We start from the raw sequence: 113,595 nt of genomic DNA, 5'->3' as shown, positions 1-113,595 counted from the left end.
TGGGGTTGCCGCCCAGACCGGCGATCGAAGCCAGGTTGATGATGCGCCCGCCGCGCACCAGCATGCCGGCGTTGGCCACGGCCTGGCTCAGTAGGAAATAGCCCCGGATGTTCAGGTTCATCACCTTGTCCCAGGCCGCCACGGGGTGGCTTTCCGCCGGGGCGCCCCAGCTGGCGCCCGCGTTGTTGACCAGGATGTCGATGGGGCCGACGCGCTGCACGGTCTCGGCCACCAGGCGCAGGATGTCCTCTTCCTTGGCGCAGTCCGCGGCAATCCACTGCGCGTCGATGCCCTGGGCCTGCAACTCGGCCGCGGCCGCCTCCAGGTCCTGCGCCTTGCGCGAGGTCAGCACCACGCGCGCACCGGCCTCCCCCAGGGCCTGCGCCATCTGCAGCCCCAGGCCGCGCGAGCCACCGGTCACCAAGGCCGTCTTGCCTTGCAGGTTGAAGAGTTGTTGCACGGTACGCGTCATGGACGAAGTCTCCTGGTGGTCATGGATGGAAACGGCCCTCGTTCGGGGCCTGCGCCTGCATTGTGAAATGCCGCCCCCGCATCGCGCTGTCGCACGGGTGAAGCCACCACCTAGTGAATCCACCAAGGCGGCCACGCAGACCCACGGCCCGCCAGCCACCGCGCCACAGCGACCAACGCAGTGGCCCCCCGGGTGATGGGCCCTGCAAAAAACACTTGCGCAGCGGCCACAAAAAACTGTACATTCATACAGTCACTGTTGTTTTATACATATCCATGTTCGCAACCGATACTGTTCAAGACCAACCCTGCTTCACCGTGGCCCTGTGCGACTACCCCGGCCTGCCGGAGTTCGAGCGCCAGCGCGCCGAAACCCGCTACGCCCGCACACTGGCGCGCCAGCTTGGCGGCGAGGCCCAGGTGGCCGACGCCCTGCGCACGCTGGAGCGTCTGGAAGACGCCCCGCCCGAGGAAATCACCGACGATGCCAAGGCCATCTACCAACGCTGGATGAAGGCCGCCCGCGCCGCGGCCGAAGCCGGCATGCAAGGCCTGGGCGGCGAGGAAGGCTGCTATTTCGAGGTGCGCCCCCACTGAGCACATTCACTCAAAAAGAGAGCTGCTGGCGCACGTCCTGCCTTAACTTCGGGCACTTTTTGCTCTGAAATTCAGGTGAAACCAGCGCCAGCGGCTCCTGCCAGGCATGGCCCGTGCGCGGCGCCCCCGCCCAGGTGTGCCCGCCACGGGGCTGTCAACTGCACGTGCGGTCCTGCTACAACGCGCAGCCACAAGCGGCGGCAGCCCCCTAGAATCGTTCCAACCACCAAGAACGAGGACCAGGCCATGACCACAGTGCCGCCCACCGAGGCGCCCGCCCTGCACACCCCCTTGCACGCCTTGCACCTGGAACTGGGTGCGCGCATGGTGCGTTTTGCCGGCTATGCCATGCCGGTGCAATACCCCGCCGGCCTGCTGGCCGAGCACAAGCACACGCGCGAGAAAGTCAGCCTGTTCGACGTCTCACACATGGGACAGATCAGCGTCAGCGGCCCCTCGGCCGCCGCCGCGCTGGAACAGGTGCTGCCCATCGACGTGATGGACCTGGGCCTGCACCGTCAGCGCTACGCCCTGCTGCTGGCCGAGGACGGCGGCATCCTCGACGACCTGATGGTCATCAACCGTGGCCAGGACTACCTGCTGATCGTCAACGCCGCCCGCAAGCACGAAGACCTGGCCTGGCTGCAGACCCACATCGGCCACGAATGCCAGGTCCAGCCCCTGCCCGAGATGGCCCTGCTGGCCCTGCAAGGCCCGCAGGCCGCCGCCGTGCTGCAGCGCCCGGTGCCGGCCACCGGCCCGCTGCTGTTCATGCAGGGCACGCCGTTCGACTTCAAGGACGCGCGCGGCTACATCACCCGCAGCGGCTACACCGGGGAGGACGGCTTTGAAATCTCCATCCCCGCCAGCCACGCCGATGCCCTGGCGCGCTGGCTGCTCAAGCAGCCCGGCGTGCTGCCCGCCGGCCTGGGTGCCCGCAATTCGCTGCGCCTAGAGGCCGGGCTGTGCCTGTACGGCACCGACATGGACCAGCGCACCACCCCCACCCAGGCTGCCCTGAACTGGAGCATCCCCAAGGTGCGCCGCACCGGGGGCCAGCGTGCCGGCGGTTTCATCGGCGCCGACGTGGTGCTGCCGCAGATTGAGGGCCAGGCGCCCGTGGCCGGCGTGCGCGTGGGCCTGCACGCCATGGAGCGCATCCCCGTGCGCGACGGCAGCCCCCTGCACCGCCCGGGGGGCATCGCGGTCGGCCAGGTCACCAGCGGCCTGCTCTCGCCCAGCACCGACCGCCCGATCGCCATGGGCTATGTCCCGCCCGACTGCGCCGCCCACGGCACCCGGCTGGATGCCCTGGTGCGCGGCAAACCCGTGCCCATGGAGGTCATTCCTCTGCCTTTCATAGGGACCCGCTACCGCAAAAGCTAGGCTGCAGCCCCTGGCAACGCCTTCGGCGCCTGCCAACCCGGCTACAGTGTGAGCCAACGCGCGCCGGCCTGCGGCACGCTTTTTGCCTTTTCTTGCATCACGGAGTTTTTCCCATGAGCCTCAAATTTTCCAAAGAACACGAATGGGTCAACGCCGCCCAGCCTGAAGCCGCCATCGTCGGCATCACCGTGCACGCCCAGGACGCCCTGGGTGACGTGGTGTTTGTGGACCTGCCCGCCGTGGGCAGCACCTTCCAGCAGGGCGACGTGACCGGCGTGGTCGAGTCCGTCAAGGCCGCAGCCGACGTCTTCATGCCCGTGACCGGCGAGATCGTCGAAGTCAACGAAGCCCTGCGCGCCGATCCCTCGCTGGCCAACACCGACCCGCTGGGCGCCGGCTGGTTCTTCAAGGTCAAGCTCAGCGACCCCAGCCAGCTCGACGGCCTGATGGACGAAACCGCCTACGGCAACTTCGCCGCCAGCGCCTGAGCGCCTGCACCCTGCTCTGGGCCTGCGCCGCCCAGATCGGGGCGGCTGCGTGCCTGCCGCCGCAGCCGCAACCCGGCCCGCGCACTGTATCGATGAGAGGGAAGGTGGGATGATGAATCAGCGACTGCAAGCACCCCTGTCTGAACTGCACGAGAGCGACGCCTTCGCGCGGCGCCACATCGGGCCCAGTGCGCCGGACGAAGCGCACATGCTGCGCGCCATCGGCCAGCCTTCCCGCCAGGCCCTGATGGATGCGCTGGTGCCGCCCGACATCGTGCAGGACCGCCCCATGGACCTGCCCCCGGCGCTCAGCGAAGCCGAGGCGCTGCACGAACTCAAGACCATCGCCGCGCGCAACCGCGTGCTCAAGAGCTTCATCGGCCAGGGCTATTACGGCGCCCACACCCCAGGCGTCATCCAGCGCAACATCCTGGAAAATCCCGCCTGGTACACGGCCTACACCCCCTACCAGGCCGAAATCTCGCAGGGACGCCTGGAGGCCCTGCTGAACTTCCAGACCCTGGTCTGTGACCTCACGGCCATGCCCGTGGCCAATGCCTCCATGCTGGACGAAGCCACCGCCGCTGCCGAAGCCATGGCGCTGGCGCGCCGCAGCGCAGCCTCGCCTAGCAGCACCTTCCTGGTCCACCCCGACACCCACCCCCAGACCCTGGCCGTGCTGCGCACCCGCGCCGAGCCCCTGGGCTGGCAGCTGGACTGCCCCGCCGACGACGCCGCCTTCCACGCCGCCCTGCAGGCCCCGCACTTTGGCGCACTGGTCCAATACCCCGGCAGCACCGGCGCCCTCTGCGACTGGCGCGATGCGGCCGCACACAGCCACCAGCAGCAGGCACTGTTCATCGTCGCCACCGACCTGCTGGCCCTGACGCTGTTGACGCCGCCCGGCGAATGGGGCGCCGACATCGTGGTCGGCAGCAGCCAGCGCCTGGGCCTGCCGCTGGGGGCCGGTGGCCCGCATGCGGCCTTCATGGCCTGCCAGGAGGCCTACAAGCGCGCCCTGCCCGGGCGTCTGGTCGGGGTCAGTGTGGACAGCCAGGGCGCACCCGCCCTGCGTCTGGCACTCCAAACGCGTGAGCAGCACATCCGCCGCGAAAAGGCCACCTCCAACATCTGCACGGCCCAGGTGCTGCCGGCCGTGCTGGCCAGCATGTATGCGGTCTACCACGGCCCCGACGGCCTGCGCCAGATTGCGCAGCGCATTGCCGACCTGACCGCCACCCTGGCCCACGGTCTGCAGGCCCAAGGCCATGCCCTGGTCCACGACACGGCCTTCGACACCCTGACCGTGCGCGTGCCGCATGCTGCGATCAATATAGCTACCCGCGCAGAGCTGGCGGGCGTCAACCTGCGAAAAGTCTCTGAATCCGCGCTGGGCATCTCGCTGGATGAAACCAGCACCCCGGCCGATGTGGCCCTGCTGCTGCGCCTGTTTGGCGCCACCGCCACGCCGGTGCTGGACAGCCAGGCCGCTCCATTGATCCCGGCGGCGCTGCAGCGCCACTCCCCCTATCTGACGCACCCGGTGTTCCACCGCCACCGCAGCGAAACCGCCATGCTGCGCTACATCCGCAGCCTGTCGGACAAGGACCTGGCACTGGACCGCTGCATGATCCCGCTGGGTTCGTGCACCATGAAGCTCAACGCCACCAGTGAGATGCTGCCCATCACCTGGCCGGACTTCGCCCACATCCACCCCTTCGCGCCGGCCGACCAGCAGCAAGGCTATGCCCTGCTGGACCAGCAGCTGCGCCAGTGGCTGTCGCGCATCACCGGTTATGCCGACGTGAGCCTGCAGCCCAACGCCGGCTCGCAGGGCGAATACGCCGGCCTGCTGGCCATTCGCGCCTGGCACGCCGCCCAGGGGCAGCCCCAGCGCACCATCTGCCTGATTCCGTCCAGCGCCCACGGCACCAACCCGGCCAGCGCCCAGATGTGCGGCATGCAGGTGGTGGTGGTGGCCTGCGATGCGCAGGGCAATGTCGACATGGCGGACCTGCAGGCCAAGTGCGAGGCACACAGTGACCGGCTGGCCTGCATCATGATCACCTACCCCAGCACCCATGGCGTGTTCGAGGACTCCGTGCGCCCGCTGTGCGACCTGGTGCACCAGCACGGCGGCCGCGTCTATGTGGACGGCGCCAACATGAACGCCCTGGTCGGCGTGGCGGCGCCCGGCGCCTTCGGCGGCGACGTCAGCCACCTGAACCTGCACAAGACCTTCTGCATTCCGCACGGCGGTGGCGGCCCCGGCGTGGGCCCGGTCTGCGTGGCCGCCGACCTGGTGCCCTACCTGCCCGGGCACCCGGCCAGCACCACGGCCAGCCCGGTGGGCGCGATCTCGGCCGCGCCGTATGGCAATGCCTCCGTGCTGCCGATCAGCTGGATGTACATCCGCATGATGGGCGCGCCCGGCCTGCGCCACGCCACGGAGACGGCCATCCTCAACGCCAACTACATCAGCGCCCGCCTGCAAGGCCACTACCCCACGCTGTACACCGGCCCCGGCGGGCTGGTGGCGCACGAGTGCATCCTGGACCTGCGCCCCCTGAAGGACAGCAGCGGCGTCACCGCCGAGGATGTGGCCAAGCGCCTGATCGACTATGGCTTCCACGCACCGACCCTGTCCTTCCCCGTGCCCGGCACCCTGATGGTGGAGCCCACGGAAAGCGAGCCGCTGTCGGAGCTGGACCGCTTCATCGACGCGATGCTGGCCATCCGCGAGGAGATCCGCCAGATCGAACGCGGCGACTGGACCCGGGACGACAACCCGCTCAAGCACGCCCCGCACACCGCTGCGCAGTTGCTGCAAGAACCCTGGCCGCACGCCTACAGCCGCCAGCAGGCCGCTGGCCAGACCGCACTGGCGCACAAGTATTTCCCGCCAGTGTCGCGTATCGACAACGTCTATGGCGACCGCAACATAGTGTGCACCTGCCCTCCGCTGGCGGCTTACCTGAGTTGATCCCCAGTCCTCTGGGGGTTTCCCGTCGTGCCCTTCACGGAGGGCGCTTACACTGCGCCTCCACGTCCCGCTGCCGGTGCTGCCGCCCATGAGTCGCCCAGACCTTTCCTTTCTGATCACCCGCGAAGCAGACGCTTCCACGCCCGTCCAGGATTTGCTGCCCGAACTGGACCCCGCCGCGCTGGATGTGCTGCCGGCGCTGCAGGTGAGCGAGGAATCGCTGAGCGACGACCCGCTGGCGGCCCTGATCGCCGAGCTGCGCAACTACCAGAACGAGCTGGAAATCCAGAACAAGGTGCTGGATTACAGCCAGGCCGTGGCCGAGAGTGCCTCGGAGCGCTTCGAGGCCCTGTTCTCCAGCGTGCCCCTGCCTCTGCTGGTGCTCGATGAGCATGACATGGTCATCCAGGCGAATGCCATGGCCTACAATGCCTTCCAGGCCGAAGGCCATGACCGGCTGTTTGTCTCCTTCATGCCGCTCGTCAGCCCCGCCGACAGCGACCGCGTGGCCGAGGGTTTTGTGCTGGCGCGCCAAGCCGGGCGCAGCGAAGTGCAGGAAGTGGTCTTCAGCCTGGGCAACGGCGAGCAGATGCAGGGGGACCTGCACATCGCCTGCATCCAAATTCCCCAGCGCGAAGGCCCGACGATTGCGCAATTCATGTGCGCCCTGGTGGACCAGGGGCCCTTGCTGGCCGAGCGCCAGCAACTGCAGCAGCGCAACGACCAGCTGCATGCCAGCGAACGTCGCCTGGAATCGGTGATCAACAGCTCGCTGGACGCCATCATCTGCGTAGACCAGAACCAGTGCATCACGGTCTTCAACCCCACGGCGGCGGCCCTGTTCCTGTGCCCGGCCACGGATGCCCTGGGCAGCCAGCTGTCGCGCTTCCTGCCGGACGCTGTGCACGCCCTGGAGTTCGCCCCCCTGACCACCCAGGCCATGCTGGGCGAGATGACCGCACTCACCGCCACGGGCAACACCTTGCCGGTGGAAGTGGGCATGTCCTTCGAACGCCTGTCCGACGGCGAGATCACCACCGTCTTTGCCCGCGACCTGACCAGCCGCAAGCGCGCCGAGGCCCAGCGCAGCGAGCTGGAGCTGCAGCTGCGCGAGTCGCACAAGATGCAAGCCCTGGGCACCATGGCCGGTGGGATTGCGCACGACTTCAACAACATCGTGGGGGCCATCCTGGGCAATGTGGAGCTGGCCAAGGCCGATTGCAGCCACAACCCGCAGGCCATGGAAAGCCTGCTGGAGATCGAGAAAGCCGGCCGCCGGGCCCGCGATCTGGTGCGCCAGATCCTGACCTTCAGCCGCAACGAGCCCCCCAAGCGCTATGCGGTCCGCGCCTCGGAAGTGATGCGCGACACCGAGCGCCTGCTGCGCGTCACCCTGCCGCCCGCGATCGAGCTGCAGGTGGATGCTCCCTCGGAGCTGCCCCACATGCTGGCCGACCCGACCCAGGTCGAGCAGGCGCTGTTCAACCTGACCACCAACGCCGTGCACGCAATTGGCGACAACCGCGGACTGGTGCGCATGGAGGCCACGCTCAGCATGTCGGAGCAACGCCTGTGCGAACGGCTGGGTCTGAGCCTGGGCGACTACATCGCCATCACGGTGCAGGACGACGGCCCAGGCATGTCGCCCGAGACCCTGCAACGCATCTTCGAACCCTTTTTCACCACCAAGCCCGTGGGCCAGGGCACAGGCCTGGGTCTGGCAGTGGTGCACGGCGTGATGCGCACCCATGGGGGCGCGGTGGACGTCACCAGCAAACTCGGCCAGGGCAGCGCGTTCACCCTGTACTTCCCGGTCAACCTCCTGGCCTCCACCCCGACGGTGCCACCGCCGCGCTTTGCCACCTCGCACATCTGCACGCTTCCCCCGGCCCACGCTGCCGCCGCCGTGCAAGAGCGCCCGCATGTGATGTATGTGGACGATGACCACGCCCTGGTCTCGCTGGTGCAGCGCCTGCTGCGCCGCCGCGGCTACCAGGTGTCGGGCTTCCTGGATCCGCGCGAAGCCACGGCAGCCCTGGAGCAGAACCCGCATGCCTACGACTTGCTGGTGACCGACTACAACATGCCCGGGTATTGCGGGGTGGATCTGGTGCGGGACTCCAAGCGCATCCGCCCGGACCTGCCCGTCGCACTGGCCTCCGGCTATGTCACCGCCGAGATCGAGGCCCAGGCCCTGGACGCCGGGGCCCTGGCCCTGATTCATAAACCGAACGATGTGGACGAACTGTGCGAGACGGTGGACCGCCTCCTCCACCAAAAGCCCGGATGACTGTTGTTGCGCCCCGTCCTTCTTGTCTGTATGAAGACGAGCACCTGCTGGTGCTCGAAAAACCCTCCGGCCTGCTGAGCGTTCCAGGCCGCGGCGAGGACAAGCAGGACTGCCTGATCCACCGCGCGTTGCAGCACTGGCCCGATGCCCTGGTGGTCCACCGCCTGGACATGTCCACGTCGGGTCTGGTCATCCTGGCTCGCACCAAGACAGTGCAACGCGACCTGGGCAAGGCATTTGCCGCACGGGAAGTGCACAAGCGCTATACCGCCGTGGTCTTCGGCCAGGTCGCTGCGCCCGAACAGGATTGGGGCATGGTGGATGCCCCGTTGGTGTGCGACTGGGAGCGCCGCCCGTTGCAGATCGTGTGTCCAGAGACCGGCAAGCCCAGCCAGACCCGCTACCAGTTGCATCCCGACCAGCGCGGAATTCCCCCGCACAGCACCCGGCTGTGGCTAGAACCCATCACTGGCCGCTCCCACCAATTGCGGGTGCACATGACCCACATGGGTCACCCGATGCTGGGCGACGCCTTGTACGCCACTGCGGCCGTCGTCGCCATGGCCCCCAGACTGCTGCTGCACGCGACCATGTTGCAGTTCCAGCACCCGGTATCCGGCAGTCCGTTGCAGGTTCAAAGCCCGGCTCCGTTTTGAGCACCCGGGCTTACCCCATGCCACAACAGCAAATTCTAAATAAGCGACCACGCGCGCATTAATCTTGATTCTCCGCAGCGATTTGCAAACTTTCCCTCTGCACGCAGCGCCATAGAGACAAACCCGGTTGCGCCTTTTGCTAGCAAATTTTTAAGCTTGGCACCTCGCGCATCAGGCATGCAATTTGCAGCTATCCCTCAAGGGCATGCAAATGCCGGATGCAAAACCAACCAAGAGGACATACAACCATGCGTGCTTCGTTTCAATTGAAAACCATCGTGGCAACCCTGAGCCTGCTGGGCGCAGCCGTCACCAGCCAAGCCTACGCACAAAACATCAAGTTCGCCATGGTGATCCCAACCACCGGTCCGCTGACCCAGTACGGTGACATGGTGAAGGAAGGCGTCTCCACCGCCGTGGAACAAATCAACGCGGCCGGCGGCATCAATGGCAAGAAGATCGAAGTCACCACCGTGGACGATGCCTGCGAACCCAAGCAAGGCCCTGTGGCTGCCAACCGCGTGGTCAACAGCAAGATCGGCTACATGATCGGCCCCGTCTGCTCCGGCGCTGCGATTGCCGCAGCCCCCATCTATGACAACGAAGGCGTGGTGGTGGTGACCCCTTCGGCCACGTCGCCCGCGCTGACCGAAGGCAAGAACTTCCACTACATCTTCCGCACCATCGGTCGCGACGACCAACAAGGTCCTTCCGCCGCCAAGTTCATCATCGAAAAGGCCAAGCCCACCAAGGTCGCCGTGCTGCACGACAAGCAGTCGTATGGCCAGGGCATTGCCTCGTCCGTGCGCGACCAACTGCAAAAGGCCAAGGTCAACGTGGCCCTGTTTGAAGGCATCAACGCCGGCGACAGCGACTACTCCGCCATCATCACCAAGCTCAAGAGCGCGGGCGTCGACTTTGTCTACTACGGCGGCTACCACCCCGAAATGGGTCTGCTGCTGCGCCAGGCCAGCGAGCAAGGCCTGAAGGTGCGCATGATGGGCCCCGAAGGCGTGGGCAACCCTGAAGTCAATGCGATTGCCGGCAATGCCGTCGAAGGCATGCTGGTGACCCTGCCTGCTGACTTCTCCACCAACCCCAAGAATGCGGCCATCGTGAAGGCATTCCAGGACAAGAAGCGCAATCCATCCGGCGCGTTCCAGCTGACCGCGTATGCGGCAACGCAGGCGATCGCCGAGAGCATCAAGGCCGTGGGTGACGATCCCAAGAAGGTGGCAGACCACCTGCACAAGGCGACCATCAACACCGTGATCGGCCCTGTGTCCTGGAACAAGCAAGGCGACCTGAACGCGTTCGACTTCCAGATCTTCCAGTGGCACAAGGACGGCAGCAAGACGCCTGCAACCAAGTAATCCGTAGCCACTGACCAAGCCCACAGCGCTTTGCACCAAGCCTGTGGGCTTTTCAGTTCAACACGGGTATTGCTGCGCCCTCCAATTTAGTTAGGCCTTTGCGCACATGAACGACTTTCTCCCCCAACTGCTACAGCAGCTTTTCAACGGGCTCTCACTCGGGGCCATCTACGCCTTGATCGCCATCGGCTACACCATGGTCTACGGCATCATCGGCATGATCAATTTCGCCCACGGGGACATCTACATGATCGGTGCCTACGTGGGCCTGGTGACCCTGTCGGCCGTCGGCATCCAGGGCACCGTGCCCATCTGGATGGTGATCGGCCTGATGCTCATCGTGGCCGTGGTCATCACCGGCATCTATGGCTTTGCCGTCGAACAGGTGGCCTACAAGCCGGTGCGCAGCAGCCCCCGGCTGGTGGCGCTGATCTCCGCGATCGGTATGTCCATCTTCTTGCAGAACTGGGTCGCCCTGGGCCAGGGTGCGCGCGACATGGCCGTGCCTTCGCTGCTGCCTGGTGCTTTCCAGTTTGAGATGGGCAGCGGATTCGAGGTGTTCGTGCCCTACACCCGCGTGCTGATCATTGCCGTGGCGGTCGTGCTGATGATTGCCCTGACCCTGTACATCAAGCACTCGCGCATGGGCCGTGCCTCGCGCGCCTGCTCCCAGGACATGCACATGGCCAGCCTGCTGGGCATCAACACTAACCGCGTGATTTCGTTCACTTTCATCCTGGGGGCAATGCTGGCGGCCGTGGGCGGCGTACTGATTGCCCTGGCGGTGGGCAAGCTCAACCCCTTCATCGGTTTTCTTGCTGGCATCAAGGCTTTCACCGCCGCCGTGCTGGGGGGCATCGGCAGCATCCCCGGCGCCATGCTGGGTGGTGTGATCCTGGGCGTCGCCGAGACCCTGGCGGCCGCCTACATCTCTTCCGAGTACAAGGACATCGTGGCATTCAGCCTGCTGGTGCTGATCTTGCTGTTCCGCCCCACAGGTCTGCTGGGCAAGCCTGAAGTGGAGAAAGTCTGATGCAACGCCTTCTCCTGAACCTGGGCCCGGCCCTGATGGCAGCCGTCATCACCGCCGTGGTCGTCACCCCCATCTTCGGTTTGCAGCTGCAGCGCGTCGGCGGCCGCATGACGCTGGAGCCGCACTGGAACTACGTCCTCGGCGCCGCTGTGCTGGTGTTCGTGGTGCAACTGCTCAAACCCGCCCTGCGCGGTGCCACCCAGGGCCTGCGCCTGCCCAGCCTGCCGGCACTGACGCCCAAGCTGCGCAATGCCCTGGTGTTCGCCGCCTTGCTGATGGCCGTGTCCTGGCCCTTCTTTGCCGGACGCAACGCCGTGGACATCGCCACCCTGGCGATGATCTACATCATGCTGGGCCTGGGCCTGAACATTGTGGTGGGCTTTGCCGGCCTGCTGGACCTGGGCTTTGTCGGCTTCTATGCCGTTGGCGCCTACACCTACGCCCTGCTGTTCCACTGGGCAGGCTGGAGCTTCTGGGAGGCCCTGCCACTGGCAGGTGCCGCCTCGGCCCTGTTCGGCTTCGTGCTCGGCTTTCCTGTGCTGCGACTGCGCGGTGACTACCTGGCCATCGTGACGCTGGGCTTTGGTGAAATCATCCGCCTGCTGCTGATCAACCTGAACGACTGGACCGGTGGCCCTGACGGGATTTCCGGCATTCCCAAGCCCACGGTGCTGGGTCTGGAAATGACACGCAATCCGAGCGTCGAAGGCGCCACCACCTTCCACCAGTTCATGGGCTGGGAGTTCAGCTCCGTGCACATGGTCATCTTCCTGTACCTGATGGCACTGATGCTGGCAGTGGTGACGCTGTGGATCTCCAGCCGCCTCATCCGCATGCCCATCGGCCGCGCCTGGGAAGCCCTGCGCGAGGATGAGATCGCCTGCCGCTCGCTGGGGCTCAACCCCATGCACATCAAGTTGTCCGCCTTCACCCTGGGGGCCATGTTCGCAGGCTTTGGGGGCGCGTTCTTCGCGGCGCGCCAAGGCATCGTGAACCCCGAATCCTTCACCTTCATCGAGTCGGCCCTGATTCTGGCCATCGTGGTGCTGGGGGGCATGGGATCGCAGCTGGGAGTGATTGTCGCGGCCATTTTGATCACCGTGCTGCCGGAGCTGGCCCGCGAGTTCTCCGAATACCGCATGCTGATCTTCGGCCTCGTCATGATCCTGATGATGGTGTGGCGCCCCCAGGGACTGTTCCCGGTCACGCGCAACCATGTGAAGGTGCCCGCCAAACGCAGCGCCTGACCCCATCTATCCCATGCACTCTTTGAAGAAAACACTCCAGCATGCCTAGCAGTCATTTGTTGGACGTCAAGGACCTGAGCATGCGCTTTGGCGGCTTGCTTGCGGTCGATGGCGTCAGCCTCGAATTGGGTGAGAAGCAGATTCTCGCCATCATCGGTCCCAACGGGGCCGGCAAGACCACGGTGTTCAACTGCATCAGTGGTTTCTACAACCCCACAGGCGGCAGCATCCTGCTGCAGAACGCCAGCATTGCCGGTCTGGGCAGCCACACGGTCGCCCGCAAGGGCGTCGTGCGCACCTTCCAGAACGTACGGCTGTTCAAGAAGATGACGGTGCTGGAAAACCTGCTGGTGGCCCAGCACCAGAAAAACCGCGCCTCCGTCCTGGCCGGCCTGTTCAACACCCCCAGCTTCCGTCGCCAGGAAGCTGAGTCCATCGAGCGCAGCCTGCACTGGCTGGACTACATGGGGCTGCGCGATTTCGCGAACCGCGAAGCAGGCAACCTAGCCTATGGTCACCAGCGCCGCCTGGAAATCGCGCGCTGCATGATCACCGAGCCCAAGGTGCTGATGCTGGACGAACCCGCCGCCGGCCTGAACCCCCAGGAAAAGCTCGATCTGCAAGCCCTGATCCGCCAGCTGCGCGACCAGTACGGCGTCGCCATCCTGCTGATCGAGCACGATATGGGCCTGGTCATGGGCGTCTCCGAACGCATCACCGTCATGGAATACGGCAAGCCGATTGCCCATGGCACGCCGGAGGAAGTCAGAAACAATGAACGGGTCATCAAGGCCTACCTGGGAGAGGCATGATGAGCACACATCCACCGATGCTGGAGCTGGACAGCATCAGCACGCATTACGGCTCGATTTGCGCCGTCAACAAGGTGTCGCTGCATGTCAACAAGGGCGAAATCGTGAGCCTGATCGGCTCCAACGGCGCCGGCAAGACCTCGCTGCTGATGACGGTATGCGGCAATCCCCGCGCCTCCAGCGGCACCATCCATTTCGAAGGCGAGGACATCACCAGCCTGCCCACGCACCACATCATGCAGCGCGGGATCGCCGTCTCCCCCGAGGGGCGGCGCATCTTCCCGGACCTCACCGTCACGGAGAACCTGCAGATGGGGGGCTTCTTCCTGAACAAGCACGACATTGAAGCGGGCATGGACCACGTGTTCCACCTGTTCCCACGCTTGAAGGAGCGTGCGGCACAGCGCGCAGGCACGATGTCGGGTGGCGAGCAACAGATGCTGGCGATTGGCCGTGCGCTGATGTCCAAGCCGCGTCTGCTGTTGATGGACGAGCCCACCCTGGGCCTGGCGCCGCTGATCATTGCGCAGATCTTCGACATCATCCAGACCATCCGCAGCCAAGGTGTCACGGTGTTCCTGGTGGAGCAGAACGCCAACCGCGCCCTGCAGATTGCCGACCGCGGCTACGTGCTGGAAACCGGGCAGCTGGTGCTGGAAGACACCGGTGCCAACCTGCTGCGCAACGACGCCGTGCGCAAAGCCTACCTGGGCGGTTGATCGCCCCTCTGAGGGTTCATGCGCCGGATGGAGCCGCTACGATACGGCGCATGAAACCTCAGCTTTACATCCTGACAGGCAGCTCGCGCGGCATGGGCCTGTCCATGGCCCGGCAGATCCTGCGCCAGGGCCACCACCTGGTGGGCATTGCGCGCCACCGCAACGCAGACCTGGACACCACGGCCCGCGAAGGCCACGCCACGCTGCTGCAATGGCAGCACGATCTGGCGGCACCGCAGGCTGCAGCCCAGCAGTTGAAAGACTGGCTCCGCGCGCAAACACCCGGCGACTACGCCCGCGTGGTCCTGATCAACAACGCAGGGGTCATCCCCCCCATCGCCCCGCTGGCAGACAGCGACTGGAATGCGATTGCCCAGGCCCTGCGAGTGGGCCTGGAAGCCCCGATGCTGCTGACCGCCGCGTTCCTGCAGGCCACCGAGGGCTGGGACATTCCACGCCAGGTGCTCAACATCTCGTCCGGCCTGGGCCGCCGCGCCATCGCCTCGCAGGCCACCTATTGCGCCGCCAAGGCCGGGATGGACAACTTCTCAGTGTCCGTGGCGCTGGATGAAGCCCTCAAACCGAATGGCGCCAAGATCTGCTCCCTGGCCCCTGGCGTCATCGACACCGACATGCAACGCCAGTTGCGCAGCGCCTCCAGCCAGGCCTTCCCGGACGTGCAGCGCTTTGCCCAACTGCACAGCACGGGCGCCCTGACCTCGGCCGACGAAGCCGGTGCGCGGGTCCTGGCCTGGCTGGAGCGTGCCGACTTCGGCAATCCGGTGCTGGCCGATGTGCGCAACCCCTGAGCACCGGCCTTGATGCACCAACAGCATGCATTTTTTGCAGGATCCGTCTTTTTAGAAGGATTCCAGCGCTAACATTCGGCTATCCCAAGAACCTGTTTGCGCTACGTGGGCCACACAGTGCTGCACCATCTGATCGGTGTCTGCAGCCAGTGATCAATCTGCAGGCCACCCCTGCAGGCTACGTGCAAACAGGCGCTCACCCGGTACTCCATGCCTGATGGCCTGCACCCCCGTGCCATCCAACGGCCCACAAATCTGCTTGAAAGCGGCTGGCTCGCTGTGCTTTGCGCCTCCAGCCGCAGTTTTGATGTCTGAGTTTTTTGGAGACCTTCATGTACCGCACACTGATTACCTGCACGACCCTGGCGTTGGCCGCAGGCGCTGCCGCCCCCGTGCTCGCACAATCAGCAGACCAATACCCCGGCAAACCCATCCGGCTGGTCATCCCCTTCCCCCCCGGCGGCGGTACAGACATCCTGTCGCGCGTGATCGCCAACAAGCTGACCGAAGCCACCAAGTGGACCATTGTTCCCGAGAACAAGGCCGGCGCCGGCGGCACCATCGGCATCTCCGAGGCGGCCAAGGCCCCTGCCACAGGCTATGAAATGGTCATGGGCCAAAAGGACAACCTGATCCTGGGCCCCTACCTGTACAAGAACCTGCCCTGGAACCCCACCAAGGACCTGACGCCGGTGGCCCACATTGCCTACACCCCGGTCATCATCGCCACCAGCGTGAATTCGCCCTACAAGAGCATTGCCGACGTGGTGGCCGCCGCCAAGGCCTCGCCCGCCAAGATCACCTACGGCTCGCCCGGCAACGGCACCAGCATCCACATTGCCGGCCACATGTTCGAAAAGGCAGCGGGCGTGCAGCTGACCCACGTGCCCTACAAGGGCTCGAACCCCGCGCTGATGGATGCGATTGCCGGCAACGTGGATCTGCTGGTCTCCTCCATCCCTTCGGCCATCGCACAGATCAAGGCCGGCAAGCTGCGCCCGCTGGCCGTGACCTCGGCCAAGCGGTCCACGTCGCTGCCCGATGTGCCCACCATGCAGGAACAGGGCATGAAGGGCTTTGATGTCAGCACCTGGTACGGCCTGTTCATGCCAGCTGGCACACCGGCCGACATCACGGCCAAGATGAATGCCGAAGTCAACAAGCTGCTGGCCAAACCCGAAACCCAGGAAGCCATCCTGGCCCAAGGTGCCGAGCCCAAGGCCATGAGCATTGCCGAGTTTGACAAGATGTACCGCGCAGACTTCGCCAACTCCAAGGCCGTGGTGGAAGCCTCGGGCGCCACCATCCAATAATCCACGCTGCCATTGCCGTGCTCCCTGGTCCAGCCCGGATCGCAACCCACCAAGCCCAACCTGCCGGTTGGGCTTTTTTGTGGCAGGCACTGCCGCCCACCCCGCCACACCCAAAACAAGCGTGTGCCGCCCACGGTGTGGGACCGACGTAATGAGTGCTGGCCCACGCACCGACCACACACCACCCTGCATCAGCTGGAGCAGCCCGTTGCCACCAAGCCGCCCAGGGCCGTCGATGGAGCCAGCATTCGCCCGAATGCTGCATCGCAGGTAATTTGTAATGTTTGGTGACGCGCACGCGACTTGTGGCGCCTCACCTCCCCGTGCCCGCTGCACACCGTACAGCGTCTGCTCTTGCGCGTTCGTGCTATCAACTTCCATAGCTGCCCGCGCTTTCTTCATGAGCGCCAGTACCACTTTTGATGCCTATCCTGTGGACAGGCTGCCGTCAGCGCACACCTACCCAGGCAAAGGCCCCGTCCGACGCGTACGCGCATGGCGATGGCAGCACCCGCGGATAGCGGGTGTTACACGGGTTTAGCATGGGTCGTTACAAAAAACTTACAAGCTAGACTCAGACAGCTTTTTGGATAGCACCACTTGATCTCAATCCTCAAACCAATAGCAGTAGCCCTCGACCAGCTGGAGGTGGCCATCTGCATTTTTGATGCAGAGGACAAGGCACTCGTTTGGAACGACACCTTTCTGCAGTTCTTTCCAGAGCATGCTGGCCACGTCCATGTCGGGGAAGACTACCGCGCGAACCTGCGGCGTTTCTATCTGCAAAGGCTCTCGGCCGAAGAGCTGCCGTTGATCGATCGCTACATCGAGGAAGGCGTGCAGCGGCACCGCAACCAACTGCGTGCGTTTGAGTTTGACCACCACGACTACCGCGTGCGTGTCGCCTCCTTGCCGTTGGGCGCTTACGGTCGCGTCCGGCTGTGGCGCAAAACGGCACCGCTGCTCACCGGCATGCCGGACCGCATCAACCCCCACACCAAGCCGCTGCCTGCACAAATCGCTCCCGACACGGTCATGGCGCTGGAAAGCCTGGCAGATGGCATCTTGATGGTGGATGAGATCGGCCGCGCCATCTGGGCCAACCACGCATTTCTGGAACTGTATGGACTGCCCAGCACCGATGCGCTGAAGCTGCGCGAGTTTGCAGAACTCTATACCCTGGCCTGGCAGCACGAAGTCCCCACGGCGGAGTACGTGGCCAGCCTGGACCTGCTCCAGGAACGCCAGCGCTTTTCTGGCGCGCCCTACGTGCTGGCCCTGCCCAACAACCGCTGGGTGCGCGTGGTGGAACTGCGTGGCACCCAGACCAATGGCAGCAACTTTCTCTCCCATGTCGATGTGACGGAATCCCGGCAACAGCAGGAAGCCTTGAAGCAGCTCACCCAGCACCTGGAGTCGCTGGCGATCAAGGACGCGCTGACCGGCCTGGCCAACCGCCGCCGCTTCGATGAAGTGCTGGAGTCCGAGTGGCAGCGCGCGCACCGCTCCAAAACTCCACTGTCGCTGCTGATGCTGGATGTGGACCACTTCAAGCGCCTCAACGACACGCACGGCCACCCCTTTGGGGATGAGGTGCTCAAGCGCCTTGCCAGCATCTTGGCGCACCGCATCCAGCGCACCGGCAGCCTGGTCGCACGTTATGGCGGCGAAGAGTTTGCGGTCTTGCTGCCAGACACCGATCTGCCCTCAGCCGCCAAGCTGGCGGAATTCATCCGACAGCAGGTGGAAAACATGTCACTGGGCAACGAAAACACCGGCCTGGTGCGCATCACCATCAGCATTGGCGTCGCCTGCGCCAGCGGTACAGCCTTGACGGCATCGACCACCGCGCTGGTCGACCTGGCCGACCGCGCCCTGTACCAAGCCAAGCGCAGCGGGCGCAATCAAGTGGCAGCGGCCACGCCCTAGGCGCCCCCGCCCCCCCTGCTTTTTGCATCCACCTTGAACGGGTTGGCGCGCTGCAACTCATCGACATAGCCGTCAACAGCCACCGTCTCCCGCTGCAGGAAGTGGTCGATGGCCGCGGCAAACCGGCGGTCAGCCACCCAGTGGGCCGAAAACATCTTCACCGGCAACAGCCCGCGGGCCATCTTGTGTTCGCCCTGGGCCCCTCCCTCAAAAAATTCAAGGCCGTGCTGAATGCAGTAGGCAATCGATTGCATATAGCAAGTCTCGAAGTGCAGGCCCTTGACGAACTCCGTCGTGCCCCAGTGGCGCCCATACAGGGTCTTGCCCGCACGCACATTCAGCGCCACCGCCACCGGTGCCCCGTCACGTTCCGCCAGGATCAGCACCAAGTCCAACACACGCTCCGCATGGGCCCGGAGAAAGAACTCCAGGCTCAGATAGGGCTGTGACCAATGCTCGGTATAGGTATTGACATAGCAGGCGTAGAAGAACTCCAGGTGCTCCCGCTGCAGCTGTGCGCCCTCCAACCACCGGTAAGTGATTCCGGCACTGGTCACATACCGGGTGTCTTGCCGCAGCTTCTTGCGCTTGCCCTGGGAGAGTCGGGCCAGGAAGTCTTCCGTGCATGTGTAGCCGTCGTTCCGCCAATGGAACTGCACGTTTTCGCGCAGCATGAAGCCGGCCTCAACCAGGGCTGCCCGGTCCTGCGGCGCGGTGAACAGCACATGCGCCGAAGAGGCATGCACGACGTCGCACGCCGCCGCCAGCTCGTGCGCCAAAGCACGGCGCGCCGCCTCATCCTTGGCCAATAGCCTGGGACCTTGGACGGGCGTAAACGGAACGGCCACCACCAGCTTGGGGTAATAGGACAGACCATGCGCCTCAAACGCCTGGGCCCAGGCCTGGTCAAACACAAACTCCCCACGGGAGTGGGTCTTGAAATAGCTGGGGGCTGCTGCCACCAAGACGCCCTCCTCGTGCAGCAGCAAGTGGCGGACATGCCACCCGGTCTTTGCGCCGACACAGCCCGTTGTTTCCAGCAGTTGAAGAAATGCGTAGCTGGTGAATGGATGGCCACCGGCCAGTACCTGCCACGCGTCTTCTTCGACATGGCCAAGCGCATCCACCCAGCTCGCCGTATACCGCCCTTTTTGAGTCATGCCGTAGTCTGGCACAGGCTCACCTATCCCACAGATGCTGCGTGATTTGCAGGGCCGCGCACGTCTCTGGGCATAGCTTTCGCACACAGCATTGCATGGCGAACCTCCGCGCAAGCCATAGTGCACTACGAGTTTCCACACGCCAGCGTGCCCGTTTGCAGCAACGGAGGCTTGACATCACCCAGACACCTGAGCCCTGAGGGCATTGCGACCCTACACAAGAAAGGCCATGCCTTTGCACCGAATGCTGTTATAGTTGCGGCCAATTTGCTGCAACGCAACAACATATACAGCACACCAAAGTGCAGCGCCCCAAGCGCAACCCACATCGCACCAGACGATTTTCAACTCATTGTTTTCAATGACTTCTGGTTGTCATTGAGAAATGACCAAGCATGCCGCTGCAGCTTGGATCCTACTTTCCGCACCCCAAAACGTATAAGCGGCTTGCTTTTTAGCCTGTTATTCGCGCGTCTGCCTAATCCCAACGCGTCTCTCTTGATCCACTCTCCTGCTATCTCTCAAGTCATCGGCCGCTACGCACTCACGCCTACCGCCGCAATGACCGCCAGCGGCTCCTACACAGCAACGCTTTCCATTCGCAGCGGCAAAGGCTCTTGCTCACACGACCGGGTGTTTCGCTTCATTCCCCTGTTTCAATCTCCTGCTGCCGCCATCCGCTATGCCATTGAGCAAGGCAAAAGCTATTTGCACCTGCCCGGCCTGCCCGACTGACAACCGAGCTTGCGGCGCTCCACACCCAAAGGCCAACCCGTACCCGGGCGCTTTGCACCCTTTGATCCCTGGACATCTCCCAGGATCACCGCAACTTCATAGAGTTACACCATGACAACCAAACTGTACGTAGGCAATCTTTCTTACAACGTTCGCGACCACGATCTGGAGCAACAATTTGCCGAATTCGGTAATGTGACCTCTGCCAAGGTCATGATGGAGCGCGATTCCGACCGTTCCAAGGGTTTTGGCTTTGTTGAAATGTCGACCGAGCAAGAAGCGCAAGCTGCCATCCAAGGCCTGCATGACCAACCTCTGAATGGCCGCAACATGCTCGTCAACGTTGCACGCCCCCGCGAAGAATCCGGCGGCGGCTACCGCAGCAACAACGGCGGTGTCGGTTACCGCGGTGGCAATAACCGCTACTAAAAGCTCTTGAGGCTCTAGGTCTCAAGGCCCCTGCCAGCACTTGCTGACAGGGGCTTTTTGTTGGCAGCCGACAAGCATCAAATGCCCAAAGAAAACCCCCTGCGGACTTTCATCCGCAGGGGGCTGCGCTTGTAGCTAAAGGTGCTTTAGCTGCGATCGCGAGCAATCGCCACGCTCAGCGCGCGCCCCTCGGTGGGCTGACCATTCAAGCCCTGCACTGCGGCTTGCGCCTCTTCTTCCGTGGACATCTCCACAAAGGCAAAACCGCGCGAGCGGCCAGTGTCACGCTGCAAGATGACCTGGGATGACAGCACCACGCCATAGTTGGTCAACAGCTTGCGCAGTGCATCGCTGTCGATCGAGAAGGCCAAGTTACTGATGTAGAGTTTGTTTTGCATAGGGTACTTTCAAGAAGGACGGACCTTTGTGCCAGGACAGCCCAAAAATCAACGGGGACGACGCTTGGGACCACCGGGGGTCGCGTTCATCCGCGTCTCGATGTGGCGGAAGGTCACCCGCCCTTTGTTCAGGTCGTAGGGCGACATCTCGACAGTGACCTTGTCGCCCGCCAAGACGCGAATCCGATGCTTGCGCATCTTGCCGCCCGAATAGGCAATCAGTTCGTGCCCGTTGTCCAGCTTTACGCGAAAGCGCGTATCGGGCAGAACTTCTTCCACCCGACCTTGCATTTCAATGAGTTCTTCTTTTGCCAAGGTGCCTCCAGATGAGTGGCGATAAACAGGTTTAGTTCAGTGCGTTGGCCAGCAGCATCGTGCGTGCCTGATCGAGCGCATAGCTGTTGGCCAGGCTCTCGCTGGTGAACTGCGGAATGAATCGGAAGACACGGTCATAGACACCGCGTCGGATAGATACCGATGCAGCAAACTGGCCGGATGCGTCGAGGTGACTGAAGGGTGTAACAACGTAGTTGCCCACCTGCTCTTTGATAGGTTTTTGCAGCATGGCATACGGACGGGCACGCCCTGCTTGTGGGCAATGTCCATCGAGTAAATAGGGAGACAGCGGACCCTGGTAGATCAGGGGCTGGGCAGATCGAACGAAGAAGAGATCTGCAGAGATTCGCCGGAAAGGGAGAGTGACAGTCGCACGCTTCTCAAAGAAGGGAACTACCAACGGCCAAGGGGCTACGGAGGTGTCAGACGTGCGCTAGAGGGGCGAAGAACAAATTTAGCGCGCGAGACCAGTATATGCCAAGTCGCGCAGCGCGCGGCACACACGACCGACCGCGCTGCGGCATTCAGGCCTATATGCCTGCGCCAGTTTCAGACAGCTCGCAGCCAGCAGGCCACGTCACAACAGGCAACTGCTCAAAGGCTGGTTTGGCAAACAGATAGCCCTGGAAGTAATGCACCCCCATCGCGCGCAACGTGTGGTACTCGGCATCGGTCTCCACACCTTCCGCAATCACTTCGATCGACAGTGCCTGGCACACGCCCAGAATGCCTTGGACGATGGCACGACGAACAGGGTTGGTGTCGATCTGGCGCACCAACTCCATGTCCAGCTTGATGATGTCGGGCTGGAACTCAGCAAGCAGGTTGAGGCCGGCGTACCCCGCACCGAAATCATCGATTGCCGTCTTGAAGCCGCGCCGGCGGTACTCCTGCATGATGCGCTTGAGGTGGTCTTTGTCGACCACTCGCTCGTTCTCGGTGATTTCAAAAATAAGGTGGCTGGTTGGAAACTGGTGCTGCTGCGCCGCTTCCAAGGTGGTGCGAATGCAGGCTGCAGGCTCGTATACGGCGTTCGGCAAAAAATTGATGCTGACATGGCAGGGCACACCCAGGCGCGCTGCCAAACTCACAGCCTTGACGCGGCAGGCCTGATCGAACTGGTAACGGTTGTCCGCATTCACCTGACTCAGAATCTGCCCCGCGCCGCTGCCATCCAGCCCACGCACCAGGGCCTCGTAAGCAAAAACGGTTCGATCACGCACGTCCACGATCGGTTGAAAGGCCATACTGAATGCCAGGTCCAGCGGGGGACGGTCATGACAGCCTTTACAGGGCGGTAACGAAGACTTGGGTTGAAGAAGCATCGGCAGATGTTATCGCACCCAGCTCCTGTGCCTGTCGTGGGTCTGGCAACGCCCGCATCGTTTGTGCGTATGGCTGTGCCTGCTGCAAAACTTCAGAAAAACTGCTGGGTTGCACACTGATTGCAACAGCCATCCACCGCTCAAGAAATAGCGACGACAGCGGAACCTACACAGCCCACAACGGCAAGCCCGCTTCTTGCCGGGGCGACGCCACGCCACCAATCCAGCTGCGGGATAGGATGCTAGGCCCATGCCTTCAAGCTGGATCAGATTACGGTTGCGTGTGCACTAAAAATGCATGACGAAGCCGCACCTTTGCTGGCTGAAAGCTATCCGCTGGCTGTGCACGATCTATAAAGCTCTGGTCGCTTCACCCACTTGTTTCGGGATTAGCGCCTGAGACTGTGCGCGCAGCATAAATCCGCCGGGTCTTAAAGGCCGCATGGATTCACATCCAGTCATGCCATAGTGCTGCTTCACTTTGAAAATTTCCCTAATTGGCTTTGGCACGCCAAAGGAGGCAATCTCCACTTGCAAACCAGCATTCCAATCATGAGGTGGTTTCACAACACGGGCATTTAAAGCGCAGGTTTTGTCAGATGTTGCCCAATTAAACTGATTGCTCATCGCGGGTGCCCCAACCTGCGGAAAGCCTGCCTGATGCACCACCCTGTACGATTCACCCGGCAGTTCCGCATTCGTGTGCACATTGCCGTATTGACGATGGCTTGTATGGGGCTGGTGGCAATCTTGCTGATCGGCCTCGGTTGGGCGGCCACCACCCAACGCTTGGTGCTAGATGCTGGGCAGCGCGCAGCGCGCGACACGACCTTGCTGGGTCAGCAGATACGGTTGCAACTAACGCCAGCACAAGGGGCATTGCGTCATATTGGTGCAGGTCGTCTGCCATTAGCCTCCGATGAGGCCAGTCGGTTGCAAGCACTCGAAGGATTGATAGGGGAATTGCGCGCAAGCCCACTGGAAGCGGCTGTGTATATCGCCTACCCGATTGCGGCAGATGGTGACAGCATACACAGGGTCTGCACATGCTGGCAGACACAGCCGCTCTCACCGCGCTCGACGGACTACAGACCAGACATTCGGCTGTTCCCGCGCGCCCACAGCGCCAGCGATGGGGCATGCCCAGCAGTGGATGCCCAAACCCTCACACCCCTGTTACGCTCGGCGCACTCAGCCATACCAGCGAACAACGTAGGGGCTGCCGTAATGCAGGGACTGTCGTCGCCACTTCACCAAAGCAATTGACGCAATGTGACACTCCAGCGCACCCATCGGCGGCGCAGGCTGTGCCCGCCCTGGCCATGCCCCAGCAAAGACTGCGGAACACTGGCGCGGCTTTGGCGCGCTCGGTGAGTGCCTGCGCAATGTCCCGCGGCTTCCATCCGCCCAAGTGCGCACATAGTCAAAGTCAGCCAGGCCGCAGCTTGTCCCCCACGCTGGGGCCCGCCCGCAGCATGGGGGGAGATCACCGAAGCCCAGGCCCGCCGCCCAAGCGCCTAACGAACCGCCCAGACCGGTGCCGCCGGCAAGGCGCCGTGCTCGGCCCATCTGCGCTGTTTGCAACTGCAAACCAATGATTTAAGTTTGATAGCTGCTAGCGCTTTATATATAAGAGCTAGAGGCAATTTTTATTGATATTTTGATGATCACCCAGGCCGCACAACACCAACACGCTGGACTTTTGTGGGGCATGGCCTGAGCCCCCCATCCGGCGCTGCAACAGCTGCGGCGCGCCTGTACTCCAGGCGCCAGCTGTATGCACAGGTCACGCAGGCGCCCCCTGGTACGCCGCCCAACAGTTGGTGCATGACGCCGTGGAGATGGTCTTGCGGCCCCTGGGCCAGTTCATCCGAGAGGGGGCATCAGCAGCCCAAGACAAAGCTGCGCCTTGACAAGGGGCATGACTGGCACGCTCATGACTACAAGCCAAGAGAACCGCCACACGCTGCGGTTTTCAGTCTCCGGCGGAATGCGTAGCAGTGTGTATGACAAAGGGAATTGAACCCTCATATTTCCAATCAATAACAATAACTTAGCAAAATTTGTGTGAATATGGCGTGATAGCCTAAAAGGCAAGACACAGCGCCGCACAAGAGCACACAAGCCAACTGAATTGAATGCCGGCATTTCTCCATAAAACAGCCGCCCACGCAGGCACAAAAAAAGCACCCTGAGGTGCTTTTTGTGGTGATGAAACCTAGGTTCTAAGTCCCATGCTCGGGAAAAGTTTGTGGCAGGGCTGAAAGATCCCTAAAGCAGAGTAGACGGCGCCTTGTGCCAGCATCACAGTTTCAAGGGCCTGCTCATACGCTGCTGCGTCAAACGGCCTGTTGACACACGACCATCCTATGGTTTGCTCCAGCTTCTGACCGAGCTCATTGAGCTCTACAAGCATCAGATCCTTTGTGCGCCTATGTCCTGCGTATCTGACGGCATCAAAGCTCACAACGACGTTGTCAGCTTTATGTCGAGCTTGCCAATCCCTCTCTCTGGTGGCTCGCAACAACACACTTTTCTTGAACTCTGTACAAGCCCGATCGATAACGATCAACGACTCTTCGATCATGTCGGTATCAATTTCATCGCTCATTTTTAAACCCATTAAAAAACGATTCAGGTGATACAACATCCACACACCAAGACTATGCCTAACTTGCGCCAGGCAAAGATTGGTATGGGTTCCTACTGCCTTGGCCAAACCATCTTACCCCCCGAACGGCTGGCCAAGCCACAGAGGCTCTACATGGCATGAGGACACACGAATTCATTGCCATGCACACAGATTTGTGGCTGGTCTCAGTTGGTGCCCAGCACCGGCGCAAGGCTGGCTCGGCAGCGCGATCCACAGCGGCCATGGCCACGCGCGCAAACACTCACTGCAGCAGCAAACGACAGTCCCATTTCCTGGGCAGTAGGCAAGTGTTTGGCTGCCATTCGTGCGGCAGAACTGCGCAGGATCACTACATGGGGTATGGTGGGCAGCATCAACCACCAAGGATCACCTAGTGCCCAAACCCAATTACCAGTTCGAAAAACGTCAACGAGAGCTCGAAAAGAAGAAGAAAAAGGCCGAAAAGGCCAACCGCAAAGCCTCCGCGTCTGAAGGTGCAACGGCTGATGCCTCTCCTGAAGCGCTGCCTGAAAGCAAGTAGCAAAGACCAAGGCATTAGCCTTGCAATCGGCTTGGAATTTTTAAAGCTGCCGGCAATTTATCGCTCCCCAAATGCAGGGCGCAGCGAATTTGCCGAGCACCAGAAAAAAATAATCAAAGCACTTTTGCGAAAGTGCTGTTATAGTGGCCATCAGTTTGCTGACATGCAACAGTGCATGTGCAACCAGCACAAGTGTTTCGCACCCAAGCGAAACCAACATCGCCCCAGACGATTTTCATTTTTTTACTTCCAATGACTTCTGGTTGTCGTTGGAAAAATAGCCAGGCTGACTGTAGCTAGCTTGGCTCGATTTTTACGTATCCCAAAACGTATAAGCGGCTTGCTTTTGAGCCCTTTTTTTACGCGACTGCTTGACGCAGAGCGTTGCTCTTGAACCTCACTCCCTCCCAATCCCAAGTCATCGGTCGATACGCGCTCACGCCTACCGCCGAACTGAACTCCAGCGGCTCTTACACCGCGAAGCTTTCCATTCGCAGCGGCAAAGGCTCTTGCTCACACGACAGGGTATTTCGTTTTATCCCCCTGTTTGTTACCTCTGCTGCAGCCATCGGCTATGCCATTGAGCAAGGCAAAAGCTACTTGCAACTGCCTGGCCTCCCCGCCTAACCAGCAGGTCTTCCTCGCACACCCAAAAGTCCACCCCCACGCGGGTGCTTTGCACCTTTTTTGATTCCTGCACATGCCGGAATCACCCCCAACTTCACTGAGTTACACCATGACAACCAAACTGTACGTCGGCAATCTTTCTTACTCCGTTCGTGACAACGACCTGCAACAACAATTTGCCGAATTCGGCAACGTGATCTCCGCCCAGGTCATGATGGAGCGCGGCTCCGATCGCTCCAAGGGCTTCGGCTTTGTCGAAATGTCCACTGCCGATGAAGCACAAGCTGCCATCGAAGGCATGCACGAACAGCCCATGGGCGGCCGTAACCTGACCGTCAACGTGGCCCGTCCTCGTGAAGAAGGCGGTGGCTCCTATCGCAGCAACAGCGGTGGTGGCGGCTATCGCGGCGGTAACGGCGGTGGCTACGGTGGCAATGGCGGCGGCTACGGCGGTGGCAACCGCTACTAAGCCCTCCAGGCACTTCGCTTTAAAAGTCCCTGCCGCGTTCCTAGAAAGGCTCCCCATGAGCAGCAAAATTTATGTGGGCAACCTGCCCTACACCGTGACCGATTCGATTCTGGAAAGCAACTTTGCAGAATACGGTGGTGTCTCCTCCGCCAAGATCATGATGGACCGCGATACTGGCCGCTCCAAAGGATTTGGCTTTGTGGAAATGGTTTCCGAAGAAGTCGCTCAAGCCGCCATCAGCGGCCTCAATGGCCGCTCTGTCGATGGCCGCTCCATCGTCGTGAACATGGCTCGTCCTCGTGAAGAAGGCCGCAGCTCGGGCGGCTACCGCGATAAAGGCTACACCTCCAGCACACGCAAAGACGTTGGCTACGGCAACGGTGGCTTCGGCGGCGGCCGTTACTAAGCCCCCCAGGCTTTGCCCACAAAACCGACCCTTAGGGGCCGGTTTTTTTATGGGCAAATGCAACGCATGCCGTCCACTTTAGGCATGTGCAACCACCCAAGGATGGCAAAACCACAGTGCACAGCACCTGCACCTGGCGAACTGCGCCCCCTGGCCTGCTTGTTCGCCGGGCAAAAAAATTCAAAAAAACCAATGTCTGGAGCCTAGCTGTCAGGTCCCGGATGATTACGCACGTTCTTGACGAATAAATCAGGTGCTTTCATCTTCCATTTTTTGAGTGCTTGGACTGGGGCTTCATGCCCCAGTGCCTTTTGTGGCAAGTGGTGGTTGTACAGCCAGACAAACCTGTGCAGTGTCTTCTCCAAATCCTCTGCGCTGTTGAAGTGATGCGAGCGCAGCACCTGGCTCAGGCGGCCATTGAAGCGCTCAACCATGCCGTTGGTTTGTGGCGTCTTTGGCTTGGTCAGCCGATGCTCTATCCCCAATGCTTGGCATAACTGGTCGAATTCGTGCTCGCCTGAGGGCTGACGTGTGCGGCTTCCAAACAATCGGTCTGTGAACTCTTTGCCGTTGTCGGTGAGGATGGTGTGGATCTTGAACGCTGCAGCTTTGCGTACGGCAGCCAAGAAGGCTTTGGCGGATGCTGCCGTCTTGTGCTGCTTGATATCAATGAACACCCAGCGTGTAGCTCGATCGATGGCAACAAAAACATAGCGGCGCTTGTCCTCATCGTGCATCTGGGGCAGGTACTTCACATCTACATGTACATAGCCAGGCTCATACGCCTTGAAGGGTTTGTGCTCGCCCTCAGGCTTGGGCTGTACGGGCAATCTGGAGTGGCCTCGTCTGCGCAGCAAGCGATCCAGCGCCGAGCGGCTCATGGCAGGCTCAATGAACTCTCGCACCACCGCCAATAAGTCATCCAGAGGTAGCCGCAGCTGGCTGCGCAGATAAATAACCAGCTCTTCCTGCCCTGCATTGAGAGTCGTTTGCAGGCGGTGGGCCGTGTGGCTGGCGTCATGCACCGTGGTTCTGCCCCGCCACTTACGCACGGTCCCTATGCCAATGCCGTATTGCTGCGCCAACTCTCGATCAGTACCACTGGCTTGCTGCAATGCCAAACGGGTGGCAGGTGTGGTCGTAGCGTTCTTATGAAGGCTGATCAGCATGGCAACTCCTTGGCACGGGATTGCCATGTTGCCAGAACTGCTTGCAGTACCTCTCGGCCATGCAGCATCAGCATGGCAACTCCTTGGCACGGGATTGCCATGTTGCCAGAACTGCTTGCAGTACCTCTCGGCCATGCAGCAACGGACGCTTGTTTTTAAGCAGCCAATCGTCCGGGACCCGACACCTAGCCTTGCCTAGTTTTCAGAAAATACACCTTTGTGTGTAAGAGGCTCAAAAATGAAAATTTCGACGCGATTAATCTTGTTGGTGGGCGTCATGTCGATGCTGCTTCTGGGCGTTGGTCTGCTGGGCCTGCGCGGCATGGCAGACAGCAATGACGGGCTCCAAACGGTCTACGAAGATCGCACCGTAGCGCTGGGCAAGCTGGGGCAGATCCAAAGCCTGATGATGACCAATGCCTATTTGGTCACCGCTGCAACGCTGGATGCCAGCCCAGAGGTGGTCGGCAAAAACACCGCTGCGGTCGAGGCCAACATTGGCCAGATCACCAAGATCTGGGACGAATACATGGCCACCTACCTCACGGCAGATGAGGCAGCGATTGCCAAAAAATTTGCCGAAGCCCGCGGCAAGTATGTCCGTGAAGGCCTCAAGCCCGCCGTCGCCGCGTTGCGCTCCGCCAATATGCAGGAAGGCCAGCAACTGTCCAACAACGTCCTGCCGGCGTTGTATGCACCGGCCAAAGAACAAATCGATGCGCTGATCCAACTGCAGCTCGATGTGGCCAAGTCGGAATACGCGGGTGCAGTGCAGGACTACGCCTCGGTGCGCACCTATGCCGCGGCGTCCATCGTGCTGGGCCTGCTGTTTGCCGTCAGCGTAGGTTACTTCCTCATTACCGGGCTGATGCGCTCTTTGAAACAGGCCGAGGACCTGTCCCGCGCCATTGAAGCGGGCGACCTGAGTGGGCAGGTGTCCATCACTGGCAAGGATGAATTGGCGCGCTTGCTGCATACCCTGGTGGCCATGCGCGACAGCCTGGTCAAAGTCGTGTCCAGCGTGCGCCAGGGTGCAGAAGGCGTGGCCATGGCCAGCTCTGAGATCGCCCAGGGCAACAACGACCTCTCGGCACGCACCGAAAGCCAGGCCAGTGCCCTGGAAGAAACCGCAGCCTCCATGGAAGAACTTGACTCTACGGTCAAGCAAAATTCCGAAGCCGCCCGCCAGGCCAACCAGTTGGCCGTCAATGCCAGCCAGGTCGCCACGCAAGGTGGCGAGGTCGTGGGCCAAGTCGTTGAAACCATGAAAGGCATCAACGAATCCAGCCGCAAGATTGGCGACATCATCAGTGTCATCGACAGCATCGCCTTCCAGACCAACATCCTGGCACTGAACGCGGCCGTGGAAGCCGCCCGCGCGGGCGAACAAGGCCGTGGCTTTGCCGTGGTGGCCAGCGAGGTGCGCTCCCTGGCGGGCCGCAGCACCTACGGCGCGCGCCGTGTGTGGCACGACGTGCTGGAGCAAGGTCAAGCCTGTGGTCTGCACCGCATCGAGCGACTCATGCGAGAGCAGGCACTACGAGCCAGGCCCCGACGACGTGGACTGCCCAAGGACCGGGGCACGCGCAGCGCGGTGGCCGACAACGTGCTGGACCGCCAGTTCCGGGCCGATGGCCCGAACCAGAAGTGGGTAGCCGACTTCACCTACATCTGGACAGCCGAGGGCTGGCTGTACGTGGCGGCGGTGCTGGACCTGTACTCGCGGCGCATCGTGGGCTGGTCGATGCAGGAGAGCATGACCTCGCAGCTCGTGGTGGATGCGCTGATGATGGCAGTGTGGCGTCGAGGCAAGACGGTGGCCTTGTTGCATCACTCGGACCAGGGCAGCCAGTACACCAGCGAGCACTTCCAGAAGCTGCTGGATGAACAAGGCATCACTTGCAGCATGAGCCGGGCTGGTGAGGTCTGGGACAACTCGGCCATGGAGAGCTTCTTCAGTTCCCTCAAGACCGAGCGCACGGCCAGGAAGGTGTACCGCACACGAGGGCAGGCCCGTTCAGATGTGTTCGACTACATCGAGTGCTTCTACAACCCGACGCGCCGGCATTCGACGCTCGGCTATCTCAGTCCCGTACAGTTCGAGAAAGCTCAAGAAGCTTAGGTCGGTGTCAACGGAACCGGCAGCAGCCCACTGTGCTTTCAGCTGCGACTTTTTGGAAAGTGCGCAAAGTGTCCTCATGCTGCTGACTAAGCCGACGCTGATCCATCCACACCGTGGCTACCAGTGCCCCCGACACAAGGGCGATGGCCAAAAGAAGTCCAATCCCGAAAGCAAAAAACCTTGGCCTTTCTGCCATTTTCAGAAGCAGCCAGTAACGGATCTTATTCAAACCAGCCCCCCCTTACTCTCAGCAAATTGGACAGAACAAGGACGCCCATCACTTCAGAGAGCATCAAGGGATGCAGCGTTGTCTGTAGGACTATTTTGCGATGGCCGAACTAGAAAAATTTGACAATTTTTTAGTCAATTGTGTCCACCACGCGATTTCGGCCTTCGCGTTTGGCGAGGTACAAATTCTTGTCGGCGCGCTCTATGGTGCTCGCCAGCATTTCTTTCTTATTGCGCCGCAGTGCCAACCCCACGCTGATGTGGATCTGAATCACTTCTTCCCCAACACGCACTGGCTGAGATTGCATTGCTAGGCGCAACCGCTCAGCGACCGCACGAGAGCTAGCTTGGTTGGCCTGGCGTAACAATACGATGAACTCTTCACCACCATAGCGCGCCAGCACATCACCTTCACGCAACTGCGCCTGCGAGCGCCGAGCGACCTCTCGCAGCACTTTGTCACCGACCGGGTGGCCAAATCTATCGTTGATTTTTTTGAAATAGTCGATGTCAAACATCAACACCGCCAAGTCCTGGGATGTATCGCTATCAAACGCTACCTTGTCTTGGGAGTTTTGTGCTTGATAGTGGGCTTGGGCTAGATCGAAAAAAGCACGGCGGTTCAACAGCCCAGTCAGGGGGTCATGTGACGCCTCTCGTCTCAGCATTCGCTCGAGTCGAATTTGAGCCGTGACATCTTGGAAGAGCCAAACTCGACCATTGTGAGCATCATTGAGGACAGGGTGTGTGTCTACTCGCCAGATGCATTCGTCCAGCTCCCAGTTGGCTGTCACCTGAGCATTCAGAGAGTGCTGCAGCGCCTGGTAGACAGGCTCCAAGTCAGCGGCGTTATCGCAACGCATACGCGCAGCACGCATGGCTTGCGCGAGTGTGTTCAGTGGAACATACCCGGCCGAGATGTTGAGCAAAGCTGATGCGACTTGATTGACTTGGGCATGTTGGCCCAGACCTGATACGACGACGACCCCCTGTGGCACGCTGTTGAAGATGTCGTGAAACTTCGCACCAGACTCAATGGTCTCTTCAGCCAGATGACGAGCATCCAGCAAACGTGCATAGATTGGTCTGAGCAATCCGATCAAGTGCTGCTGCGATAGTGGATTGCTGCTTAGCGTTGCCGCTTTGGGTGCTTGGGAAGCATCCCACACAAAAAGTACACCACCCTCTGCCCGTTCTCCAAAATCCAAGCAATTCAGATAAGCGACTTTAGCTGCGGTGAATGTCAAACCAACCGTCAGCATGCTGGGTAAGTCTGCGGGGCACAAAAACTGCAAGGCCCCAGCTTCATTGCTTAGTTCTTTAGGAATGCGCCAAGACCATGCTGTGCTGTGCTGCCAGCTCAAAGGAGGCTCGCTACGCAGCGGTACAACCTGATCAACCGAGCGTTGCTGCAATCCGATCACCAAGCTTGCTTGAGATAGCTGACGCGCCAACTCCAGAAAAGCCGCCAGTGAATTCGTGTGCATCTTCACGGGCAGAAGCTCTCAGCGATCCAAGAGATGACGCAATACGGCAGGGGCCACGATCTGAGGTTGCGTTATGTGAGGCAAGTGTCCTTCCAGCTCCAAAACCTCGGACACACTGCCAGGTATGTGGGCATGCAGCCAGTGGGCAACATCTACTGGCACAGCCATATCCTTGCGACTATGAATCAATCGAGTGTCCGTAGTCACACGGGGCACAAGAGTGCGGTGATCACTTTGAAAGATCATGCGCAGTATGTGTTGTGCGATATCTGGTCGAATTTTGAACAACGTCGCGCTGAAATGTGCAAGGGAGTCCTGCGCTGCCAAGCCCATGACCATGGGCACGAAACCAGCTGCCCAACTCTGATAGTTGGTGGCCATGGCATCGTAGAGTGCATTCAGGTCGTTTTGCTCAAAGCCGCCGACATAAGACGTTGCAGGATCATTCAAGTAGCACGGAGAAGGTTGCAACAGGACCAAGCGATCAAACAACTCAGGACGTGCTACTGCAGCAATCATGCCGATCATTCCACTGACCGAATGACCCACGTAATGCACTCGGCTCACTTGCTGCTCGGCAATGAGTGCCAACAGATCATCGGCGTATCCAAACAACGAGCTGTGCAAGTGCAAGTCATAGCTAGCCTCGCCGTGGTCGCCACAGCCAGCCAAGTTGTAAGAAAGCACCCGGAAATTTGCATCCAAAACGGGACGAATGTACTCCCACGATGTCTGATCGGAACCAAAACCGTGACTGAGCACAACTACTTCATCCCCAGAACCACTCCACGTGGCTTTCAAACGATTGGAAGCAGTTGTCACGTCATAAGGCTGGTTGGTCATCGTCTTTGAATTATGAGGCAAATTACTTTTGGACACAGATTTTTTGCTATGTCTTTCGATGGATGATCTACGAAACGATGGCTGCGGAAGCAAAAGCAGACCGTGCAAGCAACTCCAGCCGCGCCTGCTGCCACTACCGCAGTGGCTGGCCTTGTTGGCGCCACGTCAGCACAAGCATCGGCACCCTCACAACCTGCACCTGCACAGGTCGCGGACCGCAATGAAAGGATGAGGTCAAGCTGGAGAACAGTGCTGGCATCAGCATGCTCACCATGTGCACGGCCCAACCGGAAGCTGGTATGTGCTCTTTGGTGATGGTGTGCATGCATTTGCCGACGGCATTTTGATTGCCTCCGCATTCTTGGCTGACTGGAAGCTGGGCGTGGCCGCGACATTTGCGCTGCTGCTGCACGAAGTGCCACACCACATGGGAGATTTGGCAGTGGTGGGCAGTGGCAGCAACCAGCCAAGGAAAGCCGTGCTGAAGGTGTCTTTGGCTGGTTCTATGACCGTGGCCGGGGGGCTGGTAGGCTATCTCATCGTGGGTCAGTTGGGCGAATGGCTGCCGTTGTTCCTCGTGTTTGCCGCCAGCAGTTTTGCCTATGTGGCTCTGGCAGACTTGATCCCGCAACTCAATAAACCCATGGGATTGCGCCAAACCGTTGTCCAGATGGTGTGGCTGTTAGTTGGATCCTTGCTGGTCACTGTGGCTGTTGACCAATGAGCGTGCGCTCAAGAAGGTGCAGATGCTCTATGAGGGCCATGGCCGTGGGGCCGAGATGCATGCCGCCAAGGACACGGCCTGGGGCTTGCTGTGCGCCGTCACAGAGTTCGTGGACCACGAGAAACAAGCCCGCAGCCAGGACAACCGCCTGGACAGTGCCTGGTTCGGCCAGGGGGCTGTGATCAAGCAGCGGGCCTTGGACCATGCCTTGCAACTGGTGGCCTGAGCGTGTTGGCCTGCATGCGTGTTGGCGGCCTTTGGACAGCTTGTACCGTCTTCCTCTCACCTTGTTTGCGCTTTTATTTGCGTCTCTTTTGTCACCCCCACAAGCCGCCTTCTAAGGCGGTTTTTTTATGCCCGCATCCTTGCGGGCCAAGGAGTTTTGTATGTCTTTGCACTTGGTCAGCCCTTCGGGGCATGGTGCAGCAGCGCCTGTCTCCCCTGCCCGCTCGCCCCGCAAAGGGGCTGCACTGCGCCTGGTGTCTACTAAGGACATGGCGCGTGATGATTGGCTGGAGGTGCGCCGCACCGGTATTGGCAGCTCCGATGCTGCCGCAGCCGTGGGGCTGAGCCCTTACCAGTCGCAGCTGGAGCTGTGGATGCTCAAGACGGGCAAGGGCGATCTCTTGCCAGCCATCGACCCTCTGGATGACACCAGCCCCATGTTCTGGGGCACGTTGCTGGAGCCCATTGTGGCGGCGCATTACACCAAGCGCACTGGCAACAAGGTGCGCCGCGTGAATGCGGTCTTGCAGCACCCGGAGCATGCCTGGATGCTGGCGAATGTGGACCGTGAGGTGGTCGGCGCTGGCGATGTGCAGATCCTGGAGTGCAAGACTGCAGGCATCCACGGTGCACGCCTTTGGAAGGATGGCGTGCCTGAGTACGTGCAGTTGCAGGTCATGCACCAGCTGGCCGTCACAGGCTACAAGGCAGCGGATGTGGCTGTACTCATTGGGGGACAAGAGCTGCGCATCTTCCGCATTGAGCGGGATGAGGCCCTGATCGAGCGCCTGATTGCGCTGGAGCACGCCTTCTGGGAACAGGTGGAACAAGGCGCACCGCCAGCCGGAGATGGCTCGGACAGCGCGGAAAAAGCCTTGCGCTGCCTGTATCCGAACAGCGGTGGGGACCAGGTCGATATGAGCGACGACCCCGAACTCAACGCCACGTTTGACGCCTTGCTGGCGGCACGTGAGAAGCTCGATGCCGCCCAAAAGCACGAAGCCCGACTGCGCCAACACCTGCAAAGCCACATGGGAGAAGCCGATCGCGCCACGTTTGCCTGCGGCGGCAGCGTGACCTGGCGTCGCAGCAAGGATGGCCAAGCGTTCAACACCAGTGCATTCGTGCAAGACCATCCAGACTTGGCTAAAGGCTACCTCAGCACACGCGCGGGCACCCGGCGCTTTTGCGTCAATGCACAGTGAGAGGCACGCCAGTCCTCTGCTGCCTCTCTCCCCCCCTGACCTCCATGGCCTGCGTCATGGGGGCTTTTCTTTTTTGGAGCAGCACATGATCAAAGGTTTGATGATCACCCCGCCCGTAATCGGCCGCATCTCGATCGGCAAAGTGGTGGAAAAGAACGGCAAGCGTCTGCCAGAGAAAGACGATGAGTTCACCATCACTACCCAGGTGCAAATCCGTGGGCAATGGCTTTTGCACCCGCTGGACGAAGTCCTGCGCCAGGCACCAACGGTTGGCGGCATAAAGGAAGGCACGATGCCTTCCAGTGATGAAGGGGGTGACGCCGTAGCGCCTGCCGCACCACAACGGGCAGGCAAACGTTCGCTCCAGGAAAAAATGGGAGTTGAGAGCCCTGGCACTGTCAGCGCGCCGCCGCCCAAACGCAAGCTGCGCAGTATTCCGGTACGGGTCTTGTTCAACGACCCGGATCTGAACCTGCGGGCCAACTACTGCATGTTTGATCGCAACACAGCGCGCCCGCTGTGTGTCGGCGATGGTGAAAGCTGCAAACGCATCACCGCCAAGGGGCTGGAATCCATGGCCTGCCCGGGCCCCGACGCTTGCAGTTTTAGCATGGGCCAGTGCAAGCCCTATGGGCGATTGAACGTCAGCATTGGCGAGAGCGATGAGCTGGGCAGCTATGTGTTTCGCACCACGGGCTTCAACAGCATCCGGACCTTGACCGCCCGACTGCAGTACTTCGCTGCAGTCTCAGGCGGTCACCTGGCCGCCATGCCTCTAGAAATGCGGCTGCGGGGCAAATCCACCACTCAGTCGCACCGTGCGGCCATCTACTACGCCGACCTGGTGGTGCGCACCGGCCTGAGCTTGAACGAGGCCATCGGCCAAGCTAAGGCACTGGCTGCACAGCGCCAGTCTGCAGGATTTGCGCAGAACGCTTTGGATGAGGCTGCACGTCTGGGCTATGCCAACGGCAGCTTTGAAGATACGCCGGAGGAAGCGGCGGACATTGTGGAGGAGTTTTATCCGGAGGATACCGAAGCGCCAACACATCCAGACACGGAGGCTTTGCAGGCGGACAACACACCGTTTCAGGCCGTGTGCACCGGGCTCGGGTCAAGCCCCCTGGTGAAGCAGCGTCATGGTCCGTATAGTCCGTATGCGAACAGACCGTGAGAATCCACCGTACCTGGCGCTTTTGGCGCCAGGTACAAAAGAGGGACTTTTATTTTTTCACTGAGCCACACGGAAATGAAAGCGCTGACCAAGCCGAAGTGATTGGTAGACAGCCCTGAATTGAACTTGGGCAGATACCAGCTTGGCAACAAGCAGTGGATACTGTCCCCGCACTTACAACTCTGGTCACAAACGACCGTGACAGCCAGATATTCAGGCTGGCATTGGTGTCCTTGGGTCACCTGAGCGGGCTCTTGCTGCGGGCAACCCGGATCATAAACAGTGAGTGCCTTCAAGCCCCTGCCCGTGCGACCACAACTAGCCGATTTGATTAGCCGTGCACGCGACCAGTGAAGCTCCCGCCGCTTAATATCGGCACTATGCGCGCTTTCCTGCTCCTGCTGATGCTTACACTGCTGCCGCTGCAGTTTTCTGCTGCCACAGTGGTTGAATGCTACGGTCACGGTGCGCAGCCACAAACCCAACATCATCCGTCTGCCAACGTGTCAGCTGTGACGGGCATGGACGAGCTGGCCGCCGACGGCATGGGTTTTGATCTTGACTGCGGAATCTGCCACGCGAATTGCGTTGCAGCTGTGATGGTGACTGCTGCGCTCACTGTCGACCCCGCTGGTATCAACCGTGTCGAACACTTCGCCGAAGGCTTGTTGCCGCCCTGGCATGAGCGGCCTTACCGTCCCCAGTGGTCTGCCGCGAAAGGTTTGGGGTTGAACGCATTCGTCTAATGCGCTGAAAGGCACTTCTTCCCCAATCCCCTGACTTCAAGTGGCCACCATCTCATATGGTGGCCGACCCTGGATCGTTTTGGGAGGACTCTCACATGACCGCTCGCTGGACCCAGCGAAACCCGCAGTGGACCTGGCTCGCTGCCGTCGCAACTCTCTTGTTTGTTGATCAAGTCAGCAAATCGTTTTTTTCAACCACCCTGGAACTCGGTGAAGCCGTCCAGGTGACCGAGTGGCTCAACTTTGTGCATGTGCTCAACACAGGCGCAGCCTTTTCGTTGTTGGCCGATGCGGGTGGCTGGCAACGCTGGTTCTTCATCGGCGTGTCCATGTTGGTGGTCGGTGTAGTCTGGATGGCGAGCCTTGCCCGGCAGGCCAAACCGATGGATCGGTGGATGGGCGCCTTCGTGGTGGGCGGGGGTAGTGGCAACCTCGTGGACCGCGTCCAAATCGGTGCCGTAGTGGATTTCCTTGACCTTCACTGGCGCAATATTCACTGGCCGGCCTTCAACCTGGCCGATGTGTTCATCGTCTGCGCCGTGTTGGTGTGGTGCTTCTCATCATTGAAAACGCCACCGCGCCCATCATCCCGAAAAACACCCGAGGAGTTGCCTTCATGAAGCACGGCTGGCTCTGGCTCATGGCCGCGTGGGGCATCGCATTGGTTGCCACGCTCGGCGCGCTTTTCATCGGTGAGGTCATGGGCATGACGCCCTGCTTGCTCTGCTGGTACCAGCGCATCTTCATGTTTCCGCTGGCGCTCATCCTGGGCATGGCAGCCTTCGCAGAAGACCGGCGCGGTGCTGTCTATGCGCTGCCGTTGGCGTTGGGTGGCACAGCCATGGCCGGCTACCACTCCGCCCTGGTGGCCGGGTGGGTGCCGAAGTGGTGGGTACCTTGCGGCACCGGACCCGCTTGTAGCGAACAGCGCCTCGAAATCCTCAATGGCATCCAGATTCCCTGGTTGTCTCTCCTGGCTTTCATCGCCATCGTCATCCTGCTTTTTGTTTACTTGAGAAAGCCCCGTTCATGAACGCCAAGAAAATCACCATTGTCGGCCTGGTGGCCATCGTTTCGCTGTTCTTCTACCTGGGCATGAACGCCTACCAGAAGCGCGTGCAGACTGCACAGGAAGTGCAAGTCAAGGCCGAGCAAACCCGCCTGGTCCGCATGCATTCACCAGTTTTCGGCCCACAAAATGCCCCGGTCACCATCGTCGAGTTTTTTGACCCGGCCTGCGAAACCTGCCGGGCTTTCTATCCCATCGTCAAGAATCTCATGGCTCAGTACCCCACTGATGTGAGGCTCGTGATCCGCTATGCGCCGTTCCACCAAGGCTCGGACCAGGTGGTCAAGCTGCTGGAATCGGCCAAGAGCCAGGGCAAGTACCAGACGGTTCTTGAAGCTGTGCTGGCCGCGCAGCCCGCCTGGGCCGACCACGGCCAGCCCAACATCGAGACCGCTTTCAAGGTGGCGGAGCAGGCCGGGCTGGACCTTGCTATAGCGCGACTGGACATCAAGAAACCTGGCATGCAGTCCTTGGTGCAGCAAGACATCGAAGACCTCACCGCACTGCAGGTCACCAAGACGCCCACCTTCTTTGTCAATGGCCGCAGCCTGCCGAGCTTCGGGCCCGACCAATTGGCCGTACTGGTGGCCGAAGAAGTGGCCAAGGTGAAGAAGTGAAGCGCATGACAACGCAGCATGCGAAGGCTTCTTCGGCCGGTTGAAAACGGAGATGTTCTATCCTTGCGACTGGAAAACAGCGAGCATCGAGCAGTTCACCCAGGCCCTGGACTCCTACATCCGCTGGTACAACGAGAAGCGCATCAAGATCACTCTTGGCTATCTCAGCCCCATTGAGTACCGAGAGAGTCTTGGACTTACGGCATAAAACCAGTCCAAGTTTTTATCCGCAGCCCCGGTGCTCAGTTCTACTTCGGCGCAGACACACTAGGGCGTGTCATCAATCAATACCCGAGTAGTTGAAAGTCACAGCCCCAGCGCCACGTAGAGGCCATGAGTAAAAGATACGCCCTCCTTGATGCCCAATGGGAGCGCATCAAAGACCTGTTGCCCGGTCAGGCAGGACAGCCCGGAGCCACGGCAAAAGACAACCGGCTGTTCATCGATGCAGTGCTCTACCGCTACCGCGCAGGCATCCCCTGGCGAGATCTGCCTGCGCGCTTTGGCGATTTTCGCGTCGTGCACACCCGCCACTCGCGCTGGAGCCAAAGCGGCGTATGGCAGCGCGTGTTTGAGACTTTGGCGCAGGACGCGGACAACGAATACGCCATGATTGACGCCACCATCGTGCGCGCCCACCAGCACAGCGCTGGTGCAAAAGGGGGGATCTCGACAAGCAAGCCCTCGGACGAGGCCGGGGCGGGCTGAGCACCAAGATCCACGCCACGGTCGATGCGCTGGGCAACCCGACAGGCTTTCACCTCACGCCAGGGCAGGCGCATGACCTCCAAGGCGCCGATGTGCTGCTCAAGGACACACCAGCGCAGACTGTCATTGCCGACAAGGCCTACGATGCTCAGGCCCGGCTGATCGAGCCTTTATTGAACAAGGGCAAGGCAGTGGTAATTCCCTCGCGGGTAACGAACAGGCAGCCACGCGAATATGACCGTGAGCTCTACAAGGCGCGCCATCTGATCGAGAACTTCTTCGCACGCTTGAAGCAATACCGCGCCATTGCCACACGCTACGACAAGACTGCTCGCAACTTTCTCGGAGCCATCCATCTGGCGGCATCCATGGTGTGGTTGGCATGAGCCCTGGCAGCCCGGCTACACACCCGGGTATTGATTGATGACACGCCCTAGTACGTTGACACGAAAGTAACGAAACATGAATACACTCTCGTCATCACTACTCGATGCTTGGAGGTGTTGCCATGCGCCAGACGCAATTGCACTTGACCGACGAGGATCGCTCGCTCGTGGACGAGATTCGCAGCAAAGGGCTGCATCAGGCGCGGGAGGTCAATCGGGCTCATGTTCTGTCATCGCTGGACCGGGGCGTACCAGAGGCCCAGATCATGGCGGTGCTGGGAATGGGGCGCACGGCTGTGTGGCGAACGCGCGCAGCGTATCTGCAAGGGGGCTTGGAACTGGCGGTCTTCGACGTTGCGCGCCCAGGGCGTCCACGCCAGTACGACACGGACGACGAAGCACGGGTGACGGCCCTTGCTTGCTCGGCGCCGCCTGCAGGCCGGCAGCGCTGGACGATGGTGGAGCTCGAACGGGCCGCACGCCAGGCGCCTGGCATGGCCAACGTGAGTCGAGAAACCGTGCGGCGCATGCTCAAAAAAACGATCTCAAGCCCTGGCGCAAGCTGATGTGGTGCATTGGTTCGTTGACCGAGGAATACCGCAGTCGCATGTATGCCTTGCTTGAGCTGTACGCGCGACCGATGTCGCACATCGAGCCGGTCATCTGCATCGACGAGAAGAGCTTGCAACTCATCGGTCACAGCCGAGCACCGCTGCCAATGGACTCGCGCAGCCCCGAAAAAATGGACTACGAGTACGTGCGCCACGGCACGACCAATCTGTTCGTGGCCGTCGAGCCCAAAGCCGGACAGCGAACCGTCTCGGTCACGGAGCGCCGAGGCAAGGTCGACTTCGTGACCTTCGTTGGCGACTTGCTGACCAAGACGTATGCCAAGGCAAAGCGAGTGCATCTGGTGCTGGACAACCTGAACATTCACTTCAGAAAATGCTTCGATGACGTCCTGGGAAAACGCGCAGCAGCCAAGCTCTTGCGCCGGGTGCAGTTCCACTACACACCCAAGCACGCGAGTTGGCTGAACATGGCGGAGATCGAAATCGGCATCCTCAGCCGTCAGTGCCTGGAGCGGCGCATTGAAAACCGCCACCTTCTGCAATGCGAGGTTGACGCGTGGCAGCAGGCTCGTAACGCCGCTCAGCGAACCATCGAGTGGACGTTCACTCGTCAGGATGCAGATCAGAAGCTCGGCAGACATTACGTTCCGAAACTTGCGTGTTGATGTACTAGTGGGAATGGGCATGCTCCTTGGGTTCTGAGCGGTTGAGCTTGGAGGCTGGATCCAGTGTCCCGCGAAGCAGCCTAAGCCCGTTGCCCACTACCAGTAAGCTCGCGCCCATGTCCGCGAAAACCGCCATCCACATGGTCGCGGTACCGACCACCGCCATGACCAGGAACACACTCTTGATGCCCAGGGCCAAGGTGATGTTCTGCCAGAGCACGGCATGCGTGCGCTTGGACAGCCGCACCGTCTCGGCAACGCGCTGCAGGTTGTCATTCATGATGACCACGTCGGCCGCTTCCATGGCGGTGTCGGTACCAGCGCCGCCCATGGCAAAACCGATATCAGCCTGGGCCAATGCCGGTGCATCGTTAATGCCGTCCCCGGTCATGCCGGTGGCGCCGTAGCGCTTTTGCATCTCCTTGATGGCGTCGAGCTTGGCTTCGGGCAGCAGGTCGCCGCGGGCGTCATCGATCCCCGCCTGCGCCGCGATTGCCTTGGCCGTGGCCGTGTTGTCGCCGGTCAGCATCACCGAGGTCACTCCCAGCGCCTTGAGATCGACGATGGCTTGCTTTGATGTCGCCCGAATGGTGTCTGCAACAGCAAACAAGGCCAGGACGCACGAATCGTCAGCCAGGAGGGTGACCGTGCGGCCTTGCTTTTCATGGATGGCGAGTTCCGCCTCCAGTTCAGGGGTGCACAGTCCCCGTTCATGGATCAGTCGGTGATTGCCCAGCACGAGGCGTACTCCATTGACCACGCCTTCGACACCGCGCCCCGGCAAGGCCTTGAAGTTTTCGGCCTCCGGGCCTGGTACTTCCAGACCCTGGATGATCGCCTTGGACACCGGGTGATCGGATCTGCCAGCCAGGCTGGCGGCCATCTGTTGGGCTGCAGCTTCATCGCCAGCGCCCCAGACGTGCCACTGCACCAGCTTGGGTTTACCTTCGGTGATGGTGCCCGTCTTGTCCAGCGCCACCGCCTTCAGGAGCCGCGCGTCTTCCAAGTAGGTTCCGCCCTTGATCAGGATGCCTCGGCGAGCGCCGGCCGCCAGTCCGCTTACCACCGTCACAGGCGTGGAAATGACCAAGGCACATGGGCAGGCAATCACCAGCAGGACAAGGGCCTTGTAGAGCGCTTCCAGCCAGGTCAGTCCCATCAGGAACGGTGTGAGAACTGCCACCGCCACCGCAATGGCGAAGACCGCAGGCGTGTAGATCGCGGCGAACCGATCGACAAAGCGCTGTGTCGGTGCGCGCGTGCCTTGTGCCTGCTCAACGGCTTGAATGATTCTGGCCAAGGTGGTGTTGCTCGATAGGGCCGTGACCTCGAACTCAAGTTCACCGGTCTCATTGATGGTGCCCGCGAACACCTGATCGCCGGGTGCCTTGTCCACGGGAATGCTCTCGCCAGTCACCGGAGCCTGGTTGATGGCCCCGTTCCCCTTCGTCACCTTGCCGTCCAGCGGCACCCGTTCTCCCGGCTTGATGCGCACGGTCGCACCGATGGCTACAGCGGCGACCGGCGTGGCAGACCATGCGCCATTGGGGCCCAGAACCAGAGCCTCTTCCGGCGCCAGTTCCAGCAACCCCTTGATCGCATTGCGTGCCCGGTCCACGGCCTTGGCCTCAATCAGCTCAGCAATGGCGTACAGGGCCATCACCATGGCAGCCTCGGGCCACTGGCCAATGAGGAAAGCGCCTGTGACGGCCACCGACATCAGGGCATTGATGTTGAGCTTGCCACGTAGCAGCGCTGCGATGCCCTTCTTGTAGGTGTCGATTCCAGCCAGCCAGATGGCCAACGCGGCGATGGCCATGCCTGCCACCTTCCAGGCCATCTGGTCGGGCGCGAAGAAGGAGAGCACCTCCGCGCCCGTGGCGAACACAAGCGCAGCCACCAGGCGAGAAATGCCGCCAGCGAACCCATGTCCATCGTCGTCGCCTTCGACAGGCCCTACTGCCGGCCCCCCCTGGGAGTTCATTGCGCCGGCCACCGGCTGTGGATCGAAGCCCGCCTTGCGGATAGCCTCCAGGGCCAAGGGATACGTGCTTTCTGCCGCATCGATCTTCAACGTGCGAGCACCGAGCTGGAAGCCCAGAGAGCGGATTCCGTCCAAGGGTTCCAGCGCGCGGCGGATTTCCGCCTCCTCGGCGCTGCAGTCCATGGTCGCAATTCTGAACAGCTTGACTTGGCCCGGGCCGCTTGCGGCGGCATTGACCGGAGAGGCGGAACTGGAGCATCCCGCTGAGCAGCAGGTGTCAACGCTTGAAGAGGTGCTGGTTTCTAGTTTCATGGCTTAATTGGAAACCCTGTAGTGACCTTAAAGTCAAGTGACAGCGCGAAATGCGCCCCAGCACCGTCAGGCACTACCCCCATTTGCAAAGGATGTGCCATGAAGATCGGCGAATTGGCCAAGGCCACCGGCACCCAGACAGAGACCATTCGCTACTACGAGCGGGAGTGTCTGCTGCCGGCGGCGATACGTACGGAAAGCAATTACCGAATCTACGATAGCAGCCACATCGAGCGTCTTGCCTTCATCCGGCATTGCCGCTGCCTGGACATGACACTCAATGAAATCCGCGTGCTGTTGCATTTCAAGGACGCACCTGGTGAGAACTGTGGCGCGGTGGATGCGCTTCTTGAGGAGCACATTGATCATGTCGTCTCGCGAATCCGGGAACTCCAGGTGCTGGAATTAGAATTGCGCAGTCTGCAGCAGCAGTGTTCGCCAGGTCACCTGGCCGGGGACTGCGGCATCTTGGGCGGCCTGGCAATAGCGGCGCGCCAACACAATCACATGCCTACAGCCAACCCCAATGAAGCGCATCCACCTGGCGTGCATCGCGAAATCGGAGCCGCTGCCAAACAGCTGCGCATTAACCGTAAGGGCTGACTGCCAAAAGTCATTGGGCTCGGATCTCCAGCCCAACGCTCGTCACCCCGCTCTCCGACCATGCGACTGGTTTGCCCTGATGCATGCGAGCGATCGCGCCAACGATGGCCAGGCCTAGGCCGTGGTTGCTTTGTCCATGACTGCGAGCGGGATCGGCGCGGAAAAATCGATCGAACAAGTGAGGGAGTATTTCGGGATCGATGCTGTCTCCGCAGTTGGAGACACTGATCAGCACGCGGTCCTCATCAACGGTCCTGAAGTTGACTTGGACGATCGAGCCATTTCTCGCGTATCGGGTGGCGTTCCCCAGCAGGTTTGACAAGGCTCGGCGCAACAGGGGCACGTCGAAGGCACCATGTGCGTCGCCGACTACTTTGGCGGTGAGCCCGGCCTCGGCCAGTGCCGCCTCGTGATAGTCCAGCACGTCTACAGCCACCGATGCAAGACTCGATACGGGAACGCGACGCGCGCCTACACCCCGATCAGCTTGCGATAGGAACAGCATATCGTTGACGATGCCGGTCAGGCGATGCAGTTCCTCCAGATTTGAGGCGAGGACCTCCCGCATATCCGCCTGCTCAGGACGCCTTAGAGCCAGTTCATTGTTGGCAATGAGCGTGGCCAGTGGCGTGCATAGCTCGTGCGCCACATCCGCATTGAAACCCGCCATCTGTGAGTAGGCCTTCTCAATGCGTGCAAGGAGGGCGTTGAACTGGTCGATCAGCGGCACGAGTTCAAGAGGTTGCTCGTCGCCATCGAGCCGTTGGTGCAGGCTATCCGCCGACAGTGCTCGCGTTTGGCCGGCCAGCCTTCGCACAGGCGCAAGGCCGAGTTTGACCAGGGAGAAGCCGCCCAGTGAAACCACGATGGCGCCCCCGATGGCAGCCACCAGCAGGGTGAGTGCGAGCCGGTGCAACAACTGGTTGTCGGTTTGAATATCCAGCGACAGCTGGACGTGCAAAGCCGGCGAGGCAGGGCCTGCAACCTGCGCCACCTCGAATTTCCGTTGGCGCCATACCGTCTGTGCATTCTGGTTGCGGGTGTGCGCGTAGAGCACGGTCCCATCGGCCAGTGACACCTCAAGCGATAAATCTCCATGCCCCACCAGGAAGTCATCGAGCTTGTGAGCGAGAGCTTCCGACTCCCGGTGCTCCGTCCCCTCTACCAAGAGATGCCGAATGACGTTCTCCTTTTGCGCCAGCGTTTCCTCTTGCCGATCGCGAAAATTGAACTCGGTTACCAGATACACGGCCAGGCAGACCAGGCCCAGGCCTGCAAAGCTTTGCAACGCCAACCACCACGACAGCCTCTGGCGCAGCGAGCGATGGTGGATCAATGCCTTCATCCGTTACGCTCCTCCATGATGTAGCCCATGCCTCGGATGGTGTGAAGCAGCACAGTGTCAAAGGGTTTGTCTATCTTGCTTCGCAAGCGACGAATAGCGACCTCCACTACGTTGGTTTCGCTGTCGAAGTGCATGTCCCACACCTGCTCAGCAAGCTCGGTGCGAGACAGTACCTCGCCTTTCCTTCGCAGGAACAGCGTCAGAAGCAGGAACTCCTTTGCGGTCAGCTCCAACCGCTGACCGCCGCGGGATGCCTTGCGCCGCACTAGGTCAAGTTCGAGATCGGCAAGGCGCAGTTGCGTGGGCTCTGCCGCATCGCGCGCGCCATAGGTGCGCCTGAGCAGCACCTGGATGCGTGCGTTCAATTCGGAAAATGCGAAGGGCTTGACCAGGTAATCGTCAGCACCTGTCTGCAGTCCCAGCACCCGGTCCTCGACGCTGACCCGCGCTGTCAGCATCAAGACAGGTGTCTGCCTGGATTTGCGAAAAGCGGTGAGGAGGCTGAAGCCGTCGATCCCAGGGAGCATAGCGTCCAGTACCAGTAGGTTGTGCTCACCTTCAAGCGCCAGGTGCAGACCATCTACCCCGTTGTGGGCAACGTCCACCACATAGCCGGCCTCTCCGAGGCCCTTACGCAGGTATTCGGCAAGCTTGACTTCGTCTTCAATGAGCAAGATTTTCATGGTGCCATTCTCGAAGAATGCGGCCCGTTCGTAGATTACGAATTTGTCATCTGGCTGTTGGTGCCTTGTCGCGGTTCGCTTTCTAAAGTTCACCCCGTGTCGCAAGGCATAGCCCTGGTAAGTCGCCAAGGGTTCACCTGAATCCAGAGACAAAACCATGATCGTTCGCAAACCCCTCGCGCTTTCCCTGATCGCCCTTGCCATCGCGGCCCCGGGCCTGACATCTGCATCTTCGCTGTATCACCCCGCCGGTGGCGAAGAGGGATTTACCACCCATCCCAACCATTTTCAAAGCTCTTTGTCCCGTGCCGACGTGCTTGAGTCGGTGGCCGTCGCCCGTGAGGACGGCACGCTGGCGATCCTCTCGCGCGGCGATGCTCTGCCTGTCAAGGCAACGAGCCCCTCCAAGACCCGTGAGCAGGTGCAACAGGAATACCTGAACATGTCTTCCGCTGAAAAACAGCGTATTCAGGAACTGTACGGCACGGGCGGCTGACTCTTGAGCCGATAGCCTCTATCCAGCTTCTACCCGTGCCCCATATCCGGGATTTCATTGCCGCGTGCTAGACTCAAAAAATGTACCGCTTGATAGCTGTTTTTATGCTTGCATTGCTACCGTTCCAGTTCAGCTGGTCTGCGGTTGCTACCTATTGCATGCATGAACGCGTTACGACTCAGACACAACACGTGGGGCATCATGAGCACAAGCATGAGGCCAAAAGCGTGGTCGACCACGCAGATAAGAACGGGCAAAACGCCAACCAGTTGGATGCCGATTGCTCGGTTTGCCATGGCGTCGGCGTCGGCGCCCTCGACTTGTCCTATGCCAAGCAAGGCGTCACTCACGACAGTAGTGTGGGTGCCCAGCCCAACGAGCGGTTGGCTTGTGTAACGCCCACTCCCCCTGACCGCCCTCAGTGGTCCGTCCTCGCCTAATCGGCGGGGCATCTCTCCTTCCTTCAGTCATTCGTGTCCGCCCCCACAGGCGGATGTAGTTGCGCGTGTCGCGGCTGTGATGAGTGACGAGTTGCCAGGCAGCTGCACGGTTGCCACCCCGCCGATTCCTTCGTGTTTTCAAACCACTGGAGAATCGGATGTTCAAGGGTATTTACCTTCAAGAAAAGCCGCACGCATGGCGCGGCCGCAAGAAAATCAGGCTCGCAGCTAGTGCGGCGGCCATATTGCTGGCCGCTTCCAGCAGCGCCTTTTCGCAGGGTGTGTCGCAACGCCCTATCGGCGGCGAGGAAGCACCTCTGACTGCCGCAACAGCACCAACTACGCCACTGTCTTTGGCCAGGGCAATTGAATTGGCTTTGGCGGGAAATCCTGAGGTAGCAGCGGCGACGCGCCAGCTGGAGGCAACCGAGGGGCAAGTTCTGCAAGGGCGCGCACGCCCCAATCCAGAGCTCGCCTACTCGCTGGAAGACGCACGCTCCAAAACGCGCACGCAAAGTTGGCAGCTCAACCTCCCCGTGGAATTGGGGGGCAAGCGTGCCGCGCGCACCAAGGCAGCGGAAAAATCCCGCGAGCAGGCGCAAGCCCAGCTCACGGAGCTGAAGGCAACCGTGCGAGCCAACGTGGCTGCCGCCTATTTCGATGTGCTGACGGCGCAAGAGCGCTTGGTGCTCGCCCGGGACAGCGTCGCGCTGGCTAAGTCTTCCACCGATACCGTCGCCAAGCGGGTGGCCGCCGGCAAGGTGTCTCCCGTCGAAGAGTCCAAGGCCAGGGTTGCGGAGGCCGGTGTTCGTGTTGAGCTCGCCCAGGCTGCGAGTGAAGAACGCAACGCCCTGTCCCGTCTATTTGCGCTATTGGGAAAGATCGACGTGCCTTTCACGGTCCTAGAGGGAAAGGCTGGAAACCTCCCCCCTGTACCGAACCTCGCCGATCTTCAGCCTCTCATTTCTTCTTCGCCAGCCGTTGTCCTGGCGAGAATCGAGGTGGATCGGCGTAAGGCATTGACCGACCTGGAACAAAGCAAGCGGGTGCCTGATGTCACCGTCAGTGTTGGCATGCAGCGCAGCAACGAGACGCAGCGAAACGTTCTTCTTTTCGGTGTCTCTGTGCCTCTCCCCGTCTTCGACCGCAACCAGGGCAACCTCCTCGAAGCACTAAAGCTTGAGGACAAAGCGCGTGACGAGTTGCAGGGGGCCACCGTGCGCCTGCATAGCGAAGTGGCGCAGGCCCGGGAGCGACTTGCGACGATCGCTGCAGAGATCCAATCTCTGCAGCAGGACGTGCTTCCGGGGGCAAAGTCAGCTTATGACGCGGCCACCATTGGCTTTGAGAACGGCAAGTTCAATTTCCTGGAGGTGCTCGATGCGCAGCGCACCTACTTCACCGCCAAGTCCCAGTATCTCAAAGCACTTGGCGAGGCTCATCGCGCAGCGGCCGATGTTGATCGCCTGCTCGGCAGCCCCCACGATTCCCGCTTAACCGCACCGCAGAACTGAGAATGACTATGAACACCAGCAAATCCACCATCAGCAAAAAGCACGTGATCGCTATTGCCGTCGTCCTCGCATTGGGGGGCGGGGTGGGAACCTACATCTTGCAGGGCGGCGGCAAGCCCAAAGCCGCGGCCGTAGAGGGAGATGGCCATGGCCACGGCGGCCACACCGAGGCCAAGGGGCACGGTGATGGTGAGCACCATGGCAAGGGCGGGGAAAATGGCCACGACGATGACAAGGGCCATGCGGACGGCGAGCACCACGAAAAGAGCGAAGCAAAGGGCGCCCATGACGGCACCGTCTTCAAAGAAGGGGATTTCAGCTTGGAGGCACTGCTTTCAGAAGACGGCGGCGAGCCTCGGCTGCGCATCTGGCTGTTCGACAAAGACAAAGCTCTTCCCCTGAATGCGGCAACGGTCACAGCAACGGTGACCCGCCCGACTGACGAAAAGCAGAAGCTGACTTTCGCCCAGGATAAAGATAGCTTGGTCAGCCGCGAAATCGTTGCCGAACCCCATGCTTTCGAGATCGAGATCATTGCGCAGACTGCCACCGAACCCTTCATGTTCGTGATGAGCAAAGAAGAAGGGAAGATTGAACTGACCGACGCCCAAATCAAGGCGGCATCGATCAGCGTGGACACCGCGTCCGCCGCGAACATCAAGACGGCACTGCTGTTGCCCGGCGAGATCCGACTCAATGAAGACCGCACCTCGCACGTGGTCCCCCGTCTTGCAGGAGTCGTGGAAAGTGTCAGCGCCAACCTTGGCCAGGTCGTCAAGAAGGGGCAGGTGCTGGCCGCCATTGCAAGTCCGGCCGCCTCTGAGCAACGCAGCGAACTGCAGACCGCTCAAAAACGATTGACGCTGGCCAAGACCACCTACGAGCGGGAGAAGAAGCTGTGGGAGCAAAAGGTATCGGCTGAACAGGACTACCTGCAGGCCAAGCAGGCATTGAGCGAAGCAGAGGTGGCTATGGCCAACGCCAATCAGAAACTGAGTGCGCTGGGTCTGTCCACCTCGTCAGTGTCCGGCTTGAATCGCATCGAACTGCGTGCCCCCTTTGACGGCATCGTCATCGAAAAGCACCTGAGTCTCGGCGAGGCCGTGAAGGAAGATGCAGCCGTGTTCACCATCTCGGACCTCAACCAAGTATGGGCGGAGATCAACGTCCCGGCAAAGGATCTGCCATCGGTGCGGGTGGGCGAAAAAGTCACCATCAAAGCGACGGCGTTTGACGCATCCGCCACTGGCACCGTCGCATTTGTGGGGGCACTGATCGGCGAGCAAACCCGCACAGCAAAAGCCCGCGTGGTTCTTGAAAATCCCAAGGGCGCCTGGCGTCCCGGCCTGTTCGTGAACGTCGAAGTTGTGTCCGAAGAAACGGCGGCGCCCGTGACGATCTCGGCTGACGCCGTGCAGAACGTTGGAGACAAGCCCGTTGTCTTCCTCAAGGTCAACGATGGCTTCATTACCCAGCCAGTGAAGCTGGGGCGCAGCGACGGCAAGCGGATCGAGGTCCTTCAAGGCCTCAAGGCCGGAATGCCCTACGCCTCATCGGGGAGCTTCGTCGTGAAATCCGAGCTCGGCAAGGGATCTGCCGAACACACGCACTAATCACGGAGCCCATACATGTTTGAAAAACTCATTCGATTTTCAATCGAACAACGATGGTTGGTGCTACTTGCGGCCCTTGCCATGGCTGCGCTCGGCGTTTTCAGCTATCAAAAGCTGCCCATCGACGCTGTCCCCGACATCACAAACGTACAGGTTCAGATCAACACGCAGGCACCGGGTTACTCGCCGCTGGAAACGGAGCAGCGGGTCACGTACCCCATCGAGACGGTCATGGCCGGCCTGCCGAACCTGGAACAAACCAGGTCGCTTTCACGGTATGGACTGTCGCAGGTAACCGTCATTTTCAAGGACGGCACCGACATCTATTTTGCTCGCCAGCTAGTCAACGAGCGTATCCAGGAGGCGCGGGACAAACTGCCCGTAGGCATCACACCGGCCCTGGGGCCAATATCCACCGGGCTGGGGGAAATCTATCTCTGGACAGTAGAAACAAAAGACGGCGCGAAGAAACCTGATGGGAGTCCCTACACCGCTACGGATCTGCGAGAGATCCAGGATTGGATCATCAAGCCGCAATTGCGAAACGTTCCGGGCGTGACGGAAATTAATTCCATTGGTGGCTTCGCCAAGGAGTATCAGATAGCGCCAATTCCCGAGCGCCTGGCTTCACTGGGCGTGACGCTGCAGGATGTGGTCACTGCTCTGGACCGCAATAACGGTAACGTGGGCGCGGGCTACATAGAAAAGCGCGGCGAACAGTACCTCATTCGAGCACCAGGGCAGGTGAAGTCCTTGGAAGACATCGGCAACGTGATCCTCAGCAGTGCCAACGGCGTGCCCGTGCGCATCCGGGACGTGGCTGAAGTGGGGATTGGTCGGGAGCTGCGAACTGGCGCCGCAACGGACAACGGGCGAGAAGTGGTTCTCGGTACCGTGTTCATGCTGATCGGCGAAAACAGCCGGACCGTCTCGCAGGCCGTGAGCAAGAAGATGGTCGAGGTCAACAAGAGCCTTCCTGAGGGAGTGCATGCGGTGACGGTCTACGACCGTACGGTGCTCGTCGACAAGGCCATCAGTACCGTGAAGAAGAACCTGCTGGAAGGTGCGGTTCTCGTGATCGTGATCCTGTTTCTGTTCCTGGGGAACATCCGCGCAGCGATCATCACGGCAATGGTCATTCCCTTGTCGATGCTCTTCACATTCACGGGCATGGTCCAGTACAAGGTAAGTGCCAACCTGATGAGCCTGGGAGCCCTGGACTTCGGCATCATCATTGATGGAGCGGTCGTGATCGTGGAGAACTGCGTGCGGCGTCTTGCCCATGCGCAGGCGCATCACGGTCGACCGCTGACGCGAGCGGAGCGCTTCCATGAAGTGTTCCTGGCATCCCAGGAGTCGCGCCGTCCCTTGCTGTTCGGACAGTTGATCATCATGGTGGTGTATCTGCCCATCTTCGCGCTCACGGGCGTTGAGGGAAAGATGTTTCACCCGATGGCATTCACTGTTGTCGCCGCCTTGGTGGGGGCAATGATCTTGTCGGTGACCTTCATTCCGGCAGCCGTGGCCCTCTTCATCGGCAATCGGGTCAGCGAGAAGGAGAACTTCCTGCTGGGCCATGCCAAGCGCCTCTACGCCCCGCTGCTCGACCGCGTCATGGCCGCCAAGGCGGTTGTACTGACCATTGCAGCAGTTGCCGTGATCTTGTGCGGGTTGATCGCCACGCGCATGGGCAGTGAATTTGTGCCCAACCTCAATGAAGGCGACTTCGCGATCCAGGCGCTGCGCATTCCGGGCACCAGCCTTTCCCAATCGGTTGCGATGCAGCAGCAGATCGAAAAGACCCTGAAAGCGAAGTTCCCCGAGATCGAACGCATCTTCGCCAGAACCGGCACGGCAGAAATTGCCTCGGATCCCATGCCGCCGAATATCTCGGACGGGTACATCATGCTCAAGCCGATGGACGAATGGCCTGAGCCGCGCAAGACCCGGGACGAACTGCTTGCTGCGATTCAGGAGGTTCTTGGGAAAATTCCCGGCAACAACTATGAGTTCTCTCAACCCATTCAGCTGCGCTTCAACGAGCTGATCTCGGGGGTGCGAAGTGACGTGGCGGTAAAAATCTTCGGCGACGACATGGATGTGCTGAACAAGTCCGCTGAAGAAGTGTCTGCAATGCTGCAGAAGATCCAGGGCTCATCCGAGGTGAAGGTCGAGCAAACGACGGGCCTTCCGATGCTGACGGTGAACATCGACCGTCAGAAGGCCGCGCGCTATGGACTGAACGTTGCTGACATCCAGGATACCGTGGCCACAGCCATCGGCGGGCGCGAGGCTGGCACGATGTTCGAGGGAGATCGTCGATTCGACATCCTTGTTCGTCTCCCCGAGGCCTTGCGCAACGACCTGGAAGGCATGAAACGGCTGCCCATACCGCTGCCACGTTCTGTGAGCGGGACGGAAGCCAGGACGAATTTCATCCCACTGGGTGAAGTCGCCACATTCGAACTTGCGCCCGGCCCCAACCAGGTCAGCCGCGAGAACGGCAAACGACGTATCGTGGTGAGCACCAACGTGCGGGGACGCGATGTGGGTTCCTTTGTAGCGGAGGCCGAGCAAGGCCTGGCGCAAATCAAGATCCCTACGGGCTACTGGACAAGCTGGGGCGGAACCTTCGAGAACCTGCAATCGGCCACGAAGCGCCTGCAGATCGTTGTGCCCGTATCCCTGCTGCTGGTCTTCGTGCTGCTGTTCGCGATGTTTGGGAACGCAAAGGATGGTCTGCTGGTCTTTACCGGCATCCCATTCGCTTTGACGGGTGGCATCCTCGCGCTTTGGCTTCGCGACATTCCAATGTCCATTTCGGCTGCGGTTGGCTTCATCGCGCTTTCCGGCGTGGCGGTGCTCAACGGACTGGTGATGATTTCCTATATCCGTACCTTGAGGGAAGAAGGCATGGGGCTGGATGCCGCGATCCGCGAGGGCGCCTTGACCCGCTTGCGGCCGGTACTCATGACGGCACTTGTTGCCTCGCTGGGCTTCATTCCCATGGCCATCGCTACCGGCACCGGGGCCGAAGTCCAGCGTCCTTTGGCGACGGTGGTGATTGGCGGAATTCTCTCTTCCACACTGCTCACGCTGCTCGTGTTGCCAATTCTCTACCGTCTGGCCCACAGGCCCGATGAGAAAGATGAGGACGTTTCGGCCGAGCCCTCGCACCCGCCGGACGTGACCGCTCCCGTGTAGTTGTGAAAGGTCCCGCGATCAGCGGGACCTTTCATCTCCTTAAACCTTGCTCCGAAGGAACATTAATGAAAATCTCTCAACTCATTCTCGCCCTGGCGGTATCGATCTCAAGCACGGCCATCGCGGCTGACAACCATGGTCACGATGCAAAGCCCATGCACGGAGGCGCTGTTGCCGAAGCAAAGGATGTCGAATACGAATTTGTCGCCACAGCGGACAAGTTGCAGCTTTACATGCGCGACCACGGCAAGTCCGTTGCCGTCGCAGGGATGACCGCAAAGGTCACGCTTTTGGCTGGCAGCGATAAGCAGGATGTGCAACTCCAACCTGGTGACGGCAAGCTGGAAGCCTCTGGGAGCTTCAAAGTCCCTGCCGGTACCAAAGCCGTGGTCGCAGTCTCCAAGGCGGGCAAATCCGTCGCTTCCGTCCGCTTCACGCTGAAGTAACACGAAAGGCGCATGGAATCCCCGTTCCGAGATATCGGGTGGCGATTCCACTTCCTGCGCCTAACGTTGCTCGTCCAGTGTTGCGACATCGCAATGGCGGGCACGGTCCACCGTCTCGGCGCTTCACGTGTTCCTGTCAAGGTCTGGCAAGAGAAGCAATCCATGTCATTGCAGGTGGCCCAGGATGGGCTTTTTGCCAAGCTGTTCTGGATATGGATCAGCTTGTTGATCTCCGTGTTCGTATTTTGGAGACTGCGGCATCTGTGGCTGAAACTCCATCCCCCACTGGATGTGCGAACCAAGTACAGCCGGCGCTTGACCAAAAGACTGAGAGATCGCCAGGCGCTGCGCTTGAAGTGCAGAACCCCGAGGAAACCGCGCCCCCGCCATCGACGCTGAAAGCGAAGGGGCTGAACTTGGGCCCGCCGGGCTGATTACAGGGCCCCTCCGATGACTGAATGCTGGGCGTTATTGCACTGCACCCAGTCGCTGCTCCGAGCGGGCTAGGGATGTTTTCCTATACCCGAAGCCTGCGAGAAGGCGCGGTGACGCTTCCAAGAGAAGCACGAGTCTCCCGGGTCGATGGGTCAATGGCCTGAGGCAGCGATGGTGATGGCACTGTATGCCATTGCCAAGCTCATTGAAGCCCGGGCCGTGGACTGTGCTCGCAACGCTATCAAGAGCCTTATAGACCTGACGCCGCAGGATGGCCGAGGTACAGCAAGCCGACGGGCAATGGCGGCGCATGCAGACCGCTGCCGTGGCGGTAGGAACCATCGTGCGCCTGCGGCCTGGCGAGCGCATCTCAGAAATCTGAACAAGTCGATAAGCGCTGCGTCCACCGGAACGGGAAAAGAGAGCGCGATATCAGATGACTTCGCGATCACAAATCCTCGCTCAGTTCGGGGGTGTCCGAATTTTTGTGTAAACGGGTCGGACTTCAATTGACGGAGATGCGGTCTCCGAACTGAATGGTAAAGCGGGTCAGTGCGGCCTTCCAATCCCGGATGGGCATGGTCCACTTCTGGCTGATGTTGCGCAGCGCCAGGTAGAACAGCTTGGTCAGCGCCTCGTCACTGGGGAACGAGCCCCGGTTCTTGCTCAGCTTCCTCAGGCTCATGTTCACCGACTCGATGGCATTGGTGGTGTAGATGACCTTGCGGATTTCCGGCGGGTAGTCAAAGAACGGGGTCAAGCGGCTCCAGTTCCTGCGCCAGGACTGGCCGATGGGCAGGTACTCGGCATCCCATCGGGCCTCGAACTCTGCGAGCATCAGTTCGGCCTCCTCGGCGGTGGCGGCCGTGTAGATGCGGCGCAGGTCGGCCGCCACTTCCTTGCGGCGCTTCCATGAGACGTAGTTCAGGCTGTGGCGCACCATGTGAACGATGCACAGTTGCACCACCGCCTTGGGGAACACCGCCTCGATGGCGTCAGGGAAACCCTTGAGCCCATCGACACAGGCAATGAAGATGTCCTGCACGCCCCGGTTGCGCAGTTCGGTCACGACCTGCAGCCAGAACTTGGCTCCCTCGGTTTGCGCCAGCCACAGACCCAGCACCTCCTTCTCGCCCGTCATGGTGATGCCGATGGCCAGGTACACCGCCTTGACCCGCACCGCGCCCTCGCGCACCTTCACGTGGATGCAGTCCAGATAGACGATGGGGTAAATCGGCTCCAGCGGCCGGGCCTGCCAGGCCTTGACCTCGTCGGCCACGGCATCTGTCACCGAGGAAATCAGGCTGGGTGAGACCTCGGTGCCGTACATCTCTTCGAGGTGGGCCTGTATCTCGCGCACCGTCATGCCACGGGCGTACAGCGAGATGATTTTGTCGTCGAAGCCGGCCCAGCGGGTCTGGTGCTTGGGGATGAGCTGAGGCTCGAAGCTGCCATGGCGGTCGCGTGGCACTTCGATGGGCAATTCGCCGAACTCGCCCTTGAGGGTCTTCTTGCTCTTGCCGTTGCGGGTGTTGCCAGCGGGGTTGGCCACCGCCTCGTTGCGTTCATGGCCCAGGTGCTCAGTCAGCTCAGCGTCCAAAGCTCGCTCGACCAGCAGCTTGGTCAGTTGCTTGAGCAGGCCGTTCTCGCCGATGAGGTCTTCAGGCTTCTTGTAGTTGGCCAGCAGGCCAGACAGCAGTTCTTCGGGTACGTCGTGTTTCTTGGTGTTCATTGTGTTTACGGACAGCCCGGCTTGCGCCGGCGGTGGATTGTCCGTTTACACAAAATTCTGCACACCCTCCTCAGTTCCTCCACATGCTTTCTCGCTCCGCGCGCGCAGCAGGCGTCTCATTCACCAATTCGTCAATGACTTGCTGGCGAGTTTTTCCCGGACCATTGGCTTGTACAGGGGCCGGATAACTATTCGCATTGAAGCGAGAAAGACCGCCTTGTTGACGCATGGCAGCTTCAGCCTCAGCACGGACCTCAGCACGCGTCTTGCTGCTCTTGAAATGGTCGGGGTGCGTGGTGACACCTGCTTCATTGTTTGCCGGATGCCAATAGCCACTGGCTGCGGCCATGCCGGGCATACCCAATGCCGCTGTTGCTGCTGCAGCAGCAATCAAAGAAGACCAAGTGAGACGACGTTGTGACATGGAAACCATCCTTTTTTCAGTTAAGAACACTCTCCTTAAAGCTGCAATGCACCTAGGAGGAGAAGATGGCTCAAGTGTAGAAATTCGTCTCCGACAAAACACCAACGCAGAAATGACAATGCTGTCATGTGCACGTTCAAGTGTCGTGGTCAAGTTTTTTCGGACAGTGCGGCACCGCTGGCTGGGCCAGTTGTGCAGGGCATCGTTCAATCATGCCGCATTCCCTCGCAGGCTCGTGTTGTCGACAACGTCTCGCCGGGCACGCCTTCCAAGGGGTAACCTTGCGCTCCTCAGTAGGTCACGACCATGACCTCGGTCATGTTGGCAAGGCTGCGCATTTCACGCTAGACAGAAGTGGTCCCGGTCGTTTGAACAATTGAGTCCAGTTGCTAAGCGAGATCACCGGGGTTATGCCGCCTGCATTTGTGCAAACGGCAATGCTGCAAAGTACGCTTCATCACAGCTGCGGACTGAGCGAACGCCGTTCGCTGCGCGTCATCGGCATGAGCGCCAGCGCCCTGCGCTACGAACCCGCCTGCGACCACAACTGCGCTTTGAAAGAAAAGATCATCGCTCTGGCGCAGCGTCATCGCCGCTACGGGGCCGGCATGATCTACCTGAAGCTGCGCCAGGCCGGAGAGATCGTGAATCACAAGCGGGTGGATCGTCTGTATGCCCAAGCCGGTCTTCAAGTCAAAAAACGCAGGCGCAAGAAGATCCCGATATCGGAGCGCCATCCCTTGGTACGCCCGATAGCTGCCAACCAGGTGTGGTCCATGGACTTTGTCTTTGACTGCACAGCAGAAGGACGCAGCATCAAAAACCTGACGATAGTGGACGATGCAACCCATGAGGCCGTGGCCATCGTGCCGGAGCGGGCCTTGGGTGGCAACCAACTGGTGCGCATTCTGGAGCGACTGGCCAGCACAAGGGGACTACCCAACGCGATCAGAACCGACAACGGCAAGGAGTTCTGTAGCCGCGCCATGCTGACATGGGCTCATGCCCGAGGTGTTCAGCTGTTTCTGATTGAGCCGGGCAAGCCCAACCAGAACGCCTACATCGAATCATTCAACGGGCGCTTTAGGGATGAGTGCTTGAACGAACATTGGTTCACCAGTCTGGCGCATGCCCGGGTAATCGTGGAAGCCTGGCGCCGGGAATACAACGAAGAGCGGTCCAAGAGATCGCTTGGCGGACTCACGCCTGCTGCCTATGCCCAGAGGCTGATGCAAAACCCGTTAAATTGTTAATTTCCACGCAAAACTGACCCGCGGGTCAGTTCTGCGTGGAAATCAACAGTCCATGGCGTCGATCAGCGGCAGCAGCAGCCGCCATGCCCCTTTGAACGGGCAGCGGTCGGCGCATGGGAGGCACCAGCACCCGCCGCAATGCCCGGCGAGGAATCAGCGGATGCCTCGTAGCCCGCGGCAGCTAAGGCCGCGATCAGCTCAGGCGTCTTCTGGGCCGTCTGGTCGCCGGTGACACTCGCTGCGCCGCGAGCGAGATCGACATGCACGTCTTGCACACCAGCTACGCGCTTGAGCGCCTTGCTGACCGAGTTCGCGCAGGAGGCGCAGGTCATGCCGGCAACCTTGAGTTCGATGGTTTCCATGATGATGCTCCGGTGGTTTCAGTGGTGGTGCCCGGACTGGCCGACGGATTTCGGGCGGCTCCGGTCGTCTGATTGGCGCGCAGGCGAACCCTCTTCATCGCCCCTTGGCGGCTGATCTTGATGGTCATGACCGCCATGTGCGCCGTGACTGCCATGGCCGAAGATGTGCATCAACGGACAGGCGAGGATGAAGAGGAAGGGAAGCAGTTGCAGAAGATGGGCGTTGTGGCGGTAGAACATCCAGGCAACGGCGGCGGCGAGGCCGAGCCACAGCAGCCACTGGTTGATGCGAGACCAGTTCGGGCCGTTTCGACCGTTCTGCTTCGGGTCGTATGGCAGGGTCATGACGGTGCTCCTTGGTGAGGATGGGATCTGATGGTTCGTGGAATCTCCCGTGGTCGTGCACGGGTTGCCGTCTTGAGGCCGGGCGCTCGACTGGGGGATGTACGGCGACCAGGCCAACAGCTAAACAGCGTTGCGCTCAGCACCGGGGCAGATGCCCCGATCCCTGGCAGCGGGGGGCAGACGTCGAGAGAATCTGAGTGGCTATAGAGCCAACCGCTGGAGTGCAATCCGCAGCGGGGGTCCTCGGTGCTGCTGAATCGCGTCGCCCAGCCGCACAAATGTGGCTGCGGGCCAGTCAACCAGATCGGGGGACGCGCTTAAGAGAACGGCCGTCGCGAGAGCCTCCGCATTCGGGTCCAGTTTGCCCTTCAACGGCTGGGCGCTCAACGAGACCTTCTCGCAGAAATCAAGGCAGTTCGCTTGCTCACCTGTATCTGCGTCAGAAACAAGAGCTTGGGCATGCGAATGTGACGTGCGGTCGACAGCCGCCGCTTCGTGATGGGGGTCAGCTGACCCACGCTGGTCATCCACGATCCGTACGGCGCATGCGTGCGCGATCCCCGTCACGATGCCGAACAACCACACCAGGAGCACCTGGATGGCCCAGCGGCGAAGTTGGCGGCGGTTGCGAAGCATGGTTGATGTAAGGCAAGCGTAGTTTGAGGCTCAGAATAGAACCAGATCCACTCCAGTTATTTGATGTTAGTCAAACTTCCATTCCGTACCTGACTACGGACTACAGAAATGGTCCGGGTGGGGAAAAGCCGAAGTTCGGCGCATGGGGAAGGTTGCATTCCATACGCAGGCCGAGCTTGCGCCACCGGTCTGCCAACGTAGGGACTACCAAGACCTCTGCTCCTGACCCCACCGCACCCGCCCGAAGCGCCCGTCACGCGAGATCACCTGACGCGGCGAAGAGCAAGAAGCGAGTCCAGCGCGTCTGTGACGGCGCCCTCTGTTGCCCCCTCTGCAACATTCGTACGGGCACCACCAACGTGTTTGTCTTCAGGCCCCGCCGAACCTCTCGCCCCAATGACCATCCGAGATGCTCGCGGCGCGCAACGCCGGTGGCCTCACAGCCCGTATGTAGACCTATAAGGCTGCGACACAAGCTCAGCCCGAGTGCCGCTGAGTCAGCCGCGATGCCCCTTCCGAAGCAAAGAGTAGAGGCGTGCAACTTCATTGCTGGTGATGGCGATGTTCCGGCCGTCCTTCGCAACCACGGACGTACCGATCTTCTGATACGTCGCGCGGCCAAAGCGGTCTTCCTGCGCCATGAGGCCGTCTTTGAAGATGTAGAGCGTTCCTCCATCGGCCAACGGAATCATCTCCTTGGCAGCCTGGACTGCGGCATCACCGGCGAACACCGGTGCGGAAAGCGCGCCCAACAGAGTGGCGAGGACGATATAAGACTTCATGATCAGCTCCTTTGTGAAACGACGGCAACTTGCGTCGCGTCATCACTGTAGGAGCGTGTCGCTTTCCAAGCGATTGCGCCATGATTACATTGCGGTAATGCGGCGTCCCCAAAGAGATAGGCTCTGCAAGCAGCGAACACACCGAAACGGCATGCTCCCGCCGAAAGCCCTTGGACCACCGGCTCGTCATAGGACTTCCCGCTCGCAGTAAATGGCCCATCCAAGGCGTGTTCACCGAGCAAGCCGGGCGACGGTGGCACACGAGCCCTGGGCCACTCGCACATCAAGCACCTGATTTCGGCCACGCGGACGGGGCTCTGCATGCGTGCCGCCAACCGAAGTAGTACAGCCCGAGCTGTTCCGTGCCCGAGCGCTCAGAGACATCCACGCGGCTGCACCACCTTGGTCGACGGCATCGACTGAAATGCCACGGCCATCAGCTCGAGCTCCACCCGCGCTCTTTCAGACGGGGACACGCGGGTCTACCGTGGGCCTTGCGCCGAAGGAACGGTCGGCCAGACCATAGTAGCCCTCCCAGACGGGCTCACGTGAGCGTGCGGGCTCTTGCCCCGCAATCAGTGGCAGGAGCCACAACAGCCCCCTCGCTTGACAGCGGATGCCGGTGCAGCAGCCGGCGCGTTCACCTGAGCGGGCGAATACCCAGCGTCGGCAATCGCCTTCTGGACGATGCCCGCATTCGCATCGGTTGCCACGCTCACCAAATGGCGGCCCAGGTCGACCTGGACATCTGCACCTGGGTCGATGGTCTTGACCGCCTTGGTGATGGTGCTGGCGCAATGGCCGCAGGTCATATCGTTCACCTCGAATGCAAGCATTGGTTCTCTCCGTCAGTGGTTAGGTGCTGCTGACTCTAGACCTTGCCATCGTGGCAATGTCAAGTGTCAGTTTCTGGCCTCCCATCGAGGGCCCACTCCAAGCGGAGCAGACGCTGGGCTTCTCATCGAGCATCTCGTAAAGTGAAGCCGCCGCGCAGCGCCGCGGCGGCTTCATCTTGTACGAGGTTGGATGCTCTTCGGCTCTCCGCCGTTCGCCCTAACCGACAATCAGCCTCCACTGTAGAGCTGCATGCGTGCGTTCCGCTCCGCCGGCGTCTCGCTCAGCAGCTCGCGAACCACTTCTTCGCGCGTCTTGCCCGGTCCGGCACTGGGCACCGGAGGCGGGTAGCTGCCCTCGCCGAAATTGAGGAGTCCCTGCTGTACCGCAGCCTCGGCCTCGGCTCGGACCTGCGCACGGGTTTTCTCGCTCTTGAAGTGATCCGCGTGAACGACCACGCCGACTTCGTCGCTAGTCGGATGCAAGTATTCAGCCGAGGCCATTCCCGGCAACCCCAGGGCGGCAGCCGCGGCTACGGCTGCAATCATGGAAGAGATGGAGTGGCTACGTTGAGTCATGATAGGAGTCCTTGTAAAAGTCGATGAACTTGCATCTCCCGTCCGCTTGGTAGGCGATGAGGAGATGTGTTCATCGTAGAGACCGCTACCCAACAGAAGCGGGACAGCACGGTGAGATTTCTGTCAGCTTTCCCGAGCGTGATAGCGGTATCCGTCCGGTCAACCCATCTTGAATGTGAGTTGAGAAGCGGGCATCGTCCCCACGATTGGAGGATCGTGGAGACGATGGAACAGATTTCAAACGAAGGGCGACCGCGCCGCCGTGAGTACAGCAAAGACTTCAAGGCCGAGGTGCTGGCCAAGTGCCGCCAACCCGGAGCGAGCGTGGGCGGTGTTGCTCTGGCCCATGGGCTGCACTCCAACATGGTCCACCGCTGGATCAGGGAGGCCGGCGCTGCATACCGAGCGCCTCTTGGGATGCCGGGTAGCCAGATCGCGCAAGCGATGCAGCCCAGGTTCACTCCCGTGCCCCTGGACCTGCTCAGTCCTGCCGTGCCCCAAGCGCCCGCAGGCAGCGCGGATCAGACTGCTCCCACCGCCCCGAGACCGGTTGAGCTGCAACTGCGCCGCGGTGACCTGATCGTGAGCGTACAGTGCCCACTCGAGCACTGCGGGACCCTGCTGCGCGAGGTGCTGCGGTGATCCGCATCGATGCGGTGTGGATGTCCTGTGAACCCCTGGATATGCGAGCGGGTACAGAGACCGCTCTGGCCCGTGTCGTACAAGTCTTCGGCGCAGCCCACCCCCATCACGCCTACCTGTTCGCCAACGCCAGAGCCAACCGCATGAAGGTGCTGGTCCACGACGGCTTTGGCGTCTGGCTGGTTGCACGCCGGCTCCATCAGGGCCGGTTTGTCTGGGGCAACTCCAGCACTCCCCGCCTGCCACTGAGCCAGGAGCAGCTACAAGCCCTGGTCACGGGCCTACCCTGGCAGCGCCTTGGGCAGGCAGGTGTCATCACGGTGCTGTGATCTTGAACGGGGCGTGTGCGCTCTTCAATTCGTGAATGTGCCAATGGGCACAGCCACTGGCACCGGTCATGATCACTGCCATGAACGAAGCGGTGGATCTGCAGAGCATGGACGAGGGCACGCGCCAACTGGTGCTGGGCCTGATGGGCCAGCTGCAGCAGCAGTCTGCAGAGCTGCGCCACAAGCAGGCGCTGCTCGACAAGCTCACCTTCGAGAACGCCATGCTCAAGCGCATGAAGTTCGCTGCCCGCAGCGAGGCGCTCAGCGCTGAGCAGCGCAGCCTCCTTGAGGACGCCCTCGATGAGGATCTGCAGGCGGTGGCGCTCGAGATCGAACAGATGGGCGACGCAGGCCAGCCCGCAGCCGAGCAGGTAACCCGCCAGCAGCCCAGGCGCCAACCCCTGCCCCCGGAGCTTCCCCGCCAGGAACTGCGCCATGAGCCTACCTCCACCGAGTGTTGCGGCCAGCCGATGAAGCGCATCGGTGAGGACGTGGCCGAGAAGCTCGACTACACCCCAGGCGTCTTCACGGTCCACCGCTTCGTGCGGGGCAAGTGGGCCTGCGCCTGCTGCCAGACGCTCAGACAGGCCCCGGTGGATGCGCACATCATCGACAAGGGGCTGGCCACCACGGGCTTACTCTCCCATGTGCTGGTGGCCAAGTACGCCGATCACTTACCCCTGCACCGCCAGGAGGCTATCTACGCCCGCGCTGGTGTGCCGATCCCACGCTCCACCCTGGCGCAGTGGGTGGGCAGCTGTGGCGTACAACTCCAACCGCTGGCCAGCGCCCTGCGCGCAGAGGTGCTTGCCCACGCCGTCCTGCACGCCGACGAGACGCCGGTGCAGATGCTCAAGCCGGCCGCTCAGAGAGATGGCAAGACCCAGCGGGCTTACCTGTGGGCCTACACACCAGGGCGGCACGAGCAGACCAGGGCGGTGGTCTATGACTTCAGCGAGACCCGGGCCGGGCGCCATCCCGCCTCCTTCCTGGAGGGCTGGGCGGGCACGCTGCTGGTCGATGACTTTGCCGGGTACAAGCAGCTCATGGGTGAACAGATCCAGGAGGCAGGCTGCTGGGCCCATGCAAGGCGCAAGTTCTTTGAGCTCCACACGGCCAACAAGAGTCAGCTCGCTGAGCAGGCGCTGGCCCTGATCGGACAGATCTATGAGGCCGAGCGACAGGCTCAGGGGGTAGAGGCAGATGAGCGGCTGCGCATACGGCAGCAGCAGAGCCGCTCGGCGGTGGATCGCCTACACCTCTGGCTCACAGAACACCGAGGGAAGGTGCCCAGTGGGTCGGCCACGGCCAAGGCCATGGATTACAGCCTGCGCCGCTGGCCTGCGCTCACCCGGTTCCTGGAGGATGGGCGGATACCGATCGACAACAACTGGGTCGAGAACCAGATGCGCCCGATTGCGCTGGGCCGCAAGAACTGGCTGTTTGCGGGCAGCCTGCGGGCTGGGCAACGAGCCGCTGCCATCATGAGCCTGATCCAGTCGGCCAAGCTCAACGGCCTTGATCCGTATGCCTATCTCAAGGATGTGATGGACAGGCTGCCGACCTGGCCCAACAGCCGTATCGGTGAGCTGCTGCCGCATCGCTGGAATCCCTCAACCGATTGATCGAATCTAGTGCCCCTCCATGGCTGCGATCAGCGGACAGCGCACATTCCCCTTGCCAGAGCCGCAAAGCAGAATCAGGCCAGAGAGTGCAGCCTCCATGCGTTGGAGGTCGGCTAGCTTGAGCCTGACTTCTGCCAGCTTAGACTCCGCTTGCCGCCGAGCTTGGGTACAACTCTCCCCGTCCTCCAGTTGAAGCAGTTGCGCGGTCTCGTCGAGGCTGAATCCCAGCCGCTTCGCTGACTTGATGAAGCTGAGCCGCGACTGGTCGGTTCGGCCATAGCGCCGGATGCTGCCCACAGGACGGTCCGGCTCTGGCATCAGCCCTTTGCGCTGATAGAACCTGATGGTCTCGACGTTCACACCGGCCGCTTTCGCGAGATCTCCGATCGTCATGCTGCCGTCGGACTGTGAAGGGGTATGGGTCATGGCGCTTGACTCTGTACTTTGGTACGGAAGTAAGCTTATCGCATGTCTACAACATCTACCGACCACCCGGGCCAGACCACTGGCGGCGGCAAGGCCCTGATTGCTGGTGGTATTTCGGCGCTGCTCGCCTCCGCCTGCTGCCTGGGCCCCCTGGTGCTGATCATGCTGGGCATCTCCGGGGCCTGGATCGGCTCTCTGACGCTGCTGGAGCCTTATCAACCGTGGTTCATGGGGGCGGCGGCGATTGCCTTGGTGGTTGCAGGACGCCGGATATGGCGCCCTGCGGTAGCGTGCGATGTGGGCCAGGTCTGTGAGCGCCCCATGGTCAACCGGTCCTACAAGGTGCTGTTCCTGCTGGTAGTCCTACTACTGGGAATTTCATTGGCGTTCCCCTGGATCGCCCACTGGTTCTACTGAATGAAGGGTTCTGCAATGAAACGATGGATCATCCCTGCGGCGGCAATGCTACTCATCGGGCCGAGCTGGGCGGCCCAGCAGAGTGCGGTCCTCTCGGTGCCAGGGATGAACTGCCCGACCTGCCCAATCACCGTCAAATTGGCGTTGACCCGGATCGATGGGGTCATCGACGTCAAGTCCAACCTGCCCAAGCGGGAAACCACAGTGGTGTTTGACAGTGCCAAGGTGAAGGTTGAGGCCCTGACCAGTGCGACCAAGAACGCCGGATTCCCGTCCACTGTTGTGTCTGTAAACCCATGAGCGATGTCATCCTGACCTCTGTCTTCACCTGCCCCGAGTGCGGTCATATGAAGACCGAAGAGATGCCCACCGATGCCTGCCAATGGTTCTATGAGTGCGAAGGGTGCCACGCCGTCTTGCGCCCGAAGGCCGGTGACTGCTGTGTGTTCTGCTCGTACGGATCCGTTCCCTGCCCACCAATCCAGATCGGTGGTGAAGCTGGTTGCTGTAAACCCGCGGCTTGATCTCTTGCTAAGCTATCTGTGAGCGGCCCATGTCAAGATGGGATAACCGGACGCATACTGATAGCGCCACCGCTCCGAAGATTCGGAAGGCGAGATCAGGCTCAGCGACCAGGTGTTGAAGCGGCCTCTAGGACAAGACACAACGCCGAGTTGGATACTCCAGCAATGAAGGCGCATGACGCAGTGGAATGATTGGGCCAAGCCGCGCTATGCATCGCCCTCGCCCGATCCGATCACCCTTGACACCTCAGGATTGTGGATGGGCGTTGCGATGGGGAAACCACAGGGTGAAGCATGTATGTCCTCGGGACGAGGCTGCGTCGACGCTGCCGCCGTGGGCCTCTGCAATGGCACGCGTGATGGCCAAGCCCAAGCCGCTTCCATCGGAGTCAGGATGGGCACGCGAGGGGTCGGCGCGAAAGAAGCGATCAAACAAGCGGGGCAGGACTTTGGGATCAATATCTTGCCCCGTGTTCTCCACCGCTACTGAGGTAGCGTGGCCAGTGCTCGAAATGCCGATTGTGATTGCGCCTGCATTCGGGGTGTAGCGCAAAGCGTTGGAGAGCAGGTTGCTCAGCGCGCGGCGGAACATCAAGCGATCGCCATCAATTTGGCCATCGCCGTGTAGCTGTAGTTGGATGGCTTTCTCCTCCGCTACCGCCTCGTAGAAGTCCAGCAATGCCTGGGCTTCCTTGCGCGCGGAGAACACCTCCTTGTGCGGCAGATCGACGCCGCGCTCAGTCTTCGCCAGGAACAGCATGTCGGACACCATGCGAGCCAGCCGCTGAAACTCCTCGGCGTTGGAGGCCAGGGTGTCACGATACGTCGCGGCGTCGCGCTTGGTCGCCAGCGCTACTTGCGTTTGGGTCAGAAGATTGCTGATGGGCGTGCGCAATTCATGAGCCAGATCGGATGAGAAGTCTGTCAGCCGCTGAAAGTCATCCTGCAGCCGATCGAACATGCGATTGAGTTCCTGCGCAAGGTCTGCCATTTCTACCGGCACAGCCCCTACTGGCATGCGCTCGGACAGCCTATGGCTTGTCACCACTGCGGCGCGTGACTTCATCTCGCGCAGCGGTGCCAACCCCTGTCGCGCAGCCAGCCAGGACAGTAAGCCGCATACAACGATGGCTGCGGCGACATACAAGGCCAAGCTGCTACGAAGACCATCCAGGAACTCAGTGTGGTGTTTGGTATCTGTCGCGATCAATACCTGCAGCGCCGATGCAGAGTAGCCCGAAAGCGATTGGAAGCTCAGCGTGTGAAACTCGGCATCGTGGTTGCGCCACACCCCAAATGTCCCCTTCGCATCGGTGTGGATGGCTTTACTACGCTGCACACCAAGCTCGGAATGTGAGGACTGAAAGACGGTCTCCTGATGAGCATCTTTTACCAAGACATAGAGATCATGGTGGTATCCCAAAGCGTCGCTCAAGCGGGAGCGCGCGTCGTTCACAGAATTGGCATTACCCAGAATTTCCTCGATCAACTGCCTCTTGTCCTCTAAAGCCATCTGATCGAGCACGACAAAATGACGCTGAGTCTCTGCCAGGAACAACAATCCCAGCCCGAGCACGACGATAGCCGCCACCACGGTAAAGAACAGGGTTAAACGGCGGGTCAACGAAAGCCTGCCCAGGCGCTGTTGTCGCTGCACCTTTATTCCTCCTCTGGTACGTCCAGCACGTAGCCCATGCCCCGCACGGTCTGGATGAGCTTGACGGCGTGCCCCTCATCTATCTTCACGCGCAAGCGGCGCATCGCCACTTCGATGACATTGGTGTCGCTGTCAAAGTTCATGTCCCAGACCTGCGAGGCGATCAGGGAGCGTGGCAGCACTTCACCGTGGCGGCGCATCAGCAGCTCCAGCAAGCCAAACTCCTTGGCTGTCAAGTCAACACGCTTGCCGTTGCGGGAGACACGGCGACGCAACAGATCCAGCTCCAAATCGGCCACCTTGAGCATGGTGCCCTCATTGCCGGCATGACCGCGCCGCAGAATGATCCGAACCCTGGCCAGCAGCTCCGCAAACGAGAAGGGCTTGACAAGGTAATCATCGGCCCCAAGCTCCAGCCCTTTGACCCGATCCTCCACTTGGTCGCGGGCGGTCAGGAACAGGACGGGCATCTCAAGGCCACGGTCGCGCAGGGACTGCAAGACCTGCCAGCCATTCAACCCCGGCAGCATGACGTCCAGGATCACCAGGTCGTACTCACCCTGCAAAGCCAGATGCAGCCCGTCTGCGCCGTTAGGCACAAGGTCCGAAACGTATCCCGCTTCGGTCAATCCCTGCCGGAGGTACTCCCCCGTCTTGGGCTCGTCTTCAACAACCAATATCTTCACGTTCGCTCTCCGTTCACAGCATTGAACGAGAGTGTGCCGAACTTAAAGCGTCCTGACATGAAGACAACAACAATGTAATGTCCGGAACATCTGGGTGACAGGGTGCCCTCTTCAGAATCTTTACATCGTGAGATCAAAGATTCTTGCAGAGGAAACCATGGTCACTTCAAATCTTTCGCCGTCTGTCAGGGCGTCCCTGCCCTGGGTTTTGGCGCTGTTCGCGGGGGCGTCCTTCGCGCAAGCCTCAACGCCGGAGGTACCACTCATGCCAGATTGGCCCTGTCCGGCCTTGGCTTCGCCGTTCTGACCGGATGCGCCAGCGTCAGCTTGGATCAGAACATCAGCCGCGTGAACGACGAAGCCAGCGCGTTCACCGAAGGCATCGGCGTGGATCACACCGGCCTCGCCAGGAAGGTCAACAAGCTCATCCCCGACTACATGGTCATGGGCGAGCGCGGAATGGCAGACATGGCTGAGATGGAAATGCCCATTCCAGACAACACCGTGCCCATGATGACGGGACAAGGACCGTTCGGTTCGGTGGAGATGGGCGGGATGTTCAGCGTGCTCAAGGTACGCAGGGACCAGCAGCCAGGTGACTACAAGGACCCCGGCTGGTTCAAGCATCCGGCAGGCACGGTCGCCCACGAATACACCGGCCCATTGGCTGAGCCAGCCCGCTTCAGCGCAGAAGGCGGTCAGTCCATGCCGCGCGAGCGCAAGCCCGCGACGCCAACCGAGGTCAAGGTGCGCAAGCCGACGTCACATGGTGCGCACTGATTTCTTCCCTTCGTTTTTAACTGGAGATCATCCATGAAGTTCACGCGATCCACCTTCTACCGCCTGCTGGCTGCCGCCGCGCTGACTGCTTCGGGGGCCGCCATGGCCGCAGGCAACCATGCCGGTGGCCATGGCCACGGTGATGGAGAGGAAACCGCCATCGGAAAGCCCGGTGTCGCCGCCAAGGCCAGCCGCACGATCACCATCGAGATGAGCGACACCATGCGTTTCACCCCCTCGAACATTCAGGTCAAGCAGGGCGAGACCGTTCGCTTCATCGTCAAGAACGCCGGCAAGGTCAAGCATGAACTCAGCTTGGGCACCGAGAAGGAACTGCTTGAGCATCTGGAGCAGATGCGGAAATTCCCGGACATGGAGCACGACGAGCCCGGCAAGGTCACGCTGCAGCCTGGCAAGCAAGGCGAGATCGTCTGGCAGTTCACCAAAGCTGGCGGTGTGAACTTCGCCTGCCTGATTTCCGGCCACTACGAAGCTGGCATGAAGGGCCTCGTTCAGGTCAGCAAGAAGTAGAACCACGCCGCTTCATCAAGGATGCACGGTGACTGTGTCACCTCTCCCACGTCCTGCTGATCCGCAAGGCAGATCAGCAGACATTTTTCAACTCGCGCCCGTGAGGTCGTCATGAACAGCTTCAAGCAATTTCTCTCCGTTTCCGCCGTCGCGCTCGGCATTTTCCTGCCCATGAGCGGGATGGCCCAGACCACATCCGAATCGCCCAAGGCAGAGGCCTCTCAACAAGCGTCGCTGACAGACGGTGAGATCAGGAAGGTGGACCTGGACAACGGCAAGGTCACCATCAAGCATGGCGATATCAAGCACCTGGACATGCCTGGAATGACCATGGTTTTCACCGCCAAGGACAAGGGACTGCTTTCCAACCTCAAGCCCGGGGACAAGGTGAAATTCATGGTCGTCAACGACGGCGGAAAAATGGTCGTCACGGATATACGTCCAGCGAACTGAGGCGAATATGCGGAAGGCTGCGATGCGGATGAGGATGGGTCGGCAGTCCGTGTCCGCTTGCTCATTGTTTCCCGGTAGCTGAAAAGTCATCATGCATCACGACCACTCCTCCCCCCATACCAGCGATCGACGCAGTGGCTTCTGGCGTTCGCGCTACACCCTGGGAATGCTCGTCCTCGGTATCGTTGCCGGGTACTTCCTCTGGACCGAACACCGGGCCCATCTACAGCAGTGGTGGCCCTATGCGCTGCTGTTGGCCTGTCCGCTGATGCACGTATTCATGCACAAGGGGCATGGCGGACATGGCAACCAATCCCCTGGGTCCGACGAGGGCAGGCGGTCGAATTCCGACAGGGACTGACCATGGGCCGCGCGGGGTAGGCCTTATGCCTGCGTCTCTTTGACCGCTTCGCCTCTCTTCGGCCGTTCAGCCAGTCCGAACGCGGTTGCACACGCAACTGACACGCTATGCCAGCAGGAAGGGCCCACTGCATTCTCCGGGTCTGCCACTAGTGAGCGTGCCGCGCGCCGCACCTCCGTTCGCATGGGATCGCTTGGCTGCACCTGGGAACCGCCGGTGAACCGCAAAGTCGCATCCTGCAACACAGGTACCTGGAGGGAGCGAACCATGAAGCTGAAGCAGTTGGTCTGGATCACGACAGGACTGCTTGCTTTGATCGCCACAGCGGCAGGCAGCTACTTCCATCTTCTCAAGAGTGCTCCGCCAGCGGTTCCGCCCACGCGCAGCCTCCGGCCAGAAGATCCGCAGGTGCTGCGACTCGGCGCCGCGATCTATGCACAGCAATGTGCGGCCTGCCATGGGGTCAAGGGCGAAGGCCAGCCCAACTGGCGAGACCGCGGACCTGATGGTCTCTTGCCAGCGCCGCCCCACGACCCCAGCGGCCACACTTGGCATCACCCCGATGAACAGCTGTTCGCCATCACCAAATACGGCTTGGCGAAGTTGATTGAGCAGCCCGACTACCGGACGGCCATGCCGGTCTACGACAAGGTACTGAGCGACGACGAGATCGTGGCCGCGTTGTCATGGATAAAGTCCCAATGGCCTCTTGAGGTTCGGCGCCGTCACGACGTGATCAATTCCCAATACCGCAAGTCGCTGAATCGATAACCAGCAACGCAACCGGATACTGCAATAGGCTAGACGGAATTGCTCGCCAGGATATTGGCTTGACCTTCACACAATGGCAAGGCTAATAATCAAGCCAGAATTTACGAAAGCACGGGTATGAACGACCACACGCATAAGCATACGCACGGCAAAAGGGACGCAGCTTCTTCGGTCGAACGTCCAGTAGCGACCAATGCTGCCGCCGCCATCGATGGCACACCAGGATTGGCTGGTACCGCAGTTACCTACACCTGCCCGATGCACCCGGAAGTGCGGCAGGACCATCCGGGGCGCTGCCCCAAGTGCCAGATGCACCTGGTGCCCGAAGGGCAAGTTGCGCATGGCGACCACCGCCACCACGACCACCACGCTCACGCTGCTCGTGAGTCGGCTCCTGTGGCGCCTGCCGCCGCACCGCAGGAAGCGCCTGCCGGCACCACCTATACCTGCCCGATGCACCCGGAAGTCCGGCAGGACCATCCGGGCAATTGCCCCAAGTGCGGCATGACACTGGAGCCGATCATTCCGCTGGATGAAGAGGACAACAGCGAGTTGAAGGATTTTCAGCGACGCTTCTGGTGGACGCTGCCGCTTACTGTGATCGTCACGGTTCTTGCGATGTGGGGCCATCGCCTTGGCTTGTTCAGCATGGCAACGCAGACCTGGGTCGAATTGTTGCTGTCGCTCCCCGTCGTGCTCTGGACCGGCTGGCCATTCTTCGTGCGGGGCTGGCAGTCGATCGTCCACCGCAGCCCGAACATGTGGACCTTGATCGGCCTGGGAACGGCCGCGGCATTCGTCTACAGCGTTGTTGCCACGGTGACCCCGGGTGTGTTTCCCGAATCGTTCGTGGCGATGGGTCGCGTCGCCGTGTACTTCGAGGCCGCGGTGGTCATTATTTCGCTGACCATGCTGGGCCAGATCATCGAGCTGAAAGCCCGCTCCCAGACATCGGCCGCGATCAAGTCCCTGCTGGGGTTGGCGCCGAAGACCGCCCGGCGCATCAATGCGGACGGCAGTGAAGAAGATGTGCCTCTCAACCACGTACACGTCGGCGATCTGCTGCGCGTGCGTCCCGGCGAGAAGATCCCGGTCGATGGCACGGTCACAGAAGGCAGCAGCGCGGTCGATGAGTCCATGCTGACCGGTGAACCGGTACCTGTGAGCAAGCGGGTTGGCGACAAGCTGATCGGCGCTACCCTCAACACCAACGGTGCGCTGATTATGCAGTCCGAGAAAGTCGGGGCGGCCACCATGCTGTCGCAGATCGTCCAGATGGTCGCGTCTGCCCAGCGCTCCAAGGCCCCCATGCAACGCATGGCCGACGTGGTGGCGGGCAAGTTCGTCATGGTGGTCGTACTGGTCGCCATCGCCACGTTCTTTGTCTGGGGTCTGTTCGGGCCGGAGCCTAGCTGGGTGTTCGGGCTGATCAACGCGGTGGCTGTGCTGATCATTGCCTGCCCGTGCGCGTTGGGCTTGGCCACGCCGATGTCGGTGATGGTCGCCACCGGCCGCGCCGCGACGCAGGGCGTGCTGTTTCGCGATGCCGGTGCGATCGAGAAGATGCGCGAGGTGGACACCCTGATCGTGGACAAGACCGGCACGCTCACGGAAGGCAGACCCGCGTTCGATACAGCCATTGCGGCTCCGGGCTTCACGCCCGATGAAGTGCTGAGGCTGGCAGCCAGTCTGGACCAGGGCAGCGAGCACCCGCTGGCAGACGCGATCGTCAGCGCTGCGCGAGCCAAGGGCTTGCAACTGGCCAAGCCCTCTGATTTCGAGTCGGGCAGCGGCATCGGCGTGCGCGGAACGGTGGAGGGACGGCGCCTGGCATTGGGCAATACGGCACTGATGGAGCAGGAAGGAGTGGCGGTTTCTGCACTGCGTGCCGACGGAGAACGGTTGCGCGGTGAAGGCGCCAGCATCATGCACTTGGCCGTAGACGGCGTGTTCGCGGGCATCCTGGCCGTGACCGACCCCATCAAGGCCAGTACGCCCGATGCCATCCGAACCCTTCACGCCAGCGGTCTGCGCATCGTGATGGCGACTGGAGATGGACTTACCACAGCCAAGGCCGTGGGGGCCAAGCTCGGCATCGATGAAGTGCACGGCGAGGTCAAACCCGCTGACAAGCTGGCGCTGGTGGACAAACTGCAAAAGGAAGGTCACGTGGTTGCCATGGCGGGAGACGGCATCAACGATGCGCCGGCCCTGGCCAAGTCCGATGTGGGCGTCGCCATGGGCACGGGCACCGACGTTGCAATGAACAGCGGCCAGATCACCCTCGTGAAGGGTGATCTGCGCGGCATCGCCTCGTCCCGCGAGGTCTCCATCGACACGGTACGCAACATGCGGCAGAACCTGCTGTTCGCCTTTGTCTACAACGGCATCGGTGTACCCATCGCGGCTGGCGTGTTCTATCCGTTCACGGGCTGGCTTCTCTCCCCATTGATCGCGGCGCTGGCGATGAGCCTGAGTTCTGCTTCTGTGATTTTCAATGCGCTTCGGTTGCGCGGCGTGAAGTAGCCCAGGATGATTTGGAGCCGCTATCAAGTCGAACAACTCGAAAATCAAGTCTTTAGATTGATTGACATCAATTCCACAACACAATCACCTGGCTAACATATCCCCATGATCTGCTTTAGACGCATCATCACGCAATGGGGCCGCTGGATTGCCAGCGGTCTCGTCGTGACCTTGCTCTTTTCGCAGGTCGCATTGGCGATGTATGCCTGCCCCAAACTGGACTCGGACACGCACGTCGCATCAATGCAGATGGCAGGCATCGCCATGGAGGATGCCGCCAGCATGTCCGGTATGCCGGACTGCCACGCCATGCCGGGAACCATGGACGGTGAGGCGCCGCAGTTGTGCCGAGCACATTGCAGCGGCGATGGCAAGCCGGTGCCTTCATTGCAAGGCTTGGACGTCCAGAGTCTCGCTGCCCAGGCGGTCTGGTTCGCGTACATGCTTCCGGCCGTGATCGAATCCCACGCGGCAGCCGGGCAGCACGTCGCCTATGTCCCGCCCGACCATCGAGCGGGCTTTCCGCCGATCTACCTCACGCTCCAAGTCCTGCGGAATTGACACGCCGATCCGTGCTCGCTGCGCACCGATGCGGCAGACCACGTGATTTCGTGAATACCAATTCCGAGGACAACCATGTTTACTCCCTTTTTTGGCGCCCCCGAGGGGCGCCCGTCGGCGTACGGCCGAGGCACAACGCCGGCCTCGATGCGATTGCATCGTCTGAAAGCTATCAGCATCGCATTGGCGGGCAGTGCGCTTGTTTCGCCTGTAGCCTACGCCCTCGATTTTGCTGAGGCACGCCTTATCGCGGAGCAGCAGAGCCCGCGCATAAGCGCGCAGCAGTTGCAGGTTAACGTCGCCGAATCCGTGCAGAAGGCAGCAGGCTCGCTGCCCGATCCCAAGCTCTCGCTCGGCATCGAAAACTACCCCATCAGCGGCATGGATCGCTGGAGCATGACGCGCGAATCCATGACGATGCAGCGCTTGGCGCTCATGCAGGAAGTGCCCAACAGGGCCAAGCGCGACGCCCAGGTCGCCAGCGCGCAGGCGCGTGTGGATCGAGAACGCGCGGCGCTGGTTTTGCAGCGATTGCAGATCCGCCAGGAACTCAGCCTGGCGTGGATCGCCGCGCAGGCGGTGGAGCAACGGGAGATACTGCTGACGGAACTGCTCGCGGAGAACCAGCGCCTGCAAGACAGTCTCCCCGCTCGCGTCGCCGGCGGCACCGCCCAGGCTGGCGACCTGTTGGTCGCGCAACAGGAGGCGCTGACACTCACGGACCGCCGTGACGATCTACAGCGGGACCGGGCCAAGGCCAGGGCCGCATTGCGGCGCTGGGTGGGCTCCAGGGCCGACGAAGCACTGCAAGGCGATCCAGGCCCGCTCACTCGCCCCGTCGCGCAACTGCGCACAGAACTGGCGAATCACGCGGAGCTTGAACTCTATCCGGCGATGCAAAGCATGGCCCGGGCCGAGTCCCGCGAAGCCCAATCAGAGACCCGCGGCGATTGGGCCTGGGAGATAGCCTATAGCCGGCGTGATCGCCGATGGGGCGACATGGTGTCATTTCAGGTGACATTCGATCTGCCTTGGCAGAAAGATCGACGCCAAGTGCCCATGATCGAGGCAAAACGGCACGAGTTGGAGCGTCTGGACGCCGAACGCGAAGACGTGGCGCGGCGACATTTGCAGGAGTTGGACGACAGCGCCGCCGAACTCCAAGCGTTGAACAGCCAGATCGACCGCCTGCAGACCGCCGGCTTGCAGCTGGTACGGAACCGAGCGGCGCTTGCGTTGAGCAACTACCGATCCGCCAAGGGGGACCTGAGCGCTGTGCTCAGTGCACGCGCCCAGGTGCTGGAGACGCGCATGCGTCTGATCGACCTCGGAGCGCAGCGCGACAGCCTCGTCGCCCGACTGAACAGCCTGATCGCGGACTGAGTGGAGACCCTCGCCATGAATACCTCTTCGAGAAACATCCTTGCCGGCTTGACGCTGGTTGCTGCCGGTATTGCCGTTGGATGGGGCGTCCCCCAATGGCGCGCCGGCCACCTCAGCGGCTCCCCCGCTGCCAACATCACCGTTGCAAGCGCTCCGACCGAGCGCAAGGTGCTGTATTGGTACGACCCGATGGTGCCGACCCAGAAGTTCGACAAGCCCGGCAAGTCGCCCTACATGGACATGCCGTTGATGCCGAAGTACGCGGATGAAGACACGCAAGACAGCACGGGCCTCAGCGTGTCGGCGCAAGCGGTGCAAGCCCTGGGGCTGCGTACAGCCGAAGTCCTGCAAGGCAAGATCGGCGCAGATGTGAACGTCGTGGGCACCGTGCTGCTCAACGACCGCGACGTCAGCATCGTGCAGGCGCGGACCGCTGGCTTCGTCGAGCGTGTCTACGCACGGGCTGCGGGCGACGTGATCGCAGCAGGGGCACCGCTGGCTGACCTATTGCTGCCGGAGTGGATCGCCGCACAGCGCGAGTTTCTCTCGGTTCGCGCGATGGGCGACGCACCGTTGACCGCAGCTGCCCGCCAACGGCTGCTGCTGCTCGGCATGCCGCAAGCCCTGATCGCCCAGGTGGAGCGCACAGGCGAGCCCAAGGGGCTGTACACGGTCACAACACCTCAAGGCGGCTTGGTGGCCGAACTGATGGTGCGCCAGGGCATGACGGTTTCCGCCGGGGAAAGCCTGGCCAGGGTGAATGGCTTGGCCACGGTGTGGATCGAAGCGGCCGTCCCCGAAGCACAAAGCGGACCATTGCAGGTCGGCCAAACGGCGCAGGTCCGGCTGGCGGCGTTTCCCGGTGAAGTGCTCCAGGCGCGCATCGTGAGCATCCTGCCCGAAGCCAACCGCGACACCCGTACGGTGCGAGTGCGGCTTGAAATGGCCAATCCCGGCCAGCGCCTGAAGGCCGGCATGTCCGGCCAGATCGCGCTCAAAGGCAACGAACAGCCCGCGCTGCTTGTTCCCAGCGAAGCGGTCATCCGCACCGGCAAGCGCGCACTGGCCTATGTGGTCGATGGACCCGGCAAGTTCCATCCCGTGGAGGTCCAGGTGGGCGCGGAGGTAGGCGATCAACTGGTGGTCAACGGCGGGCTCGCGGCGGGACAGCAGGTGGTGGCCTCGGCGCAGTTCCTGATCGATTCGGAAGCCAGCCTGCGGGGCGTGCTGCCTGCAGGTGCCGCGGCGTCCGCACCTGCATCGCCGCACAACGGGCACGGCACATCGTCGCCACCGGCCGCGGCCACCAACGCTTTCGTGGTGCGCGGCGTGATCGAGGAGATGTCGCCCACCGAGCTGACGCTGGCGCACGAGGCCGTGCCAGCCCTCCAATGGCCGGCCATGACCATGGGCTTCAAGCTGAGCAGCCCGCAGCTCGCCGAGGGTCTTTCGGTTCGGCAGCAGGTGCGATTCACCTTCTCCAAGCAAGGTGAGGGCTACGTGATCACCGCCATCGAAAAGGTGCAGCCATGATCGCCAAACTGATTCGATGGTCGGTGGCCAATCGCTTCCTGGTGCTGCTGGCCACCGCCATGCTCACGGCATGGGGCGTGTGGGGCGTTCGCAGCACGCCCGTGGATGCGCTGCCGGACTTGTCAGACGTGCAGGTCATCATTCGCACCAACTACCCAGGACAGGCGCCGCAGATCGTCGAGAACCAGGTCACCTACCCGTTGGCCACCACCATGCTGTCGGTGCCAGGGGCCAAGACCGTGCGCGGCTTCTCGTTCTTTGGCGACTCGTTCGTCTATGTCTTGTTCGAGGACGGAACCGACCTGTACTGGGCCCGCTCACGGGTACTGGAATACCTGAACCAGGTCCAGGGCCGATTGCCCGCCACGGCGAAGCCGGCCCTGGGTCCGGACGCCACAGGCGTCGGCTGGATCTTCCAGTACGCGCTCGTGGATCGCACGGGCAAGAACGATCTGGCGCAACTGCGTGCGTTGCAGGACTGGTTCCTGAAGTTCGAACTCAAGAGCCTGCCCAACGTGGCCGAGGTGGCATCGGTGGGGGGCATGGTCAAGCAGTACCAGGTCGTGCTCGACCCGATCAAGTTGGCGTCCTATGGCCTCAGTCAGGCTCAAGTCCGCGATGCCCTGATGGGGGCCAACCAGGAGACCGGCGGCTCCGTCCTGGAATTGTCAGGCGCGGAGTACATGGTCCGCGCGAGCGGCTACCTCAAGACCCTGGACGAGTTCCGGGAGATCCCCTTGACGGCACGCGGCGGTGTGCCGGTGCGGCTGGGGGATGTGGCGACGCTCCAGATAGGCCCGGAGATGCGGCGTGGCATTGCCGAACTCGACGGAGAAGGCGAGGTCGCCGGCGGCGTGGTGGTGCTGCGCTCCGGCAAGAATGCCCAGGAGACGATCGCTGCCGTCAAGGCCAAGCTCGCGGAGCTGCAGGGCAGCCTGCCGCCGGGCGTCGAGATCGTCACCACCTACGACCGCAGCGCGCTGATCGAGCGGGCCATTCGCAATCTCACGACCAAGCTGGGCGAAGAGTTTCTGGTGGTGGCGCTGGTCTGCGCACTGTTCCTTTGGCATCTTCGCTCTGCGTTGGTGGCCATCATTTCCCTCCCGCTGGGCGTGATGACGGCATTCCTTGTCATGCGCTACCAGGGCATCAACGCCAACATCATGTCGCTGGGGGGGATTGCCATCGCCGTGGGGGCGATGGTGGATGCAGCGGTGGTGATGATCGAGAACGCCCACAAGAAGCTGGAGGCTTGGCAGCACGCGCACCCAGATCAACGGCTGCAGGGCAAGGAACGGTGGGACGTGATCACACAGGCCGCGGAGGAAGTCGGTCCTGCGCTCTTCTTCTCGCTGCTCATCATCACGCTCTCGTTCATCCCGGTCTTCACCCTAGAAGCGCAGGAAGGCCGGCTGTTCGGCCCGCTGGCGTTCACCAAGACCTACGCGATGGCCGCGGCCGCAGGGCTGTCGGTGACGCTGATTCCCGTACTCATGGGCTACTGGATTCGCGGGCGTATCCCGGATGAGCAGAAGAACCCCATCACCCGCATCCTGATTGCAGCCTACCGGCCAGCACTGGAGTGGGTACTGCGCCGGCCCAAGGCGACGCTGCTGATCGCCGTGCTGGCCTTGGCGACCACGGCCTGGCCCTTGGCGCGGCTCGGCGGTGAGTTTCTGCCGAGGTTGGACGAAGGGGACCTGCTCTACATGCCCTCGGCCCTGCCGGGACTCTCGGCGCAGCGCGCCACGGAGTTGCTGCAGCTGAGCAACCGCATGATCAAGACCGTACCTGAAGTGGACAAGGTGTTCGGCAAGGCAGGACGGGCCGAAACTGCGACCGATCCGGCGCCCCTGGAGATGTTCGAGACCACGGTGAAGCTCAAGCCCAGGGAGCAATGGCGTCCAGGCATGACGCCCGAGAAGCTCGTGGAAGAGCTGGATCGTGCCGTGAAGATCCCGGGCCTGTCCAACATCTGGATTCCCCCCATCCGCAATCGCATCGACATGCTGGCTACCGGCATCAAGAGCCCGATCGGGGTGAAGGTGACCGGCAACGACCTGGGCGTGATCGATCGCATCGCTGCAGAGGTCGAACAGGTCGCCAAGGGCATTCCCGGCGTGACGTCGTCACTCGCGGAGCGCTTGACGGGCGGGCGCTACGTGGATGTTCAGATCGACCGCGTAGCCGCCGGTCGCTACGGCCTGAACATCGCCGATGTCCAGGCGGTCATCGCCGGCGCGGTGGGTGGCGAAAACGTCTCGGAAACGGTCGAGGGGCTTGCCCGCTTTCCGATCAATCTGCGCTACGCGCGAGAATGGCGTGATTCACCACAACGGCTGGCAGAACTACCCATCTTCACGCCGATGGGTCAGCAGATCACGTTGGGGACCGTGGCACGCATCGCGATCACCGATGGACCGCCCATGCTCAAGAGCGAGAACGCACGGCCCTCCGGTTGGGTCTATGTCGATGTGCGCGGCCGTGATCTAGCCTCGGTGGCCAACGAACTGCGCGATGCCATCGGGCAGCAGGTCAAGCTGGAGCCGGGTGTGAGCATCACCTACTCCGGGCAGTTCGAATACATGGAGCGGGCCAATGCACGCCTGAAGGTTGTGGTGCCTGCCACCCTGTTGATCATCTTCGTTCTGTTGTACCTGACCTTCGCGCGTGTGGACGAAGCGGGCTTGATCATGGCGACCTTGCCCTTCGCGCTCACGGGGGGCATCTGGTTCCTGTACCTGCTGAATTACAACCTGTCCATCGCCACCGGCGTGGGATTCATTGCGCTGGCAGGTGTGGCGGCGGAGTTCGGCGTGGTGATGCTCATCTATTTGAAGCAGGCCTTGGCGGAACGTTGCCCCGATGGGCGCAACCCAACGCGAGAAGAACTGCTCGATGCGATCCGGGAAGGGGCGGTGCTGCGCGTGCGCCCAAAAGCGATGACCGTTGCGGTCATCTTGGCGGGCCTGGTACCCATTGTTTGGAGCAGCGGCACGGGCTCTGAAGTCATGAGCCGCATAGCAGCTCCGATGCTCGGCGGGATGGTGACCGCACCGTTGCTGTCGCTGTTCGTGATTCCGGCTGCCTATCTGCTGATGCGTAAGCCGCGCTAACTTGGCCGTCCAGCAGGGCCTCACGACGAGGCCCTGCTGGACGCGAGGCATCAAGCCGCCCGCGCAGAAGCTGGGAGCATTTCTCTCTGGCAAGGACTTCCTATTGCATTGATCCTTACAAAAAATAATCATCTGCTCATCACTCTGTCAGGGGTGACCTGAACAATGGTTAAGCAATTCATGCATTCAATCTTGGGGCACTGATCCATGGAATTGCGACACCTTCGTTGTTTTGTAGCCCCTTGAAGGTTGTCTGGCATACAGCGCCTGCTCCAGCGCATCCACCACAAAGTCCGTACGCATGTGGCTACTGACCCGCCAGCCCAATATGCGGCGTGCATACACATCAATCACAAAGGCCACAAACATCTGCCCTTGCCACGTTGATACATAGGTGAAGTCTGCGACCCAAAGTTGGTCAGGGCGCTGAGCTGTGAACTGGCGGTTGACCAGATCTAGCGGGCATGGCATGGTTGTGTCTGGACGGGTTGTGCGCACCTTCTTGCCACGCCTTGCGCCTTGCAGGCCCAGCTTGCGCATCAGGCGTTGCACTGTGCAGCGGGCAATGGGTAAGCCTTCTCGGTGCATCTGCTTCCAGACTTTGACCACCCCATACACCTGCCAATTAGCGTGCCACACCCGTTGAATATGACTGCAACGTTCTTCATCTGATTGGCTGCGCTTGCAGCGCAGCCACGGGCAGTTTCTTTGTTGAACCCTGCGCCTGTAGCCCGATGGGGCAATTTGCAGCAACCTGCAAATTGGCTCGACCCCATAGGCATCACGGTACCTATCTACGAAGTCAATCAGCTCTTGATGCGACGGTCCAGCTCCGCCTGCGCAAAAAAAGCGCTCGCAGCCTTGAGGATGTCATTGGCTCGGCGCAGTTCCTTGTTCTCTCGCTCCAGTTGCTTGAGTCGCTCACGTTCATCCGTGGTCAACCCTGGCCGTTGGCCTGCATCTATTTCTTTGCGCTGCACCCATCCATGCAAGGTGCTAACAGAGCAGCCAATCTTGGGGGCTATCGATTCACATGCACCCCACAGTGATGCGTAATCCGCTTGGCATTCCTGCACCAAACGTACGGCACGTTCACGTACCTCTGGGCTAAAACGAGCAGCTTTAGTGTTCATGACTCAATCCTCTCAGGAGTTGAGCCTCCACGGAAGCCGGTGCGATTCACCCGCGATGTGGGCCTGGAGCCGGTGAATACACCAGTGAGTAGTCCCCAGAGCAATGGCATGGCAGAGTCGTTCGTCAGGACCATGAAGCGTGACTACGTGAACTTCATGCCTAAGCCCGATGCCCGCACAGCCATTGGCAACCTGGCCATCGCCTTCGAGCACTACAACGAGCACCACCCCCATAGCGCCCTGCGGTATCACTCGCCACGCGAGTTCCGCCGAAAGGCCATGGCAACCCGTTAAATTACGTGAGGGTTCCTGTCCTCAAATACGGGGAGCACTCCACTACAGATCTTCGGCAAGCCAGTGGTTAACTCGCATCCTAGGAGCAAACGCTAAAGCTGTGTCTGAATGAAGCGCGACACCGTATGCACAACTCAGTTCTGAAGAAGGCGGTGTCCTGTCCCATCCTCAAGTTAATGGATGAGGACACATACAACGTGATGCTCGATAGCGATATCTACCTCGTTGAGTCGGCGCATCGTTGACCCCAGTGTCGGCAACCCATGTGTGACGATTGCGATCATATGGGCCGAAATTCTTCCGGGCAATTTGTAGTTTGCTCAAGCTGATGTTCTACATGCAGAGGCCTCTGTTGATTGAGACCTCTGCGGTAGATCGGAACAAAGATGCAAGAGAGCTGCATCCACGATGCATGCGTCTTTGATGGAGATCAGCCTGCAAATGATTGGAGGCGAGCATCTCGCTCAGCTGGCGATTCATTACGCATTTCGTTGATCACTTGCTCGCGGGTTTTGCTCGATCCTGTCTCGGGAGTTCCACGGGGGAAATTGCTTTCACCGTAAGAAAGGCGGCCCTGCTTCATGGCAGCTTCAGTCTCGGCCTTGACTTGAGCTCGGGTTTTCTGGCTTACAAAGTGCTCCGGATGCACGATCACGCCTTGTTCATTGTTGGCTGGATGCTCGTAGGCTGCAGAGGCCATTCCAGGAAGAGCCAGGGTGACAACGGCAGCAACGCTTGCGAGTACAGAGGAAATGGAGATGCGGTTTTGAGACATGGTTGGCTCCTAAGACAGTTGATGAACACATCTCCTGGACCTTGATCAAGGTGAGGAGAAGATGGGTTGATCTTAAGAATCGGAGCCCAACAAAATCAGGACTGTCCGGTGACATTGTTGTCAGCTTTTTCGGGGCAGTTCTTATTCAAATCTTCGCACCAATAAACCCGAAACGAAAAGTGAAGAACAACGTTGTTGACGCGCACAGCGTGCTCCAGTGCTTGTGCAGCTAGATGCTTGACATTCACATCATGTGAAGGATGAGACTTTAGCCACAAGCTTTAAAGGAGTACGTAATGGCTATTTTTCGCATCAATGACATGAAATGTGGTGCCTGTGCCCCGCGGATTCAGCGCTCCATTTTGGCAATCGATGATGAAGCAAAGATCGGAGTGAATGCCCGAGATAAAACGGTGCAAGTCTCCGGCGATCTGAGCGACACCGACTACATGTTGGCTATCCAGGCCGCTGGATACACTCCAGAATTATTGGCGTTAGCCGAAGCCGAGCAGGCAAATGCTGAGAAGCCGCAGACGAAATGCTGCGACTCCACTTCAGTAAAGACATCTTGCTGCGGATAGTGTCTTCTTGCTTTCAAGAAAAGCCTGTTTTCTGATCTGCTTAGGAAGTCGGCTGCGTAGTGGGGAATTTCAAGGTGAAGCGAGTTCGTCCATCGGCTGACGTGGCGGTAATGGAGCCTCCATGGGCTTCGACAATTGCTCGGGTGATTGCCAAACCCAATCCGCTACCGTCTGAGTCCGGATGAGCCCTGGAAGGGTCAGCTCGGTAGAAGCGGTCAAATAACCTGGGCAGGACTTTGGGATCAATGTCCTGCCCTGTATTTTCCACAGTGACAAGTGTCCAGGAAGCGGAGGCCGCAATGTCGATGGTGACCATGCCTGCCTGCGGCGTGTAGCGCAAAGCATTAGATAGCAAATTACTCACAGCACGATGGAACATCAGCCGATCACCATCAACGAGTCCATCACCATTTAACCTCAAATGAATTTGCTTTTCTTCCGCTACAGCCTCATAGAACTCCAGCAATGCATACGCTTCTTGCTGTGCGGAGAACTGTTCCTTGCGCGGTAGGCTCACGCCCCGTTCGGTTTTGGCCAGGAACAACATGTCTGACACCATGCGTGCTAAGCGCTGAAACTCTTCGGCATTAGAGGCAAGAATGTCTCGGTATGTCGCGGCATCACGCTTGGATGCCAGCACTACCTGAGTCTGCGTCAACAGGTTGCTGATGGGCGTACGTAGTTCATGGGCCAAATCAGAAGCGAAATCTGTCAGTCGCTGAAAATCGTCCTGCAATCGATCCAGCATGCGATTGAGCTCATGCGCCAAATCGGCCATTTCTACAGGTACAGCCTCGACCGGCATGCGTTCACTCATCTTCTGTCCCGTCACAACAGCCGCACGTGATTTCATCTCTCGCAGCGGTGCCAGCCCTTGTCGAGCGGCGAGCCAAGACAGAAGCGAGCACAGCAAGATTGCAGCAATCACATAAATCGCGAAGCTCGCTCGAATTCCGTCGAGAAATTGAATGTGATGCTTGGTATCTGCAGCGATCAGTACCTTTAATGGTGACGGTGCGTAGGCCGGTAGCGTCTCAAAGCTCAAGATGTGGAATTCTGCGTCTGCATGCCGCCACACCCCAAACGATCCTTCCTTGTCGATAAAAGCCGAGTTGCGATCCGGCACTGCAAAGCCGGATGCGGGCGATTGAAATACGGTTTCTCCTTGGGCATCTTTCACCTGGACTTGAAGATCCTCGTGATAGTTCAGTGCCTCATTTAAACGCCAACGAGCATCATCGACCGACTTGGTGTTCTGGAGAATTTTCTCGATCAAATGTCGCTTGTCCTGAAGCGTCATTCGGTCCAATTCCACGAAATGCTTTTCTGTAACGACTAGGAATAGGCCGCCTAGACCTAGCACTACGGCTGCCGCAACAGCCGTGAAAAATAGTGCCAAACGGCTCGTTAAAGAGAGCTTTCCCTTGCGAGTGAGACGCTGCACCTATTCCTCCTCAGGGACTTCAAGCACATAGCCCATGCCCCTTACGGTCTGGATCAGTTTGATCGAGTGGCCTTCGTCAATTTTGACTCGCAGACGGCGCATGGCCACCTCGATGACATTGGTGTCACTGTCGAAGTTCATGTCCCATACCTGCGATGCGATCAACGAACGTGGAAGCACTTCACCATGTCGACGCATCAACAACTCCAAGAGTCCGAACTCTTTGGCCGTGAGGTCAACACGTTTGCCACTGCGAGATACGCGGCGACGCAGTAGGTCTAGCTCGAGATCTGCAACAGTCAGAGTAGTGCCTTCATTGGCCGGATGTCCGCGTCTAAGAATGATGCGAACTCTGGCAAGTAACTCTGCAAACGAAAACGGCTTTACCAGGTAATCATCTGCGCCGAGCTCTAGACCTTTGACACGGTCCTCGACATGGTCCCGTGCAGTAAGAAACAGGACCGGCATATGTAGTCCCCGATCACGCAGAGACTGGAGCAGCTGCCAACCATTGAGGCCCGGCAGCATGACATCCAAGATCACCAATGAGTATTCACCTTGCAGAGCCATATGCAAGCCATCTGAACCATTTGGAACCAGATCAGCAATGTATCCAGCCTCGGTTAGTCCTTGGCGCAGGTACTCACCTGTTTTAGGCTCATCCTCGACAATCAAAATCCTCATGTAATCGCTCCGCTGCAGTAGACGCTCGAGAGTGTGCCGAGTTTGACGCCCTCTGACATGAAGATAAGAAAAATGTAATGTTCTTGAAATCCTGGCGATAGAAAGGCTCAACACGGCCTTGTTGTTCCCTCCTGGGAAGCCATCAAGCGTGGTGAGCAGAGTGAACCTTCTGGTTGCAACGAGGGCATTGCTGGATAGGAGCCGCCCATCGCACCGAACATGACGTGAGCATTACATGAATGTAATGAATGAGTCACCCCACAGAAATTCAGCAGGCCCTAGCATATTAAACATATCGAGCGCTTGTTGTTTCAGCCAGCGTCGCCGAAAACGAATTTCTTGACAACTCTGGAGGATTTCACCCTATGCCGCGTCGTTCGCCATTTCTTGTTACTCCCTCACAAGGGTTCTCTCGTCGGCGTTTTGTTCAGGGGCTAGCCGCAGGTGGCGTTCTAGCAGGACTGTCGACACAGTCGCTCATGGCCTTCGCCCAACAAGGCGCTACGGTGCGTGGCGCTGCGCCAGTACTGCGTGGCAATGAGTTCGATTTGGTGATCGCCGAGTCCCCGGTGAACTTCACCGGGAAGCCAGGTATGGCGACCACCATCAATGGTTCTCTTCCTGGGCCTACCCTGCGCTGGCGTGAGGGAGAAACTGTGACCATTCGCGTCACGAACAAGCTACGGGAGGCAACTTCTATCCACTGGCACGGCATTATCTTGCCCTATCAGATGGACGGGGTCCCTGGCATTAGCTTTGCTGGCATCCCTCCAGGAGAGACGTTCACTTACCGTTTCAAGGTCCAGCAAAGCGGTTCCTACTGGTATCACTCACATTCAGGCATGCAGGAACTCACCGGCATGTATGGATCGATCATCATCGATCCCGCAGGACCTGAGACTATCCGTTCAGATCGTGACCATGTCGTGCTCTTCTCCGATTGGACTGACGAAGACCCCATGCGCGTTTTCGCAAAGCTCAAGGTTCAGGGCGACTACTACAACTACAACCAGCCCACGGTCTTTGATTTCTTCCGTGATGCATCGCGCGATGGCGTGTCAGCGGCATTAGACAAGCGCAAGATGTGGAACGAGATGCGCATGAATCCAACGGATTTAGCCGACCTCTCTTCTGCGACCCTGACCTACCTCGCAAATGGCGTCACGCCTGCCGGCAATTGGACTGCTCTTTTCCGCCCGGGCGAGCGTGTTCGACTGCGCATGGTCAACGGCGCGGGCAATACCTTCTATGACGTACGTATTCCGGGTCTGAAGCTCACTGTGGTGCATGTTGACGGCGTCGACGTAGAGCCTGTGACTGTCGATGAATTCCGATTCGGCCCTGGCGAAACCATAGACGTGATTGTCGAGCCACGTGATGACGCCTATACGATTTTTGCCCAGTCGATGGACCGAACAGGCTACGCACGCGCTACGTTAGCAGTGCGCGAAGGTCTACAAGCTCCTGTCCCTGCACTCGATCCCGTCGAATGGCTGGGTATGAGCGACATGATGGGCGCCATGAGCCATGGCAGTTCCGGAGCCGACATGGACATGACCGGCATGTCTGGGATGACCGGCATGTCTGGGATGACCGGCATGTCTGGGATGACAGGTATGGCCGGGATGGCTGGTATGTCGGGGGCAATGGCCGGCATGGATCATGGTGCGATGGCCGGCATGAATCACGGTGGTATGGCGATGGACCATAGTCAGCATGCCAAGTCTGCTGGAGGCTTGGCAGTGCCCAGCACCACCGCACGCCATGCTCGCACTGAATATGGCGCAAGAACAGATATGCGAGTCGATATGGCCCGCACCAATCTTGACGATCCCGGTATCGGTCTGCGCAATAACGGCAGACGGGTGCTGACCTTGGCAGATCTGCATACACCTTCAGGTCCGATGGACTCGCGCGGTCCTGGACGAGAGGTGGAGTTGCACCTGACGGGCAATATGGAGCGTTATTCCTGGTCTCTTGATGGATTGGAGTTCGGGCAATCAACGCCTGTTCACTTCCGTCACGGCGAGCGTTTGCGAGTCATCCTGCACAACGACACGATGATGACTCACCCTATGCACTTGCATGGGATGTGGAGTGAACTGGAGAGCCCTGATGGTCGATTCCTCGCCCGTCGACACACCTTGCCAGTACAGCCTGCACAACGCATCAGCTTCTTGGTGACGGCAGATGCTCTGGGGCGCTGGGCATGGCATTGCCACCTGATGTTCCACATGGATGCAGGCATGTTCCGCGAAGTCGTAGTGTCTTGAACAAACCTCACAAGGAAGATCAAAAATGTCCAAAGCACTCCCTATTCGTGCATTGTCCACTGCGCTCCTCGCTCTGGTGAGTATGGCGGCCCAAGCGCAAAGCGACCATTCATCGCATGGCCAAGCGGATATGCAAATGGAAGCACCGGCAAGCCCTGCCACAACTGCAGCTGATCCACATGCAGGTCATGGTGCTATGACTGGCAGCGCTGCAAGCGGCCCTGCGATGGATCACGGCAGCATGCAGATGCAAGGGGGATCCGCACCTCCAGATGCTCGCGACCCGCATGGGTATTCCAATGGGCTGACCTTGGGATCGGGCGATTACGCGGTGCCTGGCGTCCCGCGCTTGATGCTTGCGGACGAGCATACCTTTGCCTCGCTGCGTGGTGAGACCCTGGAACGCCGTTTTTCACGCAGAGGTGATGATTCAACGGCCTATGACTTGCAAGCATGGTACGGGACCTCATACAACAAAGCTGTCTTGAAGGCAGAAGGTGACGTCGCCAAAGGAAAGCTCGAAGAGTCTCGCACCGAACTGCTTTGGAGCCGTGCCGCCACAACCTATTGGGATACACAGCTTGGTCTGCGCTTAGACAACGGCGTGGGACCTAGCCGTCAATGGCTGGCATTTGGTGTACAGGGCCTGGCCCCTTACTGGTTCGAGCTGGAGGCTACAGCCTATGTCGGCAGTGGCGGCAGAACTGCGCTTCGCCTAAATGCAAGCTACGAACTATTGCTGACTCAACGCTTGATCCTTGAGCCTAGAGCTGAAATGCAGTTTTACGGCAAGGATGATCCAGAGCGGCATATCGGCAAGGGCCTAGCCGAAGCATCTGCTGGCCTGCGACTGCGCTACGAGTTCAGCCGTCAGTTCGCTCCATATATCGGAGTGGAACGTGCGGGAAGTTTCGGGCGAACCGCAGATCTCGTTCGTGCCGACGGTGGCCGTGCGCAGCAAACACGTTGGGTGGCCGGTGTCCGCTTCTGGTTCTAGCCAGACCAATGTCCCCTTCCTAGTTGGCGCGTCCTTAGGAGCGCCAACTCTACAGACCTAGATTCGACATCTGTTTTCAAACCACCATCACACTTCGATAGGAGTCTCTCATGAACCGCTCAAACCTGGTCGCTAAGTTCATCGCGCCAATTGCCGCAACACTGTTCGCTTCCGCAGCATTTGCACATCCTTCGTTAGTTTCCTCCTCTCCTGCGGATAAGTCGCAGGTCGCGGCACCTGCCACGATTGAGTTGAAGTTCTCTGAGACGCTGGTTCCTCAGTTCTCGGCAGCGAACTTGATCATGACGGGGATGCCCGGAATGCCGAACCACGGCGCAATGAAGGTCAGCGCAAGCGTCTCTGGCGCTAGCGATGGCAAAACCATGGTCATTACTCCCGCTCAGACGCTTCAACCCGGTGCCTATCGCGTGGATTGGCGTGCAGTGTCGTCAGACACACACCCTATCAATGGCAACGTCACATTCCAGGTGAAGTAAGCAAATGGCCGAGGATTGGTTCACCATCGTATTGCGCCTTGCGCTGTATCTGGACATGGCAGCGGCCTTTGGCGTCGCCATGTTTGGCGTTTATGCCCTTGGCCATGACGAGCGATCCTTGGCAATTGGGCGCTGCTATCGAATATGTGTCGGTGCATTTTCAGCATTCGGAATTGGCCTGTCCGTGGTCAGCATGACAGTCCTTGCCAAGGCCATGTCCGGTGCTCAAACTTACGCTGAGTTGTCAACGCATATCTTCGAGATGCTCATCACCGGCACTCACATGGGCCTTGCTTGGTGCATTCGTATTCTTGCGCTAGCGCTTTGCATCTTGATCGCATTTGTGAAATTCAATCCCACGTTGCGCTTTGTTGCCATGTCCGGATCTAGCGGTGTGGCACTGGCGACCCTGGCTTGGAGTGGTCATGGTGCGATGGACGATGGAATGCGGGGATACATCCACCTGGCTTCGGACATCTCGCACCTCTGGGCAGCAGGTGCATGGGTCGGCGCGTTACTCGCCTTTTTGATCTTGGCCGTAACGAGTGCGAATAAGGCATCAAACACAGTAGCAATATTGAGCCGAACATCAAATGGCTTCGCCCAGGTAGGGACGCTGATCGTGGTCGTTCTGGGGATCAGTGGTGTACTCAACTACGTATTGATCGCAGGGCCTTCGCTTGATCCGCTTGTTTCGACACTCTATGGTCAGTTGCTGTTAGGCAAGCTGATGCTGGTTCTCGGAATGCTTGCTTTGGCTGCGGCAAATCGGTTCCGGCTAAGTCCAAGTCTGGAGGCATCGTTGACCTCTGGAAATCATGCACAAGCAGTCGCTAAGCTACGCCAGAGCCTGTTCATGGAAGCAACACTGGCAGTTCTGGTTTTGGCGAGTGTGGCTTGGTTAGGGATTCTTTCCCCAAAAGGAATTTGATCCTCCGAGATCAACCACCGACAGCAGAAGCGGAGCTGCTCTAAGCAGACGTAGACACTGATAGGAAGGGTAAAACGCTTCCGTCGATTCATGCTTGGATGGCGTCCGCGTCATGTAGTCAGACAAAGGCCATCTCAACAAAGAACTATTTCTTAAATTGAGATGGCCACAAGCAGCGAACTCTGATTGCGCTATCTCAGAATAGGTGGATAGAGTTGTTTTTCGAGCAGATTCTGGCTTGACATTCACATGGTGTAAGGGCCAAGAATCGATCCAACATCGTGAAGGGCCATCGGCATGCATCATCATCAGCATCGATCTTCTTCAGAGTCAGTTGAGTTGGAAAACACCATGACTGAGGCTGAGCCTTTGAAGGATCCTGTTTGCGGCATGACTGTCTCTCTACAGTCGCCTCATCAGATAGTTCACGAGGGACGGACCTATCGCTTCAGGGGGATTAATGATCACGGTCAGCATCCTCATGAAACCCCACAAATTAGATGGAAGGCACACAGATTAGCCAACACGTGTGTGCAGTTCGATCGCAGTACTACCTTCCCGCAGGCAGTCTAAGTAGTCAGCCCACTGCTGAACCTGATCGAAGCGCTTTGCCAAGTACTTCGTCCGGTTATAGCTGCGTCCATTCGCATCCTTGACAGCATGCGCCAGATTGGCCTCGATCGCCAGCGGATCAAGGTCTAGCTGATCGACCAACATGGTTCTGGCACTCGCACGAAAGCCGTGCCAGCTTTGCTCATCGCCAAACCCCAGGCTGTACAGAGCTGTACGCACAGAGTTATCGGACATAGGACGGTCGTGGTCACGTTGACCGGGGAATACATATCGTCCACGGCCACTAAGCGGCAGCAATTCACGCAGCATCGCCACAGCTTGCTTTGGCAGCGGCACCACATGCGGCTCCCCATTTTCCTTTTCCTGTACCGTGCGCTTCATCTTGACACTGGGGATGGTCCAAAGCGACGCATCAAGCTCCAATTCACGCCACTCCATCATCCGAAGATTGCCAGGACGCTGGTAAAGCAATGGGGCAAGCAAAAGCGCAGTGCGCACAAAGGGGCCACCCTTATAGGCGTACATGGCACGCAGAAGTTCCCCGAAGCGCTGGGGCTCCACAATGGCAGGAAAGTTCGTGCCTCGATATGGAGTCAATCGAGCTTTCAGGCCTTCGGTGATGTCACGTTGAGTATTGCTGGCTGTTGGTAGCCAGTAGCGCCAGACCTGCCGTGCCAACATCAGTGCACGGTCAGCGGTCTCCACAGCCCCACGCGCTTCCACTTTCTGCAGCACCGCGAGTAATTCCATGGGCTGAATCTGCGTCATTTCGCGATCACCAATCCACGGAAACAAGTCGCGCTCCAGTTGACGATGCATTCGCTCAGCATGACCAGGGCTCCAGCGTGGAACCTGCTTTTCGTACCATTCCAGCGCCACCGCTTTGAATGTGTCGGCGACCCCAGTTGGGTTGACCAACTTTTCCAGCTTGCGTGCCTTGGCGGGGTCGATGCCTTCTGACTTCTGCAACCGAGCAGCATCCCTAGCTTTCCGTGCAGCCGTCAATGTAACCTGCGGATAGCTGCCTAGAGCCAGACGCCCTTCTTTACCGTCCTTTCGATACTTCCAGAACCAGCGTCGAGAGCCTGCAGGGCTGACCTCAAGGTACAGGCCACCTGCGTCAGAAAAACGCTCTCGCTTTGCGCCGGGGGAACAGACTGCGTTTCGGCACTGTGCATCAGTCAACATAGGGGGAACAAATCCTCTCAAAAAGACCTCCCCCCAGAGGGGAAAGGGGGAACAGGTGGGGGTAAATTTACCATTCCCCCCACCTGTTCCCCCAAATGTTCCCCATGTATGCATTGGCAGCAGTGAAATCACTTAAGACATAAAGAGACGATAAGTCATTGATTTACCAAAAGAAAAAGGGGTTCAATGAACTTCATTGAACCCCTTTGTACGGGTGGATGGTGGAGCTGGCGGGAATTGAACCCGCGTCCGCAAGCCTTCGTCAGGCAGATCTACATGTTTAGTGTTCTGATTTTTAATCTCACCCTGTACGCCGCGCAGACACACGCTTCAAACAAGGCCAGCACCCTTGAATCTTGCCCAATACCAAGGTGCCCGGTACCAAGCCAGCTGATGTGAATTCCCTTGCAGCCGAGAGGTATTGCTACCCCTTTGCCCAGCCCATCAGCGTGCTGTTGCAAGGCTCACCGGATTTAAGCGGCGAGTGCGAAACGTTCGTCGTTTGCAGTTAGTTTTTTGAATGGAGATTTACGAGCATCACTCAAGCTCGACATGCACCACACTGATCCCGAACCCACGTCGAAACCAGGACAGCCCCATGAACGTTATTCTAATTCAATCCTAGAAAGCGTGTCAGCTCCAAGGGTGAGTCAATCACAGCATCCGGTGCCCAGGCTGCAACGGAGTCCACACCACCCAGGTAACCATATGAGGCCGCTACAGCCTTCATCCCAGCGGCACGGGCCGCGACCATATCGCGTTCATCATCACCCACATAGATGCATCGACCAGGATCAACGCCCAAGCGTTGAGCAGCTTCCAGCAAAGGGGCAGGATGCGGCTTTGAATGGGCCGTGGTATCGCCACAGATCACCGCACCAGAACTTGCCAGAACCGAGATAGAACGCGCGATGGGCAAAGCAAAGCGCTCTGCTTTATTGGTCACAATCCCCCAGGGCAATGCATTCGCCGTCAAATCCTGCAGCAGAGATTCGACCCCAGAGAATAGTTGGGAATGATGCCCCATACAGCGCTCGTAAGCCCTAAAGAACTCTTCCCTCAGCACATTGAAATCATCGGCTTCCGGCGTGATGCCCAAGGCAATCCGCAACATCCCGCGCGCACCGGTTCCTACGAAAGGACGATAGTGCGAATGTTCCAAAGGATGCAGGCCACGATCAATGCGCAGCTGATTGGCTGCGAAGCCAAGATCGGGGGCACTATCGAGCAACGTACCGTCCAGATCAAACAGCACCGCATCGACTTGATGCAACTTCGGACTCATACGTGGGAGCGGCGCGTGGCCAGCATGTAGTTCACACTGCAATCCTCGTTAAGCCAGTAGCGCCCCGTCAACGGGTTGTGCTGCAGACCTCTGGAATGCGTCACAGCAAGCCCGGCCTGACGGCAGAAACCAGCCATTTCACTGGGCTTCAAGAATTTCTCAAATTCATGCGTGCCCTTGGGCAACATATTCAGTACATATTCCGCCGCCACAATCGCCAAGCCATAGGATTTGAGATTGCGATTGATGGTGGAGAAAAACACCCAGCCACCCGGCTTGACCAGTTGAGCGCAGGCCTGCACCACCGATGCAGGATCTGGCACATGCTCCAGCATTTCCATACAGGTCACCACGTCGAAGCTGGCGGGACGCTCTGCCGCCAGAGCTTCAACGGGCACCTCACGGTACTGGATATTGGGAGTTCCCGTCTCCAAGGCATGGAGCTGCGCGACACGCAAGGACTTGGTCGCCAGATCAATCCCCGTCACATGGGCGCCTTTGCGCGCCATGGAATCCGCCAGAATACCGCCACCGCAGCCCACATCCAGCACCTGTTTGCCCTGGAGTGAGGCCAACTCATCAATCCATCCCAGGCGTAATGGATTGATCATGTGCAGTGGCTTGAACTCGCTTTCCATGTCCCACCAGTGGTGGGCGAGGCTCGAGAATTTTTCCAGCTCTGCTGGATCCACATTGATCGAATCGGTCATGGAAGTGATTGTGCTACGAGTTCAAGACAGAAATAAAAAAGCCCCGTGACCGGGGCTTTTTGACGCAATCTGCGAAAAATTACTTGCGGGTACCGACCACTTCGATTTCCACGCGACGGTTCTTCGCGCGACCATCCTTGGTCTTGTTGTCGGCCACGGGCTGCTTTTCGCCCTTGCCTTCGGTGTACACGCGGCTCTTGTCGATGCCCTTGGACTCCAGGTAAGCCTTCACAGCTTGAGCACGGCGCTCAGACAGCTTTTGGTTGTAAGCGTCGGAACCCACGGAGTCGGTGTGACCGACAGCCACGATCACTTCCAGGTTGATGCCTTGCACCTTGGACACCAGATCGTCCAGCTTGGCCTTGCCTTCGGGCTTCAGCACAGCCTTGTCGAAGTCAAAGAAAGCGTCAGCAGCAAAAGTCACCTTCGAAGCCACAGCAGGAGCTGGAGCAGCAGCGGCAGCTGGAGCAGCAGCGGCTGGAGCAGGAGCGGCAGCCTTCACCAGAGCACCGTCGCAGCCTTCAGCGGCTGTAGCAGGTGTCCAGTTGGCATCGCGCCAGCACAGTTCGTTGGTGCCGTTCTTCCACACCAGTTCGCCGGTGCCGTTTTGCCAGTTGTCGATGGCCTTGCCGCCGTCGGCAGCCTTCACTTGAGCGCCAGCTGCAGTTGCCAGAGCGGCGGAAGCAAAAAGGATCGCTACTTTGTTCAGTTTCTTCATGGTTCTCCTCTTGGGGATTAAGCCGCAGCCGAGCTGCGAAATTCATGGACGTCATCAGTGACTATCACCAAGAACGCTGGAAATCATTGTGCCATACGGAATATTCGATTGGCTCGCTAGCCTTGGTGCTTGAGGTAGGACAAAAGCCTAATGCCCGTGAGATGTTGCCCATCAGCAACAATACATTCCTTCTAAAATGGCCTACTTCGTCGTCATTGCACAACCCTGCACCACTACATGACCCAGTTTGCCAAAGAAACCTTGCCTATCAGCCTTGAAGAGGAGATGCGCCGCAGCTACCTTGATTACGCCATGAGCGTGATTGTGGGGCGCGCCCTCCCCGATGCGCGCGATGGCTTGAAGCCTGTGCATCGACGCGTGCTGTATGCAATGCACGAACTGAACAACGATTGGAACCGTCCGTACAAGAAGTCGGCGCGTATCGTCGGGGACGTGATCGGCAAGTACCACCCGCACGGCGACAGTGCGGTCTACGACACCATCGTGCGCATGGCGCAGGATTTCTCGCTGCGCCACATGCTGGTCGACGGCCAGGGCAACTTCGGCTCGGTCGACGGCGACAGCGCGGCGGCGATGCGTTACACGGAAATCCGTCTGTCCAAGATCGCCCACGAAATGCTGGGTGACATCGACAAGGAAACCGTCGACTTCGGCCCCAACTACGACGGCTCCGAGCAGGAACCGCTGACGCTGCCCGCGCGCCTGCCCAACCTGCTGGTCAATGGTTCGGCCGGCATTGCCGTGGGCATGGCCACCAACATCCCACCCCACAACCTGAACGAGGTGGTGGACGCCTGCCTGCACCTGCTGCGCAACCCCGAAGCCAGCGTGGACGATCTGATGGAAATCGTGCCCGCGCCCGACTTCCCCACGGCCGGCATCATCTACGGCATCAACGGTGTCAAGGAAGGCTACCGCACGGGCCGTGGCCGCATTGTGATGCGCGCCAAGGTGCACTTCGAGGACATCGACCGCGGCCAGCGCCAGGCGATCATCGTCGACGAGCTGCCCTACCAGGTGAACAAGAAGACGCTGCAGGAGCGCATGGCCGAGCTGGTGCACGAAAAGCGCATCGAAGGCATCAGCCACATCCAGGACGAGTCCGACAAGTCCGGCATGCGCCTGGTGATTGAGCTCAAGCGCGGCGAAGTGCCTGAGGTGGTGCTCAACAACCTGTACAAGCAAACCCAGCTGCAAGACACGTTCGGCATGAACATGGTGGCGCTGGTGGACGGTCAGCCCAAGCTGTGCAACTTGAAGGATCTGGTACAGGTCTTCTTGCAGCACCGCCGCGAAGTGGTCACCCGCCGCACCGTGTTTGAGTTGCGCAAGGCACGCGACCGTGGCCACGTGTTGGAAGGCTTGGCTGTGGCATTGGCCAATATTGATGACTTCATCGCTATCATCCGCAACGCCCCCACGCCCCCCGTGGCCAAGGCCGAGCTGATGACCCGCAGCTGGGACAGCAAGCTGGTGCGCGAGATGCTGACCCGCACCCGCGAAGACGGCGGCGTGGTGAATGCCGACGACTACCGCCCGGAATCGCTGGAGCGCGAATTCGGTCTGGGCCAGGATGGCTTGTACCGACTGTCGGACACGCAGGCCCAGGAAATCCTGCAGATGCGCCTGCAGCGCCTGACCGGCCTGGAGCAGGACAAAATCGTCGCCGAGTACCGCGAGATCATGTCCACCATCGAAGACCTGCTGGACATCCTGGCCAAGCCCGAGCGCGTGTCCGTCATCATCGGTGACGAGCTGACCACCCTGAAGGCCGAATTCGGCCAATCCAAGCTGGGCGCGCGCCGCTCCACCATCGAGTACAGCGCGCAGGACCTGTCCACAGAAGACCTGATCACGCCCACCGACATGGTGGTCACGCTCAGCCACACCGGCTACATCAAGAGCCAGCCGCTGTCCGAATACCGCGCGCAAAAGCGTGGTGGTCGCGGCAAGCAAGCCACGGCCACCAAGGAAGACGACTGGATCGACCAGCTGTTCATCGCCAACACGCACGACTACCTGCTGTGCTTCTCCAACCGCGGCCGCATGTACTGGCTCAAGGTCTGGGAAGTGCCCTCGGGCTCGCGCAACTCGCGCGGCCGCCCCATCGTCAACATGTTCCCGCTGCAGGACGGCGAGAAGATCAACGTGGTGCTGCCGCTGACCGGCGACAACCGCAGCTTCCCTGAAGACCACTACGTTTTCATGGCGACCAGCATGGGCACCGTCAAGAAGACGGCGCTGACCGAGTTCAGCAACCCGCGCAAGGCCGGCATCATCGCCGTGGGCCTGGACGAAGGCGACTACCTGATCGGCGCGGCACTGACCGACGGCAAGCACGATGTGATGCTGTTCAGCGACGGCGGCAAGGCCGTGCGCTTTGACGAAAACGATGTGCGCCCCATGGGCCGCAATGCCCGCGGCGTGCGCGGCATGAACATCGACGACGGCCAGAGCGTGATCGCCATGCTGGTAGCCGAAGCCGATGACGGCTCGGGCAACGTTGAGCCCGGCGCGCAAAGCGTGCTGACCGCAACCGAGAACGGCTACGGCAAGCGCACCCACATCAGCGAATACACCCGCCACGGCCGCGGCACCAAGGGCATGATCGCCATCCAGCAGTCCGAGCGCAACGGCAAGGTCGTGGCCGCCACCCTGGTCGGCGCCGAGGACGAGATCATGCTGATCACCGACAAGGGCGTGCTGGTGCGCACCCGGGTCGCCGAGATCCGCGAGATGGGCCGCGCCACGCAGGGCGTGACGCTGATGGCCCTGGACGAAGGCGCCAAGCTGATCGGTCTGCAGCGCATCGCCGAGAACGATGCCACCGGCACCGACGGCGATGGCGACGGAGAGACGGACACCGGCGAGGCACCGCAGGCGCCCGCCGAGTCCTGAACCACGACACCCCACTGCGCAAGCTGTGGGGTGTTTTTTCGCCTAAGATCGTTTTTTTGATAGCTGCCAGCGCTCCCCTTTCGGCCGTTGGCGCGTGATTTGATTGCCCACCATGAAGCGCCCATTCAATTTCTCTGCCGGTCCCGCCGCCATCCCTGAAGAAGTCCTGCAGCAAGCTGCCGACGAGATGCTCAACTGGGGCGGCTCGGGCATGGGCGTGATGGAGATGAGCCACCGCGGCAAGGAATTCATCAGCATCTACGAGCGCGCCGAGGCCGACCTGCGCACCCTGCTGGCCGTGCCCGCCCACTTCCACATCCTGTTCATGCAGGGCGGCGGCCTGGCCGAGAACGCCATCGTCCCACTGAACCTGTCCAAGGGCGGCACGGTGGACTTCGTGGTCACCGGCAGCTGGAGCCAGAAGTCCTTCAAGGAAGCCGGCAAGTACGCCCGCCAGCACCTGGCCGCCAGCGGCGAGGCCAGCGGCTTCACCAGCGTGCCCGACGCGGCCAGCTGGCAGTTGTCCAAGGACGCCGCCTACGTGCACCTGTGCAGCAACGAGACCATCCACGGCGTGGAGTTCCAGCAGCTGCCCGACCTGCAGGCCCTGGGCTGCGATGCACCGCTGGTGATCGATTTTTCGTCCAACGTCGCCTCGCGCCCGCTGGACTGGAGCCGGGTCGGCCTGGCCTTCGGCGGCGCGCAGAAGAACATCGGCCCCGCCGGCCTGACCATCGTCATCGTGCGCGATGAACTGCTGGGCCAGGCGCTGGACATCTGCCCCTCGGCCTTCAACTACAAGACCGTGGCCGACAACCAGTCCATGTTCAACACGCCCCCCACCTGGGGCATCTACATGGCGGGCCTCACCTTCCAATGGCTGCTGCGCCAGACCGAGGGCGACCTGCACGGCGTGGCCGCCATGGAAGCGCGCAACCGCGCCAAGGCCGAGCTGTTCTACCAGTACTTGGACAACTCGCAGCTGTACCTGAACAAGGTGGATGCCGCCTACCGCTCGCGCATGAACATCCCCTTCTTCCTGCGCGACGAAAGCCGCAACGACGCCTTCCTGGCCGGCGCCAAGGCCGCCGGCTTGCTGCAGCTCAAGGGCCACAAGTCCGTGGGCGGCATGCGTGCCAGCCTGTACAACGCCATGCCCCTGGCTGGCGTGCAGGCCCTGGTGGCCTACATGCAGGAATTCGAGCGCACCAGCGCCTGAGCCTGCCCCGGTGCCCCTCGCCCGGGACACACATAAAAATGAGCTGTCGGCGCTTGATGGTTCAAGGTTTCAGAGGCTTTTTCACCTGAACCGCTTGAAACACCTGCGCAGACAGCTCTGAATTTTGAGGATGCCATGAGCACAGAACCGCAAGCCAGCCCCGAGCTGCTGAAGCTGCGCAACGAAATCGACAGCCTGGACCGCCAGCTGCTGAGCCTGGTGAACCAGCGCGCCCATGTGGCCGAGCAGGTCGGTGAGCTGAAGAAGCAGGAAGGCACGGCCTTCTTCCGCCCCGACCGCGTGGCCCAGGTCATCGAGAAGATCAAAAGCAACAACCCCGGCCCGCTCAAGGGTGCGCACGTGGCCGCCATCTGGCGCGAGATCATGTCCGCCTGCCTGGCGCTGGAATCGCCCCAGCGCGTGGCCGTGCTCGGCCCGGAGGGCACCTTCACCGAGGAAGCGGCTGTGCAGTACTTCGGCGGCGCCGCCGACTTCCTGTACTGCAACACCTTTGAGGAAGTCTTCCACGCCACGGCCGCCGGCAGCGCCCAGTACGGCGTGGTCGGCGTCGAGAACTCCACCGAAGGCGTGGTCAACCGCACGCTGGACATGTTCCGCAACACGCCCTGCCACATCGTGGGCGAGGTCAGCCTGCTGATCCGCCACCACCTGCTGCGCAGCACAAATGCGCTGGAAGGCATCGAGGTCGTGGCCGCCCACCCCCAGGCCCTGGCCCAGTGCCACGCCTGGCTGTCCAAGCACCTGCCGCACGCCGAGCGCCGCCCGGTCGAGAGCAACGCAGAAGGCGCGCGCCTGGCGGCCCTGCACCCCACCTGGGCCGGCATTAGCAGCGAGCGTGCCGCCCAGCAGTTCGGCCTGCACATCGTCAGCCATGCCATCCAGGACGACGCCTACAACCGCACGCGCTTTGCCATCATCTGCCTGCCACACACCCTGGCCACGCCCGCACCCACGGGCAAGGACTGCACCAGCCTGGTCATCTCCGTACCCAACCGCCCCGGCGCCGTGCACGACCTGCTGGTGCCGCTGAAGAAGCACGGCGTGTCCATGACGCGCTTCGAGTCACGCCCAGCCCGCACCGGCCAGTGGGAGTATTACTTCTACATCGACCTGGAGGGTCACCCCGCCCAGCCCCACGTGGCCCAGGCCCTGCAAGAGCTGCAAGCGCTGTCCGCCTTCTACAAGGTGCTGGGGACCTACCCCGTGCCGGCGTGAGGAGGCTGCATGTTTGAACAGTTAGGCCTGATCGGCTGTGGCCTGATGGGCGGCTCCTTCGCCCTGGCGCTGAAGAAAGCCGGCCTGGTCCAGCGCGTGGTGGGCTACAGCAAGTCCCCCACCACCACGGCCCGCGCCCTGCAGATGGGCGTGATCGATGTCGAGGCGCCCTCCGCCCTGCTGGCCGCCGCCGGCGCCGACCTGGTGCTGCTGGCCGTGCCCGTGGGGGCGACCGAAGCCACGCTCAAGTCCATCAAGCACCTGGTCACGCCCGAGATGCTGATCATGGACGTCGGCTCCACCAAGGCCGACGTGGTGCAGGCCGCGCGCAACGCGCTGGGCAGCCAGATTGCCAGCTTTGTGCCCGCCCACCCCAACACCGGCAAGGAAGTGGCCGGCGTGGAGCACGCCGACGCCGAGCTGTACCGCGGTGCCAAGGTCATCCTGACGCCCACCGAGCGCACACTGACCAGCCACCTGCACAAGGCCGAAGCCCTGTGGCAGGCCCTGGGCTGCGACGTGCGCAGCATGTCGCCCGAGACGCACGACGCCGCCTTCGCCACCGTCAGCCACCTGCCCCACATGCTGGCCTTTGCCATGATGCACAGCGTCATCGGCCAGCCCCAGGCCGATGCCTTCCTGAGCGTCGCCGGCCCCGGCTTTCGCGACTTCACGCGCATCGCCGCCGGCGATCCGGCGATGTGGCGCGACATCCTGCTGGCCAACAAGGACGAGGTGCTGGCCCAGGCACAGCACTTCCAGCGCGCCCTGCAGGCCTTCGAGCAGGTGCTGCACACGGGCGACGCCCAGGCCCTGGAGGCCATGATCACCCTGGCCAGCACCGCGCGGGCGCAGTGCCGCTTCCTTCCGCCCGCAGCCACCACGCCCACGGCCTGAACCTTTGAATTTCACGCATGTACCAGACCGCCTTTCTTGACCTGCCCCACCTGGCCACCGCCAGCGGCAGCGTGCAACTGCCCGGCTCCAAAAGCATTTCCAACCGCGTGCTGCTGCTGGCCGCCCTGAGCGCCGGCACCACCACCATCCACGACCTGCTGGACTCGGACGACACCCGCGTGATGCTGGCCGCGCTGCGCGAGCTGGGCTGCCAGGTCACCCCCGCCCAGGTCACCCCGGGCCAGCCGGTGCAGATCACCGGCATCGACGGCGCCTTGCCCAACAATGCGCGCGCGCAGCTGTTCCTGGGCAATGCCGGCACCGCCATGCGCCCGCTGACGGCGGCCCTGGCCGTGCTGGGCGGCCACTTCGAGATGACCGGCGTGCCGCGCATGTACGAGCGCCCCATCGGCGATCTGGTCGACGCCCTGCGCCGGTTGGGCTGCCACATCGACTACCTGGGCAACCCCGGCTATCCGCCCCTGCGCATCGGCCAACCCAACTTCAGCCAGCTGGGCGATGCCCCCATCGCCGTGCGTGGCGATGTCTCCAGCCAGTTCCTGACCGCGCTGCTGATGGCCCTGCCCCTGCTGGCCAGCGACAGCGACATCTGTATCGAGGTGGTGGGCGAACTGATCTCCAAGCCCTACATCCACATCACGCTGGAGCTGCTGGCGCGCTTTGGCATCACCGTGCGCAACGAGGGCTGGCAGCGCTTCGTGATTCCGGCCGGCAGCCGCTACCAGTCGCCCGGCGACATCCATGTCGAGGCCGACGCCTCCTCCGCCAGTTATTTCATAGCACTCGGCGCCATCGCCACAGGGGCTGGTGGCCAAAATGGCATCCAAGTGCTGGGCGTGGGCCAGGACTCCATCCAGGGCGACATCCGCTTTGTCGAAGCCGCCCAGGCCATGGGCGCCCAGGTGACCAGCGGACCCAACTGGCTGCACATCACGCGCGGCGCCTGGCCCCTGAAGGCCATCGACCTGGACTGCAACCACATCCCCGACGCGGCCATGACCCTGGCCAGCATGGCCCTGTACGCCGACGGCACCACCACGCTGCGCAACATCGCCAGCTGGCGCGTGAAGGAGACCGACCGCATCGCCGCCATGGCCACCGAGCTGCGCAAGCTGGGCGCCACGGTGGAGGAAGGCGCGGACTTCATCCGCATCACGCCCCCTGCAACGGCGGCCGACTGGCGCGCTGCCAGCATCCACACCTACGACGACCACCGCGTGGCCATGTGCTTCTCGCTGGCGGCCTTCAACCCCGCCGGCCTGCCGGTGCGCATCGAAGACCCCAAGTGCGTGGCCAAGACCTTCCCGGACTATTTCGAGGCCTTCTTCGGCGTGGCCCAGGCCTCGCGCCCCACCCCCGTGATCTGCATCGACGGCCCCACGGCCTCGGGCAAAGGCACCATCGCCGGCCTGGTGGCCGAACGCCTGGGCTTTGCGCTGCTGGACTCGGGCGCCCTCTACCGCATCACCGGCCTGGCCGCCTCGCGCGCCGGCATCGCGCTGACCGAGGACAACGCCCCGGCCATCGCCGACCTGATCCGCCGCTCCCGCATCGGCTTCAAGCCCGATCAGCGCGTGCTGCTGGACGGTGAAGACATCTCCCTGGCCATCCGCACCGAGGACGCCAGCATGAACGCCTCGCGCGTGGCCGTCTTCCCCGCCGTGCGCGAGGCCCTGCTGCAGGTGCAGCGCGATTTCCGGCGGCTGCCCGGCCTGGTCGGCGATGGCCGCGACATGGGCACCGTGATCTTCCCGGACGCCCCCTTGAAGGTCTACCTGACGGCCACCGCCGAGTGCCGCGCCGAGCGCCGCTACAAGCAATTGATTTCCAAAGGGCTTTCTGCTAACATGGCAGACCTTTTGGCGGACCTTCAGGCCCGCGATGCCCGCGACATGAATCGCGCTGCAGCGCCCTTGAAACCCGCAGAAGACGCTATTCACCTGGATAACTCCGAAGGCACGATTGAACAAGCCGTGCAGCAGATCTTGACCTGGTGGGAGCAACGCCAGCCTTTTGCGCCCCGCGCTTGAGACTGGCACCCGGCCCGCACACCACATTCGCGCCGTTGACGCACTGGTGATGCGGTTTGCAACCCTTTAACCCCGCAGGTTTTGCCTGCACCTCCGCCTACAGCCTTAAAAACGTGCAGCAATGGTGCTGCCGGAAATCTGTAAGCGGGTAAGGATCTACATGTCTGAATCTTTTGCCGCCCTTTTCGAAGAATCGTTGCAACGCACTGAAATGCGTCCCGGCGAAGTCATTACCGCTGAAGTCGTGCGCGTTGAGCACAACTTCGTGGTGGTGAACGCTGGCCTGAAGTCGGAAGCCTATGTGCCAATCGACGAGTTCAAGAACGACCAGGGCGAAATCGAAGTCCAAGTGGGTGACTTCGTGTCCGTGGCCATCGGATCGATCGAAAACGGCTACGGCGACACCATCCTGTCGCGCGACACCGCCAAGCGTCTGGCCTCCTGGCTGTCGCTGGAAAAGGCGCTGGAATCCGGCGAATTTGTGACCGGCACCACCTCCGGCAAGGTCAAGGGCGGCCTGACCGTTCTGGTCAACGGCATCCGCGCATTCCTGCCCGGTTCGCTGATCGACACACGTCCCGTTAAGGATCTGACTCCTTACGAGAACAAGACCATGGAATTCAAGGTCATCAAGCTGGACCGCAAGCGCAACAACGTTGTGCTGTCGCGTCGCGCTGTGGTGGAAGCCTCCATGGGCGAAGAGCGCGCCAAGCTGATGGAAACCCTGAAGGAAGGCGCCATCGTGCAAGGCGTGGTCAAGAACATCACCGAATACGGTGCGTTCGTGGACCTGGGTGGCATCGACGGTCTGCTGCACATCACCGACATGGCATGGCGCCGCGTGCGTCACCCTTCCGAAGTGGTGACCGCTGGCCAGGAAATCACTGCCAAGATCCTGAAGTTCGACACCGAAAAGAACCGCGTGTCCCTGGGTCTGAAGCAAATGGGCGACGACCCATGGATGGGTGTGGCTCGCCGCTATCCTTCCAACACCCGCCTGTTCGGCAAGGTCACGAACATTGCCGACTACGGCGCATTCGTGGAACTGGAACCCGGCATCGAAGGCCTGGTGCACGTTTCCGAAATGGACTGGACCAACAAGAACATCGCTCCTTCCAAGCTGGTTTCGCTGGGTGACGAAGTGGAAGTGATGGTTCTGGAAATCGACGAAGACAAGCGTCGCATCTCCCTGGGTATGAAGCAATGCAAGGCCAACCCTTGGCAAGAATTTGCTCAGAACACCAAGCGCGGCGACCGCGTGAAGGGCCCCATCAAGTCCATCACCGACTTCGGCGTGTTCGTGGGCCTGGCTGCCGGTATCGACGGCCTGGTGCACCTGTCTGACCTGTCTTGGAACGAAACCGGCGAAGCCGCCGTGCGTAACTACAAGAAGGGCCAAGAAGTCGAAGCCATCGTGTTGGGCGTGGACGTCGAGCGCGAGCGCATCTCTCTGGGCATCAAGCAGCTGGACAGCGACCCCTTCACCACGTTCGCTACCGTGAACGACAAGGGCCAGATCGTGACCGGCAAGGTCAAGACCGTGGACCAGCGTGGCGCTGAAATCGATCTGGGCGACGACATCGTGGGTTACCTGCGCGTGTCCGAACTGTCCCGCGATCGCGTGGAAGATGCCCGTTCCGTGCTGAAGGAAGGCGACGAAGTGACCGCCGTGGTGATCAACGTGGATCGCAAGACCCGCAACATCCAGCTGTCCATCAAGCAAAAGGACATGGCTGAACAGCAAGAAGCCATGGCTTCCCTGTCGGCCCAGTCCTCCAAGGAAAATGCCGGCACCACCAGCCTGGGCGCCCTGCTGCGCGCCAAGCTGGACGCTGACAAGTAAAGTCTGCACCTGATTCACAGGTAGCAAGACCCCGGCGGGCGCTGTCACGGCGCCCGCCGTCTTTTCCAGGTACTGCTTGGGATAATTGCTTCATGACCCGATCTGACTTAGTTGAAGAGCTGGCCGCACGTTTTGCCCAACTCACACAGCGCGATGCCGAGCACGCCGTCAAAACCATCCAAGATGCCGTGAGCGATGCCCTGGTGCATGGCCAACGCATCGAGATCCGTGGCTTTGGCAGCTTCTCCGTGTCTCGCCGCCCTGCGCGCATTGGCCGCAATCCCCGCAGCGGTGAATCGGTCCACATCCCCGAAAAGCGGGTGCCGCATTTCAAACCCGGCAAGGCCTTGCGCGAAGCCGTGGACTTCCAGAGCGCACCTGCCACCACCCCGACCGCAGACTGACGTCCTGCGCGCGACATCCCCACCAATTGCCCGCCTGCCGCCCTGTGCGCCTAAAATCCAGGGCAACAAGGAAGGGCTCGCATGAAATACCTGCTGTGGCTGCTCAAGGCGGCCATTTTTTTCACCCTGTTCGCCTTCGCGCTCAACAACCAGCAAACCGCCACCGTGCACTTTTTCTTTGGCACGCAGTGGCAAGCCCCGCTGGTGCTGGTGGTGCTGGCTGCCTTTGTCGGCGGATTGATCGCCGGCGTGTTGGTGATGGTGCCGCGTTGGTGGAAACAGCGCAGCACGGCCGCCAAACTGAGCCAGACCGCGACCGAACCCGAAGCGCAGGCCGCAGCGCCCGCCCCCGCCGAACCACTCCCCCCGACGATCCATGGAATTTGACCTCAGCTGGATTCTGCTCGGCCTGCCCGTGGCTTTCGCCCTCGGCTGGCTGGCCTCGCGCATGGATTTGCGCCAGGTGCGCCAGGACAACCGCCAGGCGCCCAAGGCTTATTTCAAAGGCCTGAACTTCCTGCTCAACGAGCAGCAGGACAAGGCCATCGACGCCTTCATCGAAGCCGTGCAGAACGACCCCGAGACCGCGGACCTGCACTTCGCCCTGGGCAATCTGTTCCGTCGCCGCGGTGAATACCACCGCGCCGTGCGCGTGCACGAACACCTGCTGTCGCGCGCCGACCTGGGCAAGGACGACCGCGAACGCGCCCAGCACGGCCTGGCCCAGGACTTTCTGAAGGCGGGCCTGCTGGACCGCGCCGAAGAAGCGCTGCGCCGCCTGGAAGGCACGGCCTACGAGGCCGAAGCCCGCCTGGCCCTGCTGGCCATCTACGAACGCTCGCGCGACTGGGCGCAGGCGGCCGAGATCGCGCGCCGCATGCAGGCCGCCAACCAAGGCGACTTCAGCGGCCGCCTGGCGCACTACCTGTGCGAACAGGCGACCGAGCAGGCCAGCCACGCCCAACTTGACACCGCCAGCCAGCTGCTGCACGAAGCCGTGCGCACGGCCCCGCAGACCCCACGCCCACGCATCGAGCTGGCACGCATCCAGCACCGCCTGAGCCAGTCGCACGACGCCTGGAAGACGCTGGAGGAGCTGGCCCAGACCACACCCCAGGGCCTGCCGCTGGCTGTGCCGCTGATGCTGGAGGTGGCGGCCGCCACGGGCCAACAGGCAGCAGCGGCGCAACTGCTGCGCGCGCGCTACGCCCAATCGCCCTCGCTGGATCTGCTGGATGCCCTGGTGGCGCTGAACACCACGCCCACCGAAGGCCAGGGCGACCGCCGCGACTGGTACGTGCACCACCTGGGTCTGGAGCCCTCGCTGGTCGCAGCCACCAAATGGCTGGCCGGTGAACCCCTGACGCACGAAGAGCACCACCCCGTCGTGCAAAAGGCGCTGGAGCACGCCAGCAAGCCCCTGAGCCGCTACCGCTGCGCCGCCTGCGGCTTCGAGGCCCGCCAGCATTTCTGGCACTGCCCGGGCTGCCAGAGCTGGGACAGCTACCCCGCACGCCGCGTCGAAGAGCTGTAAGCCGCCCCATCACCCGGCAAGAAAAAGAGAGCTGTTCGCGCTGGCATCACGTCCATTTCAGATACAAAAGCATCTGAAACCGTGAAGCAACCAGCGCAGGCAGCTCTCTTTTTTTCAGCGTTCACACGCAGTGATTGTGCGTATGCTACTGCCATGGAACGCACCCCCACCCTGCTCATCGTCTACCACACGCACACCGGCGGCACCCGCCAGATGGCCGAGGCCGTGCGCGAGGGCGCGCAGCAGGCACAGCCCGAAGTCGATGTGCGCCTGCTGCACGCCCGCGACGCCGGTCCGCAGGATGTGCTGCAGGCCGACAGCTATGTCTTCGCCACCCCGGAGAACCTGGCCGCCATCAGCGGCCTGCTGAAGGACTTCTTCGACCGCAGCTATTACCCCGTCCTGGACCGCATCAATGGTCGCCCCTACGCCACCCTGGTCTGTGCGGGCAGCGACGGCAGCAACGCCGCCCGCCAGATTGCCCGCATTGCCACAGGCTGGCGCCTCAAACCCGTGGCCGAGCCACTGATCGTCTGCACCCACGCCCAGACACCCGAGGCGATTGCCGCCCCCAAGCAGCTCAGCGCGGCCGTGCTGGAACCCTGCCAGGCCCTGGGCGCGGTCCTGGCCAGCGGCCTGTACCTGGGCATTTTCTAGCCCATCTCCACCGCTCCTCCCCAGGCCATCGACCGCACGATGGCCCACAGCGCCAGCCACTGGGCGCCACGCCCGCCGCGCTGGTGCATAGTCACACCCCATGCAATCGAACACCTTCTTTGGACCCCACCTGCGGCTGGTCGGCATGGCCGTGCTGTGGGGCGCCTCCTGGCCTGCGGGGCGCATCATCGCCCAATCCATGCCCCCTCTGGCGGGCGCCTGCCTGCGTTTCGCACTGGCTGCGCTGGTGCTGATTCCCTGGATGTACTGGGCCGGCGGCTTTGCCCAGCTGCGGCACTGGAGCCCCCAGCGCTGGCTGGGCATGCTGGCAGCCGGTGCCACCGGCGTCTTTGGCTACGCGGCGTTCTTCCTGTCGGGCCTGCAGCACCTGCCGGCTGGCAAGGCGGCCCTGGTGATCACCCTGAATCCAGTCATGACCTTGCTGATGGCCGCCTGGCTGTTCAAGGAACGCCTGAACCCCACGATTGCCATCGGCATGCTGCTGGCCGTGGTGGGCGCGGTGGTCGTGATCTCGCACGGGCAACCGCTGGGCATTCTGCAAGGCAGCATCGGCCTGGGTGAGCTGCTGATTCTGGGCTGCGTGGTGTGCTGGGTGCTGTACACCCTCATCGGCCGCTGGATGCTGACCGGTGTGGACGCCCTGTCCACCACCGCCGTCACCAGCACCATCGGCGCCGCCATGCTGCTGGCGGCCAGCCTGATCGTCGAAGGCCCCGGCAGCCTGGGCCTGGCCTGGCACAGCGGTGGCACCGCCTGGGGCGCCCTGCTGTTCCTGGCCTTTGGCGCCACCGCGCTGGCCTATGCCTGGTACTTCGACGGCGTCAAGGCGCTGGGCGCGGGCGCGGCCTCGGGCTACATCACCCTGGTGCCGCTGTTCGGCGTACTGATCTCGGCGCTGCTGCTGGGTGAAACCATCGATACGCCCATGCTGGTGGGCGGCGCGATGGCGATTGCCGGTACCGCGGTCATGACCTGGGGACGCCGCTGACCGCTGAGGCCTTGCACAGCGCCAGTTCTGGCGCTGTGCACGCACATTCCAGTCGACACACCCACAGACAACGCACCAAAAACGAAAGGGCTAGATCTTGCGATCTAGCCCTTCAATTTTGGTCGGAGCGGCGGGATTCGAACTCGCGACCCTCTGCTCCCAAAGCAGATGCGCTACCAGACTGCGCTACGCTCCGACAAGCTAAAAGTATAACTGATTTTCAAGGCGCCAAAAGAAATGCGCCGCACTTTGGCACCCCACATCGATAGGCGCACCACGATGCCTTGCGGCTGGGCGGCGTGCTGGTCTGCTCCTGCCCATGCTTAAAGAGCGGCGCCCCCATCGCCCGGACATGCCCGCGCCTGCCGGGATCACCCAACCAAGGTGCCGCAGGCCTGTACTGCCGGCACCCATCGATTGCGCGCGCACCTGCCCAGCCACAGTGGTTAGGATGGCAGTTTTGCCTCTGAAGGTCTGAACCTGTGTCTGAAACTTACCTCGGGAGCTGCTTGTGCGCAAAGGTCTGCTACAGCTTGCATTCAGCGCCCCAAGCGGTCACCTACTGCCATTGCAGCCAGTGCCAGAAAAGCCATGGCGCAGCCTTTGCGACCTACGGCGCCGTTCCGCGCCACGACTTGCAGATCACCGCCGGCGACACCGACCTGCGCGTCTACGCGTCGTCGGCCACGGTGTGGCGCCAGTTCTGTGGGCATTGCGGGTCCTCGCTGTTCTGGTCCCGCACCCACGGCAACTGGAGTGACTGGATCTGCATCGCCCTGAGCACGCTGGACTCGGCCTTCATGCCCCAGCAGCAAAAGCACGTGCATATGGCCTCCAAGCCCACCTGGTCCGACTTTGGCGCAGCGTGTGCGCACGGGGAGTGACGCCATGACCGGTTTCCCAACACCATCCCGCCGCCGACTCCTGCAGTGCACCGCACTGTGGATGGCGGCGTGCAGCGGCTTCAGCGGTCAGGCCGTTCGGGCCCAAGACCTCGCCAGCCCGGTCGGCACCTACCAGCTCCAGGGGGTGAGAGAAATGGTCTCGGCCATCCAGCTGCGCGCCGATGGCACCTACAAGTTTCTCCTCATCTATGGCTCGGCGGATGAAACCGATGTGGGAACCTGGGAAAAACGGGGCCAGCAGATTGTGCTGAACTCCACAGCCTCCTCCACGGATCCGCAGTTCGAACTCGTCCGCTCCAGCCAGGCCAGCCACCCCGGTGCACGCGTCGTATTCCTGGAGGAAGGCACACCCATGGCGTCCTACATCACCAGCGTTCACTTCGAGTCGGACGGGCAGGCGTTCACGGCCGACCACCTCACCCAGGATTCCCTGGAGGCCGGGGACGTTGCGCCCCCGATCGACAGCATCCACCTGAGCCTGCATGGGGTCTTCAGGTATTACCCAGAGACGGTCCTGGTCCCGGCGCACCCCACCCACAACCACTTCACGGTGCGGGCCCGCCTTGGCAATTACGGCGCAGTGCGCTTTGACCATGCGGCGCTTCAACTGACGGGGCACGCGCTGACCTTGACGCTGCCCCACGCCACGCAAGAGTTCACCTACGTGCGACGCCAGAAAGCCCGATAGACAACCCGCAGCTCCTGGCCAGGCCATCGCGGCCTTGCAGCGCGCTGTGCCGTTCAAGCCACCTGCTTGGCGTTGCGGTCCGGCGCCACCACCACACAGTTGCGCCCCCGGCCCTTGGCGTCATACATGGCCAAATCGCTGCGCCGCATCAGGGAGGACAGGGTTTCATTGCCATCGGGCGCAATCGCGATGCCGACGCTGACGGTCAGCGCCACCACGTCATCGTCCAGCGGGCAGCGCACCTTGGCCACAGCCATGCGCAAGCGCTCCGCCGCCGCCATCGCGGCGTCCAGCGCCGTCTGCGGCATCAGCACGGCGAACTCCTCGCCGCCCAGGCGCGCCAGACAATCGCTGGTGCGCACCATGTCCACAAACACGCTGGACACGGCCTTGAGCACCTCATCACCGGCCAGATGGCCGTAGGTGTCATTGATCTGCTTGAAATGGTCAATGTCCACCATCAGCAGCGCGACCGGCTGCTGGTAGCGCGCATGGCGCTCCAGCTCATTGCGTGCCGTGGTGATGAAGTGGTCACGGTTCTTCAAGCCGGTCAGCCCGTCGGTCTTGAGCTGCTGCTCCAGTTCGCGGATCAGTTCGCTGTTGCGCTCGCGCAGCACCAGGGTTTCCGTCGAACTGGCATGAATTTTCAAACCGACCATGAGCATCAAGGCGATGTAGAAGATGCCCAGCAGCGCCAGGCCGGCGCTGAACAGCGTGCCATCCAGCACAGGCGGCGCCACCAGTGCCACGGTCGGCGCTACCAGATCCGACATCAGCAGCCGGCGGTGCGGGTTGCTCATCACCACCGTCAAAGAGATCAGTCCAACATGCACCAGCATCACAAACATCAGGCTGGTCAGGTTGCCGGGCACATAGGCCCACACCACGATGGACGACCACATGGCCATATGGACACCGTGCGCCCAGGCGATGCGGCGCACCCACACGGCCTCATCCAGTGGCTTCGCGGCGCGGCGAAACTGCAGGTAGACACAGGTGTAGACCGCAATCGCCACCAGCTCCAACCCAGCCCACAGCACCGCCTGCCAGACCGGCACCCACAGCGTCAACAACGCTGCCACCACCAGCGTCAACGGTGGCGCCAGATAGCGGTCATGCAAATGGTTATCGATGTAGAGGCTGAGCTGGTGCCATCGCACACGGGCCTGCTGGGCGTCTTTCATAGCTCTCCCGAAGGTGCTCACACCACCACCGGTGAGAGCTGTATACAAAAATCAGCCCACGATGCTAGCGCATCGACGCTTTCCAGCCTGCACCGCCAATCGCATGGCCAGATGTGCGTGGAGCTTCGATCACACGGCCCGTCGCCGTCCGCCGGATACGCAAACACCAGCAGCTTTGCTTCGGCCCGTCACCAAACCACTTTTTTGATAGCTGTCAGCACTTACTAGATAAGCGCTAGAGCCCTATTTCTCTCCAACTTTTGCCCCCCTCCTGGAATAGCTTTGAAATTCCATTGCACCGCTTTGGACCATCCACAGGGCCTTGGTGCCCCGGCACGCAAAATTGGGCTCCCATTGATTCCCGCCAGCTTTGAACGGCGTGCGCAACGCAGTGCTCACCAAGCACACATGAGGCATCGTCTTGATGCCCGTCGGACATGCAGGGGCGCAGCATGCCGTACTGCGACAGCAAGGACCGTGCCGGCGCAACACTTCCCACGCGTGAACTGGCACTCGGCGTGGGGTGGAACGCGCCCTGCACCGACAGGCACAACGGGGGGATGTTTGGAAGATGGGCCGAGGCTGAAGACCCGCTGCGGTATCCACCGTGCACTTCACCGGAGCCACCTGGAGCAACGTCATGCTCGACGACAACGCAGATTTCAAGACCATCAACCACGCCCATCCGCACATCGGGAAGCAGTTGCTGGCTTTATGGGGACAGCCGGGGTTCCTGCCCTACATGCAATCGCTCACGCGCGATGACCGCCCGACCGTGCGGCAGGGCTTTGCCGACAACGTGTTCCTGGCCTTGCACAGGCTGTCGGAACAACACCGGCGCGCCTACCCCGACTACCGGCTGGAGAGCAAATACGACCCCTGGGCGACCTCGGTCGGCACAGCCCACACCCGCTGAACGCCCCCACACTCAGTGGCCCAGGCAAAAGCCTCCGGCACAAATGGAAATCATGGACGGCATCGGCGGCATGGGCCGGTCCTCTTCCAGCTGCGTGGTGGCGGGTGGTGGAGTGCTGTGCAGTGCAGCCGCCCTCTCCAGAGGGGGTGTCCTCGGACGGACATCGGCTGGCGGCTCGGCAGGATGCCCCTCGCTGGCGAGCAGGTCGTTGCCATCACTTGGCTGCGTCGGCGAAGCCCTCACCGGCACAGCCCGCGAAGCGGGCGCCACGCGGCGCGGCGGCTGGGGCTGCGTCGGACGCAGCCGCTCCTCCCAGGCCGAGTTTTTGTGCAGAACCGCGCCATCGTAGACGCAGGGTTTGTCGGTGAAGATCGGACCCTCAGGTCCTGGACATCGCCACACCTGGGCAGATGCAGCGCCATGCCACGCCAGCAACGCACAGCAGGCCAAGCGCGATAACCAGCGCATACCAATTCCTCCTGCGCAAATTGTAAGAAAAACTTACAAAGTGACGCAGCAAAAGATGGGAACGACCTTGACGCAAGGCATGGGCGGCCTGCGGCTACAAGGGCGAGCGCCCCGGCATGGATGCCTGACCGGGCCACAGCGTCAATGCCGCGCCCAGCCATAAAGGCGGAAAACCCACGAGCACGGCCAAAACCACCGCCATGCCGGAAGCCCCATCCCCCAGCGAAGCAGCAACAGCACCACCAGCGGCACCATCCCCCCACCACCAGCCCGCGGACGACCTTCTGCCGCGCGCGCCCACTCAGTTTCTGGGCCAACCAGCGCACCAACCACCGGCCCAGTACCGAAGCCAGAATAACCACCTGGGCCAAACCGAACAGAAAGACGAGTGCGAAAAAGGCTGGTCCGTCGCCACCACCAGGGTTGGCCTCCAGGTACTGCAACGCCAGGACCGCCAAGACGACCAGCAGCACAGCGACCACGGCCAGCGCAGCGCCAAATTGACGCCGACCGGGAAGCAATGCCGGCAGCGAACACCCCAGCAGCAACAGCACAATGACAACCGCTGGCATGGATTCAGGCACCACCTTGGTCAGCATGGCCTGGCGTACCGTCGCGATCCGCAAGCCAGCGCATGAAATCCACGCCACTCATGGCCTTGGCAAAAAGCCAGCCCTGCGCTTCTTTGAAGCCCAAATTGGCCAACCACTGGCACTGATCCTCCTCTTCCACCCCTTCGGCAATCAGCTCCAGACCCAGGGCATCCGCCATCGCCGCAATCGCGCGAACAATCGCCTGGTCCGACGGTGTAGTCACCACATCGTGCACAAAGGCGCGGTCCACCTTGAGCCGGTTCAAGGGCAGCAGCTTGAGCATGGACAGCGAGGAATAGCCCGTCCCGAAGTCGTCGAGGGCAATCTGAATGCCCAGGTCGGCAATGCGGGTCAGGCGCTGCTCCACCTGTGGCACACGCTGCAGGGCGGTCTCGGTGACTTCGATCTCCAGATCCTGCGGTTGGAGGCCTGCCTCCTTGAGTTCACGCGCCAGCACATCGATGAATGTGTCGTCCTGCAACTGCAAGGCCGACACGTTGATGGCCAGCCGCCCTTGCACCAGCCCCGCACGGCACCATTCGGCCCAAGTGGCCAGCGATTGGCGCAACACCCAGGTTCCCAGGGGGCGGATGATTCCACTCTCTTCGGCCACGGGGATGAAGCGGTCTGGCCCCACCTGCCCCAGCTGCACCGAAGTCCAGCGCAGCAGCGCTTCCGCCCCGACCACACGCCGTCCGTCCAGCGAGACCTGGGGCTGCCAATGCAGGCTGAGTTCACCGTTGAGCATGGCCTGCAGCAAACCCTGCTCAATCGCCAGCCGTTCATTGGCCACTTCGGCCATCCGGGGGTGATAGCGCTCAAAGCGATTGCGCCCCGCGGTCTTGGCGGCATACATGGCGATATCAGCACTGCGCAGCAAGGAGTCGGCCGTGTCCCCGTCGCGCATGAAGACGGCCACCCCGATGCTGGCAGAAACCTGCACCGACGAGCCCGGCACCAGATCCAGGGGAATCTGCATGACCTGCAGCAGGCGCTGGGCCAACCCTTCGATATCGCTGTCGTGGGCGCAATGCACCAAGAGCACGAACTCATCCCCGCCCAACCGGATCGCCTGGTCCCCCTGCCGCAGCCCCCCCCGGATGCGATCGGCCACCACCACCAGCAGCGAATCCCCAATTTCATGGCCCAGGCTGTCGTTGATCACCTTGAAACCATCCAGGTCGATGAACATCAAGACCCATTCGGCCTCGTCGTCGGGCTCGGCAGCCGGCAGATTGGCCAGGACCTCTCGCAACTGGTTGCGGTTGCCCAGACCTGTCAGGGGATCGTGGTACGCCAGGTGGCGCACCCGACTCTCAGCCATGCGCAAGGCAGAAATATCCGTGAAGGTCAGCACCCGGTGCGTCACGTTGCCGGAGTCATCGCGCACAGGGGCCACGTGCTCCCAGGCAGGGAAGCTGGTGCCATCGTGGCGCAGGCAAACGACTTCGGCGTGACCGAGAAAGTCAATCGGCGTTCCGTTCAGCAGCTCCCGGTCGCTGCCACGGCGGGCATGCAAGAATTCATTCGGGTGCCGCCCGCG

The 113,595-nt window shown here is 60.9% G+C and carries 105 protein-coding genes, 1 tRNA gene, 1 other RNA gene, 10 pseudogenes and 1 other annotated feature (2 of these 118 running past the window's edge); of the genes and pseudogenes, 80 read left to right on the top strand and 37 right to left on the bottom strand.

Annotated elements, in window-relative coordinates:
* A protein-coding gene (locus KAQ61_RS05670) for an SDR family oxidoreductase (protein ID WP_210930733.1) crosses the window boundary here: on the bottom strand, positions 1 to 472 show its 5' portion. Its footprint begins 314 nt before the window's first position; 472 of the gene's 786 nt are visible here — the first part of the coding sequence; its start codon is at positions 470 to 472; its stop codon lies off the left edge, out of view.
* Between the two features lie 275 nt (positions 473 to 747).
* Between KAQ61_RS05670 and KAQ61_RS05665 the strand changes: the two genes are divergently transcribed.
* The 14 genes from KAQ61_RS05665 to KAQ61_RS05600 all read left to right on the top strand — a co-directional run bounded on the left by KAQ61_RS05665 (position 748) and on the right by KAQ61_RS05600 (position 18,106).
* On the top strand, positions 748 to 1,068 hold the full coding sequence (locus KAQ61_RS05665; protein ID WP_042412606.1) for a hypothetical protein: 321 nt from the start codon (positions 748 to 750) through the stop codon (positions 1,066 to 1,068).
* Between the two features lie 246 nt (positions 1,069 to 1,314).
* The gene (gene gcvT, locus KAQ61_RS05660; protein ID WP_043378070.1) at positions 1,315 to 2,454 is read left to right on the top strand and encodes a glycine cleavage system aminomethyltransferase GcvT; all 1,140 of its coding nucleotides are present in this window, start codon (positions 1,315 to 1,317) and stop codon (positions 2,452 to 2,454) included.
* Positions 2,455 to 2,567: 113 nt separating this feature from the next.
* Complete coding sequence (gene gcvH / locus KAQ61_RS05655) at positions 2,568 to 2,942, top strand: glycine cleavage system protein GcvH (RefSeq protein WP_043378073.1); 375 nt, start codon at positions 2,568 to 2,570, stop codon at positions 2,940 to 2,942.
* A gap of 112 nt (positions 2,943 to 3,054) precedes the next feature.
* Positions 3,055 to 5,925, top strand: a complete 2,871-nt coding sequence (gcvP, locus tag KAQ61_RS05650; RefSeq protein ID WP_210930732.1) for an aminomethyl-transferring glycine dehydrogenase — start codon at positions 3,055 to 3,057, stop codon at positions 5,923 to 5,925.
* A gap of 88 nt (positions 5,926 to 6,013) precedes the next feature.
* A complete protein-coding gene (locus tag KAQ61_RS05645) occupies positions 6,014 to 8,215 on the top strand; it encodes a PAS domain-containing hybrid sensor histidine kinase/response regulator (protein WP_210930731.1) in 2,202 nt (733 codons plus the stop codon).
* Positions 8,212 to 8,871, top strand: a complete 660-nt coding sequence (locus tag KAQ61_RS05640; protein WP_210930730.1) for a pseudouridine synthase — start codon at positions 8,212 to 8,214, stop codon at positions 8,869 to 8,871. Before KAQ61_RS05645 ends, KAQ61_RS05640 begins: the two co-directional genes overlap by 4 nt.
* A gap of 248 nt (positions 8,872 to 9,119) precedes the next feature.
* The gene (locus KAQ61_RS05635; protein WP_210930729.1) at positions 9,120 to 10,244 is read left to right on the top strand and encodes a branched-chain amino acid ABC transporter substrate-binding protein; all 1,125 of its coding nucleotides are present in this window, start codon (positions 9,120 to 9,122) and stop codon (positions 10,242 to 10,244) included.
* 106 nt (positions 10,245 to 10,350) lie between these two features.
* Positions 10,351 to 11,277, top strand: a complete 927-nt coding sequence (livH, locus tag KAQ61_RS05630; RefSeq protein ID WP_042412591.1) for a high-affinity branched-chain amino acid ABC transporter permease LivH — start codon at positions 10,351 to 10,353, stop codon at positions 11,275 to 11,277.
* On the top strand, positions 11,277 to 12,524 hold the full coding sequence (locus KAQ61_RS05625; RefSeq protein ID WP_043378079.1) for a high-affinity branched-chain amino acid ABC transporter permease LivM: 1,248 nt from the start codon (positions 11,277 to 11,279) through the stop codon (positions 12,522 to 12,524). The genes livH and KAQ61_RS05625 overlap by 1 nt, the downstream gene beginning before the upstream one ends.
* 41 nt (positions 12,525 to 12,565) lie before the next feature.
* Complete coding sequence (gene livG, locus KAQ61_RS05620; RefSeq protein WP_042412585.1) at positions 12,566 to 13,336, top strand: high-affinity branched-chain amino acid ABC transporter ATP-binding protein LivG; 771 nt, start codon at positions 12,566 to 12,568, stop codon at positions 13,334 to 13,336.
* Between the two features lie 17 nt (positions 13,337 to 13,353).
* Complete coding sequence (locus KAQ61_RS05615) at positions 13,354 to 14,055, top strand: ABC transporter ATP-binding protein (protein WP_043378083.1); 702 nt, start codon at positions 13,354 to 13,356, stop codon at positions 14,053 to 14,055.
* Positions 14,056 to 14,105: 50 nt separating this feature from the next.
* Positions 14,106 to 14,864: an SDR family NAD(P)-dependent oxidoreductase gene (locus KAQ61_RS05610; RefSeq protein ID WP_210930728.1), complete on the top strand. Its 759-nt coding sequence runs from the start codon at positions 14,106 to 14,108 to the stop codon at positions 14,862 to 14,864.
* A gap of 332 nt (positions 14,865 to 15,196) precedes the next feature.
* Positions 15,197 to 16,177 carry a Bug family tripartite tricarboxylate transporter substrate binding protein gene (locus tag KAQ61_RS05605; RefSeq protein ID WP_210930727.1) on the top strand — a complete coding sequence of 327 codons (981 nt, stop codon included), beginning with the start codon at positions 15,197 to 15,199 and terminating at the stop codon, positions 16,175 to 16,177.
* Between the two features lie 600 nt (positions 16,178 to 16,777).
* The gene (locus KAQ61_RS05600) at positions 16,778 to 18,106 is read left to right on the top strand and encodes a GGDEF domain-containing protein (protein WP_244982989.1); all 1,329 of its coding nucleotides are present in this window, start codon (positions 16,778 to 16,780) and stop codon (positions 18,104 to 18,106) included.
* On the opposite strand, the gene KAQ61_RS05595 is transcribed toward KAQ61_RS05600, so the two are convergent.
* Positions 18,103 to 19,281, bottom strand: a complete 1,179-nt coding sequence (locus KAQ61_RS05595) for a GNAT family N-acetyltransferase (protein WP_244982988.1) — start codon at positions 19,279 to 19,281, stop codon at positions 18,103 to 18,105. The two genes, KAQ61_RS05600 and KAQ61_RS05595, sit on opposite strands and share 4 nt — an antisense overlap.
* 393 nt (positions 19,282 to 19,674) lie before the next feature.
* Here KAQ61_RS05595 and KAQ61_RS05590 point away from each other — a divergent pair, with 393 nt between their 5' ends.
* Positions 19,675 to 20,001: a hypothetical protein gene (locus KAQ61_RS05590; protein WP_244982987.1), complete on the top strand. Its 327-nt coding sequence runs from the start codon at positions 19,675 to 19,677 to the stop codon at positions 19,999 to 20,001.
* A 111-nt stretch (positions 20,002 to 20,112) separates the two neighbouring features.
* Positions 20,113 to 20,415, top strand: a pseudogene (locus KAQ61_RS05585) (RNA recognition motif domain-containing protein); the annotation flags it as partial.
* 161 nt (positions 20,416 to 20,576) lie between these two features.
* Here KAQ61_RS05585 and KAQ61_RS05580 read toward each other — a convergent pair.
* The 6 genes from KAQ61_RS05580 to KAQ61_RS05555 all read right to left on the bottom strand — a co-directional run bounded on the left by KAQ61_RS05580 (position 20,577) and on the right by KAQ61_RS05555 (position 25,100).
* Positions 20,577 to 20,828 carry an RNA recognition motif domain-containing protein gene (locus KAQ61_RS05580; RefSeq protein ID WP_042412572.1) on the bottom strand — a complete coding sequence of 84 codons (252 nt, stop codon included), beginning with the start codon at positions 20,826 to 20,828 and terminating at the stop codon, positions 20,577 to 20,579.
* Positions 20,829 to 20,876: 48 nt separating this feature from the next.
* Positions 20,877 to 21,143: a translation initiation factor IF-1 gene (infA, locus tag KAQ61_RS05575; RefSeq protein WP_042412569.1), complete on the bottom strand. Its 267-nt coding sequence runs from the start codon at positions 21,141 to 21,143 to the stop codon at positions 20,877 to 20,879.
* A gap of 31 nt (positions 21,144 to 21,174) precedes the next feature.
* Entirely contained in the window at positions 21,175 to 21,393 is a 219-nt protein-coding gene (locus KAQ61_RS05570; protein WP_042412566.1) for a hypothetical protein, read from the bottom strand.
* Positions 21,394 to 21,694: 301 nt separating this feature from the next.
* A complete protein-coding gene (locus tag KAQ61_RS05565; protein WP_045266623.1) occupies positions 21,695 to 22,489 on the bottom strand; it encodes an EAL domain-containing protein in 795 nt (264 codons plus the stop codon).
* A 351-nt stretch (positions 22,490 to 22,840) separates the two neighbouring features.
* A complete protein-coding gene (locus tag KAQ61_RS05560) occupies positions 22,841 to 23,116 on the bottom strand; it encodes a hypothetical protein (RefSeq protein ID WP_154162676.1) in 276 nt (91 codons plus the stop codon).
* A 1,591-nt stretch (positions 23,117 to 24,707) separates the two neighbouring features.
* The gene (locus KAQ61_RS05555; protein WP_210930725.1) at positions 24,708 to 25,100 is read right to left on the bottom strand and encodes a hypothetical protein; all 393 of its coding nucleotides are present in this window, start codon (positions 25,098 to 25,100) and stop codon (positions 24,708 to 24,710) included.
* Between the two features lie 415 nt (positions 25,101 to 25,515).
* Here KAQ61_RS05555 and KAQ61_RS05550 point away from each other — a divergent pair, with 415 nt between their 5' ends.
* The 4 genes from KAQ61_RS05550 to KAQ61_RS05535 all read left to right on the top strand — a co-directional run bounded on the left by KAQ61_RS05550 (position 25,516) and on the right by KAQ61_RS05535 (position 27,164).
* Positions 25,516 to 25,662: a hypothetical protein gene (locus KAQ61_RS05550; protein ID WP_210930724.1), complete on the top strand. Its 147-nt coding sequence runs from the start codon at positions 25,516 to 25,518 to the stop codon at positions 25,660 to 25,662.
* Between the two features lie 390 nt (positions 25,663 to 26,052).
* The gene (locus KAQ61_RS05545) at positions 26,053 to 26,289 is read left to right on the top strand and encodes a hypothetical protein (protein WP_154162662.1); all 237 of its coding nucleotides are present in this window, start codon (positions 26,053 to 26,055) and stop codon (positions 26,287 to 26,289) included.
* 109 nt (positions 26,290 to 26,398) lie between these two features.
* Entirely contained in the window at positions 26,399 to 26,758 is a 360-nt protein-coding gene (locus KAQ61_RS05540; protein ID WP_043385276.1) for an RNA recognition motif domain-containing protein, read from the top strand.
* Positions 26,759 to 26,813: 55 nt separating this feature from the next.
* A complete protein-coding gene (locus KAQ61_RS05535) occupies positions 26,814 to 27,164 on the top strand; it encodes an RNA recognition motif domain-containing protein (protein ID WP_043385176.1) in 351 nt (116 codons plus the stop codon).
* A gap of 203 nt (positions 27,165 to 27,367) precedes the next feature.
* On the opposite strand, the gene KAQ61_RS05530 is transcribed toward KAQ61_RS05535, so the two are convergent.
* Entirely contained in the window at positions 27,368 to 28,333 is a 966-nt protein-coding gene (locus tag KAQ61_RS05530; protein ID WP_115597225.1) for an IS481 family transposase, read from the bottom strand.
* A 238-nt stretch (positions 28,334 to 28,571) separates the two neighbouring features.
* Between KAQ61_RS05530 and KAQ61_RS18735 the strand changes: the two are divergent.
* Together KAQ61_RS18735 and KAQ61_RS18730 are read left to right on the top strand one after the other, a co-directional pair.
* Positions 28,572 to 29,327 (top strand): annotated as a pseudogene (locus KAQ61_RS18735) (Tar ligand binding domain-containing protein); the annotation flags it as partial.
* Positions 29,322 to 30,455, top strand: coding sequence for an IS3 family transposase (locus KAQ61_RS18730; RefSeq protein WP_338026785.1), 1,134 nt, complete (start codon positions 29,322 to 29,324; stop codon positions 30,453 to 30,455). The pseudogene KAQ61_RS18735 and the gene KAQ61_RS18730, both read left to right, overlap by 6 nt.
* 359 nt (positions 30,456 to 30,814) lie before the next feature.
* Here the strand turns inward: KAQ61_RS18730 and KAQ61_RS05520 are convergent, their stop codons facing one another.
* Both KAQ61_RS05520 and KAQ61_RS05515 read right to left on the bottom strand, forming a co-directional pair.
* Positions 30,815 to 32,170 carry a GGDEF domain-containing protein gene (locus KAQ61_RS05520; RefSeq protein WP_244983056.1) on the bottom strand — a complete coding sequence of 452 codons (1,356 nt, stop codon included), beginning with the start codon at positions 32,168 to 32,170 and terminating at the stop codon, positions 30,815 to 30,817.
* Between the two features lie 18 nt (positions 32,171 to 32,188).
* Positions 32,189 to 33,013: an alpha/beta fold hydrolase gene (locus KAQ61_RS05515; protein ID WP_154163051.1), complete on the bottom strand. Its 825-nt coding sequence runs from the start codon at positions 33,011 to 33,013 to the stop codon at positions 32,189 to 32,191.
* Between the two features lie 271 nt (positions 33,014 to 33,284).
* Between KAQ61_RS05515 and KAQ61_RS05510 the strand changes: the two are divergent.
* The 12 genes and pseudogenes from KAQ61_RS05510 to KAQ61_RS05455 form a co-directional block, all read left to right on the top strand.
* Positions 33,285 to 33,737, top strand: a pseudogene (locus tag KAQ61_RS05510) (ZIP family metal transporter); the annotation flags it as partial.
* A pseudogene (locus KAQ61_RS05505) lies at positions 33,727 to 33,963 on the top strand (DUF932 domain-containing protein); the annotation flags it as partial. The pseudogenes KAQ61_RS05510 and KAQ61_RS05505, both read left to right, overlap by 11 nt.
* 160 nt (positions 33,964 to 34,123) lie before the next feature.
* Positions 34,124 to 35,167 carry a YqaJ viral recombinase family nuclease gene (locus tag KAQ61_RS05500; RefSeq protein WP_210930721.1) on the top strand — a complete coding sequence of 348 codons (1,044 nt, stop codon included), beginning with the start codon at positions 34,124 to 34,126 and terminating at the stop codon, positions 35,165 to 35,167.
* A gap of 85 nt (positions 35,168 to 35,252) precedes the next feature.
* The gene (locus KAQ61_RS18725) at positions 35,253 to 36,341 is read left to right on the top strand and encodes a recombination directionality factor (protein WP_244982986.1); all 1,089 of its coding nucleotides are present in this window, start codon (positions 35,253 to 35,255) and stop codon (positions 36,339 to 36,341) included.
* A gap of 380 nt (positions 36,342 to 36,721) precedes the next feature.
* Entirely contained in the window at positions 36,722 to 37,087 is a 366-nt protein-coding gene (locus KAQ61_RS05490; protein ID WP_210930720.1) for a hypothetical protein, read from the top strand.
* A 95-nt stretch (positions 37,088 to 37,182) separates the two neighbouring features.
* Entirely contained in the window at positions 37,183 to 37,707 is a 525-nt protein-coding gene (lspA, locus tag KAQ61_RS05485; protein WP_210930719.1) for a signal peptidase II, read from the top strand.
* A complete protein-coding gene (locus KAQ61_RS05480) occupies positions 37,704 to 38,120 on the top strand; it encodes a disulfide bond formation protein B (protein WP_210930718.1) in 417 nt (138 codons plus the stop codon). The genes lspA and KAQ61_RS05480 overlap by 4 nt, the downstream gene beginning before the upstream one ends.
* Positions 38,117 to 38,773 carry a DsbA family protein gene (locus KAQ61_RS05475; RefSeq protein WP_210930717.1) on the top strand — a complete coding sequence of 219 codons (657 nt, stop codon included), beginning with the start codon at positions 38,117 to 38,119 and terminating at the stop codon, positions 38,771 to 38,773. Before KAQ61_RS05480 ends, KAQ61_RS05475 begins: the two co-directional genes overlap by 4 nt.
* Positions 38,774 to 38,780: 7 nt before the next feature.
* Positions 38,781 to 38,981, top strand: a pseudogene (locus KAQ61_RS05470) (IS3 family transposase); the annotation flags it as partial.
* Between the two features lie 125 nt (positions 38,982 to 39,106).
* Positions 39,107 to 39,867, top strand: a protein-coding gene (locus KAQ61_RS05465) for an IS5 family transposase (protein ID WP_390887628.1) whose coding sequence is annotated in 2 segments (ribosomal slippage) — positions 39,107 to 39,449 and positions 39,449 to 39,867 — 762 coding nt in all. Because the reading frame shifts where the segments join, the coding sequence is not laid out codon by codon here.
* A gap of 122 nt (positions 39,868 to 39,989) precedes the next feature.
* Positions 39,990 to 40,433 carry a helix-turn-helix domain-containing protein gene (locus tag KAQ61_RS05460; RefSeq protein WP_210930715.1) on the top strand — a complete coding sequence of 148 codons (444 nt, stop codon included), beginning with the start codon at positions 39,990 to 39,992 and terminating at the stop codon, positions 40,431 to 40,433.
* A gap of 17 nt (positions 40,434 to 40,450) precedes the next feature.
* Positions 40,451 to 41,104 carry an IS630 family transposase gene (locus tag KAQ61_RS05455; protein WP_244982984.1) on the top strand — a complete coding sequence of 218 codons (654 nt, stop codon included), beginning with the start codon at positions 40,451 to 40,453 and terminating at the stop codon, positions 41,102 to 41,104.
* A gap of 4 nt (positions 41,105 to 41,108) precedes the next feature.
* Here KAQ61_RS05455 and KAQ61_RS05450 read toward each other — a convergent pair whose 3' ends face one another.
* Positions 41,109 to 43,400 (bottom strand): heavy metal translocating P-type ATPase, encoded by a 2,292-nt coding sequence (locus tag KAQ61_RS05450; RefSeq protein WP_276514443.1) that lies wholly within the window; start codon positions 43,398 to 43,400, stop codon positions 41,109 to 41,111.
* Positions 43,401 to 43,499: 99 nt separating this feature from the next.
* Here KAQ61_RS05450 and cadR point away from each other — a divergent pair, with 99 nt between their 5' ends.
* Positions 43,500 to 44,003 (top strand): Cd(II)/Pb(II)-responsive transcriptional regulator, encoded by a 504-nt coding sequence (gene cadR / locus KAQ61_RS05445; protein WP_042413482.1) that lies wholly within the window; start codon positions 43,500 to 43,502, stop codon positions 44,001 to 44,003.
* Positions 44,004 to 44,013: 10 nt separating this feature from the next.
* Here cadR and KAQ61_RS05440 read toward each other — a convergent pair whose 3' ends face one another.
* Positions 44,014 to 45,348 (bottom strand): heavy metal sensor histidine kinase, encoded by a 1,335-nt coding sequence (locus KAQ61_RS05440; RefSeq protein ID WP_043387442.1) that lies wholly within the window; start codon positions 45,346 to 45,348, stop codon positions 44,014 to 44,016.
* Entirely contained in the window at positions 45,345 to 46,031 is a 687-nt protein-coding gene (locus KAQ61_RS05435) for a heavy metal response regulator transcription factor (protein ID WP_043387455.1), read from the bottom strand. Before KAQ61_RS05435 ends, KAQ61_RS05440 begins: the two co-directional genes overlap by 4 nt.
* 157 nt (positions 46,032 to 46,188) lie before the next feature.
* Here KAQ61_RS05435 and KAQ61_RS05430 point away from each other — a divergent pair, with 157 nt between their 5' ends.
* The 8 genes and pseudogenes from KAQ61_RS05430 to KAQ61_RS18715 all read left to right on the top strand — a co-directional run.
* Positions 46,189 to 46,527: a hypothetical protein gene (locus KAQ61_RS05430; protein WP_043387445.1), complete on the top strand. Its 339-nt coding sequence runs from the start codon at positions 46,189 to 46,191 to the stop codon at positions 46,525 to 46,527.
* A gap of 80 nt (positions 46,528 to 46,607) precedes the next feature.
* Complete coding sequence (gene czcI / locus KAQ61_RS19015) at positions 46,608 to 46,967, top strand: cation efflux protein, CzcI family (protein ID WP_043387447.1); 360 nt, start codon at positions 46,608 to 46,610, stop codon at positions 46,965 to 46,967.
* A 158-nt stretch (positions 46,968 to 47,125) separates the two neighbouring features.
* Positions 47,126 to 48,481 carry a TolC family protein gene (locus KAQ61_RS05425; RefSeq protein WP_210929258.1) on the top strand — a complete coding sequence of 452 codons (1,356 nt, stop codon included), beginning with the start codon at positions 47,126 to 47,128 and terminating at the stop codon, positions 48,479 to 48,481.
* Positions 48,482 to 48,483: 2 nt separating this feature from the next.
* Positions 48,484 to 50,094 (top strand): efflux RND transporter periplasmic adaptor subunit, encoded by a 1,611-nt coding sequence (locus KAQ61_RS05420; protein ID WP_043387449.1) that lies wholly within the window; start codon positions 48,484 to 48,486, stop codon positions 50,092 to 50,094.
* 15 nt (positions 50,095 to 50,109) lie between these two features.
* Positions 50,110 to 53,298: a CusA/CzcA family heavy metal efflux RND transporter gene (locus tag KAQ61_RS05415; protein ID WP_043387450.1), complete on the top strand. Its 3,189-nt coding sequence runs from the start codon at positions 50,110 to 50,112 to the stop codon at positions 53,296 to 53,298.
* 65 nt (positions 53,299 to 53,363) lie between these two features.
* The gene (locus KAQ61_RS05410) at positions 53,364 to 53,744 is read left to right on the top strand and encodes a hypothetical protein (RefSeq protein ID WP_043387453.1); all 381 of its coding nucleotides are present in this window, start codon (positions 53,364 to 53,366) and stop codon (positions 53,742 to 53,744) included.
* A gap of 12 nt (positions 53,745 to 53,756) precedes the next feature.
* Entirely contained in the window at positions 53,757 to 54,143 is a 387-nt protein-coding gene (locus KAQ61_RS18720; RefSeq protein ID WP_231499269.1) for a hypothetical protein, read from the top strand.
* A gap of 183 nt (positions 54,144 to 54,326) precedes the next feature.
* A pseudogene (locus KAQ61_RS18715) lies at positions 54,327 to 54,549 on the top strand (heavy metal translocating P-type ATPase); the annotation flags it as partial.
* Between the two features lie 135 nt (positions 54,550 to 54,684).
* On the opposite strand, the gene KAQ61_RS05400 reads toward KAQ61_RS18715, so the two are convergent.
* Both KAQ61_RS05400 and KAQ61_RS05395 read right to left on the bottom strand, forming a co-directional pair.
* Positions 54,685 to 55,911 carry an IS256 family transposase gene (locus tag KAQ61_RS05400; RefSeq protein WP_210929736.1) on the bottom strand — a complete coding sequence of 409 codons (1,227 nt, stop codon included), beginning with the start codon at positions 55,909 to 55,911 and terminating at the stop codon, positions 54,685 to 54,687.
* 70 nt (positions 55,912 to 55,981) lie between these two features.
* The gene (locus tag KAQ61_RS05395) at positions 55,982 to 56,335 is read right to left on the bottom strand and encodes a DUF4148 domain-containing protein (protein ID WP_081770869.1); all 354 of its coding nucleotides are present in this window, start codon (positions 56,333 to 56,335) and stop codon (positions 55,982 to 55,984) included.
* Between the two features lie 467 nt (positions 56,336 to 56,802).
* Here KAQ61_RS05395 and KAQ61_RS05390 point away from each other — a divergent pair.
* A pseudogene (locus KAQ61_RS05390) lies at positions 56,803 to 57,588 on the top strand (IS3 family transposase); the annotation flags it as partial.
* Positions 57,589 to 57,650: 62 nt separating this feature from the next.
* On the opposite strand, the gene KAQ61_RS05385 reads toward KAQ61_RS05390, so the two are convergent.
* From KAQ61_RS05385 to KAQ61_RS05360, 6 genes are all read right to left on the bottom strand, one after another.
* Entirely contained in the window at positions 57,651 to 57,950 is a 300-nt protein-coding gene (locus tag KAQ61_RS05385) for a heavy-metal-associated domain-containing protein (protein WP_210930713.1), read from the bottom strand.
* An 18-nt stretch (positions 57,951 to 57,968) separates the two neighbouring features.
* Complete coding sequence (locus KAQ61_RS05380; protein ID WP_210930712.1) at positions 57,969 to 58,295, bottom strand: DUF2933 domain-containing protein; 327 nt, start codon at positions 58,293 to 58,295, stop codon at positions 57,969 to 57,971.
* A 201-nt stretch (positions 58,296 to 58,496) separates the two neighbouring features.
* Positions 58,497 to 58,931 carry a hypothetical protein gene (locus tag KAQ61_RS05375; protein WP_137922067.1) on the bottom strand — a complete coding sequence of 145 codons (435 nt, stop codon included), beginning with the start codon at positions 58,929 to 58,931 and terminating at the stop codon, positions 58,497 to 58,499.
* 497 nt (positions 58,932 to 59,428) lie between these two features.
* On the bottom strand, positions 59,429 to 59,713 hold the full coding sequence (locus KAQ61_RS05370) for a CopK family periplasmic copper-binding protein (protein WP_210930711.1): 285 nt from the start codon (positions 59,711 to 59,713) through the stop codon (positions 59,429 to 59,431).
* 575 nt (positions 59,714 to 60,288) lie between these two features.
* A complete protein-coding gene (locus KAQ61_RS05365) occupies positions 60,289 to 60,549 on the bottom strand; it encodes a heavy-metal-associated domain-containing protein (RefSeq protein ID WP_043387409.1) in 261 nt (86 codons plus the stop codon).
* Between the two features lie 228 nt (positions 60,550 to 60,777).
* Complete coding sequence (locus KAQ61_RS05360) at positions 60,778 to 61,125, bottom strand: DUF4148 domain-containing protein (protein WP_038215041.1); 348 nt, start codon at positions 61,123 to 61,125, stop codon at positions 60,778 to 60,780.
* Between the two features lie 225 nt (positions 61,126 to 61,350).
* Here KAQ61_RS05360 and KAQ61_RS05355 point away from each other — a divergent pair, with 225 nt between their 5' ends.
* The 3 genes from KAQ61_RS05355 to tnpC all read left to right on the top strand — a co-directional run bounded on the left by KAQ61_RS05355 (position 61,351) and on the right by tnpC (position 63,721).
* Positions 61,351 to 61,767: a transposase gene (locus tag KAQ61_RS05355; protein WP_143434174.1), complete on the top strand. Its 417-nt coding sequence runs from the start codon at positions 61,351 to 61,353 to the stop codon at positions 61,765 to 61,767.
* Positions 61,764 to 62,096: an IS66 family insertion sequence element accessory protein TnpB gene (tnpB, locus tag KAQ61_RS05350; protein ID WP_210929725.1), complete on the top strand. Its 333-nt coding sequence runs from the start codon at positions 61,764 to 61,766 to the stop codon at positions 62,094 to 62,096. Before KAQ61_RS05355 ends, tnpB begins: the two co-directional genes overlap by 4 nt.
* A gap of 80 nt (positions 62,097 to 62,176) precedes the next feature.
* On the top strand, positions 62,177 to 63,721 hold the full coding sequence (tnpC, locus tag KAQ61_RS05345) for an IS66 family transposase (protein ID WP_179130010.1): 1,545 nt from the start codon (positions 62,177 to 62,179) through the stop codon (positions 63,719 to 63,721).
* Between the two features lie 6 nt (positions 63,722 to 63,727).
* On the opposite strand, the gene merR is transcribed toward tnpC, so the two are convergent.
* Positions 63,728 to 64,147, bottom strand: coding sequence for an Hg(II)-responsive transcriptional regulator (merR, locus tag KAQ61_RS05340; RefSeq protein ID WP_079364966.1), 420 nt, complete (start codon positions 64,145 to 64,147; stop codon positions 63,728 to 63,730).
* 42 nt (positions 64,148 to 64,189) lie between these two features.
* On the opposite strand from merR, the gene merT reads away from it, so the two are divergent.
* From merT to KAQ61_RS18710, 3 genes are read left to right on the top strand one after another with little or no spacing between them, the layout of a single operon-like run.
* A complete protein-coding gene (gene merT, locus KAQ61_RS05335; protein ID WP_070401208.1) occupies positions 64,190 to 64,564 on the top strand; it encodes a mercuric ion transporter MerT in 375 nt (124 codons plus the stop codon).
* A 15-nt stretch (positions 64,565 to 64,579) separates the two neighbouring features.
* Entirely contained in the window at positions 64,580 to 64,864 is a 285-nt protein-coding gene (merP, locus tag KAQ61_RS05330) for a mercury resistance system periplasmic binding protein MerP (RefSeq protein ID WP_079364967.1), read from the top strand.
* Complete coding sequence (locus tag KAQ61_RS18710; RefSeq protein WP_079364968.1) at positions 64,861 to 65,088, top strand: GDCCVxC domain-containing (seleno)protein; 228 nt, start codon at positions 64,861 to 64,863, stop codon at positions 65,086 to 65,088. Before merP ends, KAQ61_RS18710 begins: the two co-directional genes overlap by 4 nt.
* 247 nt (positions 65,089 to 65,335) lie before the next feature.
* On the opposite strand, the gene KAQ61_RS05325 is transcribed toward KAQ61_RS18710, so the two are convergent.
* Both KAQ61_RS05325 and KAQ61_RS05320 read right to left on the bottom strand, forming a co-directional pair.
* Positions 65,336 to 66,745 carry a heavy metal sensor histidine kinase gene (locus KAQ61_RS05325; protein WP_043387413.1) on the bottom strand — a complete coding sequence of 470 codons (1,410 nt, stop codon included), beginning with the start codon at positions 66,743 to 66,745 and terminating at the stop codon, positions 65,336 to 65,338.
* A 2-nt stretch (positions 66,746 to 66,747) separates the two neighbouring features.
* A complete protein-coding gene (locus KAQ61_RS05320) occupies positions 66,748 to 67,431 on the bottom strand; it encodes a heavy metal response regulator transcription factor (RefSeq protein WP_038213848.1) in 684 nt (227 codons plus the stop codon).
* A 381-nt stretch (positions 67,432 to 67,812) separates the two neighbouring features.
* On the opposite strand from KAQ61_RS05320, the pseudogene KAQ61_RS05315 reads away from it, so the two are divergent.
* From KAQ61_RS05315 to KAQ61_RS05270, 10 genes and pseudogenes are all read left to right on the top strand, one after another.
* Positions 67,813 to 68,211: pseudogene (locus KAQ61_RS05315) on the top strand (copper oxidase); the annotation flags it as partial.
* A 33-nt stretch (positions 68,212 to 68,244) separates the two neighbouring features.
* Entirely contained in the window at positions 68,245 to 68,742 is a 498-nt protein-coding gene (locus KAQ61_RS05310) for a cupredoxin domain-containing protein (protein WP_154164482.1), read from the top strand.
* A 111-nt stretch (positions 68,743 to 68,853) separates the two neighbouring features.
* On the top strand, positions 68,854 to 69,195 hold the full coding sequence (locus KAQ61_RS05305) for a copper-binding protein (RefSeq protein WP_043387420.1): 342 nt from the start codon (positions 68,854 to 68,856) through the stop codon (positions 69,193 to 69,195).
* A gap of 91 nt (positions 69,196 to 69,286) precedes the next feature.
* Positions 69,287 to 69,556 carry a DUF2933 domain-containing protein gene (locus KAQ61_RS05300; RefSeq protein ID WP_043387422.1) on the top strand — a complete coding sequence of 90 codons (270 nt, stop codon included), beginning with the start codon at positions 69,287 to 69,289 and terminating at the stop codon, positions 69,554 to 69,556.
* A gap of 267 nt (positions 69,557 to 69,823) precedes the next feature.
* A complete protein-coding gene (locus tag KAQ61_RS05295) occupies positions 69,824 to 70,327 on the top strand; it encodes a c-type cytochrome (RefSeq protein ID WP_043387424.1) in 504 nt (167 codons plus the stop codon).
* Between the two features lie 258 nt (positions 70,328 to 70,585).
* Positions 70,586 to 72,853 carry a copper-transporting P-type ATPase gene (locus KAQ61_RS05290; protein WP_081770866.1) on the top strand — a complete coding sequence of 756 codons (2,268 nt, stop codon included), beginning with the start codon at positions 70,586 to 70,588 and terminating at the stop codon, positions 72,851 to 72,853.
* A gap of 105 nt (positions 72,854 to 72,958) precedes the next feature.
* Entirely contained in the window at positions 72,959 to 73,414 is a 456-nt protein-coding gene (locus KAQ61_RS05285; protein WP_210930710.1) for a hypothetical protein, read from the top strand.
* A gap of 147 nt (positions 73,415 to 73,561) precedes the next feature.
* Positions 73,562 to 74,797: a TolC family protein gene (locus KAQ61_RS05280; RefSeq protein ID WP_043387434.1), complete on the top strand. Its 1,236-nt coding sequence runs from the start codon at positions 73,562 to 73,564 to the stop codon at positions 74,795 to 74,797.
* A 15-nt stretch (positions 74,798 to 74,812) separates the two neighbouring features.
* Positions 74,813 to 76,330, top strand: coding sequence for an efflux RND transporter periplasmic adaptor subunit (locus tag KAQ61_RS05275; RefSeq protein ID WP_043387428.1), 1,518 nt, complete (start codon positions 74,813 to 74,815; stop codon positions 76,328 to 76,330).
* The gene (locus tag KAQ61_RS05270; protein WP_006226248.1) at positions 76,327 to 79,446 is read left to right on the top strand and encodes an efflux RND transporter permease subunit; all 3,120 of its coding nucleotides are present in this window, start codon (positions 76,327 to 76,329) and stop codon (positions 79,444 to 79,446) included. The genes KAQ61_RS05275 and KAQ61_RS05270 overlap by 4 nt, the downstream gene beginning before the upstream one ends.
* Positions 79,447 to 79,686: 240 nt before the next feature.
* Here KAQ61_RS05270 and KAQ61_RS18705 read toward each other — a convergent pair.
* Positions 79,687 to 80,579 (bottom strand): annotated as a pseudogene (locus tag KAQ61_RS18705) (IS3 family transposase); the annotation flags it as partial.
* Positions 80,182 to 80,298 (bottom strand) — a sequence feature (AL1L pseudoknot). Its footprint overlaps the pseudogene before it by 117 nt.
* Positions 80,580 to 80,624: 45 nt before the next feature.
* Between KAQ61_RS18705 and KAQ61_RS05255 the strand changes: the two are divergent.
* Positions 80,625 to 80,873: pseudogene (locus tag KAQ61_RS05255) on the top strand (integrase core domain-containing protein); the annotation flags it as partial.
* Between the two features lie 430 nt (positions 80,874 to 81,303).
* On the opposite strand, the gene KAQ61_RS05250 reads toward KAQ61_RS05255, so the two are convergent.
* Positions 81,304 to 81,648, bottom strand: a complete 345-nt coding sequence (locus KAQ61_RS05250) for a DUF4148 domain-containing protein (RefSeq protein ID WP_003052298.1) — start codon at positions 81,646 to 81,648, stop codon at positions 81,304 to 81,306.
* A 296-nt stretch (positions 81,649 to 81,944) separates the two neighbouring features.
* Here KAQ61_RS05250 and KAQ61_RS05245 point away from each other — a divergent pair, with 296 nt between their 5' ends.
* A complete protein-coding gene (locus KAQ61_RS05245) occupies positions 81,945 to 82,229 on the top strand; it encodes a heavy-metal-associated domain-containing protein (RefSeq protein ID WP_003052296.1) in 285 nt (94 codons plus the stop codon).
* A 40-nt stretch (positions 82,230 to 82,269) separates the two neighbouring features.
* Here the strand turns inward: KAQ61_RS05245 and KAQ61_RS05240 are convergent, their stop codons facing one another.
* Entirely contained in the window at positions 82,270 to 83,673 is a 1,404-nt protein-coding gene (locus tag KAQ61_RS05240; RefSeq protein ID WP_045267221.1) for a heavy metal sensor histidine kinase, read from the bottom strand.
* Entirely contained in the window at positions 83,674 to 84,357 is a 684-nt protein-coding gene (locus KAQ61_RS05235; protein WP_166311145.1) for a heavy metal response regulator transcription factor, read from the bottom strand. It abuts the gene before it with no gap.
* Between the two features lie 365 nt (positions 84,358 to 84,722).
* On the opposite strand from KAQ61_RS05235, the gene KAQ61_RS05230 reads away from it, so the two are divergent.
* The 4 genes from KAQ61_RS05230 (at position 84,723) to copD (ending at position 89,055) form a co-directional block, all read left to right on the top strand.
* Positions 84,723 to 86,630 (top strand): copper resistance system multicopper oxidase, encoded by a 1,908-nt coding sequence (locus tag KAQ61_RS05230; RefSeq protein WP_210930709.1) that lies wholly within the window; start codon positions 84,723 to 84,725, stop codon positions 86,628 to 86,630.
* 25 nt (positions 86,631 to 86,655) lie between these two features.
* Positions 86,656 to 87,627 (top strand): copper resistance protein B, encoded by a 972-nt coding sequence (locus KAQ61_RS05225; protein WP_210930708.1) that lies wholly within the window; start codon positions 86,656 to 86,658, stop codon positions 87,625 to 87,627.
* Between the two features lie 110 nt (positions 87,628 to 87,737).
* Positions 87,738 to 88,124 carry a copper homeostasis periplasmic binding protein CopC gene (copC, locus tag KAQ61_RS05220; RefSeq protein ID WP_003078546.1) on the top strand — a complete coding sequence of 129 codons (387 nt, stop codon included), beginning with the start codon at positions 87,738 to 87,740 and terminating at the stop codon, positions 88,122 to 88,124.
* A 4-nt stretch (positions 88,125 to 88,128) separates the two neighbouring features.
* Positions 88,129 to 89,055 carry a copper homeostasis membrane protein CopD gene (gene copD / locus KAQ61_RS05215; protein WP_043387573.1) on the top strand — a complete coding sequence of 309 codons (927 nt, stop codon included), beginning with the start codon at positions 88,129 to 88,131 and terminating at the stop codon, positions 89,053 to 89,055.
* A gap of 516 nt (positions 89,056 to 89,571) precedes the next feature.
* Here copD and KAQ61_RS05210 read toward each other — a convergent pair.
* The 5 genes from KAQ61_RS05210 to ompA form a co-directional block, all read right to left on the bottom strand.
* A complete protein-coding gene (locus KAQ61_RS05210) occupies positions 89,572 to 90,816 on the bottom strand; it encodes a tyrosine-type recombinase/integrase (RefSeq protein ID WP_210930707.1) in 1,245 nt (414 codons plus the stop codon).
* A gap of 219 nt (positions 90,817 to 91,035) precedes the next feature.
* Positions 91,036 to 91,414, bottom strand: a transfer-messenger RNA (tmRNA) gene (ssrA, locus tag KAQ61_RS05205).
* 12 nt (positions 91,415 to 91,426) lie between these two features.
* Positions 91,427 to 92,101, bottom strand: a complete 675-nt coding sequence (gph, locus tag KAQ61_RS05200; RefSeq protein WP_210930706.1) for a phosphoglycolate phosphatase — start codon at positions 92,099 to 92,101, stop codon at positions 91,427 to 91,429.
* Positions 92,098 to 92,811, bottom strand: a complete 714-nt coding sequence (gene ubiG, locus KAQ61_RS05195; RefSeq protein ID WP_043386814.1) for a bifunctional 2-polyprenyl-6-hydroxyphenol methylase/3-demethylubiquinol 3-O-methyltransferase UbiG — start codon at positions 92,809 to 92,811, stop codon at positions 92,098 to 92,100. The genes gph and ubiG overlap by 4 nt, the downstream gene beginning before the upstream one ends.
* Positions 92,812 to 92,890: 79 nt before the next feature.
* Positions 92,891 to 93,529 carry an outer membrane protein OmpA gene (ompA, locus tag KAQ61_RS05190; RefSeq protein WP_042417086.1) on the bottom strand — a complete coding sequence of 213 codons (639 nt, stop codon included), beginning with the start codon at positions 93,527 to 93,529 and terminating at the stop codon, positions 92,891 to 92,893.
* A gap of 237 nt (positions 93,530 to 93,766) precedes the next feature.
* Here ompA and gyrA point away from each other — a divergent pair, with 237 nt between their 5' ends.
* The 11 genes from gyrA to KAQ61_RS05135 all read left to right on the top strand — a co-directional run bounded on the left by gyrA (position 93,767) and on the right by KAQ61_RS05135 (position 107,298).
* The gene (gene gyrA / locus KAQ61_RS05185; RefSeq protein ID WP_210930705.1) at positions 93,767 to 96,448 is read left to right on the top strand and encodes a DNA gyrase subunit A; all 2,682 of its coding nucleotides are present in this window, start codon (positions 93,767 to 93,769) and stop codon (positions 96,446 to 96,448) included.
* Between the two features lie 112 nt (positions 96,449 to 96,560).
* Positions 96,561 to 97,667 (top strand): 3-phosphoserine/phosphohydroxythreonine transaminase, encoded by a 1,107-nt coding sequence (gene serC, locus KAQ61_RS05180; RefSeq protein WP_210930704.1) that lies wholly within the window; start codon positions 96,561 to 96,563, stop codon positions 97,665 to 97,667.
* A gap of 135 nt (positions 97,668 to 97,802) precedes the next feature.
* Positions 97,803 to 98,903, top strand: a complete 1,101-nt coding sequence (gene pheA / locus KAQ61_RS05175) for a prephenate dehydratase (protein ID WP_042417096.1) — start codon at positions 97,803 to 97,805, stop codon at positions 98,901 to 98,903.
* Between the two features lie 9 nt (positions 98,904 to 98,912).
* Positions 98,913 to 99,800: a prephenate dehydrogenase gene (locus KAQ61_RS05170; RefSeq protein ID WP_045266610.1), complete on the top strand. Its 888-nt coding sequence runs from the start codon at positions 98,913 to 98,915 to the stop codon at positions 99,798 to 99,800.
* 17 nt (positions 99,801 to 99,817) lie between these two features.
* Positions 99,818 to 101,851, top strand: a complete 2,034-nt coding sequence (locus KAQ61_RS05165; protein WP_210930703.1) for a bifunctional 3-phosphoshikimate 1-carboxyvinyltransferase/cytidylate kinase — start codon at positions 99,818 to 99,820, stop codon at positions 101,849 to 101,851.
* 160 nt (positions 101,852 to 102,011) lie between these two features.
* Positions 102,012 to 103,694, top strand: coding sequence for a 30S ribosomal protein S1 (rpsA, locus tag KAQ61_RS05160; RefSeq protein ID WP_042417105.1), 1,683 nt, complete (start codon positions 102,012 to 102,014; stop codon positions 103,692 to 103,694).
* Between the two features lie 92 nt (positions 103,695 to 103,786).
* On the top strand, positions 103,787 to 104,098 hold the full coding sequence (locus KAQ61_RS05155) for an integration host factor subunit beta (protein WP_210930702.1): 312 nt from the start codon (positions 103,787 to 103,789) through the stop codon (positions 104,096 to 104,098).
* 81 nt (positions 104,099 to 104,179) lie between these two features.
* A complete protein-coding gene (locus KAQ61_RS05150) occupies positions 104,180 to 104,485 on the top strand; it encodes a LapA family protein (protein ID WP_210930701.1) in 306 nt (101 codons plus the stop codon).
* Positions 104,475 to 105,632, top strand: coding sequence for a lipopolysaccharide assembly protein LapB (lapB, locus tag KAQ61_RS05145; protein ID WP_210930700.1), 1,158 nt, complete (start codon positions 104,475 to 104,477; stop codon positions 105,630 to 105,632). Before KAQ61_RS05150 ends, lapB begins: the two co-directional genes overlap by 11 nt.
* Positions 105,633 to 105,785: 153 nt before the next feature.
* On the top strand, positions 105,786 to 106,289 hold the full coding sequence (locus KAQ61_RS05140; protein ID WP_210930699.1) for a flavodoxin family protein: 504 nt from the start codon (positions 105,786 to 105,788) through the stop codon (positions 106,287 to 106,289).
* A gap of 100 nt (positions 106,290 to 106,389) precedes the next feature.
* A complete protein-coding gene (locus tag KAQ61_RS05135) occupies positions 106,390 to 107,298 on the top strand; it encodes a DMT family transporter (RefSeq protein WP_210930698.1) in 909 nt (302 codons plus the stop codon).
* 119 nt (positions 107,299 to 107,417) lie between these two features.
* On the opposite strand, the gene KAQ61_RS05130 is transcribed toward KAQ61_RS05135, so the two are convergent.
* Positions 107,418 to 107,494 (bottom strand) — tRNA-Pro (locus KAQ61_RS05130).
* Positions 107,495 to 107,780: 286 nt separating this feature from the next.
* Here KAQ61_RS05130 and KAQ61_RS05125 point away from each other — a divergent pair.
* Both KAQ61_RS05125 and KAQ61_RS05120 read left to right on the top strand, forming a co-directional pair.
* Positions 107,781 to 108,182, top strand: a complete 402-nt coding sequence (locus KAQ61_RS05125; protein WP_210930697.1) for a GFA family protein — start codon at positions 107,781 to 107,783, stop codon at positions 108,180 to 108,182.
* A 4-nt stretch (positions 108,183 to 108,186) separates the two neighbouring features.
* A complete protein-coding gene (locus KAQ61_RS05120) occupies positions 108,187 to 108,891 on the top strand; it encodes a hypothetical protein (RefSeq protein ID WP_210930696.1) in 705 nt (234 codons plus the stop codon).
* A 53-nt stretch (positions 108,892 to 108,944) separates the two neighbouring features.
* Here KAQ61_RS05120 and KAQ61_RS05115 read toward each other — a convergent pair whose 3' ends face one another.
* On the bottom strand, positions 108,945 to 110,075 hold the full coding sequence (locus KAQ61_RS05115; protein WP_210930695.1) for a GGDEF domain-containing protein: 1,131 nt from the start codon (positions 110,073 to 110,075) through the stop codon (positions 108,945 to 108,947).
* A gap of 607 nt (positions 110,076 to 110,682) precedes the next feature.
* Here KAQ61_RS05115 and KAQ61_RS05110 point away from each other — a divergent pair.
* Positions 110,683 to 110,991: an HMG-box domain-containing protein gene (locus KAQ61_RS05110; RefSeq protein ID WP_210930694.1), complete on the top strand. Its 309-nt coding sequence runs from the start codon at positions 110,683 to 110,685 to the stop codon at positions 110,989 to 110,991.
* 1,044 nt (positions 110,992 to 112,035) lie between these two features.
* On the opposite strand, the gene KAQ61_RS05105 is transcribed toward KAQ61_RS05110, so the two are convergent.
* Positions 112,036 to 113,595: the 3' portion of a two-component system response regulator gene (locus KAQ61_RS05105; RefSeq protein ID WP_210930693.1), read on the bottom strand. The gene runs 906 nt beyond the window's last position; only the last 1,560 of its 2,466 coding nucleotides appear in the window; its start codon lies beyond the right edge, outside the window — the gene reads right to left on this strand; its stop codon occupies positions 112,036 to 112,038.

Source organism: Comamonas aquatica (assembly GCF_018064205.1).
In the GTDB taxonomy this organism is placed as follows: Bacteria; Pseudomonadota; Gammaproteobacteria; order Burkholderiales; family Burkholderiaceae_C; genus Comamonas; species Comamonas aquatica.
This window is presented reverse-complemented; position numbering and strand designations above follow the sequence as displayed.

Coding starts and splice junctions, on each gene's coding strand:
- KAQ61_RS05665 (WP_042412606.1), top strand. CDS start 748: ATGTTCGCAACCGATACTGTTCAAGACCAACCCTGCTTCACCGTGGCC.
- gcvT (WP_043378070.1), top strand. CDS start 1,315: ATGACCACAGTGCCGCCCACCGAGGCGCCCGCCCTGCACACCCCCTTG.
- gcvH (WP_043378073.1), top strand. CDS start 2,568: ATGAGCCTCAAATTTTCCAAAGAACACGAATGGGTCAACGCCGCCCAG.
- gcvP (WP_210930732.1), top strand. CDS start 3,055: ATGAATCAGCGACTGCAAGCACCCCTGTCTGAACTGCACGAGAGCGAC.
- KAQ61_RS05645 (WP_210930731.1), top strand. CDS start 6,014: ATGAGTCGCCCAGACCTTTCCTTTCTGATCACCCGCGAAGCAGACGCT.
- KAQ61_RS05640 (WP_210930730.1), top strand. CDS start 8,212: ATGACTGTTGTTGCGCCCCGTCCTTCTTGTCTGTATGAAGACGAGCAC.
- KAQ61_RS05635 (WP_210930729.1), top strand. CDS start 9,120: ATGCGTGCTTCGTTTCAATTGAAAACCATCGTGGCAACCCTGAGCCTG.
- livH (WP_042412591.1), top strand. CDS start 10,351: ATGAACGACTTTCTCCCCCAACTGCTACAGCAGCTTTTCAACGGGCTC.
- KAQ61_RS05625 (WP_043378079.1), top strand. CDS start 11,277: ATGCAACGCCTTCTCCTGAACCTGGGCCCGGCCCTGATGGCAGCCGTC.
- livG (WP_042412585.1), top strand. CDS start 12,566: ATGCCTAGCAGTCATTTGTTGGACGTCAAGGACCTGAGCATGCGCTTT.
- KAQ61_RS05615 (WP_043378083.1), top strand. CDS start 13,354: ATGCTGGAGCTGGACAGCATCAGCACGCATTACGGCTCGATTTGCGCC.
- KAQ61_RS05610 (WP_210930728.1), top strand. CDS start 14,106: ATGAAACCTCAGCTTTACATCCTGACAGGCAGCTCGCGCGGCATGGGC.
- KAQ61_RS05605 (WP_210930727.1), top strand. CDS start 15,197: ATGTACCGCACACTGATTACCTGCACGACCCTGGCGTTGGCCGCAGGC.
- KAQ61_RS05580 (WP_042412572.1), bottom strand. CDS start 20,828: ATGCAAAACAAACTCTACATCAGTAACTTGGCCTTCTCGATCGACAGC.
- KAQ61_RS05570 (WP_042412566.1), bottom strand. CDS start 21,393: ATGCTGCAAAAACCTATCAAAGAGCAGGTGGGCAACTACGTTGTTACA.
- KAQ61_RS05565 (WP_045266623.1), bottom strand. CDS start 22,489: ATGCTTCTTCAACCCAAGTCTTCGTTACCGCCCTGTAAAGGCTGTCAT.
- KAQ61_RS05560 (WP_154162676.1), bottom strand. CDS start 23,116: ATGAGCAATCAGTTTAATTGGGCAACATCTGACAAAACCTGCGCTTTA.
- KAQ61_RS05555 (WP_210930725.1), bottom strand. CDS start 25,100: ATGAGCGATGAAATTGATACCGACATGATCGAAGAGTCGTTGATCGTT.
- KAQ61_RS05540 (WP_043385276.1), top strand. CDS start 26,399: ATGACAACCAAACTGTACGTCGGCAATCTTTCTTACTCCGTTCGTGAC.
- KAQ61_RS05535 (WP_043385176.1), top strand. CDS start 26,814: ATGAGCAGCAAAATTTATGTGGGCAACCTGCCCTACACCGTGACCGAT.
- KAQ61_RS05530 (WP_115597225.1), bottom strand. CDS start 28,333: ATGCTGATCAGCCTTCATAAGAACGCTACGACCACACCTGCCACCCGT.
- KAQ61_RS18730 (WP_338026785.1), top strand. CDS start 29,322: ATGCGCGACAGCCTGGTCAAAGTCGTGTCCAGCGTGCGCCAGGGTGCA.
- KAQ61_RS05520 (WP_244983056.1), bottom strand. CDS start 32,170: ATGCACACGAATTCACTGGCGGCTTTTCTGGAGTTGGCGCGTCAGCTA.
- KAQ61_RS05515 (WP_154163051.1), bottom strand. CDS start 33,013: ATGACCAACCAGCCTTATGACGTGACAACTGCTTCCAATCGTTTGAAA.
- KAQ61_RS05500 (WP_210930721.1), top strand. CDS start 34,124: ATGTCTTTGCACTTGGTCAGCCCTTCGGGGCATGGTGCAGCAGCGCCT.
- KAQ61_RS18725 (WP_244982986.1), top strand. CDS start 35,253: ATGATCAAAGGTTTGATGATCACCCCGCCCGTAATCGGCCGCATCTCG.
- KAQ61_RS05490 (WP_210930720.1), top strand. CDS start 36,722: ATGCGCGCTTTCCTGCTCCTGCTGATGCTTACACTGCTGCCGCTGCAG.
- lspA (WP_210930719.1), top strand. CDS start 37,183: ATGACCGCTCGCTGGACCCAGCGAAACCCGCAGTGGACCTGGCTCGCT.
- KAQ61_RS05480 (WP_210930718.1), top strand. CDS start 37,704: ATGAAGCACGGCTGGCTCTGGCTCATGGCCGCGTGGGGCATCGCATTG.
- KAQ61_RS05475 (WP_210930717.1), top strand. CDS start 38,117: ATGAACGCCAAGAAAATCACCATTGTCGGCCTGGTGGCCATCGTTTCG.
- KAQ61_RS05460 (WP_210930715.1), top strand. CDS start 39,990: ATGCGCCAGACGCAATTGCACTTGACCGACGAGGATCGCTCGCTCGTG.
- KAQ61_RS05450 (WP_276514443.1), bottom strand. CDS start 43,400: ATGAAACTAGAAACCAGCACCTCTTCAAGCGTTGACACCTGCTGCTCA.
- cadR (WP_042413482.1), top strand. CDS start 43,500: ATGAAGATCGGCGAATTGGCCAAGGCCACCGGCACCCAGACAGAGACC.
- KAQ61_RS05440 (WP_043387442.1), bottom strand. CDS start 45,348: ATGAAGGCATTGATCCACCATCGCTCGCTGCGCCAGAGGCTGTCGTGG.
- KAQ61_RS05435 (WP_043387455.1), bottom strand. CDS start 46,031: ATGAAAATCTTGCTCATTGAAGACGAAGTCAAGCTTGCCGAATACCTG.
- KAQ61_RS05430 (WP_043387445.1), top strand. CDS start 46,189: ATGATCGTTCGCAAACCCCTCGCGCTTTCCCTGATCGCCCTTGCCATC.
- czcI (WP_043387447.1), top strand. CDS start 46,608: ATGTACCGCTTGATAGCTGTTTTTATGCTTGCATTGCTACCGTTCCAG.
- KAQ61_RS05425 (WP_210929258.1), top strand. CDS start 47,126: ATGTTCAAGGGTATTTACCTTCAAGAAAAGCCGCACGCATGGCGCGGC.
- KAQ61_RS05420 (WP_043387449.1), top strand. CDS start 48,484: ATGACTATGAACACCAGCAAATCCACCATCAGCAAAAAGCACGTGATC.
- KAQ61_RS05415 (WP_043387450.1), top strand. CDS start 50,110: ATGTTTGAAAAACTCATTCGATTTTCAATCGAACAACGATGGTTGGTG.
- KAQ61_RS05410 (WP_043387453.1), top strand. CDS start 53,364: ATGAAAATCTCTCAACTCATTCTCGCCCTGGCGGTATCGATCTCAAGC.
- KAQ61_RS18720 (WP_231499269.1), top strand. CDS start 53,757: ATGGAATCCCCGTTCCGAGATATCGGGTGGCGATTCCACTTCCTGCGC.
- KAQ61_RS05400 (WP_210929736.1), bottom strand. CDS start 55,911: ATGAACACCAAGAAACACGACGTACCCGAAGAACTGCTGTCTGGCCTG.
- KAQ61_RS05395 (WP_081770869.1), bottom strand. CDS start 56,335: ATGTCACAACGTCGTCTCACTTGGTCTTCTTTGATTGCTGCTGCAGCA.
- KAQ61_RS05385 (WP_210930713.1), bottom strand. CDS start 57,950: ATGGAAACCATCGAACTCAAGGTTGCCGGCATGACCTGCGCCTCCTGC.
- KAQ61_RS05380 (WP_210930712.1), bottom strand. CDS start 58,295: ATGACCCTGCCATACGACCCGAAGCAGAACGGTCGAAACGGCCCGAAC.
- KAQ61_RS05375 (WP_137922067.1), bottom strand. CDS start 58,931: ATGCTTCGCAACCGCCGCCAACTTCGCCGCTGGGCCATCCAGGTGCTC.
- KAQ61_RS05370 (WP_210930711.1), bottom strand. CDS start 59,713: ATGAAGTCTTATATCGTCCTCGCCACTCTGTTGGGCGCGCTTTCCGCA.
- KAQ61_RS05365 (WP_043387409.1), bottom strand. CDS start 60,549: ATGCTTGCATTCGAGGTGAACGATATGACCTGCGGCCATTGCGCCAGC.
- KAQ61_RS05360 (WP_038215041.1), bottom strand. CDS start 61,125: ATGACTCAACGTAGCCACTCCATCTCTTCCATGATTGCAGCCGTAGCC.
- KAQ61_RS05355 (WP_143434174.1), top strand. CDS start 61,351: ATGGAACAGATTTCAAACGAAGGGCGACCGCGCCGCCGTGAGTACAGC.
- tnpC (WP_179130010.1), top strand. CDS start 62,177: ATGAACGAAGCGGTGGATCTGCAGAGCATGGACGAGGGCACGCGCCAA.
- merR (WP_079364966.1), bottom strand. CDS start 64,147: ATGACCCATACCCCTTCACAGTCCGACGGCAGCATGACGATCGGAGAT.
- merT (WP_070401208.1), top strand. CDS start 64,190: ATGTCTACAACATCTACCGACCACCCGGGCCAGACCACTGGCGGCGGC.
- merP (WP_079364967.1), top strand. CDS start 64,580: ATGAAACGATGGATCATCCCTGCGGCGGCAATGCTACTCATCGGGCCG.
- KAQ61_RS18710 (WP_079364968.1), top strand. CDS start 64,861: ATGAGCGATGTCATCCTGACCTCTGTCTTCACCTGCCCCGAGTGCGGT.
- KAQ61_RS05310 (WP_154164482.1), top strand. CDS start 68,245: ATGAAGTTCACGCGATCCACCTTCTACCGCCTGCTGGCTGCCGCCGCG.
- KAQ61_RS05305 (WP_043387420.1), top strand. CDS start 68,854: ATGAACAGCTTCAAGCAATTTCTCTCCGTTTCCGCCGTCGCGCTCGGC.
- KAQ61_RS05300 (WP_043387422.1), top strand. CDS start 69,287: ATGCATCACGACCACTCCTCCCCCCATACCAGCGATCGACGCAGTGGC.
- KAQ61_RS05295 (WP_043387424.1), top strand. CDS start 69,824: ATGAAGCTGAAGCAGTTGGTCTGGATCACGACAGGACTGCTTGCTTTG.
- KAQ61_RS05290 (WP_081770866.1), top strand. CDS start 70,586: ATGCACCCGGAAGTGCGGCAGGACCATCCGGGGCGCTGCCCCAAGTGC.
- KAQ61_RS05285 (WP_210930710.1), top strand. CDS start 72,959: ATGATCTGCTTTAGACGCATCATCACGCAATGGGGCCGCTGGATTGCC.
- KAQ61_RS05280 (WP_043387434.1), top strand. CDS start 73,562: ATGCGATTGCATCGTCTGAAAGCTATCAGCATCGCATTGGCGGGCAGT.
- KAQ61_RS05275 (WP_043387428.1), top strand. CDS start 74,813: ATGAATACCTCTTCGAGAAACATCCTTGCCGGCTTGACGCTGGTTGCT.
- KAQ61_RS05270 (WP_006226248.1), top strand. CDS start 76,327: ATGATCGCCAAACTGATTCGATGGTCGGTGGCCAATCGCTTCCTGGTG.
- KAQ61_RS05250 (WP_003052298.1), bottom strand. CDS start 81,648: ATGTCTCAAAACCGCATCTCCATTTCCTCTGTACTCGCAAGCGTTGCT.
- KAQ61_RS05245 (WP_003052296.1), top strand. CDS start 81,945: ATGGCTATTTTTCGCATCAATGACATGAAATGTGGTGCCTGTGCCCCG.
- KAQ61_RS05235 (WP_166311145.1), bottom strand. CDS start 84,357: ATGAGGATTTTGATTGTCGAGGATGAGCCTAAAACAGGTGAGTACCTG.
- KAQ61_RS05230 (WP_210930709.1), top strand. CDS start 84,723: ATGCCGCGTCGTTCGCCATTTCTTGTTACTCCCTCACAAGGGTTCTCT.
- KAQ61_RS05225 (WP_210930708.1), top strand. CDS start 86,656: ATGTCCAAAGCACTCCCTATTCGTGCATTGTCCACTGCGCTCCTCGCT.
- copC (WP_003078546.1), top strand. CDS start 87,738: ATGAACCGCTCAAACCTGGTCGCTAAGTTCATCGCGCCAATTGCCGCA.
- copD (WP_043387573.1), top strand. CDS start 88,129: ATGGCCGAGGATTGGTTCACCATCGTATTGCGCCTTGCGCTGTATCTG.
- KAQ61_RS05210 (WP_210930707.1), bottom strand. CDS start 90,816: ATGTTGACTGATGCACAGTGCCGAAACGCAGTCTGTTCCCCCGGCGCA.
- gph (WP_210930706.1), bottom strand. CDS start 92,101: ATGAGTCCGAAGTTGCATCAAGTCGATGCGGTGCTGTTTGATCTGGAC.
- ubiG (WP_043386814.1), bottom strand. CDS start 92,811: ATGACCGATTCGATCAATGTGGATCCAGCAGAGCTGGAAAAATTCTCG.
- ompA (WP_042417086.1), bottom strand. CDS start 93,529: ATGAAGAAACTGAACAAAGTAGCGATCCTTTTTGCTTCCGCCGCTCTG.
- gyrA (WP_210930705.1), top strand. CDS start 93,767: ATGACCCAGTTTGCCAAAGAAACCTTGCCTATCAGCCTTGAAGAGGAG.
- serC (WP_210930704.1), top strand. CDS start 96,561: ATGAAGCGCCCATTCAATTTCTCTGCCGGTCCCGCCGCCATCCCTGAA.
- pheA (WP_042417096.1), top strand. CDS start 97,803: ATGAGCACAGAACCGCAAGCCAGCCCCGAGCTGCTGAAGCTGCGCAAC.
- KAQ61_RS05170 (WP_045266610.1), top strand. CDS start 98,913: ATGTTTGAACAGTTAGGCCTGATCGGCTGTGGCCTGATGGGCGGCTCC.
- KAQ61_RS05165 (WP_210930703.1), top strand. CDS start 99,818: ATGTACCAGACCGCCTTTCTTGACCTGCCCCACCTGGCCACCGCCAGC.
- rpsA (WP_042417105.1), top strand. CDS start 102,012: ATGTCTGAATCTTTTGCCGCCCTTTTCGAAGAATCGTTGCAACGCACT.
- KAQ61_RS05155 (WP_210930702.1), top strand. CDS start 103,787: ATGACCCGATCTGACTTAGTTGAAGAGCTGGCCGCACGTTTTGCCCAA.
- KAQ61_RS05150 (WP_210930701.1), top strand. CDS start 104,180: ATGAAATACCTGCTGTGGCTGCTCAAGGCGGCCATTTTTTTCACCCTG.
- lapB (WP_210930700.1), top strand. CDS start 104,475: ATGGAATTTGACCTCAGCTGGATTCTGCTCGGCCTGCCCGTGGCTTTC.
- KAQ61_RS05140 (WP_210930699.1), top strand. CDS start 105,786: ATGGAACGCACCCCCACCCTGCTCATCGTCTACCACACGCACACCGGC.
- KAQ61_RS05135 (WP_210930698.1), top strand. CDS start 106,390: ATGCAATCGAACACCTTCTTTGGACCCCACCTGCGGCTGGTCGGCATG.
- KAQ61_RS05120 (WP_210930696.1), top strand. CDS start 108,187: ATGACCGGTTTCCCAACACCATCCCGCCGCCGACTCCTGCAGTGCACC.
- KAQ61_RS05115 (WP_210930695.1), bottom strand. CDS start 110,075: ATGAAAGACGCCCAGCAGGCCCGTGTGCGATGGCACCAGCTCAGCCTC.